This window comes from Tolypothrix sp. FACHB-123 (assembly GCF_014697075.1).
Lineage (GTDB): Bacteria > Cyanobacteriota > Cyanobacteriia > Cyanobacteriales > Nostocaceae > Aulosira.
On the sequence record NZ_JACJRE010000001.1, the window covers coordinates 230687 to 346029 of the forward strand.

The window sequence follows — 115343 nt, forward strand, 5'->3', positions numbered from 1 at the left end:
AATGGAGGGTTTTAATCAGTTACCTAGTGAAGTACTGGTTAATTTAGCATCAAAACTCAAACCACAATTGTATTCACTAGGACACAAAATTATTGACCAACAAAGCATACCCCAAAAATTGTCTATTATTTATCAAGGAACAGTTCGTCTATTAGCGTATGAACCTAAAACACAAATGCCAATTCCCTTAAAGTTACTGCAACCAGGAGAAATTCTGGGTGAGATTAGTTTACTGCGAGAAGTGGCTTGTGAGTTAGCGATCGCATCTACTGAAGTCAAATGCTTAACATTAGATGCTAATGATTATTTATCCTTGCTGGCTAATTACCCAGAGTTTGCCCAATTACGCCAATACCAAAGTAATTTGGCGGAATTGTATCATATTTTGACTACACAGTCAGATTTAGCAAATGTAGACGATATTAATTTCAAACAGCTGGCGCAGCAAGTTTTAGCTAATGCCAAAGTAACATATCTTCCTCCGGGAACCACAGCAGTTAATCAACTTAGTAGTGACAGGATTTGGTTTGTTAGTGGTGGGGGAACTGTCAAGAACTTTGATTGTGGTTCTCCTCTGGAATTTTACCGTCCAGCATACACCATTGAAGTTGAGGGAACAAATCCAGCGCGGTTGCTGGGGGTGCGCAAGTCAGATTTATTAGCAAATAATCCTCATGCAGATATTACCAACAAAGTAGAAATTCCTTATGCACCTATCGAGGAATTAGCACAACCACAACGCCCTACTGTCAAGACTGAAGAGAAAAGTACAAACAGGAAGTATCCCTATTTTAAAGGGAAAGGGCAGTTAAATTCCGCGATCGCCTGTTTTCAAATGCTCTGTCAATATCTGCACATGCCGTTTCGGCGCGAGGTTATTAACCGTATCTTAACCGAGCAGATGCAACGCCAGGATATAATCCCCTTTCAGGTTTGTGCAGCTTTGGCGGAATTAATTGGACTCAAAGCAAAATTAGGAGATATGCCTTGTGAGCAAATTACCCGCATTCCTACCCCGGCGATGATTCACTATGGCGATAGTTATGGGGTAATCTATGAAGTAAGCGATCGCCTCATAGTAATTGCTGTACCATCCAAAGGTATACTCAGACTCAAACCAGCTGAACTGCTTTCGCAATTAGCACTAGAAGATAGCGATACTAAGATCCGCGTATTGTTACTTTCCCCCACTAAAACCACACCTAAACAACGCTTTGGTTTGCAGTGGTTTCTACCTTATATTTCCCGCTATCGTTCTGTATTGTTAGAAGTATTTATTGCTTCCTTATTTGTGCAGTTAGCAGCCCTAGCTAACCCCTTAATTATTCAAATCATTATTGACCAAATCGTTAGTAATAGTAGTTTTAATACTTTACATATTTTAGGTGCATTTTTATTAGTCGCTGCCCTATTTGAAGCGATAGTATCTACATTGCGTACATATTTATTTGTAGATACTACTAACCGCATTGATCTGGGGTTAGGGGCACAAATTATTGACCATTTACTACGGCTACCCTTACCGTATTTTGAACGCCGACCTGTGGGAGAATTAGCCACCCGCATCAACGAATTAGAAAATATTCGCTCTTTCCTTACAGGGACGGCTTTAACTGTGGGGTTAGATTCTCTATTTTCGGTGATTTATATCATCGTTATGGCGATTTATAGCTGGAAACTTACCTTAGTAGGTTTATCTACTATTCCTATATTTATTATTATTACTACCCTGGCTGCTCCCACTATTAGAAAACAGTTAAGAGAAAAAGCCGAACGTAACGCCATAGCTCAATCTTATTTGGTTGAGGTGATGTCAGGGATGCAAACTGTCAAAGCCCAAAATATTGAATTACAAGCGCGCTTTTCTTGGCAAGAACGTTATGGACGTTATATCGCTTCAGGCTTCAAAAAAGTAGTTACTTCGACTTTGGCGAGTTCTACCAGTCATTTTCTCAATCAACTAAGTAGCTTGTTAATTTTATGGTATGGCTCTTACTTAGTATTGCAAGGAGAATTAACTTTAGGTGAATTAATTGCCTTTAGAATTCTCTCTAATTATGTCACAAGTCCCATATTACGCCTCACCCAACTTTGGCAAAATTTCCAAGAAACTGCTTTATCATTGGAACGGCTCAGCGATATTGTTGATACACCCCAAGAAGCTGAAAAAGACCATGAAAAAATGGCCTTACCACCCATCACAGGTGCAGTTAAATATGAGAATGTCTTCTTTCGATTTAATTCAGGGAGAGCATTACAACTTTGCAATGTGAGTGTAGATTTAGCTCCCGGACAATTTATTGGTATCGTCGGTCAAAGTGGTTCGGGAAAAAGTACGATGATGAAATTACTGCTGAGATTGTACGAGCCAGAATCCGGCAGAATTTTAATAGATGGTTATGATATAGCGAAAGTAGAATTATATTCCTTGCGCGGACAAATTGGTGTGGTACCTCAAGATACCTTGTTATTTGACGGTACAGTGCAAGAAAATATTGCTTTAACACATCCCGAAGCCACCACCGAGGAAATTATTACAGCCGCGAAAATAGCCGCCGCCCACGAATTTATTATGAACCTGCCTAACGGTTATAATACAAAAGTAGGCGAACGCGGTTCAGCGCTTTCTGGGGGACAAAGACAAAGAATTGCGATCGCGCGTTCAGTTTTAGAAAAACCCAAATTACTCGTTTTAGACGAAGCTACTAGCGCTTTAGATTACTTAACAGAACGTCAAGTTTGTTTAAATTTAGCCCAAGCATTTCAGGGAAGCACCGTATTTTGCATTACTCACCGCCTCAACACTATCTCTCATGCAGATATGATAATTGTCATGGATAGCGGTAAAGTGATAGAAAAAGGAAAACATCAAGAATTAATGGCTTTAAAAGGCTATTACTATAACCTCTACAATCAACAAGAATTATAGTTTTTATCAGCCATCTTCTATAGTGTAAGGGAACTTCAAAAAATAAATTATTCCGTTCAAGTCGTTGACGGTTGACGGTTGACTGTTAACTGTCAACCGTCTGTAGGGGCGGGTTTTGTGAGATATTCACGCTCCTAACAGATATGTCGGTTAAACCCGCCCGTACAACAATAGTAATGGAATATTTTTTTACTTGGAAGTCCCTAAGCTAATGCACCTCTAAATTTCATAACTATTCATAATGGCTGTTAACTGTTGACAGTCAACAGCCCTCGCGATGGATTGTGCAACTTAAAATCAGAATAGCTGACAAAGCTCGTCTCCTGATTGTTATTGCTTTGGTGACAAAACCATATATGTGACTTCTATTTTCAACTAAATGTTCCCTCTGCCAAATATTAATTTGCTACAACAATTACGGTAGAATCTTTTTATTACTCAAGCGCATTACTTAAATTTAAGTAATGCAACTTTTATAACTTATTATTGCCAAAGTCAAGTCGGAGGATAAAGTAAATATGAAATGAGTTTCTTGATTGTCAGATTAATGATTCTTGACTCTGGACTGACAAGAGAATGAAACAGAAAAATTCCTCATCCCCACTCTATAGAATAATATTTAGCCTGCGCACACATATAGTAATTGCTTATATGTTGCTCATGGGATTTTCATCTGTGGTAGGTACTTTTGTAATCGATCAAATTCTATTTTTTAAGATACAGGAGCGAATTAACAAATCTCTAGTGCAAGAAATGCAAGAATTCCGCATGTTAGCGGATGGAGTCAATCCGGAAACTAGTAAACCTTTTGAGGATGACATCGATTCTATCTTTAAGGTTTTTCTCACAAGTAACATTCCCGATGACGATGAATTTTTGGTAGCAATATTAAATGGGCAAATTTACCGTAGTAGTCCTATAGCTCTTCCTAGCTGGTTTAAATCTGATTCTTATATCGTCAAAGCCCTATCTCAAATCAAAATGGCCGAAGAAGGCGAATTTAGCACCCCAGATGGTGAAGTGATTTACCTAGCTCAACCACTAATTAGGGGAGGTAAACATGGAGTATTTGTGGTGCTTCATGCTACTTCTGGCGAACGCGATGAGGTAAGTGAAGCCGTTGTAGTGATTATCAAAGTCAGCGTGATTGTCACAATTGCATTTTCCTTTTTTGCTTGGGTAGTAGCTGGAAGGGTACTCAAACCCCTAAAACTGCTGACAGAAACTACTCGCTCAATTGGGGAAACAGACCTGACACAACGCCTACCAATCAAAGGTGCAGATGAAATTTCCCAACTCACTATCACATTCAATGAGATGCTGGAAAGGTTAGAAACAGCCTTTACGAGCCAACGAGATTTTATCAACGATGCTAGTCATGAACTGCGAACACCAATTACAATTATTCGTGGTCATCTGGAACTGTTAGGTGAAGATCCACAAGAGCGACAAGAAACTATCGAATTAGTTCTAGATGAACTAGACCGAATGAATCGCTTTGTAGAAGACTTGCTGTTACTAGCGAAGTCTGAACAACCAGATTTTTTAAATTTAGAAGTTGTCGAAATTAATTCTTTAACTCTCGAACTTTATGCCAAAGCCAAAGCCTTAGCCCCACGACAATGGCGCTTAGATGCTATAGCCAGCGGTCGGATTCGGGCCGATAGGCAACGTTTAACTCAAGCAATTATGAATTTAGCGGAAAATGCTACACACTACACCAAAGAAGGTGATGCCATCAGCTTAGGTTCAGATGTGAGAAATAATCAAGTGCGTCTTTGGGTACGGGATACTGGCGAAGGAATTCCCTTAAGCGAGCAACAGCGAATTTTTCAGCGCTTTGCTCGTGGCTTGATTAATCACCGTCGTTCCAATGGTGCTGGCTTGGGATTATCCATTGTTCAAGCAATTGCAGAAGCTCACAGTGGTAGAATTGAACTCTTCAGTCGCCCGCATGGTGGCTCGACTTTTACCATAGTAATTCCGCTCAAACCCATCCCCAAATCCACCAAACGCGGCAATAAAAATTTATTACTTCACAGAACTGAATCATAGCTAGAAAGCAGTCATGATGAAAAAATTTTCATCGCCATCCATCAAATAAAAAAGGTTGTGAAACCCCTATATATTTTCACAAACAAAGATAAAAATTTCTCTTGAAAGTTAACCGTCAACACCTCTTGTAGCTCTCAGTGCAGTCAACAGTCAAAGCTATTTTCAAGCTAGCCATTCACGCCAGGTTTTGACACAACCAAGCATGAAAATCTCCCTCCCCAATGCCCCATGCCCCATGCCCAATGCCCAACAGATACAATTTTTACAGGAGATAGCCTGAGGTGAACAGAATTCTGATAGCAGAGGATGAACCTCGCATTGCTAGCTTTTTACAGAAAGGATTAAAAGCTAATGGTTTTACTACTGCTGTAGCTAGCACAGGTGATGAAGCGATTTTTTTGGCTTTGAGTGGGGAATTCGATCTTTTGATTTTAGATATTGGTCTTCCTGGTAAAAGTGGCTGGGTAGTCTTAGAAGAATTGCGCGGTCAAGGAGAAATGCTCCCAATTATTATTCTGACTGCCTGTGACGATGTCAAAGACAAAGTAACTGGGTTAGAAAGTGGTGCTGATGACTATGTTACCAAGCCATTTCGCTTTGAAGAACTGCTAGCGCGTATTCGCCTGCGATTGCGCGACTATCGCTTGCCGAAAAATAAGGATGAAATGTTACTGACCGCGGGCGATATTATGTTAGATTTACGTACACGCAAAGTCAAGGTAGGCGATCGCTATATTGAATTAGCCGCCAGAGAATTTACTTTAGCCGAAATCTTTGTGCGTCATCCCGGTCAAGTCTTAAGCCGCGAGCAACTACTCAGCCATGTCTGGGGTTATGACTATGACCCTGGTTCCAATATAGTTGATGTTTATGTTGGTTATCTGCGTAAAAAACTAGGTAGCGATTATATTGAAACAGTTAGAGGGATCGGTTATCGCTTAGATACATGAGAAAACTCTCATAAAAGCTTTAATACAGATTAATTGAGGTAATCAATAATAGTAACAAGCAAAAAAAACGTATTTTTTGCCCTATCTAAATCTTGAAAAATGGTAGTCCTACCATTCGCTAATTTTACGTGTGAAATTCAAAGACAGGGCAAGTGGGGATCGGTAATTATGGCCAGACAATTAAAAATAGAAATAGCGGAGAGTGCAGAACTTTTAGAAAAAAGTCTGAAAAAGGCAAAACATGCATCTCACAAGGAACGATTGCAGATGTTGTGGTGGCTAAAAACAGGTCAAGTTACACAGCATCATGAATTAGGTCAGCTATTGGGGCGCAGTCCAGCAACCATTACCCGTTGGTTACAACAATATCGCCAAGGAGGATTGGAAAAGCTGCTGGAAGTGAGAACAGCACCAGGGGCGCAAAAAAAAATTCAAGGCGAAGCCTTGGAGAAACTGAAACATCGTTTAAACTCACCTGAAGGGTTTCACAGTTACCGCGAAATAGTAGAATGGCTAGACCTAGAGTGTGGCCTGAAAATTAAATATGACACGGTAAATCGATTTGTGCGCGAGAAGTTGAAGGCTAAATTAAAAGTCTCACAACTAAGAAAGCAAGAGCAAAAAGAAGCTTTAATTGAGAATTTGCAACCGATTTATGTTTGGCAAGAGAGTGCTTAAAAAATAGCACTGAAATTGTCAATTTGATATTGACAAGTTCATACCTTCAATTAGCAATACCTATTTTTTTAATTTTGCTGCTGCTACGCATTTAAGAGTTACATTCGCGCACATGCAAAACTTCAATGCGTAACACCTCAGCATTGACTATCTCTCATATCATCAGTGTGAGATTTGGCTATCTACTTTTTCCCCGCTAGGGGATAGATTTTCCTGTCTTGGACTTGGTGATTATACCACTTAATCAATGGCATCAGGGATCGCTCTACATCTCTTTCTTAAAACTAGGGCTGTTTTGAGGCGATCGCCTTGGGCGATAAATCAAGAGGAGGCAGTTATGATCAAGGTTAATCAATTGACATCTGGAAGACTGGCAAAAGCAAAAGCAGGATATACCACACGTTCAGTCGATGTAAATGCGATCGCCACAATTTTAACGGGAGATATCCAGCCGAAATCCGGGGATTTAGTCTTAGTTAGAGTAGACTCCATTGGTCAGCACGAACGCATCGACCAAGTCAATGGTCGCAAAGCGATCGTTTTTGTGGGAGATGAATTAGTTCTTTGCTATGGGAACCGTTATGCTCCCGATCAATTTGAAGCCGAGATTCCTTCAGACTTATCACCATGTCATTTAGCCGCCGCCGGGGGGATAGCCGCAAGAGTTCTCTCTCAACACGCTAAGGTAAAATTACCCACCGCCGTTACTCCTATTGGATTACTGGGAGATAGACAAGGAAAACGCCTCAATCTAGCTGATTGGGCTTTACCCGCCACTAACTACATTGGGCAAAGACCTTCCACAATAGCTGTTGTGGGCACATCAATGAACGCTGGTAAAACCACCACCGCCGCTCATTTAATTAACGGTTTAGCCAACTCAGGCTTGAAAGTTGGTGCAGCCAAGATTACTGGTACTGGTGCAGGTAACGATACTTGGCTGATGCAGGATGCGGGCGCAAGCTTCGTTTTAGATTTTACTTGCGTTGGGTTTCCCAGTACATATCGCGCTACTCCCAAACAAGTACAAGAGATTTTCATCACCCTAACTAACCACCTAGCAGCTCAAAGTGTAGATGTCATTGTTTTAGAAATAGCCGATGGCTTGTTTCAAGAAGAAACATCAACTTTAGTTTCCTCCCAAATTTTCCGCCAAACTGTTGATGGCGTGTTATTTGCGGCTGGTGGTTCCTTGGGCGCAGCTGCTGGCGTGGAATGGTTGCAAAAGCAGAAACTACCTATAGTTGGTATTAGTGGTTTGGTAACTGCATCGCCTTTAGCAGCCCGTGAAGTACTGCAAATTACTTCATTACCTGTTTTAGATTTGCAACTGCTGAGAACAGAAGCCATTAATATCTTAGCCAGTGCCAAAAAAATCGAAAGTCTACCCTTAGTTTTTTCATCTTCCCTATCAGTACCTCCTACTGTTTTGACAGCGCAAGATTAAGTAGGGTTTGCTGATTTAATAGAAAAAGAATAATTATGCAGATTCCTCGCATATTAAGTGGTATCCGCATCTGGCTGCTCAGCCGCTTAGTAATGAATGGCTTTTTTCAGGCAATTGCTACATTAGCCAATGCTTTTCTCGTAGAACTAGCTTTTGACAAAATCATTACAGCCGTTGACCCTAGCTTTAATCAAAAAATTTGGCAAATAGGTTTAGGTTTAGTAGCAGCGGCTGTTGTTACTGCTTTACTCCGGATGATGGAACGGACTGATGCTGAACGCATAGGTCAAGAATATGTTTACGAACTCCGGATGATTTTGTACGACCGATTAATGAACCTTTCCCCACGAACGCTGCAAAGTCGCACTCAGGGCGGGATAATGCTGCGCTTTGTCAGCGATTTAAGCGCTATTCGCCAGTGGGTTAGTTTGGGATTGGCTAGGCTTGTAGTCGCGATTACGGCGGCGATCGCTTCCTTATTAGCTTTATCATTAGTCAATACAAGATTGGCTTTCACAGTAGCTGTTATCTTGACAATTGGCACTGTTAGTGCATTTAGGCTCAGCCAAAAAATGAGAACTACAGCCAAAGAAGCGCGAAATCGTCTGAGTAGACTTGCGGGGAATATCAACGAAAAGGTCGGTTCTATCGCCGTTGTCCAAGTTTTTGGACAGTCTCAGCGGGAAAAAAGGCGAATTGCCCGTCAATGTCGAGATTTAGAACAGGCGATGGTCAACCGGGCGGTAGTAGCTGGGCAAATGCAAGCCATTACCGAGGGCACAACGGCGATCGCAGCTAGCGCTACTTTATTAATGGGGGCGCTAGAAGTAGCCGCCAATCGCGCTACCCCTGGAACCGTGGTCGCCGCCATGACAATTGTCGGTTTTTTAGTACCCCGGTTGCGAGACTTGGGTAAAGTGCAAGAATACTGGCATAACTCGCGGGTAGCATTGGCAAAGATTCAGCAATTTTTAGCCACCCCTTCCCTGGTAAAAGAAGTACCTAATGCACCTGAATTGCAGATGGGGCCGGGATGTTTAGAATTTGATGCTGTCAGCCTAGAAGGGTCTATAGATAACGTTAGCGCGATCGCCTTTCCTGGGGAAATTGTCGCCATCGTCGGCCCCAATGGTGCGGGAAAGTCAACATTATTATCTCTCGCCGCCCGTTTAGTTGACCCCGATAAAGGCGTGATTCGTCTCGATGGACAAGACCTAACCAAACACAGTTTAAAATCTGTGCGGCGAGCCATTGGCATGGCAGCACTAGATTTACCACTTTTGCGGGGAAGCGTTGATAAAAATCTCCGCTATCGCTGGCGGGATGCACCCATAGAAGAAATTACCAGAGTTCGTAAATTGTGCGGCATTGATGAACTACTAGCAGAACTTCCAGAAGGAGAAAAAACCAGAGTTGCTGAAGGAGGTAAAGGCTTATCCGCAGGACAACGCCAACGCATTGCCTTGGCTAGGGCAATTTTAGGCAATCCCCCAGTATTACTACTAGATGAAGTCGATGCTAACTTAGATGCCCAAGCCGCCTCGGTTGTAGATCGCATCCTCGCAGAATATCAAGGCACAGTTTTAATCGTTACCCACCGCAAAGAACGCCTAGCCGCAGCCGATGCAGTTTGGTTCTTAGAAGCCGGTCGCCTTATAGAAGCCGGAGCCACCAAAGATTTATTAGCCAAAGATGGCCCTACTAGTCGCTTATTTTGGTCACACACCCAAAGCCTGATGTCTGAAAGAGGTTGACCGTTGACCGTTGTACGGGCGGGTTCACAAATATCCTTACCGAGCAACGATAATTCTCAATAAACCCCCCCCTACTGACTGTTGCCCAATGCCCAATGCCCCATGCCCCATGCCCAATGCCCCATGCCCAACACAACCATTAATCACACTGCTTTAGCAGACTTGTTAACCACAGCTTTCAGCGATTTGCCAAAAAAACTGCGCGTTTTTAGCAGCGATCGCCCTGGCTATGTCGCCCTACGCCAAAATGGAGTTTTGCTGTGCGATTACTGGCTTGATAAAGGTGAAGTCTTGAATGCCATCTGCGGTACTGTCACCTCCACTATCTCCAATGAAGGCTGGCAAAAAGTAGATACTATTGAACTGTGTCTGACTCACCACTATCGGCCTGTTTCAGTTCTAGATTTTTCTACTAAGTTTCCCAATTCAAAAAGAGGAATTCGCGGCATTAAACTGCAATATCAATCCCAGGTGGCAATATATAGTCCCACGCAGATGATTGCGAATAACTTGAGCTTTCCAGAGGTATTGACTAATTTTCTGCAACAGATATCTCTTTCTGCTGAAGCTTTCGCCAATCATGGCGGAATTATCGCAGCTTTTGAAGCGGAACAAATATTGCTAACTCTTGATGCTGCTGTTGCCGTCACAAAATTATATCGCGGCAATCAGATTGTACCTTTAGCTGAAATTTCCAGCCAAACTATCTCAGATATGCTGGGGAGTATGGGGAAATGGCTACAGGGAAACTGCATTGACAATGGACGCTTAATATACAAATATTTTCCCAGCAAAAACCACCCTTCTGATGATAATAACATAACTCGTCAGTTTTTAGCAACTTTGGGCTTAATCCGCTATGCCCAATTTACAGGTCAGTCCGATCGCCTACTCATGGCCGATCGCAATCTGACTTACAATTTGGCGCAGTACTATCGATTACAATCCGGCATCAGCGGTAGCGAACATCGGGGTAAAGTAGAACTGGGCACAACAGCCTTAGCAGCTTTAGCGATTCTGGAACATCCCGATCGCGATCGCTATGCTGATATTTTCCACATGCTCTGTCAAGAGATTGAAACGTTTTGGCAACCAAATGGCTCATTTTGTATCAGTTCTCAGCCCCGCAGCCAGAATTTACACCCAGGATTAGTGCTGCTCTTTTGGGCATCTCTGTATAAAGTAAATCACGAGCAATATTTGTTGCAGCGATGTCGCCAAAGCTTCCTATATTATCGCCAATGGCACTTAGAGCACCGTCATCCCGCCTTTATTCCCTGGCACACTCAAGCCTATGCATTGCTATACGATGAGACCTGCGATCCGTTGTTCCGGGATTTTATCTTCGAGATGAACGATTGGCTATTGCCAATGCAGCAATGGGAACAACTCCGCTCTTTGGATGGGCGGGGGCGATTTTACAATCCAGCACAGAAAGAATACGGTTCACCCCATGCGGCGACAACCGGAAATTATCTCCAAGGTTTAGTGGATGCTTATCGCTTGGCTAAACAAAGCAACGATACACCTAGAGCTAATGCTTATGAGTTAGCTATCTGGCGGGGATTACGCCATATTCGCCAATTACAATTTAAAGATGATGTGGATATGTTCTACATCCAAGAGCGATCGCTCATTTCGGGTGGTGTCCGCACTACTGTCTATGACAACACTATTCGTCTCGATAATGTGCAGCAAAGCCTGATGGCGATTCTCAAACTCTACAATTTACCAGAATTTCCCCAACAACCACCCCAACCCAAAATAGCTTTTCAAAAGCTCAAGCAAAAAGTAGATATTGCCCCAATCATGGCGGAAATCACCGAAAAATCGCCTTTATGGTTTTATGATACCAGCCGCCAGCAAAAACTCGCCCCCCAACAAGAAACTCAAAGTATTTTCCTCAAAAGAGCAGTCAAACCCTTTCCGGTGGGAATTGAGAATGCTAGGGATGTCCATGAATCTTGTCCCACCGAAGTAGCCAAGGAATTTCCTGTGGTGATGAATTGGGTAGAGGATTTTGTGGCGGAGATTGGGGGCGAACTAGGTAGAGTTAACATTGTGAGATTAGCTCCCAAGGGAAGAGTTTACAGCCACATCGACCACGGAGAATATTATAGATTGCGCGATCGCTATCATCTGGTACTGCAAAGTCAATCAGGTAGCTGGATGAAATGCGGCAGTGAAGAAGTTACCATGCATGAAGGTGAACTGTGGTGGTTTGATAATAAACAAACCCATGAGGCTTTTAACCCTGCTGAAGAATGGCGAATTCATCTCATATTTGATGTGTTGCCAAAAACGTGAATCAGCACATACTTTTACATATTAAAATCAAACTTTTTTATCAACAAATTTTTGGTTTCACAAAACTTTTTCGTCAATTGATATATTTTAGCTCTGCTACGATTAGCGCAATTTTAAGCTTATCCCACCCAGCCTTAGCTAATGATATTATCAACACAGAACCAAGCAATATATCATCTTTTAATTCCGTTTCCCAACTATCAGATCTAAAATTTACCGATTGGGCATTCCAAGCCTTGCAATCCCTAGAACAACGCTACGGTTGCCAGCTTAATTACCATAGCATTTATGCAGGTAACCAAACTCTTACCCGTGATGAATTTGCAATTCATTTAAATTCCTGCTGGCGGAGAATTCAGCAACTCATTACCGCCAATCAAATAACGGTGAATCAAGATGATTTAGCAACATTGCAAAGACTGCAAACGGAATTTTCAACTGAATTAAGTCGCTTAGAACGCAAGATAGAAAATTTAGAGTTACAAACTACACAATTGCAAACACAACAATTTTCCACCACTACCAAGCTAACAGGAGAAGCCATATTTGCAATTACGGGAGCGTTTGGTGAAAAAAAAAGCGATCGCAATCAAAAACCCATCGACGATCATCTTGTCCTCAATAATCGTGTACGCTTAAATCTTGATACTAGCTTTAGTGGTAAAGATCGGTTCCGAGTGCGATTGCAAGCAGCAAATATCTCTAACCTAGAAAAAGCCACAGGTACAGATATGGCTAGGTTAGGCTTTGAAAGTGATAACGATAATGAACTCAATATCAGCCGCTTAGAATATACCTTTCCTATTAGCAAACAAGCCAGAATTTCTCTTAGCGCTACTGGTAGCGAATTAAGCGATTTTGCTGATACAGTAAATCCTTTTTTTATCAGAAGTAGTCTCGGTGCAATCTCCCGCTTTGGCAGACATAACCCGATTTACCGCCAAAGTGCGGGTATGGGTATAGGTATAGACTATCAACTTAGCAAGAATGTTAATTTAAGTATTGGTTATATCGCTGATAATGCTCGCAATCCCAGAGTAGGAATTAGCAAAAGTCCCTATGGTGCAATTGTCCAACTAACTCTAAGACCTAGCAATAATTATAAATTTGGTTTAACTTATATCCGCTCTTTTAATAACATAAATACAGCAACTGGAAGCGAATTAGCTAATGACCCTTTTAACGATAAAAGTAACAGTATCACTGCAAATTCTTACGGATTACAAACCAGTTTGCGATTAAGCCGTCGTTTCACTATAGGCGGTTGGTTTGGTTTGACACAAGCCACCGCCGAAGACATTACAGGAAAACCCAGCGCTAACATTTTGAACTATGCAATTACCTTAGCCTTTCCTGATTTAGGCAAAAAAGGTAACTTGGGAGGTATTATCATTGGTCAACCGCCAAAAGTTATGAGTAATGATTTTGGTAGTAGATATCAAGATAAAGCTACCGCTTGGCATTTAGAAATGTTATATCGCTTTCAAATTAATGACAATATTGCCATTACTCCTGGGTTATTAATCATCACTAATCCCGAACATAAACAAAATAGCGATACAGTTTATGTAGGCACAATCAGAACGACATTTTCTTTTTAGTCAGTTGTCAGTTGTCAACATTCAACAGTCAACAGTCAACAGTCAACCGTCAACCGTCAACCATCAACAATTCACCCACCAAACCCAGGAATTAAACGCTTGAGCGCCCGACTAACAACTTCACCATAGCGCATTTCGCCACAGAGAATTTTACCCATAATTTGCGCACCAGAAGGACGCTTTACACCCACGCCATAACCCATTTTGGGAAAGCGATAAAATGCATTAGCTAATTTTTGCGCCCAAGCCATATCCGTTCCCCATTGTTCGTTAATGGCATTGGTATATTCTTCTACAGCGTTAATATCCCCCGACAGCGCCCGATTAATAGCACTGGCTGCTAGCAAACCGCTAAAAATCGAAGGGCGAATACCTTCCGCCGTCATCGGGTCAACTACACAAGCTGCTTCCCCAGCCAAAACAGCATTTTGAGTATGTAGCTTTTGATTCCCATTCCACAAGCAAATCGGATGACCGTATTGCTGACAAACTTTCACATCGACATCAAAAGATTGGGCGTATTCATCTAAAATCTTCTTAAAATCTTGGGGAGGTGCGCCGCCAATAAGCGTACCCACACCTAAAGAATACCCATCAGCTTTAGGAAAATTCCAAATATAGCCATTCTTCACCAAGCCAAATTCAAAATGCGCCAGAGATGTATTTTCCACATTGGCGGGAACTTCGGCTTCTAATGCGCCAGCTAAATGGCGTTTGCGGTCTTTAAAGCCTAACCATTTAGCCATCGGCCCTTTAGCGCCATCAGCAGCGATTAAATAGCGACCTAAAACCGGGCCATTGGCTGTATTCACCTGCCAAGCATCGCCTGTAAACTCAATACCTGTGACTTCTGTATTATCTTGCAGTTTCGCCCCTTGTTTCTGGGCTTGTTGGACGAGGAAATGGTCAAAAACATCCCGTCTTACCATCCACATCGGTTCTTTCACGTTGATTTTGGATTCTACTGGATCTTCTAAATTCCAAGTAAAGCGCAAAGATTCTACTTTAACAGAAATCGCTGGGCTAAAATCAAAATCAAACCATTGAGCGATCGCTGGTGACACTCCACCACCACAGGGTTTATATCTGGGTAGAGATGCTTTTTCTAAAACTAATACTGAGCGACCCTGCTTAGCCAAATGATAGGCAGCAGTTCCCCCTGATGGCCCGGCTCCAACGATAATACAGTCGTACATATTGCTGAATTCTTGCTCCTCACTTAGCCCAGCAAAACCTAATCAGGTGGGCATTCCCCACCCTAGACTAGTGTATACTTAGCGCGCATCAAAAATTCTCACTGATTAAGTAAAACCACAGATAAACACCGAATAATAGCGATAAATATCTGTGGTTTCTAGGTCAATTGTCAGTTGTTAGTGGTCAGTTGTCAGTGGTGAAAAACTGCCCTTGGGAATGAGGATAGCCTATAGGAGCCGAAGCCAATGCCCCATGCCCAATGCCCCATACCCTAAACAGTCGTAATGTCCTTTTCTTTTTCTGCCAATAATTCGTCAATTCTGGCAGTGTATTTATTAGTTAATTTTTGCAGCTTGTCTTGTTGATCGCGGGATTCATCTTCCGAAATTTCCGCGCTTTTTTCCTGCTTGCGAATCGAATCTACGGCATCGCGGCGAATGTTACGAATTCCCACACGCCCTTCTTCGGCATATTTAGCAGCCAGTTTGACGAGTTCTTTACGGCGATCGCTTGTTAGGGGCGGGATATTCAACCTGATTACAGAACCGTCATTGCTGGGAGTTAAACCCACATCTGACAAGGAAATTGCCTTTTCCACAATATTCAAGCTACTGCGATCGTAAGGTTGAATCAAAATGGTTGAGGCATCAGGTGTGCTGATATTTGCCAGTGATTTTAATGGCGTTGGTGTACCGTAATATTCCACCAATACTTTATCTAAGAGACTCGCATTGGCGCGGCCAGTACGAATCGTGTTAAAAGCTCGTTGAGTTGCCTCAACGGTATGTTGCATTTTACTCTCAGCTTCAGCTAATTTCACAAGAACCTCCCACAAGGGTGCCTATGGATTCTCCCATGACTGCCCGATGGATATTACCTCGCACCGTTAAGTCAAAAACCAGAATTGGGATATTATTTTCTTTACACAAGGCAATCGCTGTAGTATCCATTACCCGTAAATCTTGCGCCAAAACATGGGCGTATGTGAGGCTGGTATAACGTTTAGCATTTGGATAGACATGAGGATCGGCATCGTATACTCCGTCTACCTTGGTGGCTTTAAAAATCACTTCAGCATCGATTTCTGCTGCTCTTAATGCCGCAGTGGTATCTGTGGTAAAGAAGGGATTCCCCGAACCAGCGCCAAAAATTACCACCCGCCCTTTTTCAAGATGACGGATGGCACGACGACGAATATAAGGTTCGGCTAATTCTTGCATAGCGATCGCCGTTTGTACTCGCGTCTGCACCCCTATTCGTTCTAACGAATCTTGCAGGGTCATGGCATTCATTACCGTGGCAATCATCCCAATGTAGTCAGCAGTGGCGCGATCCATACCCGCCGATGCTGCTTTCACACCACGAAAAATATTGCCGCCGCCCACCACGATCGCGATCTGCACGCCAGTGGCTACCACCTCTCCCACCTCTTGGGCTATTTCCTTGACCACTTCTGGATCAATCCCATAGCCCATGTTGCCCATTAAAGCTTCACCGCTCAGTTTAAGTAAAACCCGTCGGTAATTCGTTCCCATGAAGTTACGCTTTGTCGAAACAGTTGCAATTGCCTCCAACTTAAGATAGCAGTACAATGGCTATCTCTGTCTAGTTATGCCAGATTAATGAAGTACCTACCGCCTCAGTTTCTGGTGTATTTATTTTATGGCCTTTTAGCAACGCCGCGATCGCATTTTTTAAATAATCTTCTCCTGCTGCTAAAGGCTTTTGGGGATGGTCGTCAATAGCTCCCTTGTAGCGTACAATACCCGTCTTATCGATTAAAAAAGCCATTGGTGTTTTAGTCGCACCAAAGCTTTGAGTCACATCCTGAGTCGAATCCCAAATATAAGGGAAGTTCAACTGATGAGACTCGGCAAAAATGCTCATATTTTCTAAACTTTGTTTTGGCTGTCCCATAGCTCCACAGCCATTCATCCCAATTAGTGTAAAACCTATTTTGGCAAATTCTGCCTGAATTTTTTTGAGTCGCTCTAAATATAAAGTTACATACGGACAGTGGTTGGACATGGAAATCACAGCAACTGCACGGAACTTATTCAAATAACGGCTAAGATGATGTACTTGATTATCTATTCCTGGCAGTTCAAAGTCTGGTGCATAGCTCCCAATAGGAGTATCAATAGATTCTAGTATAGTCATGGGTTTAGGTTTGGAGGAACTAGCAACAAAAAAAATTGCGGCAAATTCAGCGTCACTTTCCTAGTTGCAAACCACTCCTTGGCAGATGCTTAATAAGTAATAATTTTAGGAATTAATTTAGCGAGCGTAAATTGTAAAACTACTGAATCTAATACTGATACTAATTTTGGACAATTGAACTAGATATCATTGTAATTTTTACGCAAGCTAAGACAACTAGGTAGTGGGCGCAGAATTTGGGCTATGGTCGAATATTTATAATTCCAGTAGAATTGCTGTAATCAATACTAGCAAGACTTGCTGTTTCCTCAGCCAGGTTAATTCTTTCTTTACTAAAACTTAATTATGGGTTAATATCTGCGATTTATTGAATAATTGAATTGATTATTTGACTCAGCTTGCTTGCAGGTAGAAGACAATCCTCAGTTCCAGCTCATTGCCCTGTAGAGATAAATTCTTCTATGAAACCAAAATAATTGGAAATTCTAGCCAGATTTTAGCAGCCTCATTGAAAATAAATACTATTTGTAAAAAATTTACTAAACGTTGTTATAGCTATAGCCATAATACTGTGTATATACCTTATAGCAATTATAAATTTCCCATGATGCATTCAGTTTGTGTTAAATTTGTCCGCTGTCAACAAAGATAAATACTTACTCTGAGAGTGTAGCTGCTTGACAGCAGCTAATTTAAAAGTATAAATATTGTCTTGCTAACTACTTTCCCAAACCAAACTCAGCAGGAAAATATTGGATACAATGTTATTTTTTATACGTAAATATGATATAGGTTTAGTACGGCGCGGCGGACATCAGCCACTGATTGACAACTTCTCTAACCCTGACGGGACAGTAATCACAAGTTACGGATTCCCATCCAGTGGTAATAGCAGCAAAGTCCCAGTATGAGATTGCAGATGTCACCCCTTTTTGGCGAATGGCATCAGCAATGCTCTAATTATTTTAAATATTCTTTAAAAATGGCTGCGGTAAAACATTTCGGTCTACTTGTGACATTCATATCGATCAACTGCCATGACGAATTATAAAACCACATTTACCGCAACAAAAACTTGGATTTGGCAAGGTTTTCCCATCTGTTATCAAAGTCAAGGAAGTTCTGGCCCAGCCGTCGTGCTGGTACATGGCTTTGGGGCATCATGGTGGCACTGGCGGCAAAATATACCCGTGTTAGCAGAAAATTGTCGCGTCTATGCCTTAGATTTGATTGGCTTTGGCAGTTCAGCTAAACCAGAACCCGGTAAAAAAATTGACTACACTCTAGAAACTTGGGGACAGCAAGTAGCAGATTTTTGTCAGGAAGTTGTAGGTGAACCAGCATTTTTAGTCGGAAATTCCATTGGCTGCATTGTGGCGATGCAAGCAGCAGTTAGCAACCCAGAGATTGCTTTAGGACTGGCTTTGCTTAACTGTTCTTTAAGACTATTACACGATCGCAAACGAGCAACTTTACCCTTGTCTCGTCGCCTAGGCGCACCATTGCTGCAAAATATATTATCCATCAAACCGGTTGGCAAGTTCTTTTTTAATCAAATTGCCAAACCTCAAACAGTCAGGAAAATTCTCCTCCAAGCCTACGCTAACTCTGAGGCGGTGACAGACGAGTTAGTAGATATTTTAACCGCGCCAGCTAAAGACCCCGGTGCAGTAGCCGTGTTTCTAGCTTTTACCAGTTATTCTCGCGGCCCCTTACCGGAAGATTTGCTTCCCGTCCTACCTTGTCCGGCTATTATTATCTGGGGAACAGCTGACCCTTGGGAACCAGTCGATTTAGGTAGAGACTTAGCTGATTATCCGCAAGTATTGAAGTTTATTCCCTTAGAAGGCGTAGGACATTGCCCGCAAGATGAAGCACCGGAATTAGTCAACCCAATTTTACAAGATTGGATTAACGAGCGTTCAAGAAATAATTAATTTTGGTGAATAGTCAACCGTCAACTATGAACTTTTGACCATAATTTTCTGTTGCCCTGTGCAAATTTATTCCACGGTGGCGAAAATTTGTAAATTTTAGAAATAATAAGTTAAGTCTAATAAAACACGACTAACATTATTTCCGCACGGAAAACATGAAACATCCTTTTCTTGAACGCTTACATAATCCAGAAGCCCCGGTTATCGTCTTTGACGGTGCTATGGGTACTAACTTACAAACACAAAACTTGACGGCTGATGATTTTGGTGGGGCGCAGTATGAAGGTTGTAATGAATATTTAATCCACACTAAACCGGAAGCTGTCGCCAAGGTTCACCGTGATTTTCTCGCTGCTGGTGCAGATGTGATTGAAACGGATACTTTTGGTGCGACTTCGATTGTTTTGGCAGAATATGATTTAGCCGATCAAACATATTACCTGAACAAGAAAGCCGCAGAATTAGCCAAATCTGTGGCGGCGGAATTTTCTACACCAGAAAAACCCCGGTTTGTGGCGGGTTCCATTGGCCCCACAACCAAACTTCCTACCTTGGGACATATTGACTTTGATACCCTGAAAACTAATTTTGCCGAACAAGCAGAAGCTTTATGGGATGGTGGGGTTGATATATTTCTGGTGGAAACTTGTCAGGATGTGTTGCAAATTAAAGCAGCGCTGAATGGGATTGAAGAGGTTTTTGCAAAAAAAGGCGATCGCCGTCCGTTGATGGTATCGGTGACAATGGAAAGTATGGGGACAATGTTGGTAGGTACGGAAATCAGCGCCGTACTGACAATTTTGGCACCATACCCCATTGATATTTTGGGATTGAACTGTGCCACAGGCCCGGATTTAATGAAGCCACATATTAAATATCTGGCAGAACATTCACCTTTTATCGTTTCTTGTATTCCTAATGCGGGTTTACCGGAGAATGTTGGCGGTCAAGCACACTACCGCTTGACACCGATGGAATTACGGATGGCTTTGATGCATTTTGTTGAAGATTTGGGTGTCCAAGTGATTGGGGGTTGCTGTGGGACACGTCCAGAACACATTCAACAATTAGCTGAAATTGCCAAGGATCTCAAGCCGAAGGTAAGACAGACGAGTTTAGAACCAGCGGCAGCATCGATTTATACTACTCAACCTTACGATCAAGATAATTCTTTCTTAATTGTCGGCGAACGCCTCAATGCTAGCGGTTCCAAAAAGTGCCGCGAATTGCTGAATGCGGAAGATTGGGATGGGCTGGTGTCAATGGCCAGATCCCAGGTGAAAGAAGGTGCCCATGTGCTTGATGTTAACGTCGATTACGTAGGGCGCGATGGGGTACGAGATATGCACGAACTCGTTTCGCGCATTGTTAATAATGTGACATTACCCTTGATGCTCGATTCCACCGAATGGGAAAAAATGGAGGCGGGTTTAAAAGTCGCGGGGGGTAAGTGTTTACTCAACTCGACTAACTATGAAGATGGCGAACCGCGTTTCTTGAAAGTGCTGGAATTAGCCAAGAAATATGGTGCAGGGGTAGTCATTGGGACGATAGATGAAGAAGGGATGGCGCGAACTGCTGAGAGAAAATTTGCGATCGCGCAACGTGCCTATCGTCAAGCTGTAGAATATGGTATCCCACCCACAGAAATTTTCTTTGATACTTTAGCTTTACCTATTTCTACCGGGATTGAGGAAGATAGGGAGAATGGTAAGGCGACAATCGAAGCGATTCGGAGAATTCGCCAAGAATTGCCTGGATGTCATGTAATTTTGGGCGTCTCGAATATTTCCTTTGGTTTAAATCCCGCCGCGCGGATTGTGCTGAACTCGATGTTTTTACACGAGGCGATGACTGCGGGAATGGATGCAGCCATTGTTAGCGCTAGCAAGATTTTACCATTAGCGAAGATTGAACCACAACATCAAGAAGTTTGTCACCAGTTGATTTATGATGAACGGCGGTTTGAAGGTGATGTCTGCGTTTATGATCCTTTAGGAGAACTGACTACAGTTTTTGCTGGGGTGACGACAAAACGCAACAAAGGTGTGGATGAAAATCTACCTATTGAAGAACGCCTCAAGCGTCATATTATTGATGGTGAACGCATTGGATTAGAAGCACAACTCACCAAAGCTTTAGAACAATATCCCCCCTTGGAAATTATCAACACATTTCTCTTGGATGGGATGAAAGTAGTGGGTGAGTTATTCGGTTCCGGACAAATGCAGCTACCCTTTGTCTTACAGTCGGCGGAAACCATGAAAGCGGCGGTAGCTTACCTCGAACCATTCATGGAAAAGTCAGAAGCGGGGAATAATGCTAAAGGAAGTGTGATTATTGCCACAGTGAAAGGTGATGTCCATGATATTGGTAAAAACCTGGTGGATATCATTCTTTCTAATAATGGCTATAAAGTCATTAATTTGGGCATCAAACAGTCAGTAGAAAACATCATTAAAGCTTACGAACAGCATCAAGCTGATTGTATTGCTATGAGTGGGTTACTGGTGAAATCTACCGCTTTCATGAAAGAAAATTTGGAGGTATTTAACGAAAAGGGAATCACTGTGCCGGTAATTTTAGGTGGTGCGGCGCTGACTCCCAAATTTGTCTATCAAGATTGCCAAAATACTTATAAAGGTAAAGTTATTTATGGCAAAGATGCGTTCTCTGACTTGCATTTCATGGATAAATTAATGCCAGCCAAAACAGCAGGTAAATGGGATAATTTACAAGGCTTTTTGGATGAAGTTAGTGATGATGCAGCAGAAGTTATTACCAAAAAATCAGAGTCTCAGGCTAAGGAATCTGCAAAAAATACTCAAGATTCAGAGGACAAAATTGTTGTAGATACCAGACGTTCTGAAGCCGTGGCGGTAGATATTGAACGTCCGACACCACCGTTCTGGGGAACGAAGTTATTACAGCCTGATGATATTTCTTTAGAAGAATTATTCTGGTATTTAGATTTGCAAGCTTTGATAGCCGGACAATGGCAATTCCGCAAACCAAAGGAGCAAACTAAGGAAGAATATCAGGCTTTCTTAGCGGAGAAGGTTTATCCAGTTTTGGAACAATGGAAACAGCGGATTATTGAGGAGAATTTGTTGCATCCTCAGGTAATTTATGGGTATTTCCCTTGTCAGGCTGAGGGTAATACTTTGTATGTTTATGAACCGAACCAAGGCGCGCAGAACACAGAGGTAAAAGCCAGTTTTGAGTTTCCCAGACAGAAGTCTTTTAACAGACTTTGTATTGCAGATTTCTTTGCGCCGAAGGAATCAGGAATAATTGATGTGTTCCCAATGCAAGCGGTAACTGTGGGTGAGATTGCGACGGAGTATGCGCAGAAGTTATTTGCAAATAATCAATACACGGATTATCTGTATTTCCACGGTTTAGCGGTGCAGGTAGCGGAAGCTTTGGCGGAATGGACACACGCTAGGATTCGCCAAGAGTTAGGCTTTGCGACTGAGGAACCAAATAATATTCGGGATATCTTGGCGCAACGTTATCGGGGTTCGCGGTATAGTTTTGGCTATCCGGCTTGTCCGAATATTCAGGATCAATTTAAGCAGATGGAGTTGTTGGGGACTGACAGAATTAATCTATATATGGATGAAAGTGAGCAGCTTTATCCAGAACAGTCTACAACGGCGATTATTACTTACCACCCAGTAGCGAAGTACTTTAGCGCTTAGGAAGAGGGGGAGAGTGAGAGAAGGGGGGACGCGGGGAAACTTCATTGAAAAATGTCTCCGCTTCCCCCAATCTTGCTGTCTTTTTTTTCTTCTTTCCGCCTCAGCCATAGATGAAGCGATAAAAGCAATCACCGCCGATATTCGTCGCCACAATCGCCGATTAACTGATACAAATCACGGGATTTTTGCGAGACATCATCAATCTTTTGCAAATCCTCAGCATCTAAATTAAAACTAAATACCTTGGTGTTATCTGCTAAATGTTCTGATATGCCTAATCTTGCACCTACAATCACACCGCCTACAGCAGGCTTATCTAAAATGTAACGCACTGCGACATTAGAAATACTCACCCCATGCTTATCAGCGATAGTTTTCAGGGTAGAAAGTAACTCTTGAAATAATTGCCAACCACCCCAAGCATCAAGCATATTTTTATACTTTTTCAAGCTAATTGTAGTTAAATCAAATCCTCGCGGTTCTGGTTTACCTAAGTATTTTTCTGATAGCAAACCACCACATACTGTCCCGTAAGTAAATAGTTTAATGTCGTGCTGTTGACAAAATTTAATCATATTTACTTCTGGACGACGGTCAACTAAAGAAAATTGCACTTGATTAGCAACAATTTTGATTTCTGCTTCCGTGATAATTTGCAGATGTTCAGTGTCAAAATTAGTCAAAGCTAAATGCTTAATTTTGCCCTCTGTTTGCAATTCCGCCATATATTTGAGCGCATCAAGATAGTTTTTATCTTGATATTCCCACCAATGAAACTGCATTAAATCTAATGATTCTACATCCATCCGGCGCAGGGAAATATTAATATTATCTTCGACTATTTTTTTAGTCATTTTCCCCGGACGAGGTACCCATTTGGTAAATGCTTGAATATTTGCTAAAGCTTCTTTACCACGAGTAGCAATAAATTGTCGACGGAATTCACCAATTAAGTCTTCAGCAGGGCCATAATGGTCTGCTAAATCCCAAGTTGTAAAGCCTGCGTCTACATATTTAAACATGGTTTGAATGGCAAATGTGGGATTAATTCGTCCATGTCCGCCAGAAACTTGCCACATACCATTTAAGATGCGACAAATATTTAAATCAGGGGTAAATTGCAGATAGCTTGTTGTTGGTAGAGTCATTGGGAATTATGAATGATAAATTATGAAGAAATTTCCGTGGGGGTAAGCACAAAAATTTTGACAAATGAAAAATGACAAATAACAACCCCCACTCGTTGGCTTTATTTTCGCCAATCTTTCTCAGATTGTTCAAGAACGTAAGCAGCAACATCTTTAATTTCTTCTGTTGTTAAACGGTCTTTGTAGGCTGACATATTACTTTTACCATTGGTGACAATGGATGTTATTGCCTCTAAAGAATCCATACCATTTTTCTTCAGTGCTTTCTTTTTTAAAGTCTTACCACGTCTGATAATATTACCGCCGTTTTCATGACAGCCAGCACAATGAATATTGAATATCTTGGCACCGTTAGCTATATCTGCGGCTGTTGCAGATGGTGTAACCATACTTGTGAAAATTAGGCAAGTAATTAATATCAATTTGATGATTGAGAAAAATTGTTTTTTCATATACTCAAGATAAATTTCTGCTGATTTCAAGATTCAAAGTAGGCTGTAAATCCTGGGAATTTTTGACACTCTTCTGTAAAAGTTTCAGCATCGCTGACATCCTCGATTTTGTATACCATAATCCGTTGACCATCGGGCAGTTTTTTAGAGGTAATACAATCACCTGGATATTTATCAGCGAGTGCTTTAAATGCAGCACCATAGCTTTTCCATGCGTCACCAGAACAATTGATGTTTACTTGCCACATAATAGGTTTATTTGCTATCAACAGATATTCATCATCTCATAAAAGGTAAATATAATATAAAGAAGATATTCATAAAAAATTTAGTTTTGCTGTATCAGGTATTTATTAACCGCCTTATCTGCGAGAGGCTTGCGCCAACGCGCAACGTCTCGTAGATAAGACGCCAAGTACGCCAAGAAGAAGAGAATATTTAGGGTGGTAGGTGGCTGTAATAATTAATATGGCAGAAATTTTCTATCTAAAGGAAGTGTTTGCTTGAAAAAGGCTAGGTCATAATGACGATAGAGGATGATGTCTAGAAAATTTTATTAGCTAAATACCCAAAATTCAAAATGAGTAACAATATCAAAGAGAAAATTCAAACTGACCTACAACAAGCTAAAGAAACTGGACAATTAAGAAGCGATCGCATTCGTGAAATTGTCAAAGCTGCTGTTTCTCAGGTAGCATCAGAATTTAAGGCGGGTTCTCTAGAACTGCGCACTATTGTTAAGGATGCGGTTTCGGCTGTGATGGAAACTGCGCAAGAACGTGGTAGCGAAATTAAAGAAGAGGTGACAGCTTCGATTGAAGGCGTGTTAGAAGGAGTCAATAGCAAACGCCACGAAAATATTGCCAAAACTCAAACGGAAATTAAAAGATTACAGTCGCAATTAGATAGCGAAGAAGAACTACTGCAACAAGATGTTGATGTAATTTTGTCAGAAATTGAGGAGACAGGAAAGGAAACTTCTACTAGTACTAAAACTGTGCTGGATTCTGTCATTAATGGCATTAAAGATAGTGAAGAAGCAGCTATTTTAAAGAAACGCTATGCACAATTGCAAGCACAACTGGCGATTGTGCGCGCTAATTTAGCTGCGCGTTATGGCGGGCGTTCTGAGGAAGTACAAAATTACTTAGAAGATGCTAAACATTGGTATAATCAAGCGCGTCCCCAAGCGGAAAATATCGCTTTACAAGTAGAACAAAAGCGATCGCAGTTTGATGAGAAACTAGGAGAAGCCGGAAGTGCGATCGCGAGAAAAGAACGTCAGCTAAAACAGACTTTAAGAGAGGTACTTTTAGCTGCGGCTGATTTGTTTAAAGATAAAGATCATTCCGATCAACCAAAACTTCCCCCAAGGTAATTTTTGAAGGCAAGAGGTAGGAGGCAGAGGACAGAAGGGATTATAATTTTCATCATGTAGGTAAGCTGTAACCTAAAAAAGTTATTTCTCCTTTCTCCTCATCTCCTTTTCTCCCTTTCATACTCATACATAGTGATGAAAATTATTGTTTCATACTTCTGCCATCTGCCCTCTGTCTTATTGACTCCAAATCCTTTGCGCCGTCCAATGGCGATGAGAATTTTGATAAATTTTGACATCTGATAACCCAGCTTGAGAAAATAACTCTCTCACTTCATCAAGAGTAAAAGCAGCATACAGAGAATCGCGGAAGCATTTTATCTGCATGGCGTTAAATTCTCCCCCAATACTGTTAACTAAATCATTAATTGTCGCTTCATCTACTGGACGAAATAAATCTCTAATCAAAATCCCACCGTGAGGTTTTACCACTCGCTTAAGTTCTAACAAGAATGGTAAAGGATCGGGTAAATGGTGAATTAAACTATTAGAAATTACCATATCAAATTGTGCATCTGGATATGGTAATTTTTTCGCATCGACTAATTCTAGATTAATTTGTGCTTGCAAACCAGCGTTTTGTACGTGTTGTGCAGCAATTTCTAACATAGTTGCAGCTAAGTCAATCGCTGTTACCTGCCATTGTGGTTGCATTTGACAGATTAACATAGGAATTTGACCAGGGCCAGTACCCACATCTAAAATTTTAGCTTGTGCTTGGGGGCAGAGTGCGATCGCTTCTTTGGCAAAAGCCGTATTTACCTCTGAAAAATCCATCGCGTCATAAGCAACAGATTCTTCTATTGAGTCCATTACTTCTGGTTCTAATACTCTCTTAATACTCATAATTCGTTATTTGGGCACTTGTACTGAGCGAAGTCGAAGTATTGGGCATTGGTAATTCTTCACCATACCTGTATTTATAAAAATTTTATAACCTTGTGAGGCGCTGAAATTGGCTCATTGTTTTGTTGAGTTTTCCATCAACTATTAAACTCTTACCAAAAACAACTGACACAGCGCCATAAAAATTGGTAATGGGAAAGATGAAATACACCAAAAACCCATTACCAATATTTTGTTTGATTTTGTATTCAACCCAGCTTCATTTGCAAACTAGTCAATCAAGAGAAAATCTCTTCCCCTAATCCCTAGTCCCTAGTACTGTCTATTAAATTGTTCGTCATGCTTGGCGATAACCCAAACAGCATGGATGCTACCGGGAAGCCAACCTAATAGTGTGAGTAAAATGTTGATAAATAAAGTAGGGCCAACACCAACTTCGAGAAATACTCCTACTGGAGGTATTAACAGACCGAGAAGTAAGCGAGTTAATTTCATGGTTTTGATTCTAATGTTTGCTTAGTTTACTTTCATTTGTATGACTGTCACCGAATTATCAAATCTATCGCAGGCATTAATTCGATGACTAATATCTAGCACAGAGATAGCTTAAATCATATTTAGCTAGAGGGTAATTGAGTCTTGTCATTCACATCTCCACTGCCTAATGCTAAATTCTTTTCAGCGAAGTAGTTGTTAATGAAGGTGTTAGCAAAAGACAGAATTACCGGCCCCAGAATAAAAGCAATAATTCCGTGAGCAGAAAAACCAGGAACTAATGCAGCAGCTAGGGCAAAACAAATACCGTTAACCACTAAAGAAAATGCACCAAAGCTTAAGAAATTAAGTGGCAAAGATAAAGTAGAAAGAACAGGCTTTACCGTACCATTAACTAAGCCAATAACTAATGCTGCAATTATCGCTGCGGGGAAATTAGCAATATTAACGCCGGGAACCACTAAATCAACTATTAGCAGACTTAAGGCTGTAGCTATTGCTGTTAACACTGGACTTAGCATTATTTTTACCTCACAAACAGATTATTGATAATGTGAACTTACTTTCACTATCTTGAATTAAATAATCTGTCTGAACATCAATATGAGGGTAGATTGTCGTTCTACCATTTGGCTGAAATATGCGGTTTTAATTTTACTATTTAATGATTTTCTGCTAAAATATGTTTTTATAATGGACAATTGTGTCAGTATTCATTTATAAAGAAAATATTAAAAATACAATAATGAACGACAATCTGGAGAATTTAGTTTATATATCAATACGGTTCAGTTAAGGATAATTATAGATTGGGTTTCGTTTCTCAATCCAACCTACGCAGGTTATAGGGCGGAGACTGTCAAAACAAGTTATTGCTGATAATAAAGCGAAGACTTATATAAAACCTGTTCTTGATGAGTTTCTAAAGTGCAATCCGAACGAGGATAAGTCACACAAGTAACAACATAGCCAGCTGCTATTTCTTGCGGACGGAGAAATTTCTGTTCGCTTTGATCCACTTCACCACTGATAAGTTTAGCCACACAAGCAGAACATTCGCCTTGTTTACACCCAGAGGGTAGGCGAATACCATTATCTTCGGCAATATCAAGGATATATTGATCGTCTGGTACTTGAATAGTACGATCTAAACCTATTGTTTGATTAATCAGTCGAACTTGATAAACTCCCATTGGCGATGTCGTCGGATTTTCCCCATTACAAAACTTAATAAATTCCTCGCTTATTCTCTGCGTACCTTTGCGCTTACCTTGGCGAACCTACCCTGCGGGAAGGCGAAGCGCCTATGCGTTAAAAATTCCCGCCTCAATCACCCACGATATTATGCAAAACTGTACTTAGGACATATTTTTGAGATTAGTCCAGCCAATCGCGATCACAATCAAGGGAATCAGAAGCGCTAAAGGATTCCATACGCCTTTGGTGATGAGTACAATTTGGCTCATGATTGTCAATCCAATATAGGCGTAAACACCCCACTTCTTCATCAGCCACATACCGATGAAAGATATCAAACCACCGACTGATGCTAAAGCTAAAAACGGAGGATACCAAGCACCAATCCTAGCTGCTACCGGCGAGAAAATCAGTAGAAAAGAAGGAATTAAGCCAATAAAGCCAATAATGCAAATTACGGTGATCGCCACAGGTCGAGAGTTAGCTGTAGTCATCATTAAAACCCTTGTAAAATCTGCATTTTTCCAGCTTAACTCTATCTTTAGCTACATTTTCTCATTGCTCATAATAATTTAATGTGCTGTTACCGCTTCATCGCTGATTTCATCGATAAACTAATCCGCTTTAATTTCTCATTCACTTCTAACACCCTGACTTTGACAACTTGTCCGACTTTGACAATCTTCTTTGGATCGTCAACAAATCTATCAGCTAATTGGGAAATATGCACCAAACCATCCTGATGTACGCCGATATCGACAAACGCACCAAAGTTGGCGACATTGGTAACGATACCTTCTAATTCCATCCCCACTTCTAAATCTTTGATTTCGGTAATTCCTGCTTTGAAGGTGGCATACTTAAACTCAGCACGAGGATCTCTACCGGGTTTTTCTAGTTCCTTGAGGATGTCGCGCAGTGTCGGTTCCCCTACAGTATCGGTGACGTATTTCTTCAGGTTAGCTTTTGGCAATTTGGCGGCGATTTGGGTAACCTGATTTAATGGTACGCTGAGGTCAGATGCGATCGCCTGGACTACAGCATAACTCTCAGGATGGACGGCTGTATTATCCAAAGGGTTTTCACCGTTACGAATTCGTAAAAATCCGGCTGCTTGTTCAAAAGCTTTCGGCCCTAGTTTTGGTACCTTTAACAATTGACGGCGATTTTTAAAGGCTCCATTCTCGTTGCGATAGGTAACTATATTATTGGCGACTGCTGGGGTAATTCCCGAAACAAAAGTTAAAAGTTCTTTAGAAGCTGTATTTAAATCCACACCCACATAGTTAACGCAGCTTTCTACTGTTTCATCCAATTTTTTCTTCAGCAATTTTTGATCAACATCATGTTGATATTGTCCCACGCCAATAGATTTCGGATCGATTTTCACCAATTCCGCCAAAGGATCTTGTAATCGCCGACCAATACTAATCGCACCGCGCACGGTAATATCTAAATCGGGGAATTCTTCTAAGGCGACTTTGCTAGCAGAATATATTGATGCACCCGATTCATTTACCATGACTTTAATCGGTTTGCGTTCCATTGTTTGCAGTACTTGGGTGACAAATTCATCTGTCTCGCGGGAAGCTGTACCGTTACCAATAGCTATTAATTCAATTTTGTATTTTTCCAGCAAATTCTTGATAGTTTGCGCAGCTTTTGTCCGTTGCTCTGCTGCTTGATGGGGAAACACAGCTTGGTATTCTAAAAACTTGCCAGTTTGGTCTAATACTGCTACTTTACACCCAGTTCTAAAACCAGGATCGATTGCCAAAGTTGGTTTCATTCCTGCTGGTGCAGATAATAGCAGTTCTCGTAAATTTGTTTCAAATGTTTTAATCGATTCAATATCAGCATAAGCTTTCTTTTCTGCGATGGCTTCCCCTATTAAAGATGCTTTCATTAAGCGGTTAAATGCATCTTTAATTGTTGCTTGATAAAAATCGCGAATCCCACGCACTTTGGTTTTAATTTCTTTGGCTTCCAAATAACCAAGTACGACATCTTCATCAAAAGAAATTTCAAAATTTAAGATTCCTTCCGCTTCACCGCGACACAACGCCAAGATATTATGGGGTGCAATATTTGGTACTTTCGCTTGGTAATTGCGGTACATTTCAAATTTTGTTGTTCCTTCGGGATGTTCATCTTTAATCCAAGAGATAAACACACCCGATTCTAAAAGATAATCGCGGATATATGCTCTCGAATCCGCTTTTTCGGCTATTTCTTCCGCTAAAATATCCGCCGCACCTTTCAACGCTTCTTCCGCAGATTTTACCCCTTGAGTTTCGGAAATATATTTCGCTGCTTCTATTTCTAAAGAAGCCGAGACAGGATTTTTCACATTGAGGGATTTAATAAACTCCGCCAATGGTTCTAAACCTTTCTCTCTAGCGATAGTGGCGCGAGTGCGACGTTTTGGTCGATAAGGTAAGTATAAATCCTCAAGTTCAGTTTTTTGTAAACAGGATGTAATTTGTGCTTTTAATTCATCAGTCAGCTTACCTTGATTAGCGATCGCATTTAAAATTACCGCCTTTCTTTCTTCCAGTTCAGTTAAGTATGTATACTTATCGGATAAGTCCCGCAATTGAACTTCATCCATTTCGCCGGTGCGCTCTTTGCGGTAACGTGCAATAAAAGGAATTGTTGCACCTTCTGCTAAAAGTTCCAGCGCATTTTGCACCTGATAAGGTTTAAGCTCTAATTCAGTTGCCAGTAATTGAGGAATGTTCAGCATTGGGTGTCTAAGTGGAAAACGCTACTTCTGTAGGTAATATGCTAGATCGTTCTTCCCATACAAGCGTATAGTGTTAAGCTAATTTATCAGATGATTATCAAATCTTGATTTTCTACACCGTTATTTTACATAGCCAGTTGTTTCTCAATCCTAGGGCGATGTAAAATTAACCACAATGTCAAAAATCGCTTTTTATCTATTGATATCTAACGTTATACGTTTGATTTCCGAGGTTAGTAGTAATGGCTTTGTTTTTCTTAGTTCCCCTGTGTACGGCTTTATTAACTGGCTATTTAGTGAAGCAATCTACTGATGAAATAGCTTATATAGCTGGTGTATTTGGTTCTATTTGCTTCATTTTGAGCTTGGTTTTAGCACCTTGGCAAGTTCAGCTTCTGATGTTAGTTATTGTCCTGATAACTACTAATAGGCTATTGTCAAAAAATGAATCAAACTTGCCGAGTAATACAGAGAGACAATCTCGCCAATAATCCTACCTGTGCTTTGATATCACAACTTGAAGCCAGCAAATATTGAATTAAATTAACTTTATTCCCGATTGCCAAGTTGATACTAGTATCTTTTTCAACTAAACACTCATCGCTGTTACGTAGATTTATCATTACCTGATGGCTGATGTTTTCCCAACTAGCTAAGGGTTAGTTTATTGATCGCATAATTTCCTAGAGATTGCTGTTGTTGCTCTCAATCTCGGTTTACAGCTAACATGACCCAAATTTCCCGTTAATCTGCCATTAATCAACGTCGCTGATTGTTTGCTCTACTGACATTCAGTAGGGTGTATGTAAAATATATCAGGTTTTAGTCCGGAAACATTTAACTAATTGCCGTAGAAAGAGTTGTTTGTCTGATATATGTAGCAGGAAATACAAAGTATTCCTATTCCCAACCTTAAGATTTGTAATGATTGGTTAGGGTGGAATCACTTTCAGGAAAATTCCTGAGATTACTGGATTAGGATGGGCAAACTCTACTTGTAGTGGCAATAACATAAACTGAGATGGTGAAAAACTGGGCGTTGGTTATTGGTATTAATCATTACAACTTCTTGCAACCGCTCAAATATGCGCAGCGGGATGCAGAGTTGATGCAGAATTTGCTTCACAATGAAATAGGTTTTGAGCGAGTTTTCTTATTTGCGGATGACTCACCCAGTCTTAGTGGTGAACAGATTCATCTCGATCGCCCTAACTTATTACAATTCATCCAAAAGTTATTTGAGCAACCTTTCTTAGAACCAGAAGATAACTTCTGGTTTTTCTTTAGCGGTCATGGAATGGTACATGCTCAACAAGATTACCTCATGTTGGCTGATGGTAATCCAGATGATATAGAAAATACGGGAATTTCTTTGCAATATCTTACAGAATACCTGGGTAATTCTGGCTGTGACCATATTGTAATGATGTTAGATGCTTGCCGCCAGCAGCAGGGGCAAAATAATGCCGGATTTGGACAACAAACACAACAGCTAGCACAACAAACCGGAATCATCAGTATATTATCTTGTAGTCCTGATGAATGTTCTTCAGAAATCGATGCACTCCAACAAGGTGCGTTTACCCATGCAATCCTCGAAGCTTTAGGAATTCAAGGACAATGCGCCACAGTGAAACGTTTGCACCAATATCTCAACTTCCGCGTGCCAGAATTGTTGACCCATTATAAGTATCCCTTGCAAACGCCCCAAATCAATAGCCAGGCGATCGCTCAATCGCAACGGGTTATCGTCAACAAGTATGCAAATTTACAAGAAATCAATAATCAGTATTTACATTTACTTACTACAGAAGTTACTCATAGTCATGAATTAGCTAAATTAGAGCAACTCTGGATGCGGACAGATACAGTAGAAAATATTGCCAGTAAACACAATATTAATACTGCTGTTAGCCTGGCTCAACATTTAGGAGGTAGCGGCTTGACGGCGCAATCTCCTGTTTATGTTTCTCCTGTAAATACAATCCCACAACCCCAACATCAGTCAACAGCCACAATTCCCGAACCAGCTATTGATTACCTCAATTCAGAACGCAAAGTCAACTACCAGCGATTATCTCAATTACTCGCTGCTGGTGATTGGAAAGCCGCAGAACGGGAAACCGTCACCCTGATGCTCAAACTGGCGCGGCGAGAAAAAGCCGGCTGGCTAGATATTGAAGCCATTAACAAATTTCCCTACAGCGACCTTTGTATTATTGACCAACTTTGGGTTAAATATAGCCAAGGACGTTTTGGATTTAGCGTGCAAAAGCGCATTTGGGAAAGTATTGGCGGTAAACCTGATGCTGATTATCAGACATGGGGTAAATTTTGCGATCGCATCGGCTGGCGCGTCGATAATCAATGGCGATTCTACTCTGACCTCAATTTTACAGATAATGCACCAGAAGGTCACTTCCCCGCCGCCGCTAATGTAAATTTACTCACGGTGCATCAAGGTTGGGTAATCGGTTTATTTGGTTGTTTGGTAGGATTTTCGGCTCTTAATGCACGATTAGCCCATTATTAGTAATATAGCAAACAGCGATCGCCTATCCCAGTTTAATTGCGATTGGCGATCGCGCGATCGCCCAATCTTTGCCTCACTAACTCTGCGCCTAACTCAATTGCAGCTTTCATACTGGTAGCATCAGCAATCCCTTTGCCCGCAATATCAAAAGCCGTACCATGATCCGGTGAAGTTCTAACAAAAGGAAGACCAATAGTAGTATTGACAGCTCGATCAAAAGCCATCAATTTCACCGGAATTAAACCTTGGTCGTGGTAAAGTGCTAAATAACCATCAGCCGGATTTTGGCTGTGACCGTTGCCATACCAAGCTTGACCAGGCTTTACCCACATCGTATCAGGTGGAATTGGCCCTTCTAGCTGCCAATGGGGACGGTTTTGACGCTCTTGTTCTAACCAGGGAATTAACCAATCAATTTCTTCTGTTCCCAATTGTCCCTGTTCGCCACTGTGGGGATTTAAACCCGCGATCGCAATTTTGCCATTTTTGATCCCAAAATCTTGTTTTAAACAATCCACGAGCAAATCCAGCTTCTTAGTTAATAATTGCGGTGTCAGGGTTTGAGATACTTGACAAAGTGGGATATGTGTGGTTGCGAGCAAAGTACGCAGCGTCCAATTAGTATAAGGCGATCGCGCCACAAATAACATCCCGAATCGCTCCACACCAGATTTTTGGGCTAAAAGTTCCGTTTGTCCGGGATAATCATACCCCGCAGCCTTCCAAGCCGATTTAGCGATAGGAGCCGTAACAATACCATCAAATTTACCAGCTAGGGTTTGGGCGATCGCATATTCCATATAAGCAAAACTCGCCGCACCACTCGCTCGATTTCCGGTACCAATGATAATTTCATCTTGAATATCTGCTGGTAATGGCACATCAATCACAGATAAATCCGCTGGATTTGCCAATGTTATGCGATCGTCCACAGCCAAGTTTGTGTAAATTTTGTTCAATAAATCTAAACTACCGATTACCTTCACATCAAAATTTTGCTGCAAATCTGGATCTGCCAAAGCCTTTAAAATCACCTCAGTCCCGATTCCCGCCGGATCTCCTAATGTCAGCGCCAACCTTGGGCGTTTATGAGAACCCGAATTAATTATCTGATGTTGATTAACTTGGTACATAAAATTACTTAATAGTTTTGTCTAACATCTAAATTACCTAGTTGCTTGAAACCCAATCGCCATAGACACAACTTCCAAAAAACTATCAAGAATATTCCCCTTCCCTGCTCCCTGCTCCCTGCCCCCTGTCCAACAATAGGGTTTGACCACCAAACTGGTTTAAAATTATTTACACTGGTCTAATCCAACAGAGGCTGTTTAAGAAGCTCCTGACAGACCTAGTTTACCTTTCCTGGCTCAGGCAATTGGTAAACGCACAAATTAAATACCTGATTTTTTGGCTTAGCGAACATCAGATTAGCGTCATCAAGCCTAATCCATGCAGCCAAGCAAAAAACAGGTAAGCTAAAGGCTAACCTTTAGCAACCGCCGCGATCAACTGAATGTAAGCAGGTTGAACGGCAGTAAGTATCAAATCAATCATTCGCTAAGGAGAATCACACCAATGGGTGGCGAAATTTTGAATACAGCTTTGTTGGCCTTCAGTTTAATCTTCGTGGGTTGGGCCATAGGTGCTTTATTACTGAAAATTCAGGGTGCAGAAGAAGAATAACTCTGCTAACTAATAAAATTTTCAGCAGCCAGAGCCTGTCATCTCTCTGGCGACATAGCTTGTCCGGTTTTCGGACAAAGCTTTTTTTACAAGTAAACTTGTATTAATTCTGAAAATAAATGTAAACTTTTGTTTAGTTGATGATTCTGTTAAAATTTCTGTCATATAAATTAAAAAATTGTTACAACCCTCATGACATTATTAATCGTCGGTGCCACTGGCACCTTAGGAAGACAAGTGGCTCGTCGTGCTATCGATGAGGGGTATAAGGTACGCTGTCTTGTCCGGAGTACTAAAAAAGCGGCTTTTCTCAAAGAATGGGGTGCAGAACTCGTATTAGGAGATTTATGTTACCCGCAAACCCTAACAGGAGCACTCGAAGGAGTCACCGCAGTAATTGATGCAGCGACATCTCGCCCCACAGATTCACTGAGCATCAAACAAGTGGATTGGGATGGCAAAGTCAACTTAATTCAAGCAGCCAAGGCGGCTGGTGTAGAGCGCTTTATTTTCTTTTCCATACTAGAAGCCGATAAATATCCCGAAGTACCCTTAATGGAAATTAAGCGGTGTACAGAACTGTTTTTAGCAGAGTCTGGTTTAAACTACACCATCTTACGCCTAGCTGGCTTTATGCAAGGGTTAATCGGTCAATATGGAATTCCGATTTTAGAAAATCAACCGGTGTGGGTAACTGGTGAATCTTCACCCGTAGCTTACATGGATACTCTGGACATTGCTAAATTTGCCATTAAGGCATTGAATGTAGCAGAAACCCAAAAGCAAACCTTCCCCGTAGTCGGTACTCGTGCTTGGAGTGCAGAAGAAATCATTAGAGTCTGCGAACGCCTCTCTGGCAAAGAAGCAAGAATCACCCGGATGCCAATCAATTTACTACGGGCTGTGCGGCGTTTCCTGAGATTTTTCCAATGGGGATGGAATGTAGCCGACAGACTAGCATTTACAGAAGTATTAGCCAGCGGTAAACCCTTAAATGCCTCAATGGATGAGGTATACCAAGTTTTCGGGTTAGATCCTCAACAAACCACTACCCTAGAAAGCTACCTGCAAGAGTACTTCAGCCGAATTATGAAAAAACTTAAAGAGCTAGACTACGAAAAAAATAAAACCAAAAAGCAAAAGTCTAATAAAAAATCACCATTTAAACAGCCTGCGAAAATTAATAGTCAAGAATCAGGGGTTAATGGTCAATAGTCAATGGGCATTGGGCATTGGGCATTGGGAAGAAAAACTCCCCACACTCCCCATATCCCCCTTGTCTCTCTTGTCCCCCGGTCTTTGGTCAATAGTTTTGACTATTGACTCTTGACTTTGGACTTTTGACTCCAAACACATGACTACGTTGTCAAAAATGTGTAAGGATTAGCATAATACAGAGCGTCGCCTAAACTTGGATATTTGAATGTGCCGAAAGCAGGCATTATCTACAATGACCTTAAACCGATAGCGAGTCGCATCGCTATCGAACTCAAAGACCAGCTAACCGCTGCCGGTTGGAATGTATGCGTCACAACTAGTATCGGTGGCATATTGGGCTACTCTAATCCAGAAAGTCCTGTATGTCACACCCCACTCAACGGTCTTACACCACCAGGGTTTGACTCCGAGATGGAATTTGCTGTGGTTTTAGGAGGAGACGGAACTGTTTTAGCCGCGTCTCGCCAAGTAGCCCCCTGTGGAATTCCCCTGTTAACGGTGAATACCGGTCACATGGGCTTTTTGACGGAAGCTTACCTCAATCAACTGCCGCAAGCAATCGAACAGGTGATGACGGGTAAGTATGAAATTGAAGAGCGAGCCATGCTCACCGTCAAAGTGCTACGGGGAGAGTCGGTGCTTTGGGAAGCACTCTGTCTCAATGAAATGGTACTTCATCGAGAACCATTGACCTCTATGTGCCATTTTGAAATTGCCGTAGGGCGTCATGCACCGGTTGACATTGCTGCGGATGGTGTAATTGTTTCCACACCTACTGGTTCTACCGCTTATTCTTTAAGTGCTGGTGGCCCAGTCGTCACTCCTGGCGTACCCGTGTTGCAACTTGTACCCATTTGTCCCCATTCCCTAGCTTCTAGGGCTTTAGTGTTTCCCGACACCGAACCAGTCAACATCTACCCAGTCAATATACCCCGGCTGGTAATGGTCGTAGATGGTAATGGAGGATGTTATGTTTTCCCAGAGGATCGGGTACATTTAGAGCGATCGCAATATAGTGTCCGATTTATTCGCCTCCAACCACCAGAATTCTTTCGGATTTTACGAGAAAAGTTGGGTTGGGGTTTACCCCATATTGCCAAACCCACTTCGGTAGAATTACCTTAGATAGTCATTAGTCATTCTTACAAAATTCTGATCGCCGGCTTCCGGCGCTCAGACTTTGCGCTTATTCATTGGTCATTAGTCCAAAACTGACTTATGGCTTGTGGCTTGTGATTTTTTTTGGTGATTTCCTTCCAGATTTGAATTATGAATGGTGAATTATGAATGATGAAATTACCTAAAAAATAAATTTAGGGAACAAGAATCAGAATTCTTCGCCATATTGTCTGTGTATAGATAATTAGGTGTAGCAGTTACGGAAAGTGCCATTAGCTTTCCGCTTTTGTGCCTATTAATAATAGAGGTATGTACCAAATTTATTGAGAATTCATTATTCATAATTCATTATTCATAATTCAACGTTGCAATATTTATATGACATCTGCTCATAGTCCTTGTGTTTTAGTCATTGAAACCGATGAAAGCCTAGCTAACCAGCTTTCTTTTGATTTACAAGAGGCGGGCTACGATTCGATTTTGGCCCATGATGCCATTAGTGGTTTACAATACAGTCGCGATCGCCAACCAGCTTTAATTGTGCTCGATCGGATGTTAGCAGGCGAATCAGGACTTTCACTGTGTAAAAATCTCAGAAATGCTGGTATGTGCTCCCCTGTACTAGTACTCATGGCAAGAGATACAGTTGACGATCGCGTCGCTTGTTTAGAAGCTGGAGCTGATGACTATATTCTTAAGCCTTACCGTTCAGAAGACTTTTTAAAGCTAATTCGTCTCTATTTAAAACCCGATGTAGACACCACAGAACAGTTACGCTTTGGAGAATTGGTTTTAGATATAGGTACCCGTCGCGCCATCTACAACGGACGCATCATTGACTTAACCATGAAAGAATTTGAACTTCTCAAGTTCTTAATGGAACATCCCCGGGAAGTATTAACCCGGGAACAAATTCTGGAAAATGTTTGGGGTTACGACTTTATGGGCGAGTCAAACGTCATAGAAGTCTATATTCGCTACCTGCGCCTGAAAATTGAAGAAGAAGGGCAAAAACGGCTAATTCAAACAGTACGTGGCGTAGGTTACGTATTAAGAGAATCTTAAAATCTCAGGATTCACCAAGATTACAGCCCAATTATGTGACAGTCCCACCCTTAAACAAGGTGGGATTGTTGATTGAAATTGAAGATGAGGAAGCTGACTGTTGACTGTTGACTGTGATTATTGAGCTAATCGAAATGTTTTGACTATTAACTCAATGCCCAATGCCCAATACCCCATTTTCACAGTACAATCGAAATCCAAATCACAAAATTGGTAACTTTATGTTGCGCGGACTAAGTTTATTTTCAATTTTACTGAGTGTGTTGCTCATGGGTTGTTCTCCACCAACTACAGCTAAACCACCTACTAATACATCCGGATCTCAAACTTTAACACCAGTAGCTGCTGGGCAAAGACTGCCGCTTTCCGCTGAAGCTATTGTTCCCAATGGCACCAAGATTCAGTTAGAAGTGGCACAGACACCCAAGCAGCAAGAGATAGGCTTGATGAATCGGACATCTTTACCAGATAACCAGGGGATGTTGTTCAAATTTCCCTCACCACAGCCAGCTCGCTTCTGGATGAAGAATACTCTCATTCCCTTAGATATGATTTTTCTGCACAATGGCGTTGTTAAATATATCCAAATTTCTGCTCCTCCTTGTACAGGCGATCCTTGCCCTACTTATGGCCCAGATACACCTATTGATACCGTAATTGAACTACGCTCTGGCAGAAGCTCAGAATTGGGATTAAGAGTTGGCGATCGTATCAAAATTAATCCTCTGTAACCGGATTATTACTTAGTTACATATAATTAGTGACTTTTTTAACCGATTATGAAATCTTAATAAAGATTGGAAATGTAAAAAATATTACGTCCTATAGTATAATATGCTCTCAAAAAGAGACTATTGAAAATATCGCCAAACATCGGGAAACCTTATGTCTCCAGGATAGAATCAGAGCTTTCAGGTTTATACTTCAAAGATCTTCCTTTTGGTGCAAGTGTAAATAGTCGCAGATCAGAGATTATAAGCTAAGGAATTTTTGTTACTCCATGTGTAATTAAAAAATAAGATACTACCTTGACTAAAATTAAAACTGATTTGACCTGAGAAAGTGCTACTTCAGCATATATCAAGCAAGTAGACTGGAAGTTTAAAATTTCACATTCCTAGTATCAGGGCAATTTCTTTAAAGTAAATTTAGACAAAATTTGCTGTGGCATTTCAGTATTAATGTCATAGTGACAGATAAGATACTGGCTACTGGTTACGGAGAATTGGTGAACTGATATATGACAATACACTCTGCACAAGGAGGTGAGATACAAATGTCACCATCGAAGTATTCTCGACTGATTCATTTTTTGCAAGAAGATTTGGCAATTTCTACGGCTTCTTTAGCTGTAGCCTTACGACATCGTGAGCAAGATCCAGGCCCTTTGCCAATGATTCTTTGGCAGTATGGTTTGATTACTCTTGAGCAACTGGAACAAATTTATGATTGGTTGGAGACAGCATAGATTATGAACGGCTCGTTTAGGAGAATTGAGATATGTCAAATCCGCTATGTCTGTTACCACAGCTTATAGATCGGGAAACGAATTCTTATATTGCCTATTTGTGGAAATTAAAATCAAAAAAGCGAGTTGACTTTTCAACTCGCTTTTTTGATTCGTTACAGATTTTAAGTCATGAAATTGTAGCTTAGATAACAATTTTTACTCTACATATTGACTGAGAATTATTTTGATATTTTGAGAAATATAGCTGTAGTCCAATATATTAGGACATTTTGAAAACTTGAATGCTAACAATAGCAATAGTTTTTACCTTCTACCTTCTGCCTCCTGTCTTTTGCTATAGATATATTTTGTATGCAAAGATAACTGTATTCAGGTGAAGAATACAGTGGGGGAAGATATCCAGAGTTTTATTCGGGAGCAACAGCTTTTTCTGTTTGGTGGTTGATTGACCAACGATAGTCAATCGGTACAGAAGAAAACTGGCAAATCTCTTCCAGGTGCTTTTGTTGGACAGCTGCTTTACGCAGAGTAATAATTAGCTGATTCACCTGATGACGCAAATCCGGGTTTTGACTTACTGCTGACATTGTTTGTCTTTCTAAAAGTTGCAGTATGAGTTCGTAGTGGATAGGTGAAGGCAGAGGAATTTGCTCCATGAAGTTAATTTGCTTTTTCAAATAGGGGATTTTGGGAGAAGCGAAGATTTTTGGCATTAATTAAATTGTTACATATGCAACCAGTATTTGCTAAACCCTGAGATAGATTAAGTGATAAAAGCTATAAAGATTTAGCAAAGAGATTGGTAATAGCTAACTGTGGATCTGGTTGTTTGACCAAAGACTCACCGATGAGTACGGCGGATGCACCTGCGGTTGATACTAAATTCAAATCCTCTGCTGTATGTAATCCTGACTCACTGACAACTAAGATGTTCCGTGCTTGCAACTGCTGACCTCTGGTTGCGAGTAATTGACAAGTGGTTTGTAGGTCTACAGAAAAATCTTCTAAATTGCGATTGTTAATTCCTACTAAAGTTACGCCATCTAAGGCTAACACACGGTCAAGTTCTTCGAGACTATGAACTTCAATTAAAGCTGCCATTTTCAGAGAATTGGCAATTTTGACGAAGTAATGCAAATATTGGTCGCTAAGTATAGCGGCGATCAATAAAACTGCATCTGCCCCTCGAATCCGTGCCAAATACATCTGATAGGGATAGATGATAAAATCTTTACACAATAATGGTAAGTCTACGACGCTACGAACCTTGGCTAAATTATCAAAACTGCCTTGAAAGAATTTCTCATCTGTAAGTACAGACAAGCAACTAGCACCACCTTGTTGATAAGAAAGCGCGATCGCAATTGGGTCAAAATCTTCCCGTAAAACCCCCTTACTTGGTGAAGCTTTTTTTACTTCCGCAATTAACGCTGGTTTTGTCTTCCCTTGTTTTAACGCCCCCACAAAATCACAGGTAGGTGCAGCGGTGAGTACTTGCTTTTGCAATTCCCTTAAAGGCACTCTTTCGCGCATTTTCTCAACTTCTATTTCTTTATGCCAGACAATTTCTTCCAAAATATTATTTGGCTCTGCGCCTGGAACGGCCACCTGATAACTTAAATAGGAAATAGAAACAGGTTTACTCGGTGCGACACGACGGATTTGCATAATAGTCAGTGGTCAGTGGTCAGTGGTCAGTGGTCATTAATCATTTGTCCCTGTGAATTTACCAAGGACAAATGACAAAGAACAAAAATTAATGAACGATCGCTCTCTTATAAGCTTCATCCAGGACTTCGGAAAGTGTAGGATGGGCGTGTACTAAATGAGCGAGGGTGTTTACCGATTGGCGTTGAGCAATGGCGGCTGAGGCTTCATGGATGATGTCTGAGGCGTGTAGTCCAAAAATGTGGACGCCTAAGACTTCTCCGGTATCTTTGCGATATATCACCTTGGCAATCCCGTCGGCTTCGTTTTCTGCCAAGGCTTTAGAATTCCCTTTGAAATAACTCTTGCTCGTAGCTATTTCAAAACCTTTCGCTGCACCTAGTTCTTTGGCGGCTGTTTCTGTTAAGCCGACATAGCTTACTTCTGGATGGGTAAAGGCAGCTGCGGGAATGCTGAGATAATCTACCTCACGCGGTCTACCAACGATATTTTCGACAGCAACAATACCTTGGGCAGATGCAGCATGAGCTAGCATCATTTTGCCGTTAGCATCGCCAATTGCCCAAAGATGAGGAACAACTTCTCCACCAGATAATACCGCCATGCTGTCATTGACTGGGATGAAATTGCGGCGGTCGAGTTCTACACCCACAGATTCTAAACCGAGATTTTTGGTAGCTGGGATGCGTCCAGTGGCGACTAGACAAGCATCTACCTCAATTACTTCTAAATCTTCTTTGGTTTTAAAATCAGCTAACTCAATGACCACTGGCGAACCAGGGATGACTCGTTTGGCGTAGATACCAACTTTTGTTTCAATATCGCGGGGGGTAATCAACACCCGTTCGGCTAGTTTGGCGATATCGCGGTCAAATCCTGGCATTAATTGATCCAGGGCTTCAATCATCGTGATTTCGCAGCCTAAAGCCGAGTAAATATCCGAGAATTCTAAACCAATGTAACCACTGCCAATAATTGCTACCCAATTAGGTAGCGATTCTAACTTGACACCTTGGTCGCTAGTAAATACAGTTTTGCCATCTACTTCAATACCTGGAGGAACAAAAGGCACTGAACCAGGAGACAAAATAATGTCTTTGGCGGTGATAGTTTTGTCACCACTATCACTAGTAATAGTTACCTTTTGCGTACCGGCTAACTTTGCCCAACCTCTGATGATATCAACACCTAGACGCTTGAGGCTATTGGTTAAATCGCCTTGGATTTTATTTACAAGATTGGTAGCATGATTAGCGATCGCTTGGCGATCGAACTCCACATTCCCAATTTGAATTCCTAAGGACTTGAGATGGTGGGTATTCCGTAACTCCCGCACACGTCCCGAAGCTGCCAACAGCGCTTTCGAGGGAATACAGCCCCGGTTAACACAGGTTCCCCCCATATCAGCTGCTTCCACAATCGCTGTTTTCAAGCCGCAACTTACGGCGTGTAGGGCTGCTCCATGTCCACCTACACCAGCGCCTATAATGACTAAATCGTAATCGTATCCCTGACTCACGTTAGTTTCCCCGTGTGCTCCGCCTATTTATTCTCAACTTGACTAGCAATCAGTGCAACCCCCCTTGAGGTTCGGGAGTTGCTAATTTCAAATTATGATTTACGCTAGCAGGCAAAGGGACTGAATATCTTCAGTATCCTATTCAAACTTGTATACTCGCTGTATTTTATACTTAAATGGGGCATTGGGCATGAGGCATGGGGCATTGGAAACAATTTTGGATCCCAATCTAAAATCCAAAATCCAAAATCTAAAATTCCTTGTCCCCTCTGCTCCCTCTGCTCCCTCTGCTCCCTCATCCCCCACCTTCAGATGTTAATTCCTAAGTTAAGTGAATTTACAATCCGCCGGAATGCTAGCGCCAAATCGTTTCAACGAGGTGAGGCTTACTATGAGGCGGATGCGGTGCTATCTCTGACTCAACGCGGTAATCTACTGCAAGCGGAAGTAGATGGTAATGAGCCTCATCCTTATCAAGTTGGACTGAGTTTTAATAGTGGGGGATTAACCTCAGTTAAATGTAGTTGTCCTTTTGATGGCGATGGCTGGTGTAAACATATTGTGGCTACCATGCTGGTTTGTATGCGTCAGCCAGAAATGATAGAGGAACGTCCTACTTTAGAAGAACTTCTGAATCGTCTGGATCATCAGCAAACCCAAAGGTTAGTACAGCAGTTGGTAGTGGAATATCCCAGATTGATTGAGGCTATCGATCGCCATGTCAACTGGATTACTTATACTCCTGTCAAACATGACAACGTCAAACCTTTACGCCACTATAGTCTCGATTCTAAACCCTTTGCCCAAAGAGTGCGCCAAATTCTCCGCGATGCTGTGCGTGCTTGGGAAGATGGTGATGATGACGATGCGATTACTGAAGAAATACTCAATCTCGTGCAAGCGGCGGTAGATTTGTGCGCCCAAGGGGATGGGAAAAATGCGATCGCAATTTTAGCAGCGATTACTTCTAGTTGTGTGGACAATTGGGATGATGTGGCTGATTATGGTTCCGATCATGATGAAATTCTTCCAGAATTAAATGCAGCTTGGTGCGAAGCTATTCTCACAGCGGAACTTACCCCAGAAGAAAAAGTTGATTTACAAGTTAATTTGGAAACATGGCAAGATCAGTGGGATGCTGATTTTGGCCTTGCTTCCGAAGCTTTACGTCAAGGTTGGGATTACCCACTGTTAGTGCAAGTATTGCAAGGTGATATCCCAGAAATGGGAGTATGGGAAGATGATATCCCCGACTACGCCGATGATTTAGCCTTAATTCGCCTGAAAATTCTCGAACGACAAGAACGTTATCAAGAATACTTATATTTAGCCGCAGCCGAAGGACAAACCGAACAATATTTAACCATGCTGGGACGTTTGGGCAGAGTAGACGAAGCTATAATCGCTGCTCAATCTCAGATGAATACAATGGAAGAAGCCTTTGCTTTAGGAAAAACCCTCAAAGAGCAAAATTCATGGTTAGAGGCATTAGAAATTGCTCAAATTGGCTTAAATTTACCAGGAAATTGTCAGTACGACCTAGCAATATGGACAACTGATTTAGCAATAGAATTAAATAATCAACCAGCTGCTTTATCTGCACTGATAGCTGCTTTTCACATTCAACCATCATTGGTTAGCTATCAAAAAATCGCCGAATTAGCTGGGGAAGAATGGGCGATTGTCAAACCAGATCTATTGCAAATTCTCCGCACCTTTGGCGGTTGGGGAACAGAAGCAGCCAAAGTAGATATATTTTTACAAGAAGGCTTAATTGAAGATGCGATCGCCATTGTCAACGAAATGGGTTCCTACCATGCCGATTTAATTTATCGTGTCATGGATGTGGCAATTTCCCAAAAGCCAGGTTGGGTGATTGCTAATGCTCGTCACCGCGCCGAATTAATTATGGAAGCGGGGAAAGCAGAATATTATAATACGGCAGTTGAATGGTTAAAAAAAGCCCGTGCTGCTTATTTAGAAGCGGGACGGAAAGCAGATTGGGATAGTTATAAAGCCAAGTTAATCCAAGAGCATGGGCGTAAGCGGAAATTGATGGGTTTGATTAAGGAAAAGGGAATAGATTAGCCCTCAAGATCAGTAATTGACGGCTGATTGTGCCAATTATTGAGATTGATCATCTTGAGAGCGAATTTCTTCTACTTGACCTACTTCAAAAATTAAGGTGAAGCGTTGTCCCATTTGACTCTCAATAAAGTTTTCTAATAACTGCACTTGTCGGGGCGTGACTGGTTCCTGGGCGCGGACAATCAAACGGACTTCTGGCGGATTTGCTAACCAGTTGGTATTACTGTTGATTAAGCGTAAGCGTTGAAAGGTGACAGTTCGATTCAATAATGCGCTACGTAAGCTCATTTCTAATTGCCCTTGTCGTACCAGTCGAGCAAAGCTGACACCCAAAGGAATGAGCAAGACTGCGGTTAAAGCCAATGTCCAAAGTAGGGGGCGATGTGCCCGTGATAAAGATGTGTATCCTGCTACCAAGAATGTGAGCATACAGGATAAGGTAATGCCCAGTAAGTTAGTCAAATAAAGCAGGGTCGCCCCGATACTTAATGACCAATTTCCTTGCGCCAAGCCTAAACCAATCACACAGATGGGAGGCATGAGCGCCACTGCGATCGCAGTTCCCGCCACACTACCAGAAATTTTTGGCTGAACTTTAGCGTAGCCACTGATACCACCTGCTGCCACCGCAATTCCCAAATCTAATAGTGTCGGTCTGGAACGAGCTAGCACTTCACTACCGTAGCTAGGTATAGCCACCAACATCCCCAAGCTATAAGCCATGACTACAGCCAGGATTGTACCTACTACCACCGCAATAATCCCTTTGCGGAACAGAATTACATTCCCTTCCAAAGCGCCATAGGCTAACCCCCGGATAGGTAACATTAGGGGTGCAATAATCATGGCACCGATAATTACCGCACTACTGTTAGACAATAAACCAAAAGTAGCGATCGCACAGGAACCCACGATTAAAGTTATATAGGATGGGTCTAAGGTCGATTCCGCCAGCAAATCTGTTTGTATTTGTTGGATTTGCTCTGGTTGAGATCCTCGGCGACGGAAATTTTTAAAGCGGTCTCGAATGTTATTACCCAAGACCATCCTCCTTGATTTGTGAATTTTGACTTAATTTTGGCCTATTGGTTAATTAAAATCCTATATTTGGCTGATGTCATCTGGAAATAGTCAGATGCAGAGTAAGTACAAGACCTTAACAGGATTCTCTTTATCATGCTTGAACCAGCAATTGCGGAAGAAGTCATTGCGGCTAATATAAAGCAATTTCTCTTAGTACTTTCAGTCTCTTTAGGGGTAGCAACTTTACCACAAATATTTAGTTGGTTCCGCCATATTCCTTATACTTTACTCCTCGTAATTGTTGGATTAGGTTTGGCATTTGTTGATATTCGCTTAGTCAATCTGTCGCCAGAATTAATTTTGTTAATTTTTTTACCACCCTTATTATTTGAAGCCGCATGGAATTTGAAATGGTTGGACTTGAAGCGGGATTTTCTACCAATTTGCTTGTATGCGGTATTGGGAGTAGTTATTTCTATTGTTGGAGTGGTAATAGGTTTGAGTCAATTTGCTGGACTTTCATTAACTACAGCTTTGCTCATAGGCGCAAGTTTATCAGCTACTGATCCGGTTTCTGTGACTGCTTTGTTTCGAGAATTAGGCGTAGGTAGCAGGCTTGTCACCTTGATGGAAGGTGAAAGCTTATTTAATGATGGTATGGCAGTGGTTGCCTTTGGTGTTTTAGTTGCCTTACCTTTAGGAAATGTTCAATTAGAACTCCAGCCAATTTTGTTGCAACTGTTGACAGTTGTCGGTATTGGTGTAGCGGTGGGAGGTTTAATTGGTTTTGGGATTTCCTACCTCACCCAACGCTTCGATTTACCAATGGTAGAACAATCTCTCACCTTAGTTTCAGCTTACGGTACTTACCTAATTACAGAAGATTTGGGTGGTTCGGGAGTGATTGGAGTTGTCACCACAGGTTTGATTTTAGGTAACTTTGGTTCTCGGATTGGTATGAATCCCCGCACCAGAATTATAGTTTCTGAGTTTTGGGAATTTTTAGCTTTTTTTGTAAATTCAATCGTCTTTTTGTTGATTGGTGACCAAATTCACTTTACAGGTTTAGCAGAAAATTTACACATCATTGCTATTACAGTAGTAGCGATGATTTTCATGCGCTTAATTGCGATTTATCTACTTAGCAATTTAAGTATTAAGTTAACTAATTCAGAAATTTCTTTACCTGACCAAACTATTTTGTGGTGGGGTGGATTGCGTGGTTCAGTTTCTATTGCTTTGGCGTTGAGCGTACCGATAATACTACCAGAACGGGAAAAAATCATTGCTACAGTTTTTGGCGTGGTTTTATTTACTTTGTTATTCCAAGGATTAACTATTAAACCTTTGCTGCAAAAACTGAATCTTTTAGGCGATGCTTCTTTACGCGATCGCTATTTAGAATTGACTGCCCGTTATATAGCTTTAGAACGAGTACTGCAACACTTGCAAACAGATAGCCGTCCTGGTATCAATCTCGAATTTTACCGTTATCAAGAAGCACTAATTAAAGGTGAAATGGCAAATTTACAAATAGACATAGAAAAATTACAAAAGGAGTATCCAAATCTGCAAGACTTTACATTAGAACAGTTTCGCGAAGAACTTTTTGCGATTGAGGCAGATACTTATGCAGAATTTGTTAAATCTGGTCGATTAAGTAAAGACCTTGCGCCGATGCTTCAGGAAGTTTTGCAAAAAGGTCAATAGTTAATAGTCAACACTTCCCTGCAGGACGCTACGCGAACGACAGGCTCCCTTCGACAGGCTCCCTTCGACAGGCTCAGGGCATCGCAGTGCTGCCCAGTCAACAGTCAACAGTCAACAATCATTTGTCATCAAATTAAAACCCAACAAAAGCCAATATTTGTTGGGTTTATTTAACTATCTCAAGGAAATTACTTTGGCAGAACTGGCGAGATTTTCAGTTGCTTTTAAAACTTCTTGTCTTGCCCATTTATCGGCTGTCAAAATGTCATCTAAAGAGGGATTTTGTAAATTATCATTTTGATGGCGATCGCACACCCATTCAATACAACGGGGAATATCTAAAAAGCGAATTTTTTCTTCTAAAAATAAAGCCACTGCTTGCTCGTTGGCAGCATTTAATACAGCAGGCATAGAACCGCCAGCACGACCGGCTGCATAAGCTAGTTGCATACAAGGATACTTTTTATGGTCTGGTTCGCGGAAGGTTAAATTACCAGCTTTAACTAAATCTAAGCGTTCCCAGTCGGTGTAAATGCGATCGGGCCAAGATAAAGCATATAACAAAGGTAAGCGCATATCCGGCCAGCCGAGTTGAGCTAAAACTGACGTATCTTGCAATTCAATTAAGGAATGAATAATACTTTGGGGATGGATAACAATCTCAATTTTGTCATAATCCATACCAAAGAGAAAATGCGCTTCAATTACTTCCAAACCCTTATTCATTAAAGTTGCAGAATCTACAGTAATTTTACGCCCCATCGACCAATTAGGATGTTTCAGCGCATCTGCAACAGTAACTTCTGCTAATCTTTCTACTTCCCAATCTCGGAACGCACCGCCAGAAGCAGTTAGCAAAATCTTTCTTAATCCGCCTTTAGGTACACCTTGGAGACATTGAAAAATTGCGGAATGTTCGGAATCGGCTGGTAATAATTTAACGCCATGTTTTTCTACTAAAGGTAAAACTACAGGCCCCCCAGCAATGAGAGTTTCTTTATTTGCTAAAGCAATATCTTTACCAGCTTCAATAGCAGCGATGGTGGGGAGTAATCCCGCACAACCAACGATTCCAGTAACGACTGTTTCCGCTTCACCATAACGCGCAACTTCAATCACTCCTGCTTCACCAGCCAGAAGAATTGGTTGGGGATCGAGGTCTTTGATTGCTTCTTGCAGCGCTGACAATTTATCTTCTACACATATAGCTGCTATTTGCGGTCTAAATTGGCGAATTTGAGCAGCCAACATTTCTACATTGCTTCCTGCTGCTAATCCAACAATCCGAAATTGATCCGGGTACTGAGAGACAATATCTAAAGTCTGAGTACCAATAGAGCCGGTGGAACCAACAAGAGTAATCGCTTTCACAATTGTTTAATATTTACAGACAACTCTCACTATAAATTGCTGAGGTATCCTTCATCAAAGCAAATTTGAGAAACTAGCGATCGCATTTCTTTATCAATATATTCTAGAGGGCATGGCACTGCCATGCCCCTACTGTCGGATTATTTTTCAAATTGGTATAAGAATTATACTATTCTCTATCCGCCAGTTTGTTGAATCACTTGGTTAATACGATCGCTTCTGACTGGCTGACATTCACCTTCTCGCTGATAAATACAAGTATTTCCCCAGCACTGTTGCGATGAATAGCCTGGTTGCTGAATGGGGATGTTAGCAACCAGATAATTAAAGTTTTGTTTCTGTGTCTCAAATTCCTTGTTGTTTTCCATCAAAAACATTGGCACATCTTGATGTAGGTAAGTATAGCCGCCAGATAATGCCCAATGAATACCCCAAAGACCGACACCACAAACTGTTTTTTCCTGACTTAATTTTTGTAAAGCTTGCAAATTACCAGATTCTGCATTCCAGTGCGTCCATCCCCGATTGTTCCACAGCATTTGCCAGCTTAATTCTGTATAAAGATTAAATCTGCCAGCCAATACCGCAGAAGTGGAAGCCCAAAGTATTAAACATAACGATACTGCTACGAATTTTGCCTGATGCGATCGCCATTTTAACAGCCAGAATTTGACTATCTGTGAGGTTCCTAAGCCAGCTAACATCAAGATTAACGGCAAGGCGGTATAAATAAAACGGTATTCTTTATGTGCTGGGAGACTGTGAATTAAGATAACTGCGATCGCTAACCATGCCAAAATTGGACTCTGAAAACTACCGATAATTGCTAAAAGTGCGATCGGTACAATAAAAAAAGACCAGCTTTTCAACATGAATACGAAATATTCATACCAAGGAGAAACCCCATAAATATGGCTTCTTTTTTCAATAATATTAATCCAAAAATGTTTCCAAAAAGATTGAAAAGGGTAAGACCAAGTAAATGCATCCACCAGCCCAAAAATCAGTAAAGGGCCGATAATACCAGCCATCATAGTAATAGTTCTTTCTTGCCAATCTTTGCGCCAACAAATATATAACAATGCAACAGCTACAGCAGGTAGTAATTGAATTCGTAAACCTAAAGCGCACCCACACAAACAACCTGCTAAAAATAGACGAATTCGAGGCTGAAACCACTTTCCATGAACGCCAAGGTAAACGCCTGGGAGAAAAAGATGAGTGGCTACTACCTCATTAAAAGCCTTGGGTGCAAAGTAAACAAACTCATACCAAACGCTGCAAATACCCGCCGTGATAACAGCCGTTAATAAACCCCCTGTGCGATGTCCCCAAAGAAAAGCAACAACTATCGTCGTTAACGACAGCACAGACAAACAAATATTTACGCCAGTCACATAACCTGTAGAACCATCTCCCAGCCAAGCAGTCAGGCGCATAATCGCTGCTAACAGGGCAGGAAAAATCCACGATCTGATACCATCTCTATATTCCCAGGTAATTATCCCATGACCAAAAGCGAGGCGGTGTGCGGGTTCTTGAGTCTGGAATATTTCATCCGCCCAAAAAATATTGGGAAAAGCCAACGCGCAGCCAACGCGCAGCAGTAAGGCAAGTAAAATCAGAGTGCTACATAAGAGCGTGTTTAACTTCAATTTGCTATTCATTTGCTGCTGTATACAAAAATGTTATCCTGCTTGCGTCACGCTAAGTTAAGACCAAATCATGAATTGGGCGATCGCTCTAGAGTAATCTAAATTAATGGTCTAGTTTATGCTATTGTGCCTTTGAGCGTAGCTCTAGGTATTTTGCTATGCTATCCAAATTATCAGCCTGTATTAACAACAGATTTCTTAATTTCTGGATAACTGATTGACATTTATGGCGAAAACTTCCGAGAAAACATTATTAAAATCAATCAAATCTTGGTTAAATTATCCAGTTACCAAATATTTAATTGCAGGTATTATATTTGCTATATTCATCCGCTGGATTTGTGTTCCCAATAAATCAGTTGATTATAAATATTTTTTAGATCCTTGGTATGATTTTATCGCCTCTAATGGTGGGTTTAGCGCTTTAAAACATGGTTTTGCTGACTATACACCTGCCTATCTCTACTGGATTTTAATTGCCGCTACTCTACTTTCTGGCTTGCCCAAAATTCTGGCGATCAAGCTTTTTGCTATGTCGGTTGATTTTTTATGTGCTTTTTTAACTTACAAAATTGTCAGATTAAAATACCCAATAGGCAACATGCCAATACTAGCATTTCTGGCAATTATCTTAAGTCCAACTGTAATTTATAATAGTGCCTTGTGGGGTCAATGCGATGTTATTTATACGACTGGATTGATAGCCTGTGTTTATTTTTTATCTATTTATAAACAAATACCAGCACTAGTCAGTTTTGGTGTGGCGATTTCTTTTAAATTCCAAGCTATGTTTCTCTCACCCTTACTATTAATCATGGTGATAAAAAAGAGAATATCTTGGTATTTGTTACCGATAATTCCTTTAGTATATGTAGTTTTCATGCTCCCAGCTTGGTTTGCTGGTAGACCAATGAAAGATTTGCTTTTAGTTTACTTTAATCAAGCGAATAAATATAAGGAATTAGCGAAAAACTCTCCTAACCTTTATCAATGGATTCCGAATAATTTCTATAATATTGTTGTGCCGATTGGTTTAATTTTAACTGTAGCGGCAATGCTATTTTTAGCATATCGTGTTTATAAAAGTCGGCTAGAAATTACTCAAGATAGGCTGATACATTTGGCGACAATCTCTGTGTTGTTTATGCCATATATCTTGCCTAAAATGCATGAAAGATATTTCTATCCGGCTGATATCTTATCAATTATCTTTGCCTTTTACTTTCCCCAATATCGTTGGGTAGCAATATCAGTGCAAATGGCTTCATTCTTTAGCTATCTGGGAACTCATATATATATCCAAATTTTTTCTATACCTTTAGGTTTTACGCTTTGGTTTATTGTTCAAAATTGTGATACAATCTTTCCCAAATCAAAATCTAAAAATTATTGAAAATATTCATAATAAATTATAGTGGAAAAACTTTTCCAAAAATCTTATATTCTCGGTGCAATTCTTGGCATAAGCACCAGCATTTTATTTATCTCTAGCAGCCTGAGACATGAATTATTTAATTCATCGGGAGATTTAGCATTTTTCGATCAAGGAATTTACTTAATTAGTCAGGGAGAAACTCCCATTTCTTCAATTATCGGGTTTCATGCTTTAGCCGATCATGCTGCTTGGATTTTGTATCCCTTGGCGTTATTATACAAAATTTATTCTAGCGTTTATTGGCTATTTGCAGTCCAATCTTTTGCTTTGGCTTTAGGTGGTTTACCTACATATTTGCTAGCAATACAAGCAGGTTTAAAAAAAAGCCAAGCATTAGTAATGGTAGGTGTATATCTTCTCTACCCGGTAGTTTATAACAGTAATTTGTGTGATTTTCATCCAGATGTTATTGCTGTACCTGCACTTTTAACAGCAGTGTTAGTAGCAAGAAGTAGAAAAACAGCTTGGTTTATTTTCAGTATTGTTTTAGTGTTGGGTTGTAAAGCTGTATTATCCTTAACTGTAGTAGCGATGGGAATTTGGCTACTTTGGTTTGAACAGAGACGTTTTTATGGTGCGATCGCAATTTTTAGCGGTACAGCTTGGTTTATCATTGCCAATAATTTTATTATCCCCGTTTTTGGCACAGAAGCAGCATTACTCAACCGCCATCTTTACCGCTATTCCTATCTAGGAAACTCCTTTGCGGAGATGGTGCAAATTTTTCTATCTCACCCAGGAGTGATTATTAACAATATTTTTTCCGCTATTAATTTAGAATATTTATTTTTTTTATTCGCCCCTGTCTTATGGGGTTTAAGAGCAGAATCTATCCTACCCCTAATAGGCGCAATTCCCTGTATAGGATTGAATATTCTTGCCAATCACATATCACAAAAAAATCTGGTGCTGCATTACTCTTTACCAGCACTACCATTTTTAATTTTAGCTGTAATTGCCACCCTCGCCAACGGTAAAGCCTGGATTAAGCAAAACCGTACTATTATATTATGGTCTTTAATGGGATTTTTAGTTTTAGGTAAGTTTGGCTTCTTTACATCCAGATATCTCAAAAACTTGGATAATTGGCAAGCTACAAAAGATGCGATCGCTCTTGTCAAAACCCCAGATAGTGTATTTACTACAGATATAATTACCCCACATTTAACTCATAGAAAGTTAATTAGTTTTAAATATAATTCTCAAGATTTATATAAGTTCCATTATATTTTACTTAATCTACGTCACCCTGGCTGGGCTGCAAGCGCTACAGATTATCAAAATTTAGTTAATCAATTGCAAATTCAATCAAAATTTAAATTACAATATCAGCGCGATGATGTCTACTTATTTGTTCGTGCGAATTAGGATAAAGTTGGCAGATTTACCTATTACGTTACTCTCAGATATATTTATCTTTGGCAAAGTTACATCATCTAACAATAAATAAGATTTTTGCTCTACCATTTGTTGTAAAACTTGCAGATTCGCAGCAGTCACCTTACAATCGCTGTAAAAATCTAAACTGGGGCGACTATAAGCAAAAGAAGTATAAATTTGTGTTCCGGCTGGTACATTAGCCCGAATTAATGCGCCTACTGGCTTAACTGGAAAAGCTTCGTTTAACTCCCAAACCCAAGATTTTGAACTCACAAACAGCGCTAAAACTAAATACATTCCAGACAATAAAACTGGAATAAACTGACGGTTACGCTGTTTAATTAGCCATGCAGTTACACCCATACTAATTGCAAAAAAAATACTCATAACAATTAAAGTTGGCTGGGGTTCAGCAATAATAAAGTAAACGCAGCCTCCCAAGCCAACAACCGAGAGAAATGCAAAGAATACAGTCAGAAATTTACTTTTAAATTTATCTTGCTGCTGCCAAATATTGCTTAATTTTACTCCAATTGCTAAAGCTAAAAAGGGATATATAGGCATTACATACCAAGGTAGTTTAGTTCGCATCACAGAAATAATGCCTAAATAAACAATTGTCCCGATGAGAATTAAACTACCCCAAGTTGTCTGACGTTTTTGCCAACTTAAATATAAACCTCCAGGTAAGAATAATAGCCAAGGAAATCCATATTTAAGTATTTCAATTAAATAGTACCAAAAAGGGCCAGAATTACCTTCTACCGCTTGTCCTAGTCTATCTATAGCTTGGGCTTGAAAATGCACTTCTAAAAAGAAATTACCATAATGTTGCCATTGGAGAAAATACCAGGCGATCGCAGGTGCATTTCCTAATAACATTCCCAACCATAAGTAGGGGTTTTTCAATAAACTAAATTGTCTATTTACTAAAATAAATAATACCGCAATTCCGCCTAAAACTAAAACTAACAAGCCCTTAGTCAGAGTAATTAACCCTAAACAGAAACCTATTCCTAAAGCATACTTTTGATTATGACGCGCCTTTAATAGACAAAATAATAATAGAAGAAAAAACGAAATCGTCATCCCATCTAACATTGCCAATCTGCCATGACGCACCACTGGTAACATTGTCAGATAAACTAAAGCTGCAAATAAAGCTGGTAGGCTTTGTGGAAAAACTAAACGCCCTACTAAATAAAGTAAAGGTACTCCCAAAGCTGTTAATATAGCCCCAGGAAAGCGAGTAGTAAATTCTTGTACTCCTCCAATGTGGTAGCACAGTGCAATTAACCACTGCATCAAAGGTGGTTTTAATAAAAATGGTTCTCCATTAAGTGTGGGATACAACCAATTATCATTGCGGTAAATTTCTCTAGCGACGATTGCATAAGTACCTTCATCCCAATCTCTTAAGGGTAGATTACCTAAAAATATCAGCCACAAAACTAGAGAAGCCACTAGCAAGCTGATTAACCATTCTTTATCTGTGAATGGGCGCATATTTAAAAATTAATTATTGGTAAAAATTTCATAATATTTGTTACTGTTTTTAAAGTTTTTAGTTCCGGAATATTGGGGTTTAATTTTTCTGCGATCGCTAATTTTGGTTCCGCTTGTCTTGGTTGAAAATCATATAAATAAATAAAAGCTAAATACAGCCATACATAGGGATTTTTCGCATCATATTTAGTTAATTCTGTCAAATTTTCAATTAATTCTGGAACTTGGCGCTGTAAAAGTTCTGCCAACACTAGAGTATAACGCCAATTGAGGTTACTTGGTTCGTTTTGCAGACGATAATTAGCAGCTAATTCAATTTGTTTTAAATAATCTTGCGTAGGATCGTATTGATTGAAATTATCTATTTGCACAAATATATTATCTAGTTTCCCCTTTTGTAACTCTAATGCTAATTGTGACATGTGGGAAACTAAGTCTAATGCTGGTGCTTTGTCTATCTTCCCCTTATCTGTTACAGTTACAGTAGTTGCAGGAATATTTAAAGATGTAACCTTACCAGTTCTTCTATCTAAATATTGGGCAGAAAGTTGATATTCTCCTAATCCTAATTGTTGAGGAAGAAATGTCGAAATAGTCTCACTTACCTGAAAATTTTCTTGAGGATGACATTTAACGCCACAATATAAATTACCTAATCCAATAGCATGATCGTGATACCAAGACGATTTGTCATGCTGCCATTTTAAGAGTAATAAGCCATTTTGCAAATCATCCCATTCACCAGTTATTTGATAACTAACTGGGTTACTATGTCCGGCTACTAACTGATTATTACTGATTACTGGCTTTAAATTAATTCCCGAATTAACATTATTTACTTTCTCAACTACTACATCAGGATTTACTCGTCTATATAATCTTAATTTATCTCCACTTGGTAATACCCAATCAGCCTGTAATTTTAAATCAGGATCAGATTCTACTAAAGCTTTAAATTTGCGTTTAGTTTCTCCCCGTTCTCCTGGTTCATCTGGTTCATTATCTTTAGTTACATACCAAGGAAAGTACTTTAAATCTTGTTCTATTTGAGATAATTTCATCGTCACTTTCCTACCGTAGACACGAAAATCTGCTAAAGTGCCAAAATAATCTAAAGTAAACTCATTAACTTGCGGTGTAGACACTGGAATCACACCTAAAGTTGACATTAAATATGGATTAGTTTGATTAATCTTATCTATCAACTGCGCCAAAGGATATTTTGTACCCTCATCACTGGGTAAATGTTTTCCTCCCCATCCTTGAATTAGCGGTAAAGAAAATAAATTATTGACTAAAATGATAGCGCTTAAACCAATAGCTATAAATCTTACTCTATCAAAATGCTTACTATTAATTAAATTAAAACAGTAAGATAAAATTAAACTAATTATAGGAAATAAAGGTAAAATAAATCTCACATCTTTATTTGTCCCTAGGGAACAAATAATATAGCTACTTAACAAGAAAATCAGTAACCAATTTACGCCTGAACTATTCCATTTTTCTAGTACTCCCTCTCTAGAAAATTTATGTTTAATTAGGTAAACTAATAAAATTCCTATACTCACGAATAATATCGGAAAACCGACAGTTTCCGGTAAAATTTGGGGATACACTAACCATCCCGCAATAGTAGTAGATGGTGGATCGCCTTCCGCTTTACCAACATTGTTAGCATTGATTGCAGAGGTAATAATCGTTAACCAATTTAAACTGTACCAAGAACCACAAATTAACCAAGCTACAATTAAAGATAAACATGTTTGTAATAGCTTAATATATTTACGTTTTCGGACAAAGTTAATGAATGTTAAAATCCCAGGAATTAAAAGAAAAATAAACCCTGTCGGTTTCGCCAGCATTATTAGCCCAATACCTAACCCAAAACCCAAGGTTAATATCCACGATTTCAAACCGCGATCGCTATCTTTCCAAATCGTTAATATTGTAAAAGTCAATGTAACAATTGCTGTTAAACCATAATCTAATAAATAATCTGTCCGCATAATTCCCAAAATGGGAAATAATAAGCAGAATATGCTGGCTGTAATACCTATTTTTGTACTGTTAAATAAATATTTAGCTAAATGATATACCGATATAATAATGACTGCGCTATATATTAAATTAACTAAACTTGCTTGATCGTAGCCCTTACCAAATAAGAAAAAAAACGGTACTGTACAGATATAGACAAAAGGTGCGCGGTAACTTGGTGTTAACTGCCATAGCGATAACCACCAATCTCTTGAGAAAATATGGAAATTGTGAAAAATACGAAAATGATGTAATGCTGTAGTTAAATGAGCGCTTTGATCGTAGGAAGGAATTGAGTCATCTAAAAAAAACCATAATCTATCTATAATTAATCCGATCGACCAAATTATTACTAGTATTAAATAATCTTTGCTCATGCGTGAATTTGAATAATTCATATTTATCTATGCAGCTAATATTAAAACCTAAAAAAACTTGTGAAATTACCATCGAAACCGACAATACGGTATAAATCCTAATTACTCCACTAGAGGATTAATTCTCTTGATATTCTTCATAGAGGTAATTTTATTACGTAGCTCGCTAAATAATGCAGCTTCCCAAAAGTTCCTCATCATCTATCACCAAATTACTGAGTGCTGAATTAAACTCTTTATTATTGAGTAGCTAGTTCATCTCTTTGCTTCTCTTGAGTGCGTCAATCAGCTACCCTACTCAACTCACAAAACTCTTACCCTATCTGGTTTTTTGACCTTGGCGAAAAGTCTGATAACAGACTTCCTCAGAACAAAACTTTAGTTCTATATTTTTCTGCCTGAATAGAATTTATATTTGATTTTTTTTGAAATGTGCTATAATAGCAGCCAAATTCAACAATTAAATCTCAGTAAATATGCGGTTAAAAAAGTATTTGATTTATTAAACTAGACACTGGCTAATTAACCTTGTTTAAGGTAAAAAATATTTAGTGTGATTATAGATAGCTCCAATAATTGTTTGCTATTGCAACCAACTCAATAATGACTTAATAATTTAAGTCATATTAAGGTATTATTACCAACCTGTAGAAATCGGATGCCAAAAAATTTTTGTGGCTCAACAAGTAAAGAGTAGCTAAGTTAACTACTCAATTAGCTTGATCGATGAGAAACTATATTTTAGTAAATATAGTCTCTTTATTCTATGGAAGGTAAGGTTAATAGTCTACAAGTTGAAAATTTAACTTTTTCTTAAAAAAGAAAAATTGGCTGTCAACAGTACAATATACCTTGTCACCTAATAAAACTGAATAATTAGTTAAATGTTTTTTGGTTAGATATTCCTTAATAAGCTAATTCAGTAGCTTAATTTTTGAATAGATTTAGGAGATTGACAAGCCCAAGCCTGCATGGGTTAGTTGTTTCGCCATTTATCAACTAATAAGCAAGAGGTCTAAGCAAATTTAGTAATGTTACTAACATAGTTGAGGTAAGGTGCGGTAAATCACCTGATTTTACTGTGTCCTAATTTTGCCTATTTAATTAGTATCCATGCCATGCGAATTTTTATAGATTACTGAGTTGACACGATTACTTAATATCGTGTAAGCATCAGTTTTTATGAAATCAGAGAATCCGGATTTCATTGTAATTTTTTACATATATGACTAATTACGAAATTTCTGTTAATCTTGATTAAATTTTTCAAGAATAGCAGTAGTTATTACTGTAACTAAGTGTGTAAAAAGATATGTTATAACGTATCGCTAGGTACGTATTTGATGGTTCGACCCTTGAAGGAGCTATGAAGTGGAAAATCATAAGTCGTTTTTTTGGCCGCAAGGATTATTAATTGCACTAGTTGCCTTAGTTAGTAGTTTTAGTCTTGGTTTGATGATGCTTGTCAAACCTAATACCTCAGAAGCACAGAGTCAGCAAAGTATAAATGAAATCACTACATCTGCTAAAGCTGGGACTCAGGCGCGGATTGAAGGTTTAAAATCAACGATGCTGACAAGTTGGCAACAACAAGCCCAGGCTAAGGGTTTTGCTTATGCTGTACCACAAAGTTTTCTCGGCGCAACCATTGAATCAGCGAAACTCAGTCCAGATAGAAAAGTCATTGCGCTAACTTTTGATGATGGCCCTTGGCCAGAAAGCACTGCACAGGTGCTAGATATTTTAAAGAAGAATGATATCAAAGGGACATTTTTTGTAGTTGGGCAGAACGTCAAAAATTTTCCCGATTTAACAAAGCGAGTGGTAGCTGAGGGTCACACAATCGCGAACCATACTTGGCATCACTGGTATCATCACATGAATCCCCAAACAGCGGCTTATGAAATTGAGAATACCACTAGCTTAATTTATCAACTTACAGGGGTGAAAACCAACTTATTTCGCCCACCAGGAGGCAATATGCGCAATGGTGTGGCAGCTTACGCCAGAAATAGCAAATACGCTATTATCATGTGGTCTTCTGACTCTAAAGATTACTCGCGCCCCTCTGTACCAAACTTAATCAATAATGTTTTTAGAACCGCTAAACCTGGTGGAATTGTACTCTTACATGATGGTGGTGGTAATCGTTCCCAAACCGTAGCAGCCTTACCAACTATAATTGAAAACTTCCGCAAAGAAGGCTACAGCTTTGTCACTGTTCCAGAACTCTTAGAAATGCAAGAGAAAGAACAAAAAATAGCAGCAAATAAAAAGTAATTTGTCATTTGTCATTGGTTACAATCTCTTGACCTTATTTAGCTGATTACAACTTTCATTAATTCTCTGCGTACCTCTGCGCTTACCTTTGCGTACCTTTGCGTTTAAATTTCAACCGTCAATCAGCCGTTGAGTTACTATTTGATTTTGAAATAATTATCTTAGGGTGAAAATAATCTGTAGTTAATTCTGCAAACCAAATAAAACCCTAGAGATTTTTCCCAAATCTGCATAAATCCAAAATAAAAAATCAAGGGACACAGATAAATTTAATTACCTGTGTCCCTTTTTAATGTAGCCAGAAACTTAGTCCTGACTACAAACTCAATCTCCTAAACTGCACTCAATTGTTTAATTTGAGGATTAGCTTCTGGGCTATCAGCCTCAGAAGGTGGTACTAATTGCCAGAATTTAGGTAAGTATTCTTGCCAATTTTGCAGAATTAATTTTGCTTTAGGCGAACCAGTGCGATCGCCATGTGTTTGAATTAATTCTTTGAGCTGTTTCTCACCCGCTTCGGTGCTAACTCGTTGAATCTTGACAATATCCTTGTTCACCAATTCAGGGAAAGAACCATCTTCATCTAAGAAGTAAGCTAATCCCCCTGTCATCCCCGCAGCAACGTTGCGTCCAACTTTACCGAGGACGACAATTACACCACCTGTCATGTATTCACAGCAGTGATCCCCTGCGCCTTCAATGACGGCGACACCTTTGGAGTTACGCACAGCAAACCGTTCTCCGGCTAAACCGTTGGCGAATAACACGCCACCAGTAGCACCATAGAGGCAGGTATTGCCAACGATGACGTTTTGTGCTGGGTCATAGCTAGCATTAGCTGGGGGTTTGATGATGATTTCACCACCATGCATCCCTTTACCTACATAGTCGTTGGCTTCGCCTTCGAGACGGAGAATTATTCCCGGAAGGTTGAAAGCGCCAAAACTTTGCCCGACACTACCTTGGAAGTTGAGATGAATTTGTCCTGCGAAGCCGCTATCACCGTATTTAGAAGCGATCGCGCCGGATAATCTCGCGCCGACGGTTCTATCGGTGTTGACGATTTTCACGGTTTTGGAGATGGTCGATTGATGACGAATCGCCGCTAAAATGTCTGGATCGGCGAGTAATTCATCATCGATCACTGCACCGTTGCTGTGAACTTCTTCATGCACCAACCAGTTACGATTTTCTTTGGTATCTGGTAACTGAAGCAAGCAGTTGAGATTGATTGATTCGGTTTTGGTGAGTTTGATGTCTTCGCGCATTTTCAATAAATCTGCGCGTCCAACTACTTCCGAGAGAGAACGATAGCCTAGCTTCGCCAACAGACTGCGTACTTCTTCCGCGATAAAGTAGAAGAAATTCACAACATGTTCTGGCATACCAGAGAAGCGCTTGCGGAGTTCTTCTTTTTGGGAAGCAACACCCACAGGACAGTTATTGGTATGGCAGATCCGCGCCATAATACAGCCTTCCGCAATCATGGCGATGGAACCGAAACCAAATTCTTCGCCGCCCATCAAGGCACCGATTAGCACATCCCAGCCACTCTTGATACCGCCATCAACACGCAGAATTACGCGATCGCGCAAACTGTTCTCCATGAGTACGCGATGGACTTCGCTTAATCCGAGTTCCCACGGTGAACCAGCGTGTTTAATCGAACTCAGAGGTGAAGCACCTGTACCGCCATCATGACCGGAAATTTGGATGATATCGGCGTTAGCTTTAGCTACACCTGCGGCGATGGTACCAATACCAATTTCTGCGACTAACTTCACAGATACTTGTGCTCTGGGGTTAATTTGATGCAGGTCAAAAATTAACTGGGCGAGGTCTTCAATGGAGTAGATATCATGGTGCGGTGGTGGGGAAATTAAGGTAACACCGGGTTTGGAACGCCGCAACATGGCGATATAAGGACTTACCTTTGGCCCTGGTAATTGTCCGCCTTCCCCTGGTTTTGCACCTTGAGCAATTTTAATTTCAATTTGCTGGGCGCTGGCTAGGTAACCGGGTGTCACACCAAAGCGTCCCGATGCAACTTGTTTAATCGCACTAGAAGCTGTGTCACCATTCTTTAATCCCTTGAGGTGGGGAAGGGTGGGAGAATGACCGGATTCATCCACATCATCCAACACGTTATAACGAACCGGATCTTCGCCACCTTCGCCGGAGTTGGATTTACCACCGATGCGATTCATGGCGATCGCTAAAGTTTCGTGGGCTTCTCTAGACAACGCACCTAAAGACATTCCCCCAGTACAGAAGCGTTTAACAATATCGCTAACTGACTCGACTTCTTCTAAAGGAATGGATGGGCGATCGCTTTGGAAGTCTAACAAGTCGCGCAAAGCGGTGACTGGTCGATTTTGCAGGTGTTGTTTGTAAACTTCGTAATGGTCGTATTGCTTCCCATCTACAGCTTTATGCAATGCTTTGGCGAGTTCGGGGCTGTTCATGTGGTATTCGCCGCCACGACGATACTGCACAAAGCCTAAGTTTTCTAACTTCTTGGTTGTCAGTTCGGGGAACGCTTTGTGATGGAAGGAGAGAATTTCCTGCGCCAATTCACCCACACTCAAACCACCGATGCGGGAAGCTGTACCTTTGAATCCGAGTGCTAATAAATCGCCACCAATACCGATGGCTTCAAAGATTTGGGCTGCTTGATAGCTGGACAGCAGAGAAATTCCCATTTTCGAGAGAATTTTCAGTAATCCAGATTCTACAGCTTTGCGATAATTGGCGATCGCTTGTTCTAAGGTAATCGTCGCAATTTGACCTCTGGTCATAAACTGCTGTGTCTTCGGATCTGACCACCAATCGCGGACGGTATCTAAAGCCATGTAAGGACAAACAGCCGCTGCACCATAGCCAATCAAACAACCAAAGTGATGGGTACTCCAACATTGGGCTGTATCGACAATCAGCGAGGCTTTCATCCGCAAGCCTTGACTGATCAGGTGATGGTGAACTGCACCTATTGCCAACAGTGGGGGAATATAGCTGTATTCTGTGCCTAAAGGTGAGCGATCGCTCAATATCAAAATCTTTGCACCCGCCCGCACTGATTCTGCCGCTTTGGCTTGTAATGACTCTACGGCTGTTTTTAAGCCTTCTGGCCCGGAAGCAATTTCAAATAATGTTGACAATTCCGCCGTTGCAAAGCCGGAAAGTTTAATCGCCGCTAATTCTTTTTCTGTGAGTACAGGCGAATCGAGTTTGATTCTTTTCGCATATTCTGGCTTGACTTCTAATAAGTTACCCCGTTCGCCCAGTTCCACCTTGAGAGACATCACTAGCTTTTCTCTTAAGGGGTCAATCGCCGGGTTAGTTACCTGCGCAAAGCGCTGTTTGAAATAGTCATACAGCAAGTGGGGTTTTTCTGACAACACCGCCAGAGGAATATCATCACCCATACAGAAGGTGGGTTCAGAACCTTGCATCGCCATTGGCTGAATCACCATTTCCACATCTTCTGTGGTGTAGCCAAAGGCTACTTGATGTTGCAGCAAGGTTTGTCTATCTATTGTCTTTTCTGGGGCGATGTGTCCGTTGTTATTAGGGAGATGCCCATTCCCATTGCTGCTCGCCACACCATTCCCATTGCCATTACTGGTTGCTGAATGACCTATTACCAATGATTTGAGGTCTTGACGGTGCTGTTGCAACCATTCCCCATAGGGGTGCTGCTTGGCAATTCGTTGTTTAATTTCCCAATTTTTTAGCACTTCGTTGGTAGTCAAATCCACGGCAATCATTTGCCCCGGGCCGAGTCTACCTTTTTCTACGATGTTTGCTTCTGGGAGATCTACTACACCCGCTTCGGAAGCGACAACAATGTAATCGTCTTTGGTAATGACGTAACGCGCAGGTCTTAAACCGTTACGATCTAAGGTTGCGCCTACTTTTTGCCCGTCACTAAATACCAATAGTGCCGGGCCATCCCACGCTTCTTGCAAACCACTGTAATATTCGTAAAAATCGGTAATTTCCGGATAATCCTTTAAAGAAGGCTGATTTTGATAAGCTTCAGGAACTAGCATCATCAAGCCTTCTAAGGGGCTGCGTCCCGATCGCACTAAGAGTTCGAGGACGTTATCTAGGGTAGCTGAGTCGCTGTTGTTAATGTGAACTAAGGGCTTGAATTCTTCAATGCGATCACCCCAGACTGGATGGGCTAAAGTCGCTTCTCGCGCCATCATCCAGTTAATATTGCCTAGCAAAGTATTAATTTCGCCATTATGACCCAACAACCGCATCGGTTGAGCTAAAGGCCACTTGGGCATGGTATTGGTGCTAAAGCGGCGGTGATAAACAGCAAAAGCACTTTTATAAGCAGGATTTTTTAAATCTAGATAAAACTCTCCCAATACCGCCGAACGCACCATCCCTTTATAAACAATTGTGCGACTCGACAAGGAGCATATATAAAAGTCTTCAGAAACACTTTTGGCTACTTTAAAAATCCGCCGCCGGGTAATATAAAGCGCCCTTTCTAGTTCTTCACCGCTTGTCTGTGCTGATAAAAAGACTTGTTCAATTTGCGGTTGATTTTCTTTTGCTTGTATCCCTAAAGTTTCTGGCTGTACGGGGACTACTCGCCAGCCCAATACAGTTAATTTTTCTTCAGCCGCAATTTTTTCCACCATTACCCGCGATTGTTGGGCTGCTTGGGGGTCTTGCGGTAAGAAAATCATCCCCACCGCTAAATTGCTGGTAGAGTTAGATTCTGTCCCCTTGGGGATATAGTCTTGGAACAACTCCCAAGGTATCGCAGTCAATATCCCTGCACCATCCCCTGAATCTTGATCAGCACTACAACCACCCCGGTGTTCTAAGCAAGTCAAAGCTGTTAAAGCTTTGGTCACAATTTCGTGGCTGGCAGAATTTTGGCGATGGGCAATAAACCCCACACCACAAGCATCTCGTTCCTCAACTAACCACCTTTGTCCTTGGTAATTACCCTGTGAGTCAGTATCTGAAAATGTCATATTCTGCACTTGCTTCCTTGGTTGATTATTCATAGACTGTTCCTGAAATCCTGAGTTACGAATTTTGCTGCTGCTTGTGAGAAAAACTTCTCAACCTCGAGCAATGGGGGAAAAATATCAACGCCGAAATTTGAGGAAAAAAATTAACTTCGGTTCTATATTTAGGTTTACCCGTGTTAAAATATTCGCGTTATTTTTATGTGTTTACGCTGAGTTAGCTAAATTACTTTTACCCTATTAGCTTTATATTTATATCGTGAAGCTAAGTGTTTTCTCAATTCTTTTCCAGATGACAGTGATTTTTCAGGTAAAGGTAGTTATCACCAACCTGATCTTAAAGTTGCCAAAATTACCTGAATAAGGTCAGAAACTTCAGCCTATTACACTATATGCCCATTTGACACTTCCTAAATATTGCTCTTGGTATCAAAAATTTTTGTTGATTCTTATTGATTGCCACTGGCGTCACTACTAGCTATACCTCACTCAAGTATTAGCAGTAGCAAACATCGGTGAGGGGTGAATAATTTAATCCAGCATTAGTTACCAAGACTACCATCTTGGGCTGCTGAAAGTGCCAGTTAAAACACTGAGTTGCAGTAGTTTTATGAAGAAACGCTTGTTTATGCTCATAAGAGACAACAAGCCATCATATATACTATCACGTTTATTTAAAACTCAGATCGTTATTGTTTAATAATTCTGCATCATAAGTGAACCTATATCTTGGGTGACCACTTTCCAAAGTATCTCGTAAATGATGTTAAAAATGCCGAATTGCGATCGCAAAAAATACAGTAATGCTATTGTCAAGCAGAGCGATAGCAGATGGTTTCTGACTTATATCTCACCTGTAGTTGTTACGGCACTGTGTTTATATACTACCAGTCTTACCAGGGCCCAACAGTTACCTACAAGCAATATCCCTGCACCCACTGTAAAACCAGAGGCGTCTACAGTTCCCTCAAATCGGGGCATTATCTATGGTAATCAAATTTCCCTCAATGGTCGGACTGTTGCAGGGGCTTGGCTACAGCGTCCTGTAAATGCAGATCAACCGACAATTCACATCAGTGACGGCGCACTCCGACAATTAATCGGGGTGGACTTATTAAATACTAACAATCCTGCCCAACAACCAATAGAGTGGTTTTCACCCAATAGTACACCAACATCTTTAAGTGCTTGGCTGCAAAGAGGATATCGCTATTTAGATATTACAAATTTAGCGCAGACAGCAGGATGGCAAATCCAAGCCAATGGCAACATTTTAGTAATTTCTACTCCAACTGCAAAAGTCAGAGAAATTTCACAAAATCAAGAAAGTTTTGGCGATCGTTTGACTGTAAATCTAGACCGTCCCACACCTTGGCAAGTTAGGCAAGAGTTACCTGTCAAAAGCCCCCAAGATCCAGATACGCCAACTGCTAAACCTGCTAAAATTCCCAATCGCATCTGGAAAGTCACCATCGATGGGATAGCCGATCCGGCTTTGATACAACTGTATAGTCCCCTACCGCCAACACCATTACCAGCGCCAGTACCAAATCTGCTCAAACAGTTATTACCTGCACCAGAAGCATTAATCAAGCAAGTGGAGGTAGTCAACAATCAAACAGTTATTAGTTTGAGCATTCCTTTTGGGATGTCACCCAGAATTACTACTGTCGCTAATCCCAATCGCCTGATTATTGATGTACGACCGGATGCATTAGTAGCAAAAGATATTACCTGGGCTAGGGGATTACGCTGGCGACAGCAGATAGTCAATTTAGGTAAAGAACGCTTCCCAGTTGTTTGGCTAGAAATTAATCCCCGCGCCTTTGGGTTAACATTAAAACCGATTCACAGCAATCCCAATGCAGTAGAGGGAACTTCTCCCTTAATGCAAATAGCACCGAGATATTCAGCCGCAGCCGCCATTAATGCTGGTTACTTTAACCGCAATAATCGCTTACCTTTAGGTGCAATTCGCCAAAATGGGCAATGGATATCCGGGCCGATCTTAAACCGAGGCGCGATCGCTTGGAACAATTCAGGACAATTTTACTTCGATCGCCTGACCTTACAAGAAACTTTAACTGCATCGAATAATTTGCGTTCGCCAATTCTCTTTCTCAACAGCGCCTATATTCAAAGTGGTATAGCCCGTTACACCAGCCTTTGGGGACAATCTTACACCCCCCTTTCAGATAACGAAATCATCTTGACAGTCCAAAAAGAGCAAGTTATCACTCAATTACCGGGTGGTAAAGCTGGGCAAACAAGCTTTCCTATTCCCCCTGATGGCTACCTGCTTGTTTTGAGAGGTAACGCTGTCAATACTGCTGCCCAATTACCTCTAGGTACCACGATAAACATTACTAGCACCACAATTTCTAGTGATTTTAGTCGTTATCCCAACATCATTGGTGCAGGGCCGCTACTCATCAAAAATCGTCAAATTGTTCTTGATGGTAAAGCCGAAAGATTTAGCGATGCCTTTATTGCGGAAAAAGCTATTCGCAGTGGTATCTGTACCAATAGCACAGGTCAATTGATGATTACAGCCACACACAACCGTGCAGGCGGCCCCGGCCCAACTTTAGCGGAACATGCTCAACTAATGCAACTTCTAGGTTGTGTAGATGCTCTCAATTTGGACGGTGGTAGTTCCACCAGTCTTTACCTAGGAGGGCAATTGCTTGACCGTTCCCCCAATACTGCTGCCCGTGTCCACAACGGCATTGGTATTTTCTTGGAACAAAAGTAAGGAATTGGGCATGGGGCATTGGGCATTGGAAACAATTTTGGATTTTGGATTTTAGATTTTAGATTAAAATCCAAAATCGCAAATCTAAAATCTAAAATTCATTGTCCTCCTTGTCCCCCCTCTGCCTACCCAACACATTTCCAGCACTATATTTTTCTCTTTGTTATGGTAGGCAAGGTACGACTCAATTCTTGATGTTCGCAACTACACGGTAACACCAGAGTTCTCATCAATGGTTCTTAGAGTACAGACGGTTTTTAATGTCTTTCAATGAGGTTACTATGGTTCAAATTTCCGAAACAACACAAACTAACACTCTCCCCTTACCTTCATCTGTGACTTCCAGAGGCGTTGCAGCTACAGAATTACGCCCTTGGGGTTCTTTCACAGTGTTGGAAGAAGGACGAGGATATAAAATTAAACGCATTGAAGTTAAGCCAGGACACCGCCTCAGCCTGCAAATGCACCATCACCGCAGCGAACACTGGATTGTTGTTTGTGGTACAGCTAGGGTATTGTGCGGCGATCGCGAAATTTTATTAACTAACAATCAATCTACCTATGTACCTCAATGTACAGCCCACCGTCTAGAGAACCCTGGTGTCATTCCCTTGGTTTTAATCGAAGTTCAAAATGGTGAATACTTGGGTGAAGACGACATCATCCGCTATCAAGATGATTACGCCCGCACTGGCGAGCCAAGCCGTTAAATTGTCCTAATTTAGCAATCTTTCACCTTATCCCACCTGTTTATCGGGTGGGATTTTGCATTAAGGATTCGGTAGGTAATATTGATTTTTCTCCCCAATGCCCAATGCCCAATGCCCAATGCCCAATGCCCAATGCCCCATGCCCAATGCCCAATGCCCAATGCCCCATTCTGTAATACTCTAAAGATCGGGTTTAAAATGTCTAAGAATAAACTCTATGATTCAATTGAGTCCCGCAGCTGCAAATGAAATCTTTAGGTTAAAGTTAAAGCAGCCACAAAATGTTTTATTTCGATTAACAATTAAACCTGGTGGTTGTTCTGGCTGGTTTTACGATCTGTCTTTTGATGAAACTGTTAAAGTTGGCGATCGCACTTTTGACTTGAATGGTATTCCTTCAGTGATCGATGCCGAGAGTTTAAAATATATTAATGGTTTAACCGTTGATTATTCAGAAGATCTCATGGGTGGGGGCTTTCGCTTCCAAAATCCCCAAGCGATCGCCATTTGTGGATGTGGCAATTCTTTCGAGCTGAATCCAGAATATTGAGTCAACCATCAATAATCTAGAACATTCACAGACTCAAAAATCCCCGAAAAATACTAATTGACATGAAATCCTGAAAAAAGTTATAATTAGGATTTGTTAAAACTTAGACCCTAAGCAGCTTCACGCGCTGTAACTCATGCCAACTATACAGCAGCTCATACGTAATGAACGCGAAAAAGCGCGTCAGAAAACCAAGTCTCCTGCTCTGAAACAATGCCCCCAACGCCGGGGTGTATGTACCAGAGTATACACGACTACTCCTAAAAAGCCTAACTCAGCCCTCCGGAAAGTGGCAAGAGTCAGGTTGACTTCTGGATTTGAAGTAACAGCTTACATTCCAGGTATCGGTCACAACCTCCAAGAACACTCTGTTGTGATGATTCGTGGTGGTCGGGTTAAGGATCTCCCTGGTGTGAGATACCATATTATCCGTGGCACCTTAGATACAGCCGGGGTCAAAGACCGCAAGCAAGGACGTTCCAAGTATGGAACCAAGCGTCCCAAAGAAGCGAAAAAATAGGAACTAGACGATTAATCGAATTAAATTACGATTAATCGTCTGGCCTAAAAGGACGCACCGAACAAAAAAGGGCATTCGCCGCAGCATTAGTTATACTTCTTTTGTCTGTGTCAACAAATCAAGTTTTTCACTAAGCGAGCAAGTGTAGGAACTTTTGACCAGAATCGTAGAAAGTGACAGCAACGCTTTAATCTAGATATTAAGGTTTATGAATGTTGTCGCCTTGTTTATCTGAAGTCAGGTAACAAGTGAATTAGGTTGACCTGGCTGCATCTGTAAAAGAAAAATTCAGGAAGTTTGAGCGGCGGTTCGTACCGCTTTTAGTTTCCGGTGTCTGATAGCATATAATTTCGTTGCCAAAACCGAATTAAGGGTGAAGTATGTCTCGTCGTGGTGTTAGTCAAAGGCGCCCAGTTCCGCCTGACTCAGTTTATAATAGCCGCCTGGTTAGCATGATAATGCGGCGCATAATGCGTCATGGAAAAAAATCACTAGCGGCACGCATCGTTTATGATGCGATGAAAACAATTGAAGAACGCACTGGTAATCCAGCGTTAGAAACCTTTGAAAGAGCAGTGCGTAACGCAACTCCTTTAGTAGAAGTCAAAGCTCGCCGAGTTGGTGGAGCTACCTATCAAGTACCAATGGAAGTGCGTTCAGAACGGGGTACTACCCTAGCACTACGTTGGCTGGTACAATTTTCTCGTTCTCGACCCGGACGCACAATGGCTGGCAAGTTGGCCAATGAGTTAATGGATGCAGCCAACGAAACTGGAAATGCTATTCGTAAGCGGGAAGAAACACACCGCATGGCAGAAGCCAACAAAGCCTTTGCTCACTATCGTTACTAAATCCAAAAGCGGTATATCGTGATATCTGGTAACGATATATCGCGGGGTTCAAAAAAAGACGGTTTTCCGTAAAAGTATAGAATCTTAACAAAGAGTAATATACAAGATATCATGAGGCAAAAACTATAGGAGGCTACTGTGGCACGCACGATCCCGCTAGAGAGAGTACGCAATATCGGCATTGCGGCGCATATAGATGCGGGCAAGACAACAACAACAGAGAGAATATTGTTTTACTCTGGGATAATTCATAAAATTGGCGAAGTCCATGAAGGAACCGCCGTTACCGACTGGATGGAGCAAGAGAGGGAAAGAGGTATTACCATCACCGCTGCTGCGATCAGTACCAGTTGGAAAGATCATCAAATAAACATTATCGATACTCCAGGTCACGTTGACTTCACTATCGAAGTTGAACGCTCCATGCGTGTGTTGGATGGTGTAATCGCCGTGTTCTGTTCTGTAGGTGGTGTTCAACCCCAATCAGAGACAGTATGGCGACAAGCAGACCGCTATAAAGTGCCGCGCATAGCCTTTATCAACAAGATGGATCGTACAGGCGCGAACTTCTACAGAGTTCACGAGCAAATGCGCGATCGCTTGCGAGCTAATGCCATAGCCATTCAACTACCAATTGGTAGTGAAACCGAATTTAAAGGCATCGTTGACCTGGTACGGATGCGTGCCTATATTTACAACAACGATCAGGGAACAGATATTCAGGAAACTGAAATTCCCGCCGAATTGCAAGAGCAAGCTGCAGAATACCGCACCAAACTCATCGAAGCAGTATCAGAAACCGATGATGATTTGATGACTAAGTACTTCGAGGGTGAAGAACTTACAGAAGCGGAAATTCAGACTGCTCTGCGCAAAGGAACCATCGCGGGTTCAATTGTACCAGTGCTTTGCGGTTCAGCATTCAAAAATAAAGGCGTACAGCTGATGTTGGATGCGGTTGTAGATTATCTACCAGCACCAATTGATGTCCCCGCAATTCAAGGTACATTGCCTAACGGTGATACTGTTGAACGTCGGGCTGATGATAACGAACCTTTATCAGCTTTAGCATTCAAGATTATGGCTGACCCATATGGTCGCCTAACCTTTGTGCGCGTTTATTCTGGTGTTCTCAAGAAAGGCAGCTACATTCTCAACGCGACCAAGAATAAGAAAGAACGGATCTCACGCCTAGTTATTTTGAAAGCGGATGAACGACAAGATGTCGAAGAAATGCGGGCTGGAGATCTAGGTGCAGCGTTGGGTTTGAAAGATACTTTAACAGGTGACACGATTACTGATGAAGGAGCGCCAGTAATTCTGGAATCTTTATTCATCCCTGAGCCTGTAATCTCGGTGGCGGTTGAACCCAAAACCAAGAATGACATGGATAAATTATCCAAGGCACTGCAATCGCTCTCAGAAGAAGACCCGACCTTCCGCGTCCACGTCGATCCTGAAACCAACCAAACAGTGATTGCAGGGATGGGAGAGCTACACCTGGAAATTCTGGTAGACCGGATGTTACGTGAATTTAAAGTGGAAGCAAACGTGGGTGCGCCCCAAGTTGCTTACCGCGAAACAATTCGTAAAGCAGTCTCCAAAATCGAAGGTAAATTTATCCGCCAAAGTGGTGGTAAGGGTCAATATGGTCACGTTGTGATCGATTTGGAACCAGGTGAACCAGGAAGCGGCTTTGAATTTGTTTCTAAGATTGTGGGTGGTGTTGTACCAAAAGAGTACATTGGCCCCGCAGAACAAGGAATGAAAGAATGCTGCGAATCAGGGATTTTAGCTGGCTATCCACTCATTGATGTGAAGGCAACATTGGTAGATGGCTCTTACCATGATGTAGACTCTTCAGAAATGGCTTTCAAAATCGCCGGATCTATGGCGTTGAAAGAAGCAGTAACCAAAGCTGCACCCGTCCTTTTAGAGCCTATGATGAAAGTCGAAGTCGAAGTTCCAGAGAACTTCCTGGGCGATGTCATGGGTGACCTCAATTCTCGTCGGGGACAAATTGAGGGTATGGGATCTGAGCAAGGTCTTGCTAAAGTGACTGCTAAAGTCCCATTGGCAGAAATGTTTGGCTACGCCACCGATATCCGGTCTAAAACCCAGGGTCGGGGCATCTTCTCAATGGAGTTTAGCCACTACGAAGAAGTGCCTCGCAACGTGGCTGAGGCAATCATCGCTAAAAGCAAAGGGAACGCTTAATTAAAAAAGGAAACGAGCATTCATGGCACGCGCAAAGTTTGAAAGGAATAAACCCCACGTTAACATCGGTACTGTTGGCCACGTTGACCACGGTAAAACAACATTAACAGCAGCTATCACCATGACCTTGGCAGCTATGGGCCAAGCTGTAGCTAAAGGCTACGACCAAATCGACAACGCACCAGAAGAAAAGGCGCGGGGTATTACCATAAATACCGCTCACGTTGAGTATGAAACCGCCAATCGCCACTATGCTCACGTAGACTGTCCCGGACACGCTGACTACGTGAAAAACATGATCACTGGTGCGGCGCAAATGGATGGAGCAATTCTGGTAGTAGCTGCTACTGATGGCCCTATGCCTCAAACCCGCGAACACATCCTGCTAGCTAAGCAGGTAGGTGTACCCAGCCTGGTTGTCTTCTTGAACAAAGAAGACATGATGGACGACCCAGAATTACTAGAGTTGGTGGAATTAGAACTCAGAGAATTGCTGAGCAGCTATGAATTTGATGGTGACAATATTCCCATTATCAAGGGTTCAGGTCTCAAAGCTCTAGAAAAAATGACTGCTAGCCCCAAAACTCAACGGGGTGAAGATGAATGGGTAGATAAAATCTACCAACTGATGGACGCAGTAGATTCCTACATTCCCACTCCTGAGCGTGATATAGACAAACCCTTCTTGATGGCGGTAGAAGACGTATTCTCCATCACAGGTCGTGGTACAGTTGCTACCGGACGGATTGAACGCGGTAAAGTTAAGGTCGGTGATGTTGTTGAGTTAGTGGGTATTAGAGACACCCGTAATACCACCGTAACCGGGATCGAGATGTTCAAGAAGAGTCTCGAAGAAGGTATGGCTGGGGATAACGCAGGTGTACTCCTACGTGGTATCCAAAAGGCAGATATTGAACGCGGTATGGTGCTAGCTAAACCCGGTTCAATTACACCTCACACTCAATTTGAAGGTGAAGTCTACGTTCTTAAAGAATCTGAAGGTGGTCGGAAAACTCCTTTTTTCCCTGGCTACCGTCCCCAGTTCTATGTACGGACAACTGATGTAACCGGCACCATCACAGCTTTTACCTCTGATGAAGGCGGCGCGGCAGAAATGGTCATGCCAGGCGATCGCATCAAAATGACTGTAGAATTGATCAACCCAATCGCGATTGAGCAAGGGATGCGCTTTGCAATTCGTGAAGGTGGTCGTACCATCGGTGCTGGTGTTGTTTCTAAGATTCTCAAATAACAACACCTTTGTAGCTCTCATTAACAAGGAGCAGAGATAGCACAATCATTCTCTGCTCCTTTCTCTTCCCTTTGTTGAAAGGATTGGCAATTGGGAATGGAAATTTATTTTCCCAGTCCCCAGTCTCCAGTTCTTTCTAATAACTCATACTAACCAGAACCTAGAAAACTAAAGATGGCAACTCTACAGCAGCAGAAAATTAGAATCCGCTTACAAGCTTTCGATCGTCGCTTATTGGATACATCTTGCGAGAAGATTGTAGACACCGCTAACCGTACCAACGCCACAGCTATTGGGCCCATTCCTTTACCGACAAAACGTAAGATCTATTGTGTATTGCGATCGCCTCACGTAGATAAAGATTCCCGAGAACATTTTGAAACTCGCACCCATCGCCGGATCATTGATATCTATCAACCTTCTTCTAAAACTATTGATGCGCTGATGAAGTTGGATTTACCATCAGGTGTAGATATCGAAGTAAAGCTATAAAGTCAAAAGTCTATAGTTAAAAGTTCATAGTCAAGCGCCATTAACCTTGACCAATGACCATTGACAAAGCCCATAGTTTGATCTGAGATTTCCTCCGCTCAGACGGCAGTTCCTTTAAGCGGGGGAACCCCACCAACGGACTGCCTCAACTTTGTAAGAATGACCATTGACCATTGACCCTTGACTGTTGTATTAAGATTGACATTGCCCTGAAGTAATCTACCTCAGGGCTTTTTAATTAGCATTCAAAACAAATGATAGAATATAGACAAATTACGGGAGAAGCAGAGTACTTTAAATCTTAGAGATTAACTTTATACCAAAGTAATTATGACATCCTCATCTAGAATTGCAGTTCGCGAACTACCTGTGTTCCCGTTGCCTGATGTAGTTCTTTTTCCCAGCAGACCATTACCTCTGCATATATTTGAATTTCGCTACCGAATCATGATGAACACGATTCTCGAAAGCGATCGCAGGTTTGGTGTTTTAATGGTCGATCCAGTCAAAGGTACCATTGCTAATGTTGGTTGCTGTGCAGAAATTATTCATTATCAGCGACTGCCAGATGACCGGATGAAGATGTTAACTTTAGGTCAGCAAAGATTCCGTGTTTTAGAATATGTTCGCGAAAAACCTTACCGCGTAGCTTTAGTTGAGTGGATTGAAGACCAAGCACCAACTAAGGATTTGCGGCCTTTAGCATCTGAAGTTGAACAACTGCTGCGTGATGTTGTGCGTCTTTCGGCGAAGTTAACAGAACAAAATATTGAATTACCAGAAGATGTCCCCGATTTACCCACAGAATTATCCTATTGGGTAGCCAGTAACCTTTATGGTGTAGCCTCGGAGCAGCAATCACTACTAGAAATGCGAGATACTGTTGCTCGTCTAAAACGGGAATCAGAAATCTTGACTTCTACCAGAAATCACTTAGCAGCACGTACTGTGCTCAAAGACACATTTAACCAAAAGTTATAGGTTAATAGTCAACTGAAAGCTAAATAGCGATTGGGAGAATATTATAGCTACCAAAAATTTTGAGGATTTCTGTGTAGGTATTCAACTGTGCCAAAGCAGATTGCATTTTTGGTGTATCAGCATCTGCTTCTAAATCCATAAAAAATAAATATTCTCCCAATGAGCGCTTTGTCGGACGAGATTCAATTCGACTGAGATTGATGTCTAGTTGAGCAAATATCTGCAAAGGTTTGACAAGTGCACCAGGTAAATTGGCAGGTAAACTAAAAGCCAGTGAAGTATGAGTAGGACTGGTTAAAGATGTTTGGTATGAATTGTCTGTTTCACCTTGACTTATTACCCAAAAGCGAGTGCAGTTTTCTGGACGATCGTTAATACCTGTAGCTAAAGTAGGTAGATTGTAAAGTTCAGCTGCTCTCATAGATGCGATCGCCGCTGATGTCATATCTTCCTTAAGTAACTTTAAGGCTTCCGTTGTTGAATTGCTAGGAATTAGCTGCACAGTCGGGAGAAACTGCTCTAACCATCCTTGACATTGTGCCAAAGCTTGTGGATGTGAATAAACAGTTTTGATATCATCTAAACTGGTTGCACAAGAAATTAAAGTGTGGGTTATTGGTAATATCAGCGCTAACTGAATGCGCAAGCTATCCAACACCCATAGCGCATCCATTGTCATAGTGACACTACCTTCAATCGAATTTTCCACAGGTACAACTGCTAATTGCGTCTGTCCTTGAGCAACAGCTTGGAGTGATTGGGCAATGCTAGGATAAGCACATAAAGTAGCTTCAATCCCTGTGCTTTGCTTCAACCAGTTAGCGTAAACAACGGCTGCTTGCTCTGCGTAAGTACCTGGCGGGCCTAAATGTGCGATTGATAAAGTCATATCTTTAGCCGAAAAATACGATTTTGAGTGAGAAATACAGTTAGAGTATCATTTGTTATTTGTCAGCAGTTCCTAGGATTTACGCATCGACAAATAATACTCAATCAGTAGACCAGCACAATTAAATATAACTGGTGTACCCCTCTGGGGAAGCAAGCTACGTGTAGCGTCTCCGATAGGAGAGATCTGTGATTTATCCTTAGTTATTTTTACAAAGTTCTGAAAGGAGAAAAGCTCTATTCAGACTTTGGATTTGTTCATTGGTAGGGGTTTGAGCCAATTGATGTTCCATAACATAGTTTGGTTTATTTCCACATCTTACTAAGGGTAAATTAGGTTACCAAAAACTATTTTTTGGAAAAAATATATTATTCTTAGCCTTAGATTTAATTGTTCACCAGATTGATGAATAATTATAATATTTGACCTCGATAATCCCTTACATAGTTATTCTATTTTGTCAATCATTACTTTCAATGATGACTCAGATATTTTTCTATCTAAAGATAGTAATCAGATTATCAAGTTTTTACCCATAAGCGATAGTTTCTGAGCAACAATTATTTTTATAATTAAATAAGTTTAAACTTTTTACCAGTCAATTTAATTTTTTTTAAAATCTTAAAAAAATTAAATGACAAATTATATTTAACTACTCATGACGACCCAGTTTACTGCTTCTCAATCGGTTGAAATAGCTGTGCCAAATGAGCCTATTCCCATTCAGCACTACTTGCGTCAACCCCAGCGGCTAGTTCATGCGTTGGTTGATAATAATCGCATTCAGCAAATCTCTGAGGAAATATTTCGCTTGAAAATGCGTCCTTTGAGTTTTATGTCACTAAGTATTCAGCCAACTGTAGACATGAGAGTATGGGCAGACTCTCAGGGAACTATTTATTTGCGTTCTGTAGGTTGTGAAATTTTAGGTGTTGAGTATATTAATCAACGCTTTGCTCTTAATTTAAAAGGCTACCTATCACCATTACAACACAGTACAGGGACTCGTCTACAAGGTAAAGCTGATTTAGAAGTACAGGTAGAACTACCACCACCATTTTGTTTTACTCCTAAACCAATTTTAGAAGCTACGGGTAATGGTTTACTCAAAAGCGTGCTGTTGACAGTTAAGCAACGATTGCTACATCAACTGTTAGCAGATTATCGTCGTTGGGTAAGCGTGCAAACAAAAGAACCAGGGCTAACTGATAACAGCCCAGAATTACCAATTCTCAATATAGAATAAGCTTTGCCTAAATTCATAAGGTTGGGAAATATTCTAAAGAAACGGAGTCAACCGCAAATCAATTAATAAGAAACTCCTTGTTTTCCTATTTCCTATTCCTTTTTTTCAACATCAGAAAGCCGAAAGAACAGAATGGTTCTTCAGCATGAAATTTGGCAAGGACGAAAAGACTTGCGGTGCAGGGGTGAAGTCCCGTATTTTTGCAGAGCTAGTAAATGCTTTTGGCTACCATAACCCTTGTTACTTGTGAGGTTGTACATAGGATATTTTGATGCTAAGCGCAGCACCAAATCGTCACGCCAAACTTTAGCCACAATACTAGCTGCTGCTATATTCAGCGATCGCTCATCTCCCTTAACTATTGTTTGTTGCGGTATTAGTAAGTCTTTGATTGACTGATTACCATCAATTAAGCAAAGCGTAGGCTGTACTTTGAGTTTCAGCACAGCCCGCTTCATTGCCAACAGAGTTGCTTGTAAAATGTTGAGGCGATCGATTTCCGCAGTGGAAGCGAAGCCAATTTTCCAATCTATTGCTAAGGTACAAATTTGTTGTGCTAGTTGCGTTCTGCGGGAACTAGACAGCTTTTTGCTATCTTTAATTTTAGCTGCAATTAGTTCCGGCCAAGCATCAGCGGGTAGTAACACTGCTGCCGCAACTACAGGGCCAAATAAGGCACCTCGTCCCACTTCATCTACACCTGCCACGGTGGAAGTCCCTGATAAGGCAGATAACTCCAGCCAATTTAATTCGCTGGGGGATGTTAGGGAGGAAATATCTGCGGCAGCTTGTCTGGTTTTCACCATATTAAGATTAACTTTCTTCCGTAGAGCTACTGCCATCAAGTGCGGAAGAACGGCGACGGCGGCGACGGCTGGCGGCAGTGGAACTATTTACTTCAGTTTCATCGGGAATATCAGTAAATCCTGATGTTTCAATTACAGGTTCGGGTAAAGGTTGTGGTTCTGGCTCAACTTGTGGTGTAGCTAATTTAACGGCGCTAACTTCACTTTTCGTTCTCTGGGGAGCGACAGTTGGCTCTAACACTGGTTCAGGGGATGAAGTTGCTACTTGCCCTGGTTGAACAATATTAATAATCACAGACTTGGAATTTTTAACTTCCCGATCTAATTTCACCAAAGGCGAAACACCCATTAAAGCAAAAACATCTTGCTCTTCTAAAGTCATTTCGACAGTCCTAATTTCCGGTGGTTCTACCACTGGTTTGACTGGTTCTACTTTGGTAATTTTTGTTCGTTCTGCTCTTTCACCCCAACTTTGTTTATTGAGGGTAGGTGCCGGTATGTCTGATGTTGTTGCTAGTTCGCTATCAGCATCAATTTCTAAGTCTGCTTCGTTACCAAAAGCGAGTGGATTATTAATTACTCTACTTTCATCTTTGCCATTGGGAGTACCGATGCCAATGCGACTGCGGCGAGTACGGGTGCGACGTTTATCGCGATCGCTCATTTCTTGATAGCTGGGATGATTCATCAGATTCAGGGCGCTCAAGTCTGAGTCCGTATCAAATGGTTCGCCAAAGCCATCGTATGTTTCCCTGGGTTCGGGAATGCGGGCGACTGGTAGCCGTGGTTCTCTGGTTTCTCGGATTTCTCTGGGTTCTCTGGGTTCTCTTGCTTCTCTTGGTTCTCTATGGGGTAAGACAAAGCGATCGGGAATTTCTGTTGGAGTTGTCGTCGGGATTCTGCTTTCGCTTTCTCCAGGGAGACGCACTGTATGCCCTAAACCACCGCAGTGAGAACAAGTTTCTCCAAATAATTCGTAAATATTTTGGCCTTGGCGTTTCCGGGTAAGTTCGACCAAACCTAACTCAGTAAGTTGGGCGATTTGCGGACGGGCTTTATCGGCTTTCAGGGCTTTGTTAAAGTGTTCCAGAACTTGCAACTGGTCGCGGCGCGATTCCATATCAATGAAATCGACTACAATCACTCCAGCAATATTACGCAGGCGCATTTGGCGGGCAATTTCTGTGGCGGCTTCACAGTTTGTCCACAACACTGTTTCTCTGGCTGTGGCGGAACGTGTAAAGGAGCCGGAGTTAACATCTATAACTGTTAATGCTTCAGTAGGCTGAATGATGATGTATCCCCCAGAAGGTAAGTCTACCCTTGGTTTGAGGGCTTCTCTAATAGCAGCATTAATGCGGAAGTATTCTAAAATTGGGGAGCGATCGCGATGATGGTCAATTAACAATCCTTGCGGTGTTTGACCCCCACTCCAGTTTTGTAAATACTGTTTGACTCGCTTCAAGCCAGTACTAGAATCAACCACAATGCGATTCACGTCTGCACCGTACATATCCCGCAGGACACGTTGAATAAAGTCATCATCTCGATTAAGTAAGGCTGGCGCACGGGTAGACTGAGCTTCTTGTTGGATTGCTTCCCATTGCTTCTGCAATACTTCTAAATCTTCGATTATGGCTTCTTCTGGTTTACCTTCTGCTTCTGTGCGGACTAGTAAACCCATTCCCGCAGGTTTAATTAAAATTGCTAAGGCGCGCAAGCGGTTTCGTTCGCTTTCACTTTTAATCCGTCGCGACAAATTCACACCTCTGCCATAGGGCATGAGCACTACATAGCGCCCCGGTAAGGTGATGTTACCAGTGAGCCTGGGGCCTTTGGTTCCCGTTGGCTCTTTCATTACTTGCACCAGTACTTTTTGTTGTGGTGCTAATAATTCTGTAATGGCGGCGGCTGTGCGTTTGAGTTTTAAAGGCCCCAGGTCAGTGACATGAATAAAACCGTTACGCTCTGGATCGCCAATATTCACAAAGGCTGCATCAATACCCGGTAATACATTTTCCACTACACCTAGGTATATGTCACCAATTTGGTGATGACCTGTAGCAACCACAAGTTCTTGTATTTGATCTTCCGAAAAGACAGCCGCGATTTGATGCTGTTCCGCGATAATAATTTGCTTTGGCATTCAATTTCCTCAAAAATTTGCAGCACTAACTGGTAAAGGAGGTTTATTATGCCTCTCGCCCCTGCAATCCTTAAAAGGTGCTGCTGGTAATAAAATTTGTGAATTTCGGCTCTGAGTTAAAGAGCTAGCGATGGTGTGATGGCGTTTACACGCGCGATTATTCCGAAAAGGCTGCATATGTTTAAGCAATTGAATCAACCATCTGTGGTTGATTTTTGATGCTATACCTTTACCATTTAAGTATTAGGTATTCAGCAGTTGTTTTAAAAGCATAGAGGAAGAGTTGCCGACGAGCCTGTTATTAATGACTGATTCACTAAGTAGCTATAGAGAGTGTGTTCTTTAACCTGCCTCAGTTTTTCCGGGATACTATCCTAGAAGTTGCACTCTAATATCTTTGCTTTTGACCCTTAACAGGGTAGTGAATCAGCTGATTCAATGCAGCGCCAGAAAATTTCTCTTCATCCCATTCTAACGCAACCTTGCCAAAAATCAATTCCCACGATGTACCAAGTTAGGGCAACTACTAGCCAGTTACCCTTGACGGATTATATACCTAAAACTAGCCGATTGCGCTGGATGTGCAACAGAACAAATTCTGCGCCTGTTACTATTTCTAACATAAACAGAATTTGTTCGGGACGCAACGACACACCATCAGGACGACAGCTGCCTAAATAACGTAGTTTGGCTGTAGACTCGGTGGGGGTGTTATCGGTGGTAATCAATTCCAGTGCAAATAAGCGATCGCGCAGATTTACTACCTGGGTTTTACCAGATTTGGTGGTTTGCTTGTAAGTAATTTCGGTTTGAGCTTGAATCTGCTCAATCCAGTTTTGCCATTGGCCAGGTATGACTTCTGTCATTGTGGACACAGTAATTAAATATTCTGCGGCGACAATTGCTTGACTAGCTGAAGGAGCTTTTAAATCCACTTGTTGGACATCATATATGGGGATGTCTTCTGGTAATTCTTTTGTTAAATGTTCGCGGAAACTCTCCACGTCCATAGGCTGCGTTAATTCAAAATCTACTATTTCACCATTGCTTGTCGCTCCCAAAGCTAAGGCATTAGCTACGGAAATACGCGGAGAGGGATGAAACCCGCCAGTAAAGGCTATGGGTAAACCAGCGCGGCGCACCACGCGGTCGAACAGGCGGAGTAAATCTAAGTGGCTGACTAAAGCCATGTCACCTTGCTTACCAAACCAGACGCGCAAGCGTTGGACTTTAGTAGTATTGGGCACAAAATCACCAGCAAATTCCGGGATGGGCGGTGGCTCGATGACAATATTGTGACCAAAATCGGTGCCACAGACACCGCAATGAGAACAGCCATCAAAAGAACAGTCTGGAACAATTGCGGCTTCTAAGGCAAGTTGTAAATCTTGTTTCAGCCACTTTTTGTCAATTCCGGTATCAATGTGATCCCAAGGTAAGGGTACATCAAGGGCGGTTGTATGGGAAGCGGGAACGGTGGAAGTTGCTGACAGGGAATTTTCCCGATCGTTGTCTTTTAGCGTCGCCGCCTTCTCTAATTGATTGTCTTGTTGATGAAACAGGTTCCATTCACCCTGTTCTACTTGACGGTATTTCCAGTCTAGACCTGCTTCAGCGATCGCTTCCCCCCAAGCGGCAAAAGCTTTATCTACACTGTCATACCAAGAATCCATTCCTGCTCCTAACTCCCAAGCGCGGCGGAGGACTTTGCCTAAAGAGCGATCGCCTCTGCCTATAAAGTCTTCCATTGCAGAAATCCGGATATCAGTAAAGTTTAGCTTGACTCCTTTAATCCGGCGAAATTCTTGCCGCAATAGCTGCTGTTTGCGGGCAAATTCTGCTGTCGCCACTGAGTGCCATTGGAAGGGGGTATGGGGTTTCGGCGTAAAGTTAGAAATCGTAATATTAAAGTTGAGCGGTCTTCTACCTTGTCCTCGACATTCCCGCTGTAACCAGCTGACGGTTTCGGCAATACCGACGACATCGGCATCGGTTTCACCCGGTAAACCAATCATAAAGTACAACTTGATTTTATCCCAGCCATTTTCCCAAGCTGTTTTTACCCCCCTGAGCAATTCTTCATTGGTCAGTCCTTTATTAACAATATCTCGCATTCTTTGGGTTCCCGCTTCTGGGGCAAAAGTTAGCCCGCCTTGTCTGGTACCGCCCAAGATATTAGCAATATTTTCGTCAAATCTATCTACCCTTTGGCTTGGGAGAGACAGGGTAATATTTTCATTTTTTAACCGATTTTTAATTTCCATCCCCACGGCTGGGAGGGCTAAATAATCAGAACAGCTCAGGGACAGCAAGGAAAATTCATTGTAACCTGTCGCCCGCATTCCCGCTTCAATGGCTTCGACGACTTTTTCGGGGGCGACATCTCTGGCGGGACGGGTAAGCATTCCTGGTTGACAAAAGCGACAACCACGAGTACAACCCCGGCGAATTTCAATGGTTAGGCGATCGTGTACTGTCTCGACGTAGGGAACTAGCCCAATGGAATAAGCCGGGATGGGGGTAGCCACCCGGCGTAAAATGCGTTTGGGAACATTTGGCTCTATCGGATGTACCGAACCATCCTCTGCCATTTGATAAAACTGGGGTACATATACACCTGGGATTTGAGCTAAGTCCAGCAACAATTCTTTCCGGCTCAACCCGACTTGTTTCCCTTCTTCTAAAACTAAGCCAATTTCTGGTAATAGTTCTTCTCCATCGCCCAGAGCAATAAAGTCAAAGAAGTCGGTGTATGGTTCGGGATTGGATGTTGCTGTTTGTCCACCGGCAAAAATTAGGGGGTAATTGCCCTCTGTTCGTTCTTGCCAAGTTAGGGGTATGCCCGCCAAATCCAACATTTCTAAAATATTGGTGGCTCCCAGCTCGTAACTGAGACTAAAACCCAAAATGTCAAATTCATGCAGCGATCGCTTGGACTCGACAGCAAACAATGGTGTATTTGTCTGTCGTAGTTTCGCTGATAAATCCGGGCCGGGTAGGTAAGCGCGATCGCATAACTGTCGCGGCTGGGCATTTAAGATGTTATAGAGAATGATATGCCCTAAGTTGGACGATCCGACTTCATATACTTCTGGATAGGTAAGCACCCAGCGTATTGCTGCCGTTTCCCAAGGTTTGTGTATTGCTAAGCGTTCATTACCTAAGTAACGCGCTGGCTTTAAAATATCCGGTGTGATTAATTTTTCAACTGCAACAGCCACTGTGCTATCTTCTAGCTACCTTAATTACAGCTACTCACCTCTAACCATAGCATTGATTAGGTCTTTTCACAGAATTATGCGTCGCAACTTACAATTCTGTTACATAGATAGAGAATTAAAGATTGGAAAGCAAATTGCCAGCTTGGTGAAGATTTTATCAGGGAGATATCGGTAATTGAGGATATAAGCCGGAAAATACGCCTTTATTTCCCCAATATCTCCCATCTCCCTCAGTAATAATGCTATTTATCCAGATTTACTTTAAAAAATTTCAAATACCCGATCTAGTTGTGTCAATTCAAAAATAATTCTAATTGACGCAGAAACGGAGGACAGGCGCAAACTTCTTCCTAAACTCCCAGCCAGCTTTAGTGCAGATACTAACGCCATCAAACCTGCGCTGTCTATGGATTCTACCTCTGCTAAATCCACTACCAAGGTAGAAGAGGTATGGTCTTGTGCCAACGCTGTAGTCAAATCCCGCTCAAATTCCAAAGCATTGACAGCATTGAGGCAACCCTGGGGACGAATAACTGTAATTTGTGGACACTTAAGTACCGCTTGCATAATGAAATCCTAATTAAAGTTATTGAATGCTAAACTCTAGCTGAGATGTATTTGAACATAAACTTTTTTGCATTACATCGACCAATTGTCTGAGTCTCTTTGCTGAATCTTTATCACTTACGTACTCCTATTTAAAGATTGTCCTAAATACATGGTAAAATGTATGTATATATACATTTTTTTATTGAAAGTTCAAAAACAATCAACATAGCCAAATAAAGCGCCAGATAAAAATACGTAGCTATGCTGAGAGAGTTACTTTATCTTACGCTCCGGCTAATCGAGAATTAGGTTAACCTTTCAGTAAAAATCCTGAGATGATCTGCTGAATAGCGATAAATGCTGAGTTTGATGGTGAATATTCTTTGGGAGAATATGTGATCTAGATCACAGACGCTTATGGTTTGAGATCACTTTTTATACCAAACTCTATCTTAGATAATTAAGAGCAAATACAATTTGGCTTAAACTTTATGGGAACTAAACATGCTATTCGGCAATTAGTAGAAAAGGCCCTGGATATTAAAAAATTAACCCCAGAAATTGAAAATGAAATCAATTCAGAATTGACACAAATGGGTTACATATCTGATGTTGATTACGAAGCTCTAGAATTATTAATGGCGGAAATGGATGCCGGACGAATTAAATTAGTTCCGAGCTTAGGATAGCCATAAATTATTGTACAAATTTGCAAATTTTTTCTCTACCTAGAGCTATATAACTTCAGCATCATCCACATCAATTTCGGAAAACTACAGCACCAATAACTCAACTGCTGTCATCCTGGATAATTTTCCCTGAGTTGAATCTTTAGATCCCTTGTCTGGCGTAAACTGTGCTAATGAGCATCAACATTTGCATTAGTAAAAATTCGCCATGCACTTCGCTAAACGCCTAGAAAAAATTCCTCCCTATCTGTTCGCTGAGATTAATCGCAAAGGAAATGAACTCGTAGCACAGGGAGTTGATATCATCAATTTAGCGGTGGGCGATCCAGATAGACCGACTCCGGCTCATATACTCCAAGTCATGCATGAGGCCATAAATAACGCCTCCAACCACAACTATCCCCCCTATCAAGGTACTCAAGCATTCCGGGAAGCAGCAGCTAAGTGGATGGAACGGCGGTTTGGAGTAACTGGGTTGAATCCCAACACAGAAGTTGTGTCTTCTATCGGTTCTAAGGAAGCCATTCATAATACCTTCCTCGCCTTTGTGGAAACAGGAGATTATACCCTCATCCCCGATCCTGGTTATCCTGTATACCGAACTGCAACATTATTTGCAGGTGGCGAACCATTTACTATGCCTTTAAAGGCAGAGAATCAATTTTTACCAGATTTGACGGCGATTCCGGAAGAAATAGCCCGTCAAGCAAAACTGTTGTGGATTAACTATCCAAATAATCCCACAGGAGCACTAGCAACAATAGAGTTTTTTGAGGAATTGGTAGCTTTCTGTAAGCAATACGATATTTTGCTGTGCCATGACAACGCCTACTCAGAAATGGCATACGATGGCTATAAACCGCCGAGTATTCTCCAAATTCCCGGTGCTAAGGATGTAGCCATTGAGTTTCATAGTTTATCTAAGTCGTACAATATGACAGGCTGGCGGATTGGTTTTGTCGTCGGTAATGCCATCGGGATTAAAGGCTTAACACAGGTAAAAAGTAACGTCGATTCTGGAGTATTTAAAGCCATTCAAGCAAGTGCGATCGCAGCCTATTCTACCGATGAATCAGAACTGCAATCTGTAATTTCTGTATACCAAAATCGCCGGGATATTATCGTCAAAGGACTGCAATCTCTAGGCTGGCCGATTCAAGCGCCAAAAGCGACTCTTTACGTCTGGGTTCCTGTACCCCCAGGATATACTTCCACAGAATTTGTCAACCTTATCCTTGACAAATGCGGCATTCTTGTGCCCCCAGGCAATGGTTACGGTGCAGCAGGAGAAGGCTTTTTCCGCATCGCCCTCACCATATCTGACGAACGAATGCATGAAGCAATTCAACGGCTCAAGGATGCGGGAATTAGGTATGAATGATGGGCATGGGGCATTGGGCATTGGGCATTGGGCAAAATTCAAATAGAATTCTTAATTTTGAATTTTGAATTTTGAATTTTGAATTGATTTTGTCCCCCTTGTCCTCCTTGTCTCCCTAGTCCCTAGCCCCTAGTCCCTAGCCTCTAGCTCCTGCTGATATTCGTGCCAAACTAAGTGCATAAATTGATGGAGTTTCTGTTTAGCACCTGAGTCAGGTTCAGTTTTCGGTTCTTTGGCTAATACTTGACTCAATATCGCAATAACTTCGGTATCTAGGGCGGGTTGAAATAAATTTACAGGCCAGAGTAAATCAGAAGCATCTCGCAAGTCAGTGAGATGGGGTGGTTCAAGGATGTAATCAACTAGCACTAAAGGACGTACCCAGCACAACTGACGGGAAAGCACGACTTGAATGACTTCTGCGTAAAGATTCATGTCGCGATACTTTAAAAAGACAATTTGTCCTGGTTGAAAGTCAAGGCTCATGTCCATAATCATGCAGCTTGTAGCAGGAGGTAATCTTGTCTAGGAAAAACAGCTGCAACCATTAGGTTAGCACTATTACACCTGCGCTGTTGGAAACTGAATTGTCGTCATTAGCTTCTAAAAGCAAAATTTTTCTAGGCAGGCATCTGGATGTAAATGCTATAAAATAGGTGAATAACTGTGAAGCGATCGCTTCACAGTCACTTTGTTGTAGTAAAACAAACCTGAAAGAGCAAAGAACCGTGTCAGTCGAAACCATTGAGAAGCGTTCCACATCCCGCAAGCTCGCGCCTCAGTATCGCGTTTTGCTCCATAACGACGACTACAACTCTATGGAGTACGTGGTGCAGGTACTAATGACTACAGTGCCGAGCCTCAGTCAGCCCCAAGCTGTAAGCATTATGATGGAAGCCCATCATAACGGGCTAGCTTTAGTGATTACTTGTGCGCAAGAACATGCTGAATTCTACTGTGAAACTTTAAAAAGTCATGGTTTAAGTAGCACAATTGAACCTGATGAATAACAATAATTCGTAATTGATAATTCGTAATTCGTAATCGAGTAGGTAGGCACAATTGCAAGATAATTTTTGTCTCTAATTAAAGTTACCAGCTTTTTACATTTTGTAATATACTGTGGTAACATTGCCTACTTGCTAAAAATACGTGTGGGTTTCTATTCTCAAAGATTAAGTCTAGACTTATCTTTAATTATGAATTACGAATTACAAATTATTTATGGCTTTGCTTTTATGAAAATTCAATTTATTCATCATTTAGCTCAACGCCCTGCCCCTATAAGGCTGGGTTGTTTTATATTAGCCTTATTATTGCTATGGTTGCCATTTGCTGCACCAATATACTTACTAGTCAAGGATGCTAATTTAGTAAGTATATTAACAATGGTATTGCTCTATGTAGAGTTTATTTTCTTATTAAAAATATGGGGTAAATATCTTTATCAAGAACCGCATATACTACAGCATTATGGTTTGGAGTTTTCTCGCAATAACGGCGTAGACTTAGTATGGGGTTTGGCTATTGGTATTAGTAGCGTTTTAATATTATTTGGCTTACAAGGGGCTTTTGGTTGGTTAATTTGGCAACAACCCCAGGTATTTTTACTAAAAATTGTTTTAGAAAGTTGTATTGTTGGTATAGGCGTAGGTTTTGCTGAAGAAGTATTATTTCGTGGTTGGTTGTTGAATGAATTAGAGCGAAATTACAAAGCCAATATTTCCTTGTGGACAAATGCGATTATATTTGCAGGATTGCATTTTATTAAGCCATTAGCAGCAATTATTCATACTCTGCCACAATTCCCAGCTTTAGTATTATTGGGGTTAACCCAAGTGTGGGGGAAACGTTGGCGTAGAGGAAGGCTGGGCTTACCAATAGGATTGCATGGTGGTTTAGTTGGGGGATATTACATTATTAATGTTGGTCAATTAATTAAATATTCTGGTCAAGTTCCTGATTGGATAACTGGGGTGAATAATAATCCTTTGCAAGGTGTAATGGGGGTATTATTTATGAGTATCTTGGCTTTGTGGATGTGGAAAAATAAAAATTAATAATTTTTAATATTAGACAACATAAGCAGCTATGATTGTTTGAGTCAAGATTAATCAGGAAAATACATAATGATAGAGCCATTAATTTTACAAAAACTAGAAGAACTCCCTGAGTCTCTTCAGACAGAATTGCTTCATTATATTGAGTTTTTGCTAGAGAAGCACGCTAAACAGTCTACCCAAGAACAACTGACAAAGAAATGTCGTGTTGTGGGAACAATGAAAGATATGTTTGTTTTACCGCTACCTGATGACTTTGATGAGCCACTTGAGGATATAAAAGAATATATGGAATGAATAGATTACTTTTGGATACTCATACTTTGATATGGTTTGTCTCGAATGAAGCAAATCTACCAGTTTCAACTAAAGAAAAAATTGAATCTGCTGAAACTGTTTTCTTCAGTATTGCTAGTCTTTGGGAAATTGCGATTAAACTAAATATTGGAAAATTATCTCTAAGTGGATTGTTTGAGGATATTGAACCACAAGTAATTGCTGCTGGTATTACGATTCTGCCTATTACATTTACTGATACTATTCAGTTCCGTTATTTACCTCTGCATCATCGAGATCCATTCGATCAGATTTCGGTAGCGTAAGCGATTAATCATCGCCTGGTTTTAGTGAGCCGCGATTTTGCTTTTGATGCCTATTCTATTACGCGCATTTGGTTATGAAAAAAGCCAAAAAATTCCTGTTTCTTAATAAAATAGTTGATTAGATTTCAATTGTAGATTTTTCAGGTAAACGTAGTGTATTTACCTGAAAATATTTGTAGTTAAGTTAAATTTTCTCCACAATTGTTCCGACGACGCAAGCTTTATCTAAATTTACGCCGTTTAAATTTGCTCCTTCTAATTCAGCACATAATAAATTTGCGCCTGTAAAATTAGCCCCGGCGAGATTCGCGCCGCGTAAATCGGCTTCTTCGAGATTAGCTTGACTTAATAACGCCCCTTGTAAATCAGCGCGGGTTAAATCTGCACCTTTGAGATTAGCACCTGTCAGGTTAGCACCGCGTAAATCAGCGCCACGTAAATCAACGCCTTGCAAATTGACGTTCATCAAATTAGCACCACTCAAAAAAGCGCCGGCCAAGGATACATCAGCAAGTGTTGCACCCATGAAGTTAGCACCGCGTAAATTGCTACCACGCAAGTCAGCACCAGTTAAATCTGCTTGCATGAGGTTTGCGCCCATAAGATTTGCCCGCAAGTCGGTAGCTTGGAGGTTTGCGCCCATCAAATTTGCGCCTTCTAAATGCCCGCCTTCGAGTTTAGAACCAGTGAAATTTGTACCAACAAGGGTAGCGCCTGCAAGATTAATCCGGTTTAAATCTAGTTGACAGAGTTCTTCGTCTTCTAAATTTGCCCCTGAAAGTTGTTTGAGATTTCCTAATTTAATCGCTTCGATATTCATTGCGGGTAACTACCAATTTCCTGACTAGTCTTGCTTTGGCTATCCCATCGGGAATCTATAAGCCACATACCGGCACTGACTTTGGTTTCTATTAGGGTTAAGTCGAGTCCTTGTTGCAAACCCATGACTAACAAAGTTAGGGTATCTATCAGTTTAGGGTCAAAGCGGTTTGCTTGTTGTTTGCACTCATCTAAAGCTTGAGTAAAAATTTCTTCGGGGCTGATTTGGGCTAATTTTTTCTGGTTAACTCGCCATTGAAAATCTGCGACTAAAGATAAAATTCGCGATTCTAGGGGAATTTCATCTCCAGCTAAACCTGCTGGTTCGCCTGTTCCATCCCACCATTCAGTTTGATGGGTAATGATTTGGGCAATTGCCCGTAATCTGGGCATGGTACGCAATACTTGTGCGCCAGGTACTAGGGGACAGCTTAAGGGAGGATTGGCGGATTCTTCTGGGTAACGTCTAGAACTACCAGCGAAGAGAACGCTTTCGGCTTTTTGTAAAGGATCTATGCGGTGTAGCAAGGCGGCTAGGCGCAATCTTTTAATTTGCCATGCGGGGAGGTTTAACAGTTGCCCCATTGTTTCTGATAAGGCTACGACTTCCGCCGCCGCCATTGGATTATTAATATCTGCTAAATCGATTAATTGCGCCATCCGCAAAAATGCTTGAATTTCGTTAGAAACCAAGTTGTTATCTAGGACTTTTTGACGGGGTGCTGTGGGAACGGGTAAATGTTCCTGCCCATCTTGCAGGTAATGTACCACCAGGGAGACGACCGTACTCAAATCTTCTGGGGTGACATAGCTAGGCTGAATGGAATTTTTCTGGGCGGTGAGTTTATCTGCGAGTTTGGGGTTGTATGGTTTAATATGAGCGATCGCTAATTCTGCTGTCTCTCTAACTAACTCTGGCTCAAATGTCCATAAACCATAGAATTTGCGCTCTAAGTCCGATGCAGGTAGCCCACCACTACCATAATCAGCCTCTGATAATTCTTGACAAATTACCATAGCTGTGTATTTTGATGAAAGAATAATTAGATGCCATTCTTGAGCTACGGCATCGGCTGGATCTAAGGCAACTAAGTCTACATTAGGTAGTTGGCTGGTAGGATGTTCGCCAAATCCACCATCGGGAGATGCCATAATGACTATCTGGCGGCTGTGTTGGGCGATGTCTGCGTATCTTTCTGCTTCTTGGAGATACCATTTACCCCGTTGGAAGGCAGTGATGACTAATGGTTGACCATCGTCTTTAAGGATATGGTCTTCTAGGGCATGACACAAGGCAACTAGGGTATTTTTGTAGTACACGCCAAACCGAATTGGTCTAGTACTACGGCGATGAATACTTTCTAATTGTTGGAGTATAGAGCCTTCTAACATGAGGTTTATTTAAATCCACCGCAGAGGCGGAGAAGATAAAGAATTTTAAATCGTATGTATAGCTGTTTTCAGTTTACTTTTTGATGTACGAATTAGGCTACAGAGCAGAAAGTATTGTGCAAGTAGGTTAAACGCGGGGATAACAACTGTATTGACCAAAAATCCTGAAAATTGGCCTCTTAATTATTTTGCGCGATCGCTAATATTTCCGCCCTATTACAGGAAACGTGTTTACTGATAATCTCTCGAATTCAGTTCGGGAGATTATCAATATCAGATTAACGAGGCTTAAACACCTACCAACTGTTTCTCATTTTTCTCTATTGGCGCAGATAGTGCTGCTTCTAAATCAGCACAACCCAATCTCTCTTCTAAGATGTTCATGACTTCACGCCCAAAGTCATTGGGGTTTTGTCGCCAAGCTTGTAAGCAGACTTCGCCAAAGAAGGAACCAAGGGGTTCTGGATTCCAAAGGAGTTTTTTGGCTGTCCAAGGCATCAAGCTCATGGGATTATACCCTGGTTTGAGAATACCTTGTTTAAAGGCATATTCTTCTAAGTGGGTATGGGGTTGTAAGCCAATAAAGAAAATCGCTGGTTCAACTTTATCTGCGCCAAAAATCCGTTCGAGTTCGCGGTGATAGGCGATGGTTTGGCGGATGGTTTCGGGACGTTCATCAATGACGTTAAAGGAGTAGTTAACGGAAACTAAGTCATTAAAACCAGCAGCTTTTAAATCGCGACAGTTTTGTAAGACAGTACGCAGGTTATAGCCCATGCGCATTTTCCGCACGAGTTCCTGAGAACCACTGGTAATCCCGATTTCAAAGTAATTCATCCCGGTTTTCGCCATTAAGTCGCACAATTGGGGTGTTAAGTTGTCGGCTCTGATGTATGCTGCCCAATGGATATCTGTCATCCCAGAATCGACGATTTTTTGTAACAGTTCTACTGCATCATCGATAAATTTCCTGGCGGGGATGAATTGAGCATCAGTAAACCAGAAATTGCGAATTCCGCGATCGTACAATTGGCGCATCTCCGCCACAACTTCATCTGCGGGATTAATCCTTACCTGTTTACCTTCGACTACGGTGTATACACAATAACAGCAGTTATGGGGACAGCCGCGTTTGGTTTGCACACCAATATAAAAGTCTTGGCTTTGGAGATAATAGTTAAATTCCGGCCAGATGCTTTCGATATAGTCGTAGTTACAGGCAGATTTTTCTAGTGGGGTGGGTTGTTCGTGAATTAGCCGTTGTCGGGGCTGAGTTTCACCCACAACATAGCAGCGTTCATCCCGAAACTCTTTACCACTTAAAAATTTTTCTAACAGAGTTTCCCCTTCGCCTACAGAGATAATTGTCCCTGAGGGTAAACTTTTACCCAACTGTTCATAAAAGACGCTAACTGCACCACCACCGACAATTGCACGGGCGGATTGTTGATATTTTTGGGCGCGTTTTAAACCGCGTTTAATTAATCCCAGATTCCGCCATACTTCTACGTAGTAAGCGATGAAAATTCGCAACCCACCGAAAGCGCCACGTAATTTCACTAAGGGATTCTTCGCATAGTAAAATTCAAAGGCATTTTGTAAAGGATTACCACCACGACCACCAACGGGAGCATATATTTGGATATCTCGCCAAGAAAATACCAATAGTGTAGGTTTAAATTCATCTATGCATCGCTCTAGGGCGGGTGCATAATCTAAAGGTGGTACAGACCCCAAATCAAAAATACGTTGTTCGATATTGGGAAATTGTTTGTGAACGTGATCGCTTAGGTAGACAACCCCAATGGGAAAGATGGGGTTACAGGGAAGGCGAACGTAAAGAATTCGATTTTCCATTGTGCTTGCGTCAACTGCCATCTTGCCGTTTTTTTGGGGAAAGTAAAGTGAAAAATACATCCAGTATTTAACTGTCTGTGTAAGTTGTGCTTGTTTTCTTTGATAGCGATCGCGCTGGAGATTTTAGCTCTCGTCCGCTCAAAGTCAACCCTCTCGTGGTAACCAGGGAAATAGCTATAATTGCTATGCATCTCATAGCTAAGACATCCATGAGATTGGTTTTATAAAGATATATTTCATATAGCTTTACCATAACATTCAGCTTCTTCATTAAGCGATAAATCCTCATGTTTAGCTGTTGCTAGAGATAACAGCAAAAATTCACTGCGACTGCTAAGCAGCGGTTTGGGGATCATCGCCATGCCCTATCCTGCATGACTTTGATTGAGGAAGATTGAGGAAATGGCAATTCTTTTGTCAAAAAATCAATATTAAAAACTTCCTTTATAGTGTATAATATTACAAAATACATAGATATTTACAAAAATTTTATATTGGACACCTATCTTTAGATAGAAATAATGCAGAAATGTGCAGTTGGTAGTCGGAGTTACAGCTTGTGGGGATCGCCAAGTGTTAGTTTTGCTAGTGTAATGTAAAATTGTGGCGTAAAGCTCCTCAGCAGTTATGGCTCAAATACTAGATCCACTACCACCTGAGCAATCGGGGACAATTCTCTGCTGCTACGTAAATGCCACGAGCAAAATCCAGGTTGCCCGCATCTCTAATATTGCCAATTGGTATTTTGAAAGGGTTGTTTTTCCTGGACAGCGGCTCGTGTTTGAAGCCCCTAGAGAAGCTCAAATGGAGATTCATACGGGGATGATGGCAAGTGCAATTTTATCGGATACTATTCCTTGTATTCGTTTAGCAATTAATGAGCATGGTACTTATGAGTCGGGTAGCAGCTCAGATGTAGCAATAGACTCTATTCATAAAAATCCAATGGTGCAACCAATTAATACAAAAATTGAAGATACAACAAAACCTTTATCAGTAGCTGGTTTAGCATCAATTGATTAAAAAAATTTTTTTCTCAAATTTTGGGGTTGCTGGGTTCAGCAGCCTTTTTTGTTAATTGGGCATTGGGCATTGGGCATTGAAAAGAATGCATGGATTTTGGAGAAAGCAATTTTGGATTTCAATTTAAAATTAAAATCCAAAATCGCTCGACTGAGCGCTCACGACGAAGTCCAAAATCTAAAATTTCATTACTCATCCCCCCTGCCCCCTGCCTCCTAATCCGCGTTGTACTCTACAATCAATGTATGAATTTGCCTTCTTTTCTTTGGTTGTGGAAAATAGCGGCTTGGTCGATGGGGTTATCCTTGCTGGCATATTTGATGTTGGCGACGACTGGCTTTTGGATGTATAAGGCGAGGAATTTGCAACAACCTCCGAGTTTACCTCTGTTTCATCGCGGACTTGGGGGAATGCGATCGCTTCACTTTACTATGGGTATTACTATGGTCAGCTTAGTGCTGCTACTGCTGGCCATTGGGATTATTGGTACTTTAGGTCATTTTGGTTCCCTGGGTCATTCATCACACTTGGCTGCTGGATTAATAGTAGTTGTCTTAGTTTTGCTTTCTGCTTTAAGTGCTACACAAATTAGCCCAGAAAGACCTTGGGTAAGAAATTTACATGTCACTATCAATATTCTGTTGTTTATAGGTTTTGCTTGGGTATCACTCACTGGTTGGAGTGTAGTGCAAAAATATTTACCATAATTAACTAGGTTGGGTAATTAAAGATAACTAGCTAGGGCTGTCATTGGTCATTAGTGATGAGTAAGGATTTCAGTCTTGATCAATCGTCATAGAAGAGACTAATGGCAATCAAGCTATAAATACCCATGTATCAGTAGATACAATTTTTGTGGCAACTTTAGTCACATTACGGATAAGATAGTCCAAATATCTTATTTTTCAACTTATCTGGCGAAAATAAGATAAAAGCGATCGCGATCGCTGATTTTTATTTCGGTACGAAATATTATTCTAAGTGTTAAAATTAGCTAATAGTAGCAGCAAAAATACCATGATCGGTCAACTCTTGGACGGACGTTACGAAATTGTTCAAGTCTTGGGCGGAGGGGCCTTTGGAAAAACCTTTTTGGCAAAAGATCTCAAGCGTCCAACTCAACCCCAATGCGTGGTTAAGCAGCTCAGCTACTCCAGTCAAGATCCCTTAGCTTTAAATGCCGCCAGTCGGTTATTTAAAAAAGAAGCAGAAATATTAGAAAAATTGGGTAGACACGACCAAATTCCCACTTTATTAGCGGAATTCGAGCAAGAAAAAGAATTTTACTTGGTTCAGCAATTAATTGATGGTCATCCTTTACACCAAGAAATTCAGCCTCACCAACGTTGGAACGAACAGCAAGTTCTCCAGTTATTGACAGAAGTTTTACCAATTTTGGTATTTGTACACGGACAAGGAGTGATTCATCGAGATATTAAACCGTCTAATTTGATGAGACGCTCAGCTGATGGAAAATTGGTGTTAATTGATTTTGGCGCAGTCAAAGACATCAGCTCGCAAATTCCCCAAGGACAATTGACACCGACAGCGGCTATTGGTACTGCGGCTTATATGCCAATGGAACAATTTCATGGTTTTCCCCAATATAATAGCGATATTTATGCTTTGGGTATGATTGCTATCCAAGCGCTGTTGGGTTTACCTGCGCACGATTTAACAAAACTGCGCGATAACACCAGTCCTAATCTTGGTGAAATAGTTTGGCGCAATCAAGTAGCAGTCAGCCCTGCCTTGGCAGACGTGATTGATAAAATGGTATTGACTGACTGGCGTAGACGTTACCAATCAGCTAATGAAGTCCTGGCTGATTTGAGTAAAATACCTGCTTATTCTCCAAGTTTCTCGCCAACACCAACAAAAATCACTCCAAACAATCAGCCACAGTTAAAAATTAAATTCAAACCGTCCATTGTCAAGGGAGTAGCAGCAGTAATTGTAGTTGCAGGAATTGGTTTTGCTGTTTATCATCAGCTACCCACAACCAAAGCATTGCCGTTTTATAAACGGGGACTGGAAAAATTACACAAAGATAAGTCGGAAGCGATTAAAGAGTTTAATGAAGCAATCAAGCTCAATGATAAGTATGCAGAAGCATATTACCAAAGAGCAAATGCTCATTTTTTGGCTAACAACTATCAGCGTGCTGCGGAAGATGCCAGTAAGGCGATTGAATTAAAGGAGAATTACTTTGAAGCTTATACTCGCCTCTGTGCAGCGCTTCTGCTTTTACAGCAGCCCCAGCAAGCTGAAGCGAAATGTACTAAAGCGATTGAAATTAATCCCAAGTATGCTGATGCCTACCTCAATCGCGCTAATGCTCGGCGTAACTTAAAAAATAAAGATGGCGCACTGGCGGATTTGACCAAGTTGATAGACCTGAATCTCGACGATCCTCAGGCTTATATTAGTCGTGGTGTTTTTTATATTGAGTTTCAAGAGTACGAAAAAGCGATCGCGGATTACAACCAAGCCCTGAAACTCGCTACCAATAAACCGGAGATTGCCGCGATCGCCTATGATGGTCGAGGTAACGCCCTAGCCGCTCAAAACAAAGCACAAGCAGCGATTGACGATTTCACTCAAGCAATTGAACATAAAAAAGACTTTGCTCAAGCTTACTTCAATCGGGGTCGGATCTACAAAGCACTTAACTCCAGACAAGAGGCGATTCAAGATTTCGAGAAAGCTGACACACTTTGTAGTCAACAAGGACGCACAAATTGCTCAAAGCTAGCCCAGTCTTTTATCCAAGAACTTCAAGATAATTACTAATTCGTAATTATGTTGGTAATTTTTTTATCAGTAATCATCCGCACTTGATATTATACGTTGACAAAAACTACTAAATATGTATTAAGAATAAATTACATCTGTATCCGGGGTTTAGCACTGCTAAACCCTCAGGAGTGTGGGATCTATTTAAGATACTACCAGGGGCTACCAATCATAATGAATGGTGCCCAGAAAAATGGATGTTTGAGAATTAATTGCTTGGCTTCTGAACTACTGACAGCAATTTTTGCTAGTGGGATAGTTAAATCGCTATTGCCGATAATTAAGTTTTTGCCCTCAGAATCTATTGTTACCTGACCTTGAATCATTGCTAGCTGTGCTTGTCGCAGTGCTTCTACTTTAGTGGGTTGAGTCTGTAACTGGCGGTGAAATTCTGTCATCAGTCCAAGAGTTCCTGTATCTGATACTTGCCATAAACTAGCAACAACTGACTTAACCCCGGTTTTTACTGCCGATCCGGCTAAACCTAGCTGTGATTTTTCATCGCCAAAAGCAGTTTCGCAAGCACTCAGGACTAATAATTCTACTTGTGGGTTATTCCAGCCTAGGTTTTGGACTTCAGTAAGTTTGAGCTGTTCGTTATAAAGTTGGATGTATGAATTTATCGGGTCTTCCGGCTTTTCTCCTGGTGTAAAAATGGCATGAGTTGCTAGATGGATAATACCAAACGGTGTTTGAGCGCGTTCTTTTTTGAGACGCTCTCTGGTAAATTCTTTGTTAAGTATGACTTTACCCTGACCGCGCCATACCTGATTGACGATGGTTTCAACTTCTATGGGTGCGCCAACTAATTCGGTGACTGGATTTTCATTGTTTGGGCCTGGATCGAAGTTCTCAGATCCCATTGCTAAGACTTGGGAGTTTTTGAGATTAATATAGTTGCTATCAATCAGACTAAAAGTGGGAATCATGCCCACACTATATTTTTCAACTAAGAACTTACCTTGGTCATCCATTAGTGCAGCTATGGGAAGCGATCGCAAACGCGCATCTCGCATGACAAACAATACATTCCCAATACCTTCTTGTTTTAATTGAGTTTCCAGAGGTGCAATTAACCATTGATACAGTTGTTGTGCGGATTTTTTATAACTTGTGGTGCTAGCTTTCTGGAGATCGGGACGAGAATCTAGTGTTTCTTTGAGAGATACTTCTTTATAAAATTCTTCAGCTACTTTTTGAATATTTCCTCTAGTTACGCCTGCTGGTATTTGCGGACGGATATATTTGCCGCTAGGTGTAACCATGAATAATTCTAAGGGGTCGTTATCGTGAGACTCTGGTTGCCCATCTTGTGCATTGAGTTTATAGTTTTTAGGTCTGAACCCTACATACACAAGCCCAGATTTGATAGCAGTTTTTTTCTGAATTTGCCCTAGTTCATTAGTGATTTCTTGGGGTGTTTTAATACGCACATTATCTAGATTTAGCAATGATTCAATGCGTCTAGTTTCCGCATCTTCTATGTTGGCAATAGCGGAAGTATTACCAGAATTAACATTATTATTGATTACTATTTGAGATGTAGCTAATTCATCTTTTCCTGGTACTACTCGTCCTTGAGTGATAATTTGAATATTGCCTCTAGTTTCACTATTCGGGAAAAATTCTAGGGGTAAAATCGTATTAATTAAACCCGTAGTAATAGCTCCAGTCGTGCCGTTGATCGAGGCTCTACCTACATAAAATGGTGTTACACTATCACCGCCGTGATCGATTTTGATTGTACCGCCACCTACTCCCCCTAGTGCGGAAATGCTGGCTGGAATACCATTTTTATCTGTAAAGGTGTCTGTAGCGCGAAAGTAACGTCGAGTTTTAATATCTACATTACCACCTATACCTCTGATGCCACCTTGGGCATTAATTGATTGCACCTGAATATCGTTATCTGGATCTAGCTTTACCGAGCCACCATCTCCAATGTCGGAACTAGTATTTATAGCTCCAGCATTAATGCTATCTTTTGCCTGAATAGTAACTGTACCACTGTTGCCAGACTTAGTATTAGTATTAATATTTCCCGTAGCGATCGCTCCTGTATTATTACCCAGTGCTGTGAGGTTAATATTACCGCCATCGCCATTGATATCTGTATTTGAATGTAAATTACCCGTTTTAATGTTGCTATTTTCGCTAGTAATTTGAATCTCTCCACCATCTGTAAAAATGTTGCTAGTATTAACATTCTGATTTGCTAAAAGAGCGATCGCAGAATTGTTATTAGTTGTAATATTGCCACTGACAACAATTTCACCGCCAGCAATCGTGAGGTTGTTGCTGGTTTGCAAACTATTATTAAAAGCGATCGCACCTGTCCCAGCATTGACAAATTTGCTACCTGTACTCTCCCAAGTTATCGGACTGTTAATGTTTATTTTACTTACCGTGGTAATATTACCCTTAAAAATACTGTTACCTGCATTAGTAATATTTAAGCTATTTAGGGGCGTTATTTCACCGAGATTGCTATCAAAGCTAATTTGACTGCTACCCGCACTCAGCGTTAAATTACCAGCGCCATCTACAGTGCTGTTGAAGTTGATGTTACCATTACCGGAATTGATAGCTATATTAGTATCTGTGCTTAATGATACTGGTTTTGTAAAGGCGATCGCTTGATTATTGGTAGTAATCCCAGCGTTGAGAGTAGTATTACCATCTAAGGTGACAGAAGCATTATCTATACCTGTAATTGCGCCATTAACTGTGATAATTCCATTAGGAGACTGAATTTTTACTGGATCGTTGAAAGTTGCAGAGTTAATTGTAATTGCACCAGTACCGTTATCATCTCCGATAGTAATAGCAGCAAAGCCATTTGCTAAGGTGCTAAGTTCTGTTGTTGTCAAATCTAAAGAAGAACTATCACTAGCAGCACCTAGGGTAATATTTTGGCTAGATGTGAAGGGTTGAAGTTTCAGGTTACCATTACCAGTGACTGAATTAGCAGTTGATGGCAAATTAATCTCGTCAGCTGTCAGCGTCAGGTTATTGTTACCTGCTGTTAAGGAACTACTGAAAGCGATCGCACCATTAATAGAATTAGATGTGAATGTTTTATTCCCAGTACCAGTCAGGTTAACAGAACTATTAAAAAATTGATTGCCTGTGGTAGTAATATTGTTAGCGACATTGGTATTTGCAGATGTGACACTTAAGCTATTCAATGGGTTTGTCTCACCGACTGCACCGCCGAAGCTGATATTTCTTGTGTCTGCAACTACAGTTAAATTACTAGCGCCATCAATAGTATTATTGAAACTAATGTCGTTATTACCTGAGTTGAAAATGATTGAATCACCAGTTAATTTGACGGCGCTATTAAATTGTTGATTACCTATATTAGTGATATTATTAGCAACATTAATATTGGCTGTACCCGTATCTATAGTTAAATTGCCAACACCATCAACAGCGTTATTGAAGGTAATATCGCTATTAACTGAATTAAATATTTTTTCTTCATTACCAGTTAAGTTAATGGAACTATTAAATAGTTGATTACCTGTAGTATTGATGCTGCTAGCAACATTGGTATTTGCAGATGTCACACTTAAGCCAATCAATGGATTTGTCTTACCTACAGCACCACCGAAGTTGATATTTCCTATGCCAGCATTTAAGGTTAATATACTTGCACCATCAACGGTATTATTAAAGCTAATATCGTTATTACTAGAATTGAAAGTTATATCGCTACCAGTTAACTTAACAGCACCATTAAATATTTGAGTACCTGTAGTAGTAATGTTATTTGCCAGATTAATATTTGCTGTGCCTGCATCTACAGTTAAATTGCTAGCACCATCAACGGTATTTTTGAAACTAATATCGTTATTACCAGAGTTGAAAGTCGTGGCGTTACCAGTTAATTTAACAGCACCATTAAATATTTGAGTACCTGTAGTAGTAATGTTATTTGCCAGATTAATATTTGCTGTGCCTGCATCAACGGTTAAATTGCTGACACCATCAATAGTATTTTTGAAAGAAATATCATTATTACCAGAGTTGAAAGTCGTGGCGTTACCAGTTAATTTGACAGCACCATTAAATATTTGAGTACCTGTAGTAGTGATATTATTAGCCAGATTGATATTTGCTGTTCCTGCATCCACATTTAAATTACTAGCACCATCAACGGTATTTTTGAAACTAATATCGTTATTACCAGAGTTAAAAGTTGTGGCGCTACTAGTTAATTTGACAGCGCTGTTATATTGTTGAGTACCTGTGGTAGTAATGTTATTTGCGACATTAATATTTGCTGTGCCTGTATCCACAGTTAAATTGCTGGCACCATCAACGGTATTTTTGAAACTAATATCGTTATTACCAGAGTTAAAAGTTGTGGCGCTACTAGTTAATTTGACAGCGCTGTTATATTGTTGAGTACCTGTGGTAGTAATGTTATTTGCGACATTAATATTTGCTGTGCCTGTATCCACAGTTAAATTGCTGGCACCATCAACGGTATTTTTGAAACTAATATCGTTATTACCAGAGTTAAAAGTTGTGGCGCTACTAGTTAATTTGACAGCGCTGTTATATTGTTGAGTACCTGTGGTAGTAATGTTATTTGCGACATTAATATTTGCTGTGCCTGTATCCACAGTTAAATTGCTGGCACCATCAACTGTATTGTTGAAAGTAATATCATTATTATCAGAGTTGAAAGTCGTGGCGTTACCAGTTATTTTAACAGCGCTGTTATATTGTTGAGTACCTGTGGTAGTAATGTTATTGGCAAAATTAATATTTGCTGTGCCTGCATCAACGGTTAAATTGCTGACACCATCAATAGTATTTTTGAAAGAAATATCATTATTACCAGAGTTAAAATTTGTAGCGTTACCAGTTAATTTAACAGCACTGTTATATTGTTGAGTACCTGTAGTAGTAATGTTATTTGCGACATTAATATTTGCCGTGCCTGCATCTACAGTTAAATTGCTAGCACCATCAACGGTATTTTTGAAACTAATATCGTTATTACCAGAGTTAAAAGTTGTGGCGCTACCAGTTAATTTGACAGCGCTGTTATATTGTTGAGTACCTGTGGTAGTAATGTTATTTGCGACATTAATATTTGCTGTGCCTGCATCTACAGTTAAATTACTAGCACCACTCACAGCATCTTTAAAGCTGATGCTACCATTACTAGAATTTAAATTTATATTAGCGACTGAGCCTAATGATACAAGTTTTTCAAAAGTAATCCCTTCAGCAGCGGTAATGCTAGCGTTGAGATTTGTATTACCACTGAAAGTTACAGAAGCATTATTTGTACCTTCAATTAGCCCATTAACTATGATACTCCCACCGGGAGACTGAATATTAACTGGATCGGAGAAAGTGACGGGGTTGATTGTAATTGTACCAGTACCATTACTACGTCCGATAGTAATTGCAGCAAAGCCATTTGCTAAACTACCAATATCTGTTTTCGTCAAGTCTAAAGTTTGTAAACTGCTATCAATATCACCATTTAAGGTAATATTTTGGCTAGGTGTGAAGGGTTGAAGTTTCAGGTTACCGAAACCGCTGACTGGACTAGAAGTTGATGAAAAGTTAATTTCGTTTGCTGTCAGCGTGAGATTGTTATTACCTGCTGCTAAGGAACTATTAAAAGCGATCGCACCATTATTAGAAGTGAATGTTTTACTTCCACTACCAGTAAGGTTGACGGCACTATTAAATCTTTGACTGTCTGTGGTACTAATGTTATTAGCAACATTAGTGTTAGTAGCATTGGTAATTAAGCTATTCAAGGGGTTTGTGCCACCAACTGCTCCACCAAAGCTAATATTTCCTGCAATGGCATTGAGAGTTAAATCGTTATTACCATCTACCGTACTGTTAAAGGTAATATTACCAGCGTTGAAGGTATTTACAGCAATACCTATCAAATTAACAGCACTATCAAATAGTAGACTACCTGTGGTAGTGATGTTATCAGCGATATTAATATTTGCCGTACCTGCATCTACAGTTAAATTACCAACACCATCAATAGTATTGTTAAAGATGATATCTTTATTACCAGAATTAAAGGTTGTGGCACTACCAGTCAGCTTGACGGGACTATTAAATGTTTGAGTGCCTGTGGTAGTGATATTACTAGGGACATTTATATTACCGCTACCTGCATCTACAGTTAAATTACCAGCACCATTAATATTGTTGTTGAAGGTGATATTACTATTACCGGAGTCGAAAGTTTTACTACCACCACCAGTCAAGGTGACGAGACTATTAAATGTTTGAGTATCTGTGGTAGTAATGTTATTAGCAACATTGGTATTGGCAGCATTGACACTTAAACCACTGACTGTGGTTGTGCCACCAAAGCTAATATCCCCGGTGCCGGCATTTAAGTTCAGCGAACTGGCACCATTAATATTGTTGTTGAAGGTGATATTACTATTACCGGAGTTGAAGGTTTTACTACCACCGCCAGTCAAGGTGACGAGACTATTAAATGTTTGAGTGCCTGTGGTAGTAATGTTATTAGCAACATTGGTATTGGCAGCATTGACACTTAAGCGGGCTATTCCACTGACTGCGCCACCTAAAGTAATATTACCTGTACCCGCAGTCAGTGTTAAATCTTCCGACCCATTAATAGTGCTGTTAAAGCTGATATTACCTGTACCAGAACCAGTAGTGATAGTGGCAGCACTATCCCCTAAACTAACAGCGCTGTCGAAGGTAATATTTCCACCAGTAGTACCAAAAAATGTCTGTGGATGATTGAAGGCGAGAATATCAATATTTTGATTTCCCTGGATGTAAAGATTGCCTCCAGCTTGGGCTAAAAAAGGATTGGTGACACTATCACGCACCAAAACAGTATTTTTCGCTAATAAATTTAAATCTCCACTTGTTTGCAGTTGGCTTTCTGGCAAAATTAAATTTTGGGTTGCGTCAAAGGTGGCTGTTTGTGCTGTCACTCCTTTGACGACTACATCTCCAGAATTCACCGGAATCCCAAAAGCAGCTACTTGCACCTGTTCGTTGCTATTAACTATTAAGTCATGATTATTTTCTGCACCTGTACCAGTTAATAATTTGGCTAATGTGGCTACAGAAATATTTCCCGATGTAGGGGCGTTGGCGGGAATCTCTAAACTCAATAAATTACCAGCTTGACTGATGCGTACCAGATTTTGTCCAGGTACTGAGGCAACGGTAATATTACCTGTTGGTGCTGATAGCTGTCCGGTGCTAACTACTGTACCACCTAGTAAGTTTAAATTACCTTCACTTACTGTCAAGTTAACCAGGTTAATAATACTTCCTGGTTGCGATGTATTGAAATAAAAGGTTGTGGGGTTGCCGATTAAACTAGCGTAGTCATTAGTACCTGATACCTGAAACCAATTGTTACCAATCCCAATAGCATTGGCTGTACTAACAGTAAAGTCAGCTGGTACATTTAAGCTAGCGTTCGAGCCAAACATGAAGCCGGCGGGGTTAAGCAAAAAGAGGTTAGAGTGAGAGTTCTCGCCAGTAACTTGAATTAAACCGTGGATGATGGAAGGATCGCCACCAACTACCCGCCCTAAAATATTTTTAATGCTGGGTTGAGAGAGAAAATTGGCTATTTGGTTGGGATCTAAACCAAACTTTTGAAAACTATGGAACAGATTGGCACCATCGCTGGAAAGTGTTCCCCCGCTAATATCTAGCTGGTTGTTGCTAGGAGTAATTGTAGTATTTGTACCATCGGCAGCAGGTATAATTGACTGCCCTTTGGCTGGGGCGATCGCAATTCCTCCGAAACCAAATATTTGGGCGATCGCTTGACTAATAATGAGTATGAATAAATTAATCTTTTGAGTTAGAGAAGTCATAATATTTTTCGCTATACAGGAAACTCGTTACTTTGCTATTTGGGTATAAAAAAGCAGCAAGAAATTCCCCCATCCCAGCCGATGGGGGAACTATTGACCACTGAAAATCTTGGTGAATCTACGGTTATCACCTCAGTTAGATTTAAAGTGTCAGACAAGGCCCTATTACTACCTTTGTCAGCATTGATACTGAGTTTACCTGAGAGCTTTCACTAAATCGGCTAGTTACTGATTTACAACCTCAATATCTGTTTCGAGAATTTCTTGCTGGAAATTAAATGGTTTGGGATCTCTCAGGGAAATAGTCAATAGTGGCGGCGTTAGGTCTAATCTAACACGCAATCTCGAATAATTACGCAATTGACCAAACCCTCTTCTTTTACTATTTATCTTTTGCTGTGACTGATTTTTGTCGAATAGCGTCACCACACGCCCCGATCCATCAAACACCGGGCCACCTGCCAAACCTGACAAATTATACTGAGGGGGTAAGTTACTGTAAGTCCGGGATTTATCCTTTTTCTGTAACTGTGTCACATGAAACAAGCGATTTTTCCCAGATGGGGAGTTAGCAAATCCACCGACATAAATACCATTACAAAGCTGCGGATCTGCTTGTTGACAATCTTGAGGATCGTCAGTTTCTACTAGTTTGGCAAGTTCATAAGTGCGATCGCTCCGGAATCGCACGATCGCTAAATCTTCACCGGGTATTTCCTCAATATCTTTCTGTGGGGAAATCCTGATTTTTTGGCGCTTGCTGCCCCCTATTCCCTGGGATAATGGGGTGATGATGTCATATTCAAGATTTTTGTCTTGCACTAACTTTTTAGTTGTCAGTACGGCGTAGACGTTGGTTCCGCCTTCTTGGTAGACACCGCTAATCACTCCAGAGCCCGGAGAACCTACACTTGGTTCAATCCTTACCACCGTTGTTTGGGCGATCGCTACTATTTCTTTTGGCTGCAATTCCTTAGCTGTTTGTGACTGTTGATTCACTGCTGTCGGTGGTACATCTGTTTGCGCTAAGGCGGGAATGACTCCCGTCAAAATAGTGACACTAGCTAGACAAATTGGTACTAAAGATTTATTTAACATTTACTTTCATTCCTTTTTTGATACTAATCGTCCTCAGTTCTTGATTCAGAAGTAAGTAGGAACAATTTGCTTGGTTATTGCTACAAAATACAAATTTTGCTTGATTTGTATTCATTTTCTGCTGCTATCACGCTCTAGCCTTATTTTTAGTATCTAAATGATCGTTATAAAAAAACATACTGGAAATACTTAAATCTTGCCCGATCACATATTAATCTAGTATAAAACGGGGTAAATACGGACTTTTTCATCGAAAAAATATATAAAATGTTAAATTTATCCAAAAAGGCTGAAAAAACCCTAGCAATTGGCTTAATTAATTTCTAAGGTTTATAAAGATTCTGTTAAAGGTGCTATTTTTTACGTATTATTTAGTATTCGCGCTTACGTAAATTTTCACCTGTGTCAACAGAAAATGTACTTTATTTTACAAAAATATTGGTATTGGCGTGTATTTTTATTTTCTAGTAGCATCTTAGTTGCTGGTATATTTCCTCATGATGTTCGTGCTGAGTTAGTAGGAGAGATCGTTAACAACGAATCTGCAAAGGTGTCTTACTCACCAGAATTTTTAAAATTAACTAAAAAAATCTCTGTTTCGCCCAAAAATGCGGTTTATCAAGCTCAATTAGACCTAGGACAAGGGACAACTACCCCAGAAGCTTCACCACCAGCAGATTCTCAGCAAATTACAGTTAACAAAGTCCAGTTAATCGGTAGTAGTTTTTCTAACTCAGAAGCCATCCAATCTATCCTCAAGAGTGTTGAAGGACAGACAGTGAGTTTGGCAAGCTTAAAGAATATTGCCGATCAAATTACTGGCTGGTATTTTGAGCAAGGATACATTACCTCACTAGCAACAGTAGACGAGTCATCAATTAAAGATGGTACAGTCACCATTCAAGTAATTGAAGGCAGTATAGAAGAAATTCAAATCGATCCACCAACAAAACGGATTCATCCTGATTATGTGCGATCGCGCTTGAGTATGGGTAGCCACAAACCTTTTTCTCAACCCAAGCTAGAAGAACAATTAAGATTACTGCAAATTGACCCGTTATTTACCAAAGTAGAAGCCAGTATCCGTCCGGGAACCAATGTAGGTCAAAGTATTGTAGTAGTGCGAGTGACTGAGACTAAACCATTTGATTTAATTTTGAGTGCAGATAACTACTCTCCCCCTAGTCTAGGTTCGGAGAGGTTGGGTATTGGTGCAATTTATCGCAACCTCACAGGACTTGGCGACCAACTGAGTGCGGCTTATTATTTTTCTACGAAATCTGGCGGTTCTAATCTTTACGACTTTACATATCAAGTACCGCTAAATCCCATGAATGGAACTTTGCAATTAAGAACTGCAATTAACCAAGTCAAAGTCGTTCAAGCACCCTTCGACATTTTTGACATTCGCGGTGAATCTAGTTTGTATGAAATTACCTACCGTCAGCCAATAGTGCGATCGCTCAGTCAAGAATTTGCTCTATCCTTAGGTTTTAGCGTCCAAAATGGTCAAACATTTACCTTTGCAGGGCCAACCCCCTTCGGTATTGGGCCTGACAATGATGGTAACAGCCAAACCCGGACTATTAGATTTAGCCAAGATTACGTACAACGCAGTCTTGAAGGCGTTTGGGGATTGCGATCGCAATTTAACTTCGGCATTGGGGCTTTTGATGCTACCATCAACCCTGACCCCAAACCCGATGGTCGGTTTTTTAGTTGGTTATTGCAACTACAGCGTCAGCAAAAGTTAAGTCAAAATCATCTTTTAATCGCCCAACTTGACCTACAACTCACACCCAATGGTTTATTACCCTCCCAACAATTTGTCATTGGCGGTGGTCAATCAGTACGCGGCTATCGCCAAAATGTACGGGCGGGTGATAATGGATTGAGATTTTCTTTAGAAAACCGCATAGCCTTACAAAAAGACCCCAGCAACGGTCAGGATGTGCTGCAATTAGCACCCTTTTTTGATTTGGGATTAATTTGGAATGTAGATAGCAACCCCAACATCATCCAAAGACAAAAGTTTATCGGTGGTTTAGGGCTAGGCGTTTTATGGAAACCCATACCAGATTTTAACTTGCGCGTAGATTATGCCATTCCCCTAATTGAGCTAGAGGATCGCGGAACAAATGCGCAAGATGAGGGCTTGTACTTTAGTGTTGGCTATCGTCTATAGGAGTCTGTTCGCTGATTCCTGTTTCTTATGTTTTTTTCAGTCAAAATGAGGATAAAGATATCTAAATTGAGCCGTGACAGCAAACCTAGTTAATACCTCAACCTCTGTTTTTCGCCTCTCACCGTTAATTCGGATAACTCTGTTGAGTTTATATATCGCACTCACAGTTCCCTTACCTTTTTTAGCCCAAGTAACAGCTGCACCTATTCCACCGACATTATTGTGGGTAGGAATTAGTATTGGCTTGATTGCTTTATATGCAGTGTTGACCGAACGAGTTATCTTAGATGAGCGCGGAATTCAACTCGCTTATCCTGTCTGGGTACCGCAATTTTTTCGTAAAGGTTGGTCTTTGGAATGGTCTGAGGTGAAAGAATTAAAACCTCGCACCACAGGTCAAGGAGGTATAGTATATTATTTCCTCAGCCACTCAGGAAAAGCTTATTTATTGCCCATGCGAGTAGTGGGATTTGCCCAATTTGTAAGGGAAGTACAAGCAAAAACAGGTATTGATACTACAGATGTGCGTCCTTTAGCACAACCTTGGATGTATTTTATTTTGCTGGGTTTCACGTTATTGTTGCTGTTAGTAGATGCTTGGACTATCTCTACAGCTTTAACCCAATAATTACTAATTCGTAATTACGAATCTTTTTGACCAATTTCTAAAGAAAGTTGAACTTGGATACTGTCACCCCAAAAGCCATACTCAGATTAGAGCAAGTTAATCTGTTTACAAAGCTCAAAACCCAACTATCAGCGAATCACCAAGGATATCCCATATTGCAGGATATTTCCTTTGAGGTTTACCCAGGCGATCGCATTATCATTGTCGGGCCATCAGGGGCGGGAAAAACAGCCTTATTCAAGCTGATTAACCGCCTGATGGAACCAAGTAGTGGCAAAATACTTCTAGAAGATCGGGAATATCGCCAAATCCCCATCGTCCAGTTACGCCAGGTAGTCACGCTGGTATTACAAGAGTCTAAACTTTTGGGGATGACAGTCCAACAAGCTTTGGCTTATCCACTGGTATTGCGTGGTTTATCCAAACAGACAATACAGCAACGAGTCAGTTATTGGATGGAACAACTGCATATACCCAATGATTGGTTAGGACGTACCGAAGTACAACTTTCTCTGGGACAGCGCCAACTAATTGCGATCGCCAGAGCTTTAGTCATCCAACCCAAAATATTATTATTAGATGAGCCAACCTCTGCCTTAGATTTTGGTATAGCCACCCATGTAATAGAAATTTTAATTCAGCTGGCTGCCACCCATCACACCACAATTTTGACGATTAATAACCAGCTAGAATTGGCACAGGTATTTGGTACAAGACTATTCCACCTCCAGCAAGGTCGGTTGTCAGCAGATCAAACAACTACTGAGGTAGACTGGTCTAATTTACGAGCCAACTTGCAACAAGCAGAAGCTCAAGCCTCCGAAGAGTGGATTTAGTTATGGGGCATTGGGCATTGGGCATTGGGCATCGGGCATCGGGCATCGGGCATTGGTTATTGATTATATCTCCTCGTCCCCCCATCTTCCCGTCTCCCCTATCTTTCAGCCCCTATACCCTTTGCGTACTCAGGGTTGAGCGTTGATTGCTAAATCTCTCTTTGGGCAATTTTGCTGGTGATTGCGGTAGATTGGAATTTAAAATTTCCATGTTAAACCGGTATCCTACATTCCGGATAGTTTGAATTAAACTGGGTTGCCGAGGATCTAGTTCAACTTTTTTCCGCAGCGATAAAACGTGAGTATCAATAGTACGTGGATTATCAATGGCGTCAGGCCAAGCTCTGCGTAGCAATTCTGACCTAGATAGAGGTACTCCTCCGGCTTGCGCTAAAACGTATAATAAACTGAATTCTTGCGGTGTTAAATCGATAAATTCCCCTTGAAATCTCACCCGGCGTTGCACTAAATCAATTTGCAAGGCACCATAATCTAAATAAGCTGGCGCAACAGGTGTGCGGTTGCGACGAATTAGCGCTTCCACTCTAGCTAAAAACTCTTGCATCCCAAATGGTTTGCTCAAGTAATCATCTGCTCCCGCTTTTAAACCGACCACAACATCAGCTTCATTAGCACGGGCAGATAGCATTAAAATTAACGGCTGTTGCTGACGATGCAGCCAACGGCAAAATTCAATGCCATCACCATCAGGCAAATCAGCATCCAGAATTACCAGTGTTGGTTGCTGGCTTAAAAACACTTCCCTTGCTTGATATATGCTGGCGGCTTGGTGTACGCGATATTCCAGCTGCTGCAAGTGCCAACCGAGCAACGACCTCAGATGGGGATTCCCCTCAACGATTTCAATACAAACCGAACCCACGGTGGCAAGACCCCTTAGCGTTGATGACTTTCAAATTAACAAGCCCATGCCCAAGGTTTTGTAGTCTTTGTTACTCCAATTATCATTAACTTGACATTTTGTGATGGCAATATTAGCTAAAAGTTTAACTTATGCTTTAACTCCAGCCGATTAGTAATATTCTTAAATTTTTGTTAGACTTATTGAAATTATTTCTGTCTAAACATCCTGGCTCCACCGAAGGGGGTAAGGCATCAACACGAGATCCCTAAATCGACCGATCCTTCCCAAAGGTATATCCTGACTTCATGCTCAAAGCAGATCGCACCTGGCAAAACTTAGTTTTAAGATAGTGTAAAAAACCAGGAAGTTACGCAAGCAAATTATAAAAATAACTTACTTACTTGACTTATTTTGTGCTTTCTGGAATAGGATCAGAATACGTTGTAGCTGCTGGAGGGTAATGCCCAAAGTAGAGAAATTGATTTTGACTCCTGGATAGGGGGGAAAGTCACACTTCACATTTTTGCCCGAATCATTTACAATTCTCATTCCAAAGAGATTTATTCAGCAGTTATGCTCCAAGACACACAAACCATCCGCTATTACCAAAGAATTACCGACGCCTTCGTCGAGTTGTGGAATCGCGGTTATCGTATGGACGATATGCGGATGTATTTGGATGGATATTTAGCCGCGCTGAGACATGGGAACGCCATTGAACCTTATTTGATTCATCGCCTCGAAGAGGAAGCCAGCCGCTACCTATACGATGCCTCAAACTTTGCTATGGTGCAACCAGAACCAGAACCACAACACGATTACTACTAATGCCCTGCTTGGGTCAATGTGTAGTAACCACTAATCAACGCAGATGATTATAGCATATTACCTGCCTTGATCAAGGGGTCGTGTGGTGTGGAATTTTGAAGATATTTTTTTGATAAGCAATTTTCCCCCAGTAATGCGTTCCTCTTGTCGAGACAGCTGGGGGGATTTTAGTATAGGGATAACCGTTGATTGTTGATTGTGCATAACTAAGCAATGCCCCATGCCCTATGCCCAATAACGAAATGTAAAGTTTTGCTTGAACTGCATAAAACACTAAACAATCTCCGATAGGTGGATGCAGATCTCAGCTAGGAATATTTTATGTGACAGTCATAGAATTAACGTTTGAGCAAGCAATGCTGGTTCTAGACAAAGCGTTGCAAAAGAAGCATTTAAGTAATATCCAAGAGATGGTACTTAGATTGTGCTGGAGTGGATACACTTACGCAGAAATTGCCGAAAGCTCAGGTTATGATGATGATTACATCCGAGACGTAGGCTTTCGGTTATGGCAAACGCTCTCGAAAGCGCTGGGAGAAAACATTGCTAAAAGTAATGTCAAAACAGTTTTACGACGCCATTATTTCAGCCTCAAGCAAGTAGAGTTACAAGTCTCGACTACCACAGCACATTCAACCCCTAAGAACCTAAAGCAGCAAGATTGGGGAGAAGCGATTGATGTTTCTGTGTTCTATGGACGTAAGAACGAACAAGAATTGCTGCAACAGTGGATTATTGTCGAAAAATGCCGTTTGGTAATGTTGCTGGGAATAGGAGGGATTGGTAAGACAGCTTTGTCTGTAAAGGTTGCAGAACATTTACAGAGCAAGTTTGATTTTATATTTTGGCGCAGTCTCCGTAATAGTCCACCGATTTCTGATTTGATGCGGGAGTTAATTTTGTTTCTCTCCCAACAATCAGCCGTGAGTTTACCAGAAAATCTGGATGCACAAATTTCCTACTTGATGAAGTATTTGCGCTCCCGGCGTTGCCTAATTTTATTGGATAATATCGAATCGGTTTTGCAAAGTGGAGAGACATCTGGGCACTATTGCGCTGGATATGAAGGATACGGTCAACTTTTCAGACGGGTAGGGGATGAAGTCCATCAAAGTTGTTTAGTATTCACTACGCGGGAAACGCCTAGTGGCTTTATAGCTAGGGAAGGTGATACTTTACCAGTGCGATCGCTCCAACTAACTGGTTTGTCTTTTGTCGAATCACAGCAAATTCTTGCAACTAAAGGATTGGTGGATTCTAGCGCTGAATGTCAGCAGTTAATTCAGCGCTATGCAGGTAACCCTTTAGCTTTAAAAATTGTTGCTACAGCAATTCAGCATTTATTTGATGGCAATATTTGCCAATTTTTACAGCAAGGATCGCTGATTTTTGGCGATATCTGGGAAATATTAGAGCAACAGTTTCACCGCTTAACTGCTAAGGAAAAACAGGTAATGTACTCCCTAGCAGTTAACCAAGATTGGGTAACTTTAAAGCAATTGCAACAGTATGTGATTCCGCAAATCTCCGAGCGAGAATTACTAGAAGCACTCTTGTCTTTACAAAGGCGATCGCTTATTGAACAGCGTTCGGCTAGTTATACTCAACAAGCTGTAGTGATGGAATACGTGAGTGATAACCTGATTGGTAAGGTGTGCTGCGAAATACCTAATGGTGAAATTGAGTAATTACCATGCTCCCTGCTATTTTCCAGATAATCAGTGCGATCGCACTTTATTATCCCCTGACCTCAACAGCGATCGCACTTTTTGATGATTTTTCTGGTAAACCCCCTTATAGTCAAGCCTGCAAGAATTAAGCAATACTTGTAAATATCTAGTTGTGATTGTTAATGAGATATGGTGGCGTGAGTATTTAGGTCACTATGGACTATTAGGTGATGTCAAAATGCCCAAATGGAAATTAGTTACAGAATTCACCTTTGATAGCGCTCACTATATCAAAGATTATGATGGCCCTTGTGGCCGAATGCACGGACATACTTATAAAGTGAGACTAGAAGCTACATCATCACAGTTGCATTCTTCAGAATATTGCCCACACCCAGTCATGGTGGCTGATTTTAAAAGCTTACGTTGGGCTAAACAAGATGTTACTAAAGGAGGACTCGACCACTGTGTTCTCAATGAAGTCTTACCTCCAGAATACGAAACAACTGCGGAGATGATCGCCAAGTATATTTACGATCAAACTAAGCAGAAGTTACCCGCAGAGGTACAGCTCAAAGTTCGAGTTTCAGAAACACCGAATAGTTGGGTAGAGTATCAAGAGTGAGGAGGTTGGCGTCATTAAAGATAAGTGCAAGGGTGTCATTGGTTATACATTTGTTGTAGCTTTGCTCTAAAATATTGCCAAAATAAACCTCTGCGTCTGGTTGTCTCTGCTTCCCTACTTTGAAGATTGGTATTAGCGGTTAACTCCTAATCACTTCAGAATTCATCTCATCGCCCATAAAGAAGCGATGGGATGAATTTTTGCTGGAGCCACAATTTTTCTCGAAAAATCGAAAAAATTAAAGTGTAAATTTATACTTATTACTATCAAAGCTCTTTGAGTTTATACAAGAAATATGAAATGGCAAAGTTATCGAGTAATTTGTTATACTCTTCATACCTGCTGAATTTTAATATTTTTCTTCCTCCTCAAGGTATAGAAATCATTAAGCGCAAGTAAAATAAATTCTATTAATAATTCTTTTATTGAGTTTTTGCCGGAAATTAATCTCTAATCCTCGTATTAATAAAGTTTCTCTAGCAATAAAGGGCAATATCGCAGTTAAAATCTGTGCTTTACGTTGGCAGTGAGCCTTGCTATGGCGAGATTCTGAGTTAACAGAATAATATTATTTTTTCTTCCACTGAAAGCGGGAAGTTTTAGGGTAATATTAAGTATATATACTTGAAAAACAAGTAAAACCAGCCCAAAAATTAGCCGATTGCGATTGATAATTCTTAACCTTCATAAAGTTATAAATCGCTTTATTAAGCTTTTGATAATAGTTATCTCAGGTTCTACATTCATGGCATATTCTGTTGCCAGAATTGTGTAATCTGAAGACAGCTAAGCTAATAATTAAATTGAGGTCTGATGACTCCTAAGATTATGCGTCAGCTTTGGTCGGTGGTGGAAACTGCCCAGACCAAGACTTTATTACAACTAGACGATGCTAGCTTGGTGCAATGGTTAGTAAAGCAGACCAACACCGAAGCATTGCTGGAACCCAGAGAGACTGATTTTTTGTGTGATTACATTCAATCTCGCCTGTCTCTGATTCGCGATTTAGCTTATGAACGACAGTGTTAAGAGCGATCGCTCTAGACTTTTGTGATATTGAAGATTAATTAACTATGTCGGGGAAGATAACCTTCTACCAAGCAATCAGAACCCACTACACGCCAACGAACATTTTCGAGGGGTAACGCTTCAGTCATGGTGGTAAAGCCCAAATCGCCTACGGGTGTAGGAGCATTACTACCACCAATGATTTTCGGAGCAATAAAAGCAAGAATTTTTTGTACTGCTCTCCCAGCGATCGCACTCGCCGCTAAAGTCCCACCACATTCCCACAATACGCTACAAAAACCCCGTTCATACAAGTGCGCCATAACATTATCTGGTGTCAGGGAAGTGAACTCTACCACTTCCACCCCCCGTTGCCGTAACATTTCTTGAACATTAGGGTTAGCAGCCACTTCTGTCAAGACTAAGGTAGGAGCCTCAGTTGTTTGCCATAGGCGAGCATTTTCTGGCAAGTTGAGATGGCGACTCATCACGACTCGTAAAGGATTATGGGCCCCTACCTGATGGCTAGTTAAATAAGGATTATCCTGTCGCACAGTATTTCCGCCGACAATCACAGCATCACAAGCAGCCCGTAGCTGATGTACTTCAGTGCGGGCTGCTTGATTTGTCACCCAAGCGCTATGACCGGAAGTTGTAGCAATTTTGCCATCCAAAGTCATGGCATACTTCAAAATACCTAAAGGGCGTTTGTAGAGAATGCGATGGACAAAAGCTTCGTTGAGTTGTTGACAGGCGGCTTCTTCTACCCCTACCAACACTTCTATACCTGCGGCACG

89 protein-coding genes (2 of these 89 running past the window's edge) are annotated in these 115343 nt (G+C 41.0%); 52 read left to right on the plus strand and 37 right to left on the minus strand.

The genetic code is table 11. The features are described 5' to 3' along the window. From H6G41_RS00855 to H6G41_RS00890, 8 genes are all read left to right on the plus strand, one after another. Positions 1 to 2929 carry the 3' portion of a peptidase domain-containing ABC transporter gene (locus H6G41_RS00855; RefSeq protein ID WP_190742727.1) on the plus strand. The gene continues 41 nt to the left of window position 1, outside the view, so 2929 of the gene's 2970 nt are visible here — the last part of the coding sequence; its start codon lies off the left edge, out of view; its stop codon occupies positions 2927 to 2929. Positions 2930 to 3604: 675 nt separating this feature from the next. After that, positions 3605 to 4984 carry a HAMP domain-containing sensor histidine kinase gene (locus H6G41_RS00860; protein ID WP_308795681.1) on the plus strand — a complete coding sequence of 460 codons (1380 nt, stop codon included), beginning with the start codon at positions 3605 to 3607 and terminating at the stop codon, positions 4982 to 4984. A 281-nt stretch (positions 4985 to 5265) separates the two neighbouring features. Continuing rightward, complete coding sequence (locus tag H6G41_RS00865) at positions 5266 to 5934, plus strand: winged helix-turn-helix domain-containing protein (RefSeq protein ID WP_190742731.1); 669 nt, start codon at positions 5266 to 5268, stop codon at positions 5932 to 5934. 168 nt (positions 5935 to 6102) lie between these two features. Continuing rightward, positions 6103 to 6612 (plus strand): helix-turn-helix domain-containing protein, encoded by a 510-nt coding sequence (locus H6G41_RS00870; protein ID WP_190742733.1) that lies wholly within the window; start codon positions 6103 to 6105, stop codon positions 6610 to 6612. A gap of 337 nt (positions 6613 to 6949) precedes the next feature. Continuing rightward, the gene (locus H6G41_RS00875) at positions 6950 to 8059 is read left to right on the plus strand and encodes a molybdopterin-guanine dinucleotide biosynthesis protein MobB (RefSeq protein ID WP_190742735.1); all 1110 of its coding nucleotides are present in this window, start codon (positions 6950 to 6952) and stop codon (positions 8057 to 8059) included. A gap of 35 nt (positions 8060 to 8094) precedes the next feature. After that, complete coding sequence (locus H6G41_RS00880) at positions 8095 to 9813, plus strand: ABC transporter ATP-binding protein (protein WP_199315969.1); 1719 nt, start codon at positions 8095 to 8097, stop codon at positions 9811 to 9813. 102 nt (positions 9814 to 9915) lie between these two features. Next, positions 9916 to 12120: an aspartyl/asparaginyl beta-hydroxylase domain-containing protein gene (locus H6G41_RS00885; RefSeq protein WP_190742738.1), complete on the plus strand. Its 2205-nt coding sequence runs from the start codon at positions 9916 to 9918 to the stop codon at positions 12118 to 12120. After that, the gene (locus H6G41_RS00890) at positions 12117 to 13721 is read left to right on the plus strand and encodes an iron uptake porin (protein ID WP_308795683.1); all 1605 of its coding nucleotides are present in this window, start codon (positions 12117 to 12119) and stop codon (positions 13719 to 13721) included. The genes H6G41_RS00885 and H6G41_RS00890 overlap by 4 nt, the downstream gene beginning before the upstream one ends. 71 nt (positions 13722 to 13792) lie before the next feature. On the opposite strand, the gene H6G41_RS00895 is transcribed toward H6G41_RS00890, so the two are convergent. The 4 genes from H6G41_RS00895 to H6G41_RS00910 all read right to left on the minus strand — a co-directional run bounded on the left by H6G41_RS00895 (position 13793) and on the right by H6G41_RS00910 (position 17078). Continuing rightward, entirely contained in the window at positions 13793 to 14917 is a 1125-nt protein-coding gene (locus H6G41_RS00895) for a geranylgeranyl reductase family protein (RefSeq protein WP_190742740.1), read from the minus strand. Between the two features lie 272 nt (positions 14918 to 15189). Then, the gene (gene frr / locus H6G41_RS00900; RefSeq protein WP_190742742.1) at positions 15190 to 15738 is read right to left on the minus strand and encodes a ribosome recycling factor; all 549 of its coding nucleotides are present in this window, start codon (positions 15736 to 15738) and stop codon (positions 15190 to 15192) included. After that, the gene (gene pyrH, locus H6G41_RS00905; protein ID WP_190742744.1) at positions 15725 to 16453 is read right to left on the minus strand and encodes a UMP kinase; all 729 of its coding nucleotides are present in this window, start codon (positions 16451 to 16453) and stop codon (positions 15725 to 15727) included. Before pyrH ends, frr begins: the two co-directional genes overlap by 14 nt. Before the next feature lie 70 nt (positions 16454 to 16523). Further along, complete coding sequence (locus H6G41_RS00910) at positions 16524 to 17078, minus strand: thioredoxin family protein (protein ID WP_190742746.1); 555 nt, start codon at positions 17076 to 17078, stop codon at positions 16524 to 16526. A gap of 1037 nt (positions 17079 to 18115) precedes the next feature. On the opposite strand from H6G41_RS00910, the gene H6G41_RS00915 reads away from it, so the two are divergent. Further along, positions 18116 to 19015, plus strand: coding sequence for an alpha/beta fold hydrolase (locus H6G41_RS00915; protein WP_190742748.1), 900 nt, complete (start codon positions 18116 to 18118; stop codon positions 19013 to 19015). A gap of 155 nt (positions 19016 to 19170) precedes the next feature. Further along, positions 19171 to 22719 (plus strand): methionine synthase, encoded by a 3549-nt coding sequence (gene metH, locus H6G41_RS00920; protein ID WP_190742750.1) that lies wholly within the window; start codon positions 19171 to 19173, stop codon positions 22717 to 22719. A 128-nt stretch (positions 22720 to 22847) separates the two neighbouring features. Here metH and H6G41_RS00925 read toward each other — a convergent pair whose 3' ends face one another. The 3 genes from H6G41_RS00925 to H6G41_RS00935 all read right to left on the minus strand — a co-directional run bounded on the left by H6G41_RS00925 (position 22848) and on the right by H6G41_RS00935 (position 24567). Continuing rightward, positions 22848 to 23867, minus strand: a complete 1020-nt coding sequence (locus tag H6G41_RS00925) for an aldo/keto reductase (RefSeq protein WP_190742752.1) — start codon at positions 23865 to 23867, stop codon at positions 22848 to 22850. 101 nt (positions 23868 to 23968) lie between these two features. After that, positions 23969 to 24319 (minus strand): cytochrome c6 PetJ, encoded by a 351-nt coding sequence (petJ, locus tag H6G41_RS00930; RefSeq protein WP_190742881.1) that lies wholly within the window; start codon positions 24317 to 24319, stop codon positions 23969 to 23971. A gap of 26 nt (positions 24320 to 24345) precedes the next feature. Further along, positions 24346 to 24567: a hypothetical protein gene (locus H6G41_RS00935; protein ID WP_190633030.1), complete on the minus strand. Its 222-nt coding sequence runs from the start codon at positions 24565 to 24567 to the stop codon at positions 24346 to 24348. A 332-nt stretch (positions 24568 to 24899) separates the two neighbouring features. Here H6G41_RS00935 and H6G41_RS00940 point away from each other — a divergent pair, with 332 nt between their 5' ends. After that, positions 24900 to 25697, plus strand: a complete 798-nt coding sequence (locus H6G41_RS00940) for a histidine kinase (protein ID WP_190742753.1) — start codon at positions 24900 to 24902, stop codon at positions 25695 to 25697. Positions 25698 to 25874: 177 nt separating this feature from the next. On the opposite strand, the gene H6G41_RS00945 is transcribed toward H6G41_RS00940, so the two are convergent. The 6 genes from H6G41_RS00945 to H6G41_RS00970 form a co-directional block, all read right to left on the minus strand. After that, positions 25875 to 26537 (minus strand): class I SAM-dependent methyltransferase, encoded by a 663-nt coding sequence (locus H6G41_RS00945; protein WP_190742883.1) that lies wholly within the window; start codon positions 26535 to 26537, stop codon positions 25875 to 25877. 318 nt (positions 26538 to 26855) lie between these two features. Further along, positions 26856 to 27038: a YqaE/Pmp3 family membrane protein gene (locus H6G41_RS00950; protein WP_190551008.1), complete on the minus strand. Its 183-nt coding sequence runs from the start codon at positions 27036 to 27038 to the stop codon at positions 26856 to 26858. 122 nt (positions 27039 to 27160) lie between these two features. After that, positions 27161 to 27559 (minus strand): phage holin family protein, encoded by a 399-nt coding sequence (locus H6G41_RS00955; protein ID WP_190633028.1) that lies wholly within the window; start codon positions 27557 to 27559, stop codon positions 27161 to 27163. Between the two features lie 348 nt (positions 27560 to 27907). Next, entirely contained in the window at positions 27908 to 28231 is a 324-nt protein-coding gene (locus H6G41_RS00960; RefSeq protein WP_190742755.1) for a 2Fe-2S iron-sulfur cluster-binding protein, read from the minus strand. A gap of 165 nt (positions 28232 to 28396) precedes the next feature. Then, on the minus strand, positions 28397 to 28729 hold the full coding sequence (locus H6G41_RS00965) for a hypothetical protein (protein WP_206756935.1): 333 nt from the start codon (positions 28727 to 28729) through the stop codon (positions 28397 to 28399). An 89-nt stretch (positions 28730 to 28818) separates the two neighbouring features. Beyond that, entirely contained in the window at positions 28819 to 30981 is a 2163-nt protein-coding gene (locus tag H6G41_RS00970; protein ID WP_190742759.1) for a Tex family protein, read from the minus strand. A gap of 242 nt (positions 30982 to 31223) precedes the next feature. Between H6G41_RS00970 and H6G41_RS00975 the strand changes: the two genes are divergently transcribed. Next, positions 31224 to 31472, plus strand: a complete 249-nt coding sequence (locus H6G41_RS00975; protein WP_190742761.1) for a hypothetical protein — start codon at positions 31224 to 31226, stop codon at positions 31470 to 31472. Between the two features lie 530 nt (positions 31473 to 32002). Then, a complete protein-coding gene (locus H6G41_RS00980) occupies positions 32003 to 33514 on the plus strand; it encodes a GUN4 domain-containing protein (RefSeq protein WP_190742763.1) in 1512 nt (503 codons plus the stop codon). Between the two features lie 32 nt (positions 33515 to 33546). On the opposite strand, the gene pdxA is transcribed toward H6G41_RS00980, so the two are convergent. Then, positions 33547 to 34647, minus strand: a complete 1101-nt coding sequence (gene pdxA, locus H6G41_RS00985; protein ID WP_190742765.1) for a 4-hydroxythreonine-4-phosphate dehydrogenase PdxA — start codon at positions 34645 to 34647, stop codon at positions 33547 to 33549. A gap of 445 nt (positions 34648 to 35092) precedes the next feature. On the opposite strand from pdxA, the gene H6G41_RS00990 reads away from it, so the two are divergent. The 6 genes from H6G41_RS00990 to H6G41_RS01015 all read left to right on the plus strand — a co-directional run bounded on the left by H6G41_RS00990 (position 35093) and on the right by H6G41_RS01015 (position 40070). Then, the gene (locus H6G41_RS00990; protein WP_190742767.1) at positions 35093 to 35200 is read left to right on the plus strand and encodes a PetM family cytochrome b6-f complex subunit 7; all 108 of its coding nucleotides are present in this window, start codon (positions 35093 to 35095) and stop codon (positions 35198 to 35200) included. A gap of 192 nt (positions 35201 to 35392) precedes the next feature. Then, positions 35393 to 36415: an SDR family oxidoreductase gene (locus tag H6G41_RS00995; RefSeq protein ID WP_190742769.1), complete on the plus strand. Its 1023-nt coding sequence runs from the start codon at positions 35393 to 35395 to the stop codon at positions 36413 to 36415. 210 nt (positions 36416 to 36625) lie between these two features. After that, entirely contained in the window at positions 36626 to 37543 is a 918-nt protein-coding gene (locus H6G41_RS01000) for an NAD(+) kinase (protein WP_190742771.1), read from the plus strand. Positions 37544 to 37915: 372 nt separating this feature from the next. Continuing rightward, complete coding sequence (gene nblR, locus H6G41_RS01005) at positions 37916 to 38602, plus strand: response regulator transcription factor NblR (RefSeq protein ID WP_190742772.1); 687 nt, start codon at positions 37916 to 37918, stop codon at positions 38600 to 38602. Between the two features lie 221 nt (positions 38603 to 38823). After that, entirely contained in the window at positions 38824 to 39333 is a 510-nt protein-coding gene (locus H6G41_RS01010) for a DUF192 domain-containing protein (protein ID WP_190742885.1), read from the plus strand. A 509-nt stretch (positions 39334 to 39842) separates the two neighbouring features. After that, positions 39843 to 40070, plus strand: a complete 228-nt coding sequence (locus H6G41_RS01015; protein WP_073640658.1) for a DUF2949 domain-containing protein — start codon at positions 39843 to 39845, stop codon at positions 40068 to 40070. 410 nt (positions 40071 to 40480) lie between these two features. On the opposite strand, the gene H6G41_RS01020 is transcribed toward H6G41_RS01015, so the two are convergent. From H6G41_RS01020 to lpdA, 3 genes are all read right to left on the minus strand, one after another. Then, complete coding sequence (locus tag H6G41_RS01020; protein WP_096645299.1) at positions 40481 to 40729, minus strand: DUF5340 domain-containing protein; 249 nt, start codon at positions 40727 to 40729, stop codon at positions 40481 to 40483. Positions 40730 to 40850: 121 nt separating this feature from the next. Beyond that, on the minus strand, positions 40851 to 41741 hold the full coding sequence (trpC, locus tag H6G41_RS01025) for an indole-3-glycerol phosphate synthase TrpC (protein ID WP_190742774.1): 891 nt from the start codon (positions 41739 to 41741) through the stop codon (positions 40851 to 40853). Positions 41742 to 41829: 88 nt separating this feature from the next. Continuing rightward, positions 41830 to 43260, minus strand: coding sequence for a dihydrolipoyl dehydrogenase (gene lpdA, locus H6G41_RS01030; protein ID WP_190742776.1), 1431 nt, complete (start codon positions 43258 to 43260; stop codon positions 41830 to 41832). A 312-nt stretch (positions 43261 to 43572) separates the two neighbouring features. Here lpdA and H6G41_RS01035 point away from each other — a divergent pair, with 312 nt between their 5' ends. Next, complete coding sequence (locus H6G41_RS01035; RefSeq protein ID WP_190742778.1) at positions 43573 to 45348, plus strand: SWIM zinc finger domain-containing protein; 1776 nt, start codon at positions 43573 to 43575, stop codon at positions 45346 to 45348. 36 nt (positions 45349 to 45384) lie between these two features. Here H6G41_RS01035 and H6G41_RS01040 read toward each other — a convergent pair whose 3' ends face one another. Further along, on the minus strand, positions 45385 to 46395 hold the full coding sequence (locus H6G41_RS01040; protein ID WP_374939401.1) for a DUF389 domain-containing protein: 1011 nt from the start codon (positions 46393 to 46395) through the stop codon (positions 45385 to 45387). Between the two features lie 126 nt (positions 46396 to 46521). On the opposite strand from H6G41_RS01040, the gene H6G41_RS01045 reads away from it, so the two are divergent. Then, positions 46522 to 48081 (plus strand): cation:proton antiporter, encoded by a 1560-nt coding sequence (locus H6G41_RS01045; RefSeq protein ID WP_190742887.1) that lies wholly within the window; start codon positions 46522 to 46524, stop codon positions 48079 to 48081. 174 nt (positions 48082 to 48255) lie between these two features. On the opposite strand, the gene dxr is transcribed toward H6G41_RS01045, so the two are convergent. Together dxr and H6G41_RS01055 are read right to left on the minus strand one after the other, a co-directional pair. Continuing rightward, on the minus strand, positions 48256 to 49452 hold the full coding sequence (gene dxr / locus H6G41_RS01050) for a 1-deoxy-D-xylulose-5-phosphate reductoisomerase (RefSeq protein WP_190630206.1): 1197 nt from the start codon (positions 49450 to 49452) through the stop codon (positions 48256 to 48258). 176 nt (positions 49453 to 49628) lie between these two features. Further along, positions 49629 to 51119: a mannosyltransferase gene (locus H6G41_RS01055; protein WP_190742782.1), complete on the minus strand. Its 1491-nt coding sequence runs from the start codon at positions 51117 to 51119 to the stop codon at positions 49629 to 49631. Positions 51120 to 51333: 214 nt separating this feature from the next. Between H6G41_RS01055 and H6G41_RS01060 the strand changes: the two genes are divergently transcribed. Both H6G41_RS01060 and H6G41_RS01065 read left to right on the plus strand, forming a co-directional pair. Next, positions 51334 to 52500 (plus strand): hypothetical protein, encoded by a 1167-nt coding sequence (locus tag H6G41_RS01060; RefSeq protein ID WP_190742784.1) that lies wholly within the window; start codon positions 51334 to 51336, stop codon positions 52498 to 52500. A 21-nt stretch (positions 52501 to 52521) separates the two neighbouring features. Continuing rightward, complete coding sequence (locus H6G41_RS01065) at positions 52522 to 53910, plus strand: DUF2079 domain-containing protein (protein ID WP_374939402.1); 1389 nt, start codon at positions 52522 to 52524, stop codon at positions 53908 to 53910. Here the strand turns inward: H6G41_RS01065 and H6G41_RS01070 are convergent. Further along, positions 53890 to 55428, minus strand: a complete 1539-nt coding sequence (locus H6G41_RS01070; RefSeq protein WP_190742786.1) for a glycosyltransferase family 39 protein — start codon at positions 55426 to 55428, stop codon at positions 53890 to 53892. The genes H6G41_RS01065 and H6G41_RS01070 overlap by 21 nt on opposite strands. Before the next feature lie 2 nt (positions 55429 to 55430). Next, positions 55431 to 57866 (minus strand): glycosyltransferase family 39 protein, encoded by a 2436-nt coding sequence (locus H6G41_RS01075; protein ID WP_190742788.1) that lies wholly within the window; start codon positions 57864 to 57866, stop codon positions 55431 to 55433. A gap of 1350 nt (positions 57867 to 59216) precedes the next feature. Between H6G41_RS01075 and H6G41_RS01080 the strand changes: the two genes are divergently transcribed. After that, positions 59217 to 60125 carry a polysaccharide deacetylase family protein gene (locus tag H6G41_RS01080; protein WP_190742790.1) on the plus strand — a complete coding sequence of 303 codons (909 nt, stop codon included), beginning with the start codon at positions 59217 to 59219 and terminating at the stop codon, positions 60123 to 60125. 332 nt (positions 60126 to 60457) lie between these two features. Here H6G41_RS01080 and gltB read toward each other — a convergent pair whose 3' ends face one another. After that, entirely contained in the window at positions 60458 to 65158 is a 4701-nt protein-coding gene (gene gltB, locus H6G41_RS01085; RefSeq protein ID WP_190742792.1) for a glutamate synthase large subunit, read from the minus strand. 727 nt (positions 65159 to 65885) lie between these two features. Here gltB and H6G41_RS01090 point away from each other — a divergent pair. The 10 genes from H6G41_RS01090 (at position 65886) to H6G41_RS01130 (ending at position 75450) form a co-directional block, all read left to right on the plus strand. Continuing rightward, a complete protein-coding gene (locus tag H6G41_RS01090) occupies positions 65886 to 67877 on the plus strand; it encodes a phosphodiester glycosidase family protein (RefSeq protein WP_190742891.1) in 1992 nt (663 codons plus the stop codon). 281 nt (positions 67878 to 68158) lie between these two features. Beyond that, positions 68159 to 68587 (plus strand): phosphomannose isomerase type II C-terminal cupin domain, encoded by a 429-nt coding sequence (locus tag H6G41_RS01095; protein WP_190540921.1) that lies wholly within the window; start codon positions 68159 to 68161, stop codon positions 68585 to 68587. Between the two features lie 47 nt (positions 68588 to 68634). After that, positions 68635 to 68763 carry a hypothetical protein gene (locus H6G41_RS35605; protein WP_277877979.1) on the plus strand — a complete coding sequence of 43 codons (129 nt, stop codon included), beginning with the start codon at positions 68635 to 68637 and terminating at the stop codon, positions 68761 to 68763. A 41-nt stretch (positions 68764 to 68804) separates the two neighbouring features. Then, on the plus strand, positions 68805 to 69137 hold the full coding sequence (locus tag H6G41_RS01100) for an iron-sulfur cluster assembly accessory protein (RefSeq protein ID WP_190742794.1): 333 nt from the start codon (positions 68805 to 68807) through the stop codon (positions 69135 to 69137). Between the two features lie 136 nt (positions 69138 to 69273). Next, the gene (gene rpsL, locus H6G41_RS01105) at positions 69274 to 69657 is read left to right on the plus strand and encodes a 30S ribosomal protein S12 (protein WP_086687982.1); all 384 of its coding nucleotides are present in this window, start codon (positions 69274 to 69276) and stop codon (positions 69655 to 69657) included. Between the two features lie 380 nt (positions 69658 to 70037). Continuing rightward, entirely contained in the window at positions 70038 to 70508 is a 471-nt protein-coding gene (rpsG, locus tag H6G41_RS01110; RefSeq protein WP_096645622.1) for a 30S ribosomal protein S7, read from the plus strand. A 138-nt stretch (positions 70509 to 70646) separates the two neighbouring features. After that, entirely contained in the window at positions 70647 to 72725 is a 2079-nt protein-coding gene (fusA, locus tag H6G41_RS01115) for an elongation factor G (RefSeq protein WP_190742796.1), read from the plus strand. A gap of 22 nt (positions 72726 to 72747) precedes the next feature. Then, on the plus strand, positions 72748 to 73977 hold the full coding sequence (gene tuf, locus H6G41_RS01120; protein ID WP_190742797.1) for an elongation factor Tu: 1230 nt from the start codon (positions 72748 to 72750) through the stop codon (positions 73975 to 73977). 174 nt (positions 73978 to 74151) lie between these two features. Continuing rightward, entirely contained in the window at positions 74152 to 74469 is a 318-nt protein-coding gene (rpsJ, locus tag H6G41_RS01125; protein ID WP_010998474.1) for a 30S ribosomal protein S10, read from the plus strand. A 330-nt stretch (positions 74470 to 74799) separates the two neighbouring features. Then, complete coding sequence (locus H6G41_RS01130) at positions 74800 to 75450, plus strand: LON peptidase substrate-binding domain-containing protein (protein WP_190742798.1); 651 nt, start codon at positions 74800 to 74802, stop codon at positions 75448 to 75450. A gap of 19 nt (positions 75451 to 75469) precedes the next feature. On the opposite strand, the gene pheA is transcribed toward H6G41_RS01130, so the two are convergent. After that, the gene (gene pheA, locus H6G41_RS01135; protein WP_190742799.1) at positions 75470 to 76339 is read right to left on the minus strand and encodes a prephenate dehydratase; all 870 of its coding nucleotides are present in this window, start codon (positions 76337 to 76339) and stop codon (positions 75470 to 75472) included. 658 nt (positions 76340 to 76997) lie between these two features. Here pheA and H6G41_RS01140 point away from each other — a divergent pair. Further along, positions 76998 to 77585: a DUF1997 domain-containing protein gene (locus H6G41_RS01140; RefSeq protein ID WP_190742800.1), complete on the plus strand. Its 588-nt coding sequence runs from the start codon at positions 76998 to 77000 to the stop codon at positions 77583 to 77585. A 140-nt stretch (positions 77586 to 77725) separates the two neighbouring features. Here H6G41_RS01140 and H6G41_RS01145 read toward each other — a convergent pair whose 3' ends face one another. From H6G41_RS01145 to H6G41_RS01160, 4 genes are all read right to left on the minus strand, one after another. Next, positions 77726 to 78391 (minus strand): ribonuclease HII, encoded by a 666-nt coding sequence (locus tag H6G41_RS01145; protein WP_190742801.1) that lies wholly within the window; start codon positions 78389 to 78391, stop codon positions 77726 to 77728. A gap of 7 nt (positions 78392 to 78398) precedes the next feature. Further along, positions 78399 to 80537 carry an Rne/Rng family ribonuclease gene (locus H6G41_RS01150; protein WP_190742803.1) on the minus strand — a complete coding sequence of 713 codons (2139 nt, stop codon included), beginning with the start codon at positions 80535 to 80537 and terminating at the stop codon, positions 78399 to 78401. Positions 80538 to 81085: 548 nt separating this feature from the next. Next, positions 81086 to 83758, minus strand: coding sequence for a TIGR03960 family B12-binding radical SAM protein (locus H6G41_RS01155; RefSeq protein ID WP_190742805.1), 2673 nt, complete (start codon positions 83756 to 83758; stop codon positions 81086 to 81088). 261 nt (positions 83759 to 84019) lie between these two features. After that, a complete protein-coding gene (locus H6G41_RS01160; RefSeq protein ID WP_190742807.1) occupies positions 84020 to 84325 on the minus strand; it encodes an STAS domain-containing protein in 306 nt (101 codons plus the stop codon). Positions 84326 to 84798: 473 nt separating this feature from the next. On the opposite strand from H6G41_RS01160, the gene H6G41_RS01165 reads away from it, so the two are divergent. Further along, a complete protein-coding gene (locus H6G41_RS01165; protein WP_190742809.1) occupies positions 84799 to 84996 on the plus strand; it encodes a hypothetical protein in 198 nt (65 codons plus the stop codon). 208 nt (positions 84997 to 85204) lie between these two features. Continuing rightward, the gene (locus H6G41_RS01170) at positions 85205 to 86377 is read left to right on the plus strand and encodes a pyridoxal phosphate-dependent aminotransferase (RefSeq protein ID WP_190742811.1); all 1173 of its coding nucleotides are present in this window, start codon (positions 85205 to 85207) and stop codon (positions 86375 to 86377) included. Between the two features lie 129 nt (positions 86378 to 86506). On the opposite strand, the gene H6G41_RS01175 is transcribed toward H6G41_RS01170, so the two are convergent. Next, positions 86507 to 86869 (minus strand): hypothetical protein, encoded by a 363-nt coding sequence (locus tag H6G41_RS01175; RefSeq protein WP_190742813.1) that lies wholly within the window; start codon positions 86867 to 86869, stop codon positions 86507 to 86509. 236 nt (positions 86870 to 87105) lie between these two features. Here H6G41_RS01175 and clpS point away from each other — a divergent pair, with 236 nt between their 5' ends. The 4 genes from clpS to H6G41_RS01195 all read left to right on the plus strand — a co-directional run bounded on the left by clpS (position 87106) and on the right by H6G41_RS01195 (position 89039). After that, positions 87106 to 87387, plus strand: coding sequence for an ATP-dependent Clp protease adapter ClpS (clpS, locus tag H6G41_RS01180; RefSeq protein WP_190540881.1), 282 nt, complete (start codon positions 87106 to 87108; stop codon positions 87385 to 87387). A gap of 228 nt (positions 87388 to 87615) precedes the next feature. Then, on the plus strand, positions 87616 to 88437 hold the full coding sequence (locus tag H6G41_RS01185; protein ID WP_190742893.1) for a CPBP family intramembrane glutamic endopeptidase: 822 nt from the start codon (positions 87616 to 87618) through the stop codon (positions 88435 to 88437). Positions 88438 to 88506: 69 nt separating this feature from the next. After that, positions 88507 to 88734 (plus strand): DUF2281 domain-containing protein, encoded by a 228-nt coding sequence (locus H6G41_RS01190; RefSeq protein WP_190742815.1) that lies wholly within the window; start codon positions 88507 to 88509, stop codon positions 88732 to 88734. Further along, the gene (locus tag H6G41_RS01195) at positions 88731 to 89039 is read left to right on the plus strand and encodes a type II toxin-antitoxin system VapC family toxin (RefSeq protein WP_242037769.1); all 309 of its coding nucleotides are present in this window, start codon (positions 88731 to 88733) and stop codon (positions 89037 to 89039) included. The genes H6G41_RS01190 and H6G41_RS01195 overlap by 4 nt, the downstream gene beginning before the upstream one ends. Positions 89040 to 89223: 184 nt before the next feature. On the opposite strand, the gene H6G41_RS01200 is transcribed toward H6G41_RS01195, so the two are convergent. The 4 genes from H6G41_RS01200 to H6G41_RS35610 all read right to left on the minus strand — a co-directional run bounded on the left by H6G41_RS01200 (position 89224) and on the right by H6G41_RS35610 (position 93469). After that, entirely contained in the window at positions 89224 to 89859 is a 636-nt protein-coding gene (locus tag H6G41_RS01200) for a pentapeptide repeat-containing protein (RefSeq protein ID WP_190742817.1), read from the minus strand. Beyond that, on the minus strand, positions 89856 to 91250 hold the full coding sequence (locus H6G41_RS01205) for a DICT sensory domain-containing protein (RefSeq protein ID WP_190742819.1): 1395 nt from the start codon (positions 91248 to 91250) through the stop codon (positions 89856 to 89858). The genes H6G41_RS01200 and H6G41_RS01205 overlap by 4 nt, the downstream gene beginning before the upstream one ends. Positions 91251 to 91538: 288 nt before the next feature. After that, on the minus strand, positions 91539 to 93128 hold the full coding sequence (locus tag H6G41_RS01210; protein ID WP_190742821.1) for a photosystem II high light acclimation radical SAM protein: 1590 nt from the start codon (positions 93126 to 93128) through the stop codon (positions 91539 to 91541). 215 nt (positions 93129 to 93343) lie between these two features. Beyond that, the gene (locus H6G41_RS35610; protein ID WP_277877981.1) at positions 93344 to 93469 is read right to left on the minus strand and encodes a hypothetical protein; all 126 of its coding nucleotides are present in this window, start codon (positions 93467 to 93469) and stop codon (positions 93344 to 93346) included. Between the two features lie 265 nt (positions 93470 to 93734). Here H6G41_RS35610 and H6G41_RS01215 point away from each other — a divergent pair, with 265 nt between their 5' ends. The 3 genes from H6G41_RS01215 to H6G41_RS01225 all read left to right on the plus strand — a co-directional run bounded on the left by H6G41_RS01215 (position 93735) and on the right by H6G41_RS01225 (position 96923). Next, on the plus strand, positions 93735 to 94130 hold the full coding sequence (locus H6G41_RS01215) for a DUF1830 domain-containing protein (protein ID WP_190742823.1): 396 nt from the start codon (positions 93735 to 93737) through the stop codon (positions 94128 to 94130). A 245-nt stretch (positions 94131 to 94375) separates the two neighbouring features. Then, a complete protein-coding gene (locus tag H6G41_RS01220) occupies positions 94376 to 94837 on the plus strand; it encodes a DUF4079 domain-containing protein (RefSeq protein ID WP_190742825.1) in 462 nt (153 codons plus the stop codon). Between the two features lie 310 nt (positions 94838 to 95147). Continuing rightward, positions 95148 to 96923, plus strand: a complete 1776-nt coding sequence (locus tag H6G41_RS01225; RefSeq protein ID WP_190742827.1) for a serine/threonine-protein kinase — start codon at positions 95148 to 95150, stop codon at positions 96921 to 96923. A gap of 155 nt (positions 96924 to 97078) precedes the next feature. On the opposite strand, the gene H6G41_RS01230 is transcribed toward H6G41_RS01225, so the two are convergent. Together H6G41_RS01230 and H6G41_RS01235 are read right to left on the minus strand one after the other, a co-directional pair. Further along, positions 97079 to 104803: a CHAT domain-containing protein gene (locus H6G41_RS01230; protein WP_190742829.1), complete on the minus strand. Its 7725-nt coding sequence runs from the start codon at positions 104801 to 104803 to the stop codon at positions 97079 to 97081. A gap of 225 nt (positions 104804 to 105028) precedes the next feature. After that, positions 105029 to 105901: a hypothetical protein gene (locus H6G41_RS01235; protein ID WP_190742831.1), complete on the minus strand. Its 873-nt coding sequence runs from the start codon at positions 105899 to 105901 to the stop codon at positions 105029 to 105031. Positions 105902 to 106316: 415 nt separating this feature from the next. On the opposite strand from H6G41_RS01235, the gene H6G41_RS01240 reads away from it, so the two are divergent. The 3 genes from H6G41_RS01240 (at position 106317) to H6G41_RS01250 (ending at position 109550) form a co-directional block, all read left to right on the plus strand. Further along, positions 106317 to 108086, plus strand: coding sequence for a ShlB/FhaC/HecB family hemolysin secretion/activation protein (locus H6G41_RS01240; RefSeq protein WP_190742833.1), 1770 nt, complete (start codon positions 106317 to 106319; stop codon positions 108084 to 108086). Between the two features lie 73 nt (positions 108087 to 108159). Beyond that, entirely contained in the window at positions 108160 to 108714 is a 555-nt protein-coding gene (locus H6G41_RS01245; protein ID WP_190742835.1) for a hypothetical protein, read from the plus strand. A 53-nt stretch (positions 108715 to 108767) separates the two neighbouring features. Continuing rightward, the gene (locus H6G41_RS01250) at positions 108768 to 109550 is read left to right on the plus strand and encodes an ATP-binding cassette domain-containing protein (protein WP_190742895.1); all 783 of its coding nucleotides are present in this window, start codon (positions 108768 to 108770) and stop codon (positions 109548 to 109550) included. 112 nt (positions 109551 to 109662) lie between these two features. Here the strand turns inward: H6G41_RS01250 and H6G41_RS01255 are convergent, their stop codons facing one another. After that, positions 109663 to 110433 (minus strand): response regulator transcription factor, encoded by a 771-nt coding sequence (locus H6G41_RS01255; RefSeq protein ID WP_190742837.1) that lies wholly within the window; start codon positions 110431 to 110433, stop codon positions 109663 to 109665. Positions 110434 to 110988: 555 nt separating this feature from the next. Between H6G41_RS01255 and H6G41_RS01260 the strand changes: the two genes are divergently transcribed. From H6G41_RS01260 to H6G41_RS01275, 5 genes are all read left to right on the plus strand, one after another. Further along, on the plus strand, positions 110989 to 111243 hold the full coding sequence (locus H6G41_RS01260) for a DUF6761 family protein (RefSeq protein ID WP_096645592.1): 255 nt from the start codon (positions 110989 to 110991) through the stop codon (positions 111241 to 111243). A 323-nt stretch (positions 111244 to 111566) separates the two neighbouring features. Continuing rightward, positions 111567 to 112931: an NB-ARC domain-containing protein gene (locus H6G41_RS01265; protein ID WP_190742839.1), complete on the plus strand. Its 1365-nt coding sequence runs from the start codon at positions 111567 to 111569 to the stop codon at positions 112929 to 112931. Between the two features lie 5 nt (positions 112932 to 112936). Beyond that, the gene (locus H6G41_RS35615) at positions 112937 to 113062 is read left to right on the plus strand and encodes a hypothetical protein (RefSeq protein ID WP_277877982.1); all 126 of its coding nucleotides are present in this window, start codon (positions 112937 to 112939) and stop codon (positions 113060 to 113062) included. Positions 113063 to 113151: 89 nt separating this feature from the next. Next, positions 113152 to 113538 carry a 6-carboxytetrahydropterin synthase gene (locus H6G41_RS01270; protein WP_190742897.1) on the plus strand — a complete coding sequence of 129 codons (387 nt, stop codon included), beginning with the start codon at positions 113152 to 113154 and terminating at the stop codon, positions 113536 to 113538. Between the two features lie 813 nt (positions 113539 to 114351). Beyond that, on the plus strand, positions 114352 to 114567 hold the full coding sequence (locus tag H6G41_RS01275) for a hypothetical protein (protein ID WP_190742841.1): 216 nt from the start codon (positions 114352 to 114354) through the stop codon (positions 114565 to 114567). 38 nt (positions 114568 to 114605) lie between these two features. Here H6G41_RS01275 and ribD read toward each other — a convergent pair whose 3' ends face one another. Then, a protein-coding gene (gene ribD / locus H6G41_RS01280; protein WP_190742843.1) for a bifunctional diaminohydroxyphosphoribosylaminopyrimidine deaminase/5-amino-6-(5-phosphoribosylamino)uracil reductase RibD crosses the window boundary here: on the minus strand, positions 114606 to 115343 show its 3' portion. It continues 447 nt past the right edge of the window; 738 of the gene's 1185 nt are visible here — the last part of the coding sequence; its start codon lies beyond the right edge, outside the window; the stop codon is at positions 114606 to 114608.

Bases quoted from the DNA above. Each gene is read 5' to 3' on its own strand.
- H6G41_RS00870 (WP_190742733.1), top strand. From the start codon at position 6,103: ATGGCCAGACAATTAAAAATAGAAATAGCGGAGAGTGCAGAACTTTTA.
- H6G41_RS00875 (WP_190742735.1), top strand. From the start codon at position 6,950: ATGATCAAGGTTAATCAATTGACATCTGGAAGACTGGCAAAAGCAAAA.
- H6G41_RS00880 (WP_199315969.1), top strand. From the start codon at position 8,095: ATGCAGATTCCTCGCATATTAAGTGGTATCCGCATCTGGCTGCTCAGC.
- H6G41_RS00885 (WP_190742738.1), top strand. From the start codon at position 9,916: ATGCCCCATGCCCAATGCCCCATGCCCAACACAACCATTAATCACACT.
- H6G41_RS00895 (WP_190742740.1), bottom strand. From the start codon at position 14,917: ATGTACGACTGTATTATCGTTGGAGCCGGGCCATCAGGGGGAACTGCT.
- pyrH (WP_190742744.1), bottom strand. From the start codon at position 16,453: ATGGGAACGAATTACCGACGGGTTTTACTTAAACTGAGCGGTGAAGCT.
- H6G41_RS00910 (WP_190742746.1), bottom strand. From the start codon at position 17,078: ATGACTATACTAGAATCTATTGATACTCCTATTGGGAGCTATGCACCA.
- H6G41_RS00915 (WP_190742748.1), top strand. From the start codon at position 18,116: ATGACGAATTATAAAACCACATTTACCGCAACAAAAACTTGGATTTGG.
- metH (WP_190742750.1), top strand. From the start codon at position 19,171: ATGAAACATCCTTTTCTTGAACGCTTACATAATCCAGAAGCCCCGGTT.
- H6G41_RS00925 (WP_190742752.1), bottom strand. From the start codon at position 23,867: ATGACTCTACCAACAACAAGCTATCTGCAATTTACCCCTGATTTAAAT.
- petJ (WP_190742881.1), bottom strand. From the start codon at position 24,319: ATGAAAAAACAATTTTTCTCAATCATCAAATTGATATTAATTACTTGC.
- H6G41_RS00935 (WP_190633030.1), bottom strand. From the start codon at position 24,567: ATGTGGCAAGTAAACATCAATTGTTCTGGTGACGCATGGAAAAGCTAT.
- H6G41_RS00940 (WP_190742753.1), top strand. From the start codon at position 24,900: ATGAGTAACAATATCAAAGAGAAAATTCAAACTGACCTACAACAAGCT.
- H6G41_RS00950 (WP_190551008.1), bottom strand. From the start codon at position 27,038: ATGAAATTAACTCGCTTACTTCTCGGTCTGTTAATACCTCCAGTAGGA.
- H6G41_RS00955 (WP_190633028.1), bottom strand. From the start codon at position 27,559: ATGCTAAGTCCAGTGTTAACAGCAATAGCTACAGCCTTAAGTCTGCTA.
- H6G41_RS00960 (WP_190742755.1), bottom strand. From the start codon at position 28,231: ATGGGAGTTTATCAAGTTCGACTGATTAATCAAACAATAGGTTTAGAT.
- H6G41_RS00965 (WP_206756935.1), bottom strand. From the start codon at position 28,729: ATGACTACAGCTAACTCTCGACCTGTGGCGATCACCGTAATTTGCATT.
- H6G41_RS00970 (WP_190742759.1), bottom strand. From the start codon at position 30,981: ATGCTGAACATTCCTCAATTACTGGCAACTGAATTAGAGCTTAAACCT.
- H6G41_RS00975 (WP_190742761.1), top strand. From the start codon at position 31,224: ATGGCTTTGTTTTTCTTAGTTCCCCTGTGTACGGCTTTATTAACTGGC.
- H6G41_RS00980 (WP_190742763.1), top strand. From the start codon at position 32,003: ATGGTGAAAAACTGGGCGTTGGTTATTGGTATTAATCATTACAACTTC.
- pdxA (WP_190742765.1), bottom strand. From the start codon at position 34,647: ATGTACCAAGTTAATCAACATCAGATAATTAATTCGGGTTCTCATAAA.
- H6G41_RS00990 (WP_190742767.1), top strand. From the start codon at position 35,093: ATGGGTGGCGAAATTTTGAATACAGCTTTGTTGGCCTTCAGTTTAATC.
- H6G41_RS00995 (WP_190742769.1), top strand. From the start codon at position 35,393: ATGACATTATTAATCGTCGGTGCCACTGGCACCTTAGGAAGACAAGTG.
- nblR (WP_190742772.1), top strand. From the start codon at position 37,916: ATGACATCTGCTCATAGTCCTTGTGTTTTAGTCATTGAAACCGATGAA.
- H6G41_RS01010 (WP_190742885.1), top strand. From the start codon at position 38,824: ATGTTGCGCGGACTAAGTTTATTTTCAATTTTACTGAGTGTGTTGCTC.
- H6G41_RS01015 (WP_073640658.1), top strand. From the start codon at position 39,843: ATGACAATACACTCTGCACAAGGAGGTGAGATACAAATGTCACCATCG.
- H6G41_RS01020 (WP_096645299.1), bottom strand. From the start codon at position 40,729: ATGGAGCAAATTCCTCTGCCTTCACCTATCCACTACGAACTCATACTG.
- trpC (WP_190742774.1), bottom strand. From the start codon at position 41,741: ATGCAAATCCGTCGTGTCGCACCGAGTAAACCTGTTTCTATTTCCTAT.
- H6G41_RS01035 (WP_190742778.1), top strand. From the start codon at position 43,573: ATGTTAATTCCTAAGTTAAGTGAATTTACAATCCGCCGGAATGCTAGC.
- H6G41_RS01040 (WP_374939401.1), bottom strand. From the start codon at position 46,395: ATGGTCTTGGGTAATAACATTCGAGACCGCTTTAAAAATTTCCGTCGC.
- H6G41_RS01055 (WP_190742782.1), bottom strand. From the start codon at position 51,119: ATGAATAGCAAATTGAAGTTAAACACGCTCTTATGTAGCACTCTGATT.
- H6G41_RS01060 (WP_190742784.1), top strand. From the start codon at position 51,334: ATGGCGAAAACTTCCGAGAAAACATTATTAAAATCAATCAAATCTTGG.
- H6G41_RS01070 (WP_190742786.1), bottom strand. From the start codon at position 55,428: ATGCGCCCATTCACAGATAAAGAATGGTTAATCAGCTTGCTAGTGGCT.
- H6G41_RS01075 (WP_190742788.1), bottom strand. From the start codon at position 57,866: ATGAATTATTCAAATTCACGCATGAGCAAAGATTATTTAATACTAGTA.
- gltB (WP_190742792.1), bottom strand. From the start codon at position 65,158: ATGAATAATCAACCAAGGAAGCAAGTGCAGAATATGACATTTTCAGAT.
- H6G41_RS01090 (WP_190742891.1), top strand. From the start codon at position 65,886: ATGTTAAAAATGCCGAATTGCGATCGCAAAAAATACAGTAATGCTATT.
- H6G41_RS01095 (WP_190540921.1), top strand. From the start codon at position 68,159: ATGGTTCAAATTTCCGAAACAACACAAACTAACACTCTCCCCTTACCT.
- H6G41_RS01100 (WP_190742794.1), top strand. From the start codon at position 68,805: ATGATTCAATTGAGTCCCGCAGCTGCAAATGAAATCTTTAGGTTAAAG.
- rpsL (WP_086687982.1), top strand. From the start codon at position 69,274: ATGCCAACTATACAGCAGCTCATACGTAATGAACGCGAAAAAGCGCGT.
- rpsG (WP_096645622.1), top strand. From the start codon at position 70,038: ATGTCTCGTCGTGGTGTTAGTCAAAGGCGCCCAGTTCCGCCTGACTCA.
- tuf (WP_190742797.1), top strand. From the start codon at position 72,748: ATGGCACGCGCAAAGTTTGAAAGGAATAAACCCCACGTTAACATCGGT.
- rpsJ (WP_010998474.1), top strand. From the start codon at position 74,152: ATGGCAACTCTACAGCAGCAGAAAATTAGAATCCGCTTACAAGCTTTC.
- H6G41_RS01130 (WP_190742798.1), top strand. From the start codon at position 74,800: ATGACATCCTCATCTAGAATTGCAGTTCGCGAACTACCTGTGTTCCCG.
- pheA (WP_190742799.1), bottom strand. From the start codon at position 76,339: ATGACTTTATCAATCGCACATTTAGGCCCGCCAGGTACTTACGCAGAG.
- H6G41_RS01140 (WP_190742800.1), top strand. From the start codon at position 76,998: ATGACGACCCAGTTTACTGCTTCTCAATCGGTTGAAATAGCTGTGCCA.
- H6G41_RS01145 (WP_190742801.1), bottom strand. From the start codon at position 78,391: ATGGTGAAAACCAGACAAGCTGCCGCAGATATTTCCTCCCTAACATCC.
- H6G41_RS01150 (WP_190742803.1), bottom strand. From the start codon at position 80,537: ATGCCAAAGCAAATTATTATCGCGGAACAGCATCAAATCGCGGCTGTC.
- H6G41_RS01160 (WP_190742807.1), bottom strand. From the start codon at position 84,325: ATGCAAGCGGTACTTAAGTGTCCACAAATTACAGTTATTCGTCCCCAG.
- H6G41_RS01165 (WP_190742809.1), top strand. From the start codon at position 84,799: ATGGGAACTAAACATGCTATTCGGCAATTAGTAGAAAAGGCCCTGGAT.
- H6G41_RS01170 (WP_190742811.1), top strand. From the start codon at position 85,205: ATGCACTTCGCTAAACGCCTAGAAAAAATTCCTCCCTATCTGTTCGCT.
- H6G41_RS01175 (WP_190742813.1), bottom strand. From the start codon at position 86,869: ATGGACATGAGCCTTGACTTTCAACCAGGACAAATTGTCTTTTTAAAG.
- H6G41_RS01185 (WP_190742893.1), top strand. From the start codon at position 87,616: ATGAAAATTCAATTTATTCATCATTTAGCTCAACGCCCTGCCCCTATA.
- H6G41_RS01190 (WP_190742815.1), top strand. From the start codon at position 88,507: ATGATAGAGCCATTAATTTTACAAAAACTAGAAGAACTCCCTGAGTCT.
- H6G41_RS01195 (WP_242037769.1), top strand. From the start codon at position 88,731: ATGAATAGATTACTTTTGGATACTCATACTTTGATATGGTTTGTCTCG.
- H6G41_RS01200 (WP_190742817.1), bottom strand. From the start codon at position 89,859: ATGAATATCGAAGCGATTAAATTAGGAAATCTCAAACAACTTTCAGGG.
- H6G41_RS01205 (WP_190742819.1), bottom strand. From the start codon at position 91,250: ATGTTAGAAGGCTCTATACTCCAACAATTAGAAAGTATTCATCGCCGT.
- H6G41_RS01210 (WP_190742821.1), bottom strand. From the start codon at position 93,128: ATGGCAGTTGACGCAAGCACAATGGAAAATCGAATTCTTTACGTTCGC.
- H6G41_RS35610 (WP_277877981.1), bottom strand. From the start codon at position 93,469: ATGGCGATGATCCCCAAACCGCTGCTTAGCAGTCGCAGTGAATTTTTG.
- H6G41_RS01215 (WP_190742823.1), top strand. From the start codon at position 93,735: ATGGCTCAAATACTAGATCCACTACCACCTGAGCAATCGGGGACAATT.
- H6G41_RS01220 (WP_190742825.1), top strand. From the start codon at position 94,376: ATGAATTTGCCTTCTTTTCTTTGGTTGTGGAAAATAGCGGCTTGGTCG.
- H6G41_RS01225 (WP_190742827.1), top strand. From the start codon at position 95,148: ATGATCGGTCAACTCTTGGACGGACGTTACGAAATTGTTCAAGTCTTG.
- H6G41_RS01230 (WP_190742829.1), bottom strand. From the start codon at position 104,803: ATGACTTCTCTAACTCAAAAGATTAATTTATTCATACTCATTATTAGT.
- H6G41_RS01235 (WP_190742831.1), bottom strand. From the start codon at position 105,901: ATGTTAAATAAATCTTTAGTACCAATTTGTCTAGCTAGTGTCACTATT.
- H6G41_RS01240 (WP_190742833.1), top strand. From the start codon at position 106,317: ATGTACTTTATTTTACAAAAATATTGGTATTGGCGTGTATTTTTATTT.
- H6G41_RS01260 (WP_096645592.1), top strand. From the start codon at position 110,989: ATGCTCCAAGACACACAAACCATCCGCTATTACCAAAGAATTACCGAC.
- H6G41_RS35615 (WP_277877982.1), top strand. From the start codon at position 112,937: ATGCTCCCTGCTATTTTCCAGATAATCAGTGCGATCGCACTTTATTAT.
- H6G41_RS01270 (WP_190742897.1), top strand. From the start codon at position 113,152: ATGCCCAAATGGAAATTAGTTACAGAATTCACCTTTGATAGCGCTCAC.
- H6G41_RS01275 (WP_190742841.1), top strand. From the start codon at position 114,352: ATGACTCCTAAGATTATGCGTCAGCTTTGGTCGGTGGTGGAAACTGCC.